Below are 115,343 nucleotides of genomic sequence, written 5' to 3' on the forward strand. Positions count from 1 at the left end.
AAGTATTTTCCACTTGGGTTTTTGCGAATGGTCACACGAAGTATACGCCCACGTAGTTTCCGGCTTTTAGCGAATGGTACATGCCCAATTTTAGGTAGTTTCAGGAGGTTACCATCAATAGAGATATTTTGATTGACGTATTTTGTAGTGTAGGACTGAACAGGGTGCATTTTACTTTTGAATCGGGGTCTTTCGTTTTGTTTTTTAAAGAAACGAGAAAAAGAATCAGCGAGGTTTTTCAAGGAGGACTGAAGGGCAATGCTATCAACCTCTTTTAACCACTCCGTTTCTTCTACCCTTTTCATTTTAGGAAGCATGGCAGAACATTGATTATACGATAATCCCTTTCCAGTCTCGGAGTATGCCGTATTCCATAGATGAAGGAAATGATTGTACACAAATCTTGCACAGCCAATTGTTTTAGCAATTAGTTTTTCTTGATTTTTAGTGGGATAGATCCGAAATTGATAGGCTTTATGTTTCAACACATGATCCACCTCGTTTTTATACTTTCATTATACTTTGTGGAACGTGTGTTTGCAAATAGATTTGAGATTAGATTTATAGCTCCCAGGCGTCCATTCATCACACGATTGAAATCGCGGGTGTTCTGGACATTTTTATAAAGTAAGTGCGATTATAAATGGACTCACTCTGTATAAAATTGTCGGGTAAAAGGGTTTGAAGCTTTTTCGCTTCCTATCGTCGTATTTGGTCCGTGACCAGGGTAAACTATACATTCATTTGGTAGTGTATATAATTTTGTTACAATACTATTTGCCAATTCGTTTATGCTACCTTCTGGGAGATCCGTACGACCAATTCCTTGCTGAAATAAAACATCTCCACTTACGATTAATTTCTCTTCCTTAAAAATAAACGTCACACTACCTGGTGAATGACCTGGTGTATGGATCACTTCGATGGAGAATGCACCTATTTGTATTGTTCCTTCCGTTAAAATATGTTCCGGTTTTTCCGTTTTAATTCCACCATCTCGACCAAAAAATAAACTGGAACGATTTAATGATGGGTCATCAAGCCAATCTTTTTCATTTTCGTGCAAATAGACAGAAATGGCATACTTTTTTCTTAACAAATCAACTGCACCAATATGATCAAAATGGGCATGTGTAAGTAAAATTGCTTTTGGGGTTAATTTGTTCTTAGTCACATATTGTACAATAAGGTTTGCGTCTCCACCCGGGTCGAAAATAAGGCACTCATTATTTTTACTAACAATGTAACAATTTGTTCCAAGTGGTCCCAATGATAATGTTTGAATTTCCATGTATAAAACCTCCGCCACCGTTTCGTAATATTTTATCAATGAATATAACTCGACAAATGAATGGGGATACTATAAAATGAATAATAGTTGTGCTGTTACATAAAATATATTCATTGAATAGTACCTTTTTTATTTTAACACGTACATAAGGAGGATGTAATTAAAATGGTTTTAGCAATTATTCTACTAGTCGTCGCTTTACTTTCAGTTGTATCTGTTTTAAGACAACTTCAATTTAAAAACTATTTTGCTTTAGCTTTTTCAGCAGCTTCAGCTTTAAGCTTCGGTTTCTTCTCAATTATGACGATTGTATGTACACTAACTGACGCGGGAATATGTTCTTAACAAATGATTAAAAATTACTTAAAACATGAAAAGTAGAGGATAAAATATAACCATTTTATCCTCTACTTTTTTTACTTAGGGTGGCGCATAGGACATGCTAGTGCTTCTACGGCGGGACGAGTAAGCGCAGTCCTAGGACGTGGCGTTCTTCGTCTGTGTTTCCCCGTCGCTTCTCCCACTGGAGTGAGTCACTATCACTCTAGACAACTAGAGTCGTTCATTTCAATAGGATTCTAGTTTCAACTTACGTGCAAAGGTTTTTTGGTAAAATAGTCAAAACCCTTGCACTTCTATCACGTCAAGCTTTGCTCCAATTTCTCTTAGACATCCCATGAAACAATCTAGTATTTTTATGCAAGAGATGGCCATCCCCTACTTATCATATAAGTGAGCCATCATAGACAACTCATTTTCTTATTCCGTTTCAAAATCAATAAATCGAAAAAGATCTCCATAAATAATTTGATCCGAATAGGTTAATTCTTTTTCAACTTTTTCTTTAATTGGAGAACATGGGGTTACTTGATTTGTTGTCTCACTTTCTGCCGCTAATACTTCTCCTGTTTCGCGATCAAAACAAATTTCACTTGCATAAACATACTCGTCACTAACAAAATTTCCATTTCTCTGTACGATATAACCTTTTCTATCATCATGAAAAAGATCATTCCCAAAATAAATATCATGATTTGTTTCAATTCCTAATAGGTGAAGTAGCGTTGGTTTTATATCGATTTGCCCAGCAATTTTAGACATCTTCTTTCCTTCCCCATAGCCAGGAATATGAATATAAAAAGGAACTCGTTGTAACTGCATATAATCATATGGTGTGATTTCTTCTTTATTTAAATACATTGCCATCGCCTTATTATGGTTTGCACTAATTCCGTCATGATCTCCCATAATAATAATCATTGAGTTATCATACAATCCGGCAGCTTTTAGTTGAATAAAAAATTGTTCAATCGCTTCATCTGTATAGCGAACAGTAGGAAAGTAATTATTTAATGTATTTGAATTTGAATCATAAGGCTCAATCGACCTATCTCCTTCATTCAATTCAAACGGAAAATGATTCGTTATTGTAATCATCTTTGCATAAAAAGGTTGCTCTAATTCCCGCAAATAAGGAATCGACTGGGTAAAAAATTCTTTATCTTTTAATCCCCAACCAATTTCGTTTTCTTCTGTTACATCAAAAAATTCTTTATCAAAAAACTGCTCAATTTCCAAACTTTCATACATTTGGTTTCGATTCCAAAAACTATTCGTATTTGCATGTAAGACTACTGATTGATAATCTTTTTTCTTCATAATCTCTGGCATGGAATGATATTCATTTTGAGCATGCGTAAAAAAGACCGCCCCACTCGAAATCGGATACAAAGAATTTTCCGTAATAAATTCTGAATCAGACGTCTTACCTTGCGATGTTTGATGATAGAAATTTTCAAAGTAAAAAGTATTTGGGTCATCTACTAAACTATTTAAAAATGGGGTAACCGCTTCTCCATGTACTTCATTATTAATAACGAACGACTGAATGGATTCAGCTGAAATAAATATGATGTTACGCCCTTTTCCAATCCCAAATAATCCAGACTCCTCTTTACTTCTTATTTCATCATTAATATAGCCTTTGATCGTTAATAAATCATTATCATCTGCAAGTACTTTTTGTGTCCGCATTTTAGATTGCATCGCCACATCATATAAGTGGTAATAAAATATGCCAATATTTTTCACTAAATATTCGCGATCAAATGCCCGTGACAACAATTGTGGGCGCTCCATTTCGGCTAGTAAAAAGTTACCCGACAAAAGTAACAGCGAAATAACGAGTGCAAATACTTTATGCCTTTTTCCATAAAAAAATCGGACAATTGCTTCTCTTTTTTTACATATATACCAAATAATGACGACATCAACGAATAATAATACATCAAACGGTTTAATTAAAGAAAAAATACTTGATGAAAGATCTGTTAGATTACTCGTTTGAAATAGTTGTGGAATGGTTAAAAAGTCAGTAAATGATCGATAAAATAACAGGTTGAAATAAATAATAATCGTTCCTATTAACGCACTATACCGAATAAACAATAGTTGCTTTTTTGTTGTTTGTAACCAAATACTTAACCCAAAAAAGATGATCGAAGTGATAAATGGGTTAATGAATAAAATTACTTCTTGCATCAAATTATCTATATCTATTTGGAAAATAAATCGATAAACAATATACGTCTTTAAACCGAACAATAATCCCGCTTGGAGAAATAGCGGCATATGATTCCGCTTTTTTTCCATATATATCCTCCTAAAAAATGACAGATGTTTTAATTTGTTACATACCCTTTTACATGAGAAATAAACATTACATTTTATGTAATAATGATGCTTCCCTCTTTATAATTAGTATTGCTTGTTGAAATTCAACTAGTGGTATCATTTTCGCATTATATAAATCACGAATTTCATATTCCATTAATTCGAGATCTCCTAACTTATTTCCAGTATATATAAATATACCATATTTTTTTAATAAGGTTCGAATGTCATACATATTTTTCATCAAGATCACCATTCTTTAGAAAACTTATCGTATCGCTCCAGATAACACATCGATTGACTGGCTGTTAGGCGGTCAGAGATGATGCTATACTTACGGGCATAGGACCGTGCTAGTGCAAGCGTCAACACACGCCGTGGCGTTCTTAGCCTGTGTTGTTATAAGGCATAGCTAGTTTTTGCTGAAAGAAAACATGCCCCTTCATAGGGAGATGCCGACGTTAGGCGCAAAGCCTGTCCTTAGTCGGCCTTCCCTAAAATAGCCGTTGGGCGAGTCAGAGGTAATATTGCACTTATGTAAATAAGGGATTAGCTTATTTACCAAGCTTTTTATTGCTAGAATTAAAGGAACACATATAGGGAGAAAGTTTTATCTCTTATCTGTTAAAAATGATCCAAAAGCTAAGTTCCAATGAATAAACAGCTTTCTCTATCATATAATGTATCGATACTACAATTGATAAAGGATGTTGGACATGCAAAAATATTTCGTTATTTCATTACTCATCATTTCATTTATTTTACTAGTATATATTGTTAAAGGTAAATTTGTGACTACGACTATGCAATATTTCCCGATCGATGAACAAGCTTTTTTTGAACAAGCTAACACGAGTATTTCGCCTAGTGAGAACGAAGGTACACTTATTTGGTCTGTTGAATCGACGAGTAATGAAGAAGCTTACTTACGCCAAGATGTTTCCTTATTATATGAAAACGGAAAATTTAAAGGTGTGCTAAGCAAATGGAGAGAGCAAGTTGCCCACCTTGAATCAAAGAAAGACTTCCCGCAAAAAAACAGCAGTTTCTTACAAGCGATTTCTTTCCATCATGGAGAAATTCATCATAACGAAGATAAAATAAATAGCATCCAACAAATGTCGACTAACGAGCTATATTATATTCATGATGGTGAAAAAGTGCATACTTATCATACTCCCGAAACAGAGTATGAAAAAAAATGGGCGAAAAAGCTTAATGAAATAACAAAACAACAACTATTATACAATTGGAATAAATTAATGAACGATTTACATATTGACCAACAAGCATATACATTAATTCCTCTTACTGAATTAGCAGAATATGAGAAAAAGAATCTTCCTGGACGATCAGAAGAAGAAACGAAACAAATCATTGGACAACTTTGGGAAGGATTATATAAAAATTATATCGTTTTATTAGCAGATGATTCCAACGATACACCACATTATGTTCCTTTAATCATGATCGCAAAAGATAATAGTCACTTACTTGTCATATTTGAACTAAACAATAAAAAGCAAAAATTAATTCAGCAATTACCGTAACTTTTCTACATTAACCGAATAATAAAGTATTCATTTGAATTCCATATAAAAGTAAATATACAAGTAAAACAAGGTATACGACACTAGAAAAAATTTGCACGATAATATTTCTTTTTTGGGGTAAAAAAGTAATACATGACGCTATAAACCCCATAATTAATCCCCCTAGATGGGCTCCCATATCTATTTGTGGAACCATAAATCCGAAGACGAGATTTATTGCTAAAATAAGGATAACACTTTTACCCATCGTTTGGAAAAACAAATGTTTATATATTACTCCAAAAAAGAGTAATGCACCAAATAAACCAAATAATGCTCCCGATGCACCTGCTGCAACGTGAATATTAAAGGCAAAGCTGGTGAGTCCACCACCAATCCCGGCTAAAAAATAAATAATTAAAAATCTTGTCGACCCATATATTCTTTCAACAGCCATTCCTAAATAATATAGTGCAATCATATTCATGATTAAATGTAACATTCCAATATGTAAAAACATCGATGATACAATCCGCCACCATTCTCCATCGATAATAGCTGGATTATATTTAGCTCCACTTTGAATTAAGTTATCTATGTTTGTACTGCCCCCGTTTAACTCTAACATTAAAAACATGAATATATTTAGTACAATAAAAATATACGTAAAGCGAGGCTTACCATATGTAAATACATTCTCTATTTCCTTATTTTTGTCGTATAAAAGACTGTGTAAGGTTGATTTATACTTTTCAACATATTCTTCTTGTTCTAGCTCGGTTGGTAGTTGAATGTTATGGTAAACAGACGAATCTATTTGGCGTAATAATCTCATTTGTTCATTTTCTATATTATCTTCTGTCACATAAAAAACGTTCATTTTTAAAGGCTTCTTTTCTTTTAATATCATCGGTTTCTTGAGCACTTCCCAATCATCTACAGGTTCATGTGATGTGACATATACATTGTAAATGTTAATATTTTTGCCAGTAAAAAAACGGTTCATTGATTTTACCCGTTGAAAGACAGAGGCAATATCTGATTTAAGATGATTTTTCCAATCGAACCCTTGGTGTACAAAGCGAATAATTTTAGAAACCTTTCGTTCCTTCTTTTCGAGCCACAGTTCATTCGTTTTCATATTCATATGTAGCATCTCAAAATTATCTTCCGTAATAAGATCATATGCTAAACGATACATATAATACTGTTCTGTAATATACATCATGCACCCCCTTATATAGTATATCAAAGTTAAGACGTTCTATTATCCACTTCTTTACAGCCATCTTCCGTAATGATAAACTGAACGGGAATATCATACTCCTCAGTAGGTATTTGATCCATTAGTTGCATCTTACTAACAAGTGAAATCGTTGGCTGTTGAAATGTTCGCAGGAAACGATCATAATACCCACCACCAAAACCAATCCGAAATCCATAAGCATCAAATACAATTCCTGGAACGAGTAATAAGTCAATTGATTCCTTATCCACTTTTTCTGTTACATCAACACGTGGCTCTTTTATATTAGCATAGCCTATTGAAAGGTCTTTTTCGCTTGTTATTTTGTAAAATGTCAATAATTTTTTCTTATTATTACATTTCGGGATAACAATCGTTTTCCCCTCTTTCCATGCTTGCCTTATTAATCTCTTTGTATCCCATTCCATCTTTTGCGAAATAGTCGTGCCAATAACCGTAGCATTTTTCCATAAACTACTGGAGATTAAATGGGCAAAAAAACGCAGCTCAACGGCATTTTTCACTTCTGGATCCAGTTGTTTCAATTGCGTGATCATCTTTTCTCGTAAATCTGCTTTATTCACCATTTGAGCACCTCTTTATCAATTATACCTTAAAATCAAGGATAATTTTAAAATAAACTTTATACATCAAGAGTTTAAGTTAAATAGCTCTACTTGTTAACGTTAGGGTGAACAGAGTAACAGCTATTTCTAAGTCTTTAAACAAATATGCTTATTCAATTAGTCCGAAGAACGATAGAAGAAATATTGGGGTGTGGAGAAGGGGATCCTTTGCGCAATATAAAAATTGGTTAAATCCTTTTATTCTAGAACAGTAGGGTTACCTGCCCCCTTCTATAATGACTTTCTGTTAATTTTTCATTTAACACCTTTTAACAACTAAGGTGCGCTTTTACATTTTCTTGTGAGAGTCGATGAAAAAGTGGTGTATCTCTACTGAATAAAGCTATTTCAGATAACTCTTCATTCCTCCATACTCATTAAAGCTGGAGATAGGATATTTGAGTAAGAATCTCTATGTTGTGGAATATTTTTGTAAAATTATCATTTTATTCCTCCAAGCCTTCAATGAAGCTTCCATACGAATGTCGGTTATAATACTATTAGAGATTGGTTGACTATAAATACAGTTTATCAATACTCAATATAAATAGTACCATATTAAGAAAATTGGGTATTGGAAAAAGACTATACAAATACGACGAAACTACATCATGTTATCAAAATGCATGAAGTATTCGGGTCACTTCCAGAGCAAAAAGACCAAAACCGTTGGAGAAATAACAAAAACTCGTACCGTCAAAATTAATCGGATTGTTTAATTTCATAGACCCTCCTTTTTCTGCATTCATGACGACGCACTTTCGCAACTTAATACAGACATGATCAATCGAACAAACAGTAGGTAACAATGAAAAAGTATTATACCGTATAACCGCCGTAATATCCGTTTACAAACAAAAAACTCCTATCCATTAGCTGGTAAGAGTTTTATTCATACATTATTTTGTTTCCCGATGTAGTGTATGTTTTTTTAAGCGTGGGCAATATTTCATTAATTCAATACGCTCTGTGTTATTACGGTTATTTTTGGTTGTAATATAATTTCGGTCTCCAGTTTCCGTACAAGCTAAAGTAATATTAACGCGCATCCTTATCCCTCCAAACTTTCTAATACAATTATACTATTTTACCCTCATAATAATAACAGATACATGCAATTCTAGCAATATGTATGATAATATTTATTTTTTCAAAGCATTTAATGAAATGAAATTACATTTTTAATATCATTTACGATTTCTTATTGAAAACTATTCACTTAAAATGGGCAATTTTTGACAGATGCAAGCACTTCAGATGACAATAAATAGTACAAAATTGGGTTGTCTTTCATCTGTTAACTCCAATTGCACTTCTTACTTGTATGTGATATATTACATTTAATATATTTAAAGTTGGTGAAACTGAATGAATTACTTACATATGGAGCAAAAAATCCAGCGTACATTTATACGTGATGAAGTATACGAAATATTATTAGATTGGATCGTTACTGGCACGTTACGAGCTGATCAACAAATCCGAGATAAAGAGATCTCTAAACAACTTGGTGTGAGCAGAACACCAATTAGGGAAGCACTTCTACGTCTTGAGAATGAAGGTTTTGTACAAACGAAAGCTAATAGTTCCACCTTTGTGACTCCGATCAATTATGATGAAATTTCACATTATTATTCCATTGCTTATACACTTGAAAAACTGGCTGTTGAGGATATGTTTACTAAAATTACCAATCAACATCTTAAAAAAATGGAAATAGTGAATCAGGAAATGTATCATTCTATTCAAAAGGGAGAATATTTTACTGCTGTAAAAAAAGACACCGAGTTTCATGCCCTTTTTATCTCACTGTCATCAAATTCGGAATTGAAAAAAATGCTTGCAAATCTTAAACAAAAACTAAAAAGAATAGAACTCTTTTATTATGACAAAGCAAAAGGGGTTCACTTATCGTTTTCTGAACACAAAAAAATTATTGCAGCATTTAAACAAAATGATATGAATTTAACGCTTGATTCTGTTGAACAAAATTGGAGAAATGGAATGGAAAGAATTCAAAAATACTTAATAGAAAAAGGTGACATGTAAAATGAAAAAGACAATCGGGATTATTGGTGGGATAAGCCCAGCTTCAACAATTAAATATTATGAAAAAATAGTTGATCTATACTATGAGAAAAATAAAGATTATTACTACCCAGAAATTAAAATTCACAGCCTTGATTTCCAGTACTTCACAGACTTGGAGAACAATCAACAAACCGAAGATTATATCGACTATATATCTAACAGCATCTATTCACTTGAAAAATCTGGTGTGGATGTCATCATTATGGCAGCCAATTCACCTCATTCTGTTTTCAATCAAGTAGCTTTTCATGCAAATGTTCCGATGATTAGCATTGTAGAAGAAACGGTAAAAAATGCTCTTAAATACAATTTAAAAAATGTATTATTGACTGGAATTAACTATACAATGAAATCAACATTCTATACAGATATATTTGAAAAGAATGGGATTAAACTACTTGTTCCCTCTGATCAAGAACAAGATGAGATTAATACTATTATCTTTGATGAACTCGTCATAAACAAGATTACAGATCAATCTAGACAAAGAATACTTGAAATTATAAACAAGTATCCAATCGATGGAGTAATACTTGGTTGTACAGAATTACCACTCTTAATCCACCAAGAAACTTGCCCTGTTCGTGTGTTAGATACGATGACCTTACATGTAGAGGCTGTACTGAACTTTCTTGAGAGTCATTGATTAGGATGTGGATAAAGTATAGAAAAGAATTTTTATGATTGGGGATTAATATAGAAACTCTTTTAACATTAAACAGGACATTTTTCTATTAATATGAAGGAGACCGATATCATTTTGTAAACTCCCAATGATACAAGGCAAGCTTTATGTAAAATAATTAAAACCTTTGCAATATCGGAAAGGTGTTAATACATAACGAACTATACAAGTGATTTAATTTTTATTATAGCCATTTCTATCAAGTTTCCTTAAATAGAAACCATTTTTAATCCTTTTGTCTGTATGATCAAACGTGTAAAGGGAGTAATAAAATATTATATTTTCAAGTTAGGCAACTATAAACGATTTCTTCTTGCCTGTTCAAGATATACCTTAGTTACTCCTTAAAGTCTTTCAAGATTTGATCTCTCATTTTCTTCTATAAAAATTGTAATAACCCAACTTTCTACTCGATGAATCTACTATTTGCTTAAAGGGATATTCGAAGAGATGAATCTCTTGATCTGATAAGGGAATACACCGATTTTATTTGTGCGAAAACTGTTAAAACACTAGATAATAGAGATGCTAGATCCCCTTACAACCGTTAAAGTATAAGCTTTTTAAAATAATACTTCATCGGCAGCGCATTTCATAGTATAATATAAATTAGACTGGAGGTATGAGGATATGGTTTATTTATGCGTATCTATCGTTGTAATCGCTCTTATTTTGTTTATCAGTTCCTTTTTTATGGAAGATAAATATCAAAAGTTAGAAGACCAATTAGAGCAATTTTCAATTGCAACGATGCAAGATACATATCAAATGAAAAAGAAGATCAAAATCTTAGAAGAAGAGTTGTTGTCGGGAGATCCACAAAATACGTCTTTTAAAAATATTCCGCCATCACTTAAAAATAAGCCATTGCTATTACAAAAAGTGTATCATTTGTCTCAGCAAGGCTATTCTATAGAGGATATTTCTAAACAAACAGACTTAAGTAGTCACGATATCCAAACGATTTTAACTAATAATATTTAGTAAATAAGGAGATTGAAAAATAAAATGAAACAATCCATTCGTTTTTTTTCACTTGGTTTACTAACTTCGGCCATTTTTTTATACGGATTTTATTTATTTTCCGACACTTCGTCTGCGGATGTCGAAACGATTCCTGTTGAGACATTAATTTCACAAATTGAATCTGATGGCTATCGAGTGATTACAGAAGATGAATTTATCTCATTCTCCTTAAAAAATGAAGAGAAGGATGAAGAAGAGGTAAAAGAAGAGAAAGTGGATAAAGAGAAAAAGCAAGATAAAGAAGAGAAAGAATCAACAGCTAAAAAAGATTCGAAAAAAGAAACAAAAAAAGACTCTAAGAAAAAGAAATCCAAAAAAACGAAAAATGATGATGCAGACAAAGATAAAGAAGATGACAAAGATGAAGTGAAAAAAGCAACATTTACAACAAAAGAAGGCGTCGTATCACAAGATATTGCTGATATATTAGTAGAAAACGAGATTATTGATGATCGCCAAAAGTTTTTAGATTATCTTGATGATAATGGGTATAGTACTCGCCTCCAAATTGGGAAATTCAAAGTAAATAGTGATATGAGCCATAAAGAATTAGCCGAAGTAATTACTACATATCCAGGAAGTAACTAAAAAAATGGTCTGAAACATTAACGTTTCAGACCATTTTTATTCCTCATTTTGTTCCTCATCATCTGTCATTTCACCATCATTACCAGAACTAGAACGGTTTTCTTTTAGCTTAAAATACGTATCTAATAATTGTCGACCAATCTTATGGTTAATATCAGCGCCGCTTTTTTTAGTTAATTGGGGTACGATTACAGCGAAAGCTACTTCCGGATCATCATAAGGTGCATAGCCAACTAATGCTAGGTTTTCAACATCTACTCGATAAGTTGAACCATCATCCCTTTTTAAATAAACCTCATTCTCAGCGGTTCCCGTCTTACCGACAGCACCATAGCCATTTCCCGCCCAATTACGATAACCAGTACCATTAACTTCATTAAATACTCGCCAAAATCCCGTTTGAACACGTTTCACATAACTTGGGTCTATATCAATTTCATTTAATACGTTCGGATGATTCACTTTATAAACAGAGCCAAGTTCATTATCAACCGATGGATTTCTGATCTCTTTTACTAGATGTGGTTGAACTCGTTTTCCGTCATTGGCAATCGTTGCAACGTATTGCCCCAATTGTAATGTCGTATACGTGTCATACTGACCAATTGCGAGATCCATTATTTTAGTTGAATCTGGCCCCACATAACCTGTTGATTCAAATGGAAAATCAACTCCGGTACTTAGACCTAAACCAAATTGATTAAAATAATTTCTCATTAGCCGCATACCTTCTGGATTCAATGCCGCCTTGGCGTTACTTGGAAATGGATAGCGATATTCGCCTGCCATCCGAAGTCCAATATAAAACATATATACGTTCGATGATAATTTTAAGGCAGATGAGTCATCTACCGATCCTAATGGCTTATAAGACCCCTTTAGTGGTGTATCAGCAATTTTGATCGGGCTGTCTGTAAAGTATTGCCCTGGGGTAATCACACCAGATTGTAACCCCGCTAAGACGGTTGCTCCCTTTACTGTTGAGCCTGGGCGATGAGCATCATATAGCACTTTATGTGGGGTGTTTTCATATTCATTTGTTTCTTTATTATAATGCTGTCCACTTAATGCTAAAATTTCCCCCGTCTTCGGATTTAATACGATAGCAAGCACATCTTCTAAATAGTAATTTCCTCGTCCTTTAGCGGCCTTTAATTCTTTTAATAAAATTTCATCTGCTAGTTCTTGATATTCCATATCAAGGCTTAAGACAAGATCTTTCCCTCTTTCACCGTCAACAACGATATCTGAACCAATGACATTTCCAGTTTTAGTCGTTGTATATTGCACTTGTTCTTTTCTGCCACGTAACACATCTTCATATTGTTCTTCCAAACCACTTTTTCCAACCCGATCATTCCGATTATACCCTCTCGTTAAGTAATAATCTTCCTTTTCAGCAGGAATCCCCTGATCTTGGGAAGTAATGGATCCGATAATCGATTTAATCGTATCATTGTATTTATATTGTCTTTCCCAATCAGTTGTCGCATTGATACCGGGAAGATCGCTTAAATGTTCGGCAATTTTCGCATATTCTTTTACTGTAATATCTTTGTTTTTGATTACTTCAGGAGTTAACGCATATGCCTTATCTAACTGACGTTTAATTGCAATGATTTGTAAGTCTTCATCCGTAAAGTCGCTTATATCTTCTTCTGTAATTCTTTTGAGCGCAAGTTTGTATTGTTCGACATCATCTAATTTTTCTATTTCATTATCGGTCAGTCGCTCCACCGCTTTTTCTACATTATTTAAATACCAATACTCTTTTTTATTATGTTCGGTAATCTTTTTAATTTCATTTTTTTCCATCGTAATAAAATTAGTTAACTTTTTGGCTAATTTTAATTTATCTTCCGCCTGCACCCTTTTCGGAGGTGTATAGGTGATCGAATATAATGGCTGATTATCGACAACTACTTCTCCATTTCGATCAAACATCTTCCCACGCGGAACTGGTGATCTAGATGTATCCTGAATCGTCCTGTCGATCTCCTCTTGAAAGCTTTCTCCTTGTAATATTTGTACGATTCCTAATTGTAATACGAGGATAGAAAACAATATAAAAACAATAAAAAATAATATATTTAAACGAAAGGGAACTCGTGATTCTTTATTTTTTTTCTTGTCCACCCAATCATTCCCCCTTAAGTACGTGTTCAAAAAGGAGGTTAAAAAAAGACCGAGCATTCGAGGCGGCGTAGATCCCCGCACCCCAGCGTATTCTTCTTAATACGTAAGTAGCGAAAAAAGCAAGCCAACAAAGAAATGCGAAGTGTCATTTTTACCGAACTTTTTGAACAACCTCTCTATTTAATCACACTAATTAATTATAGCATTTTACTAGTAGAAAATTAATTAATAACTCAACTTTCGCACCAATAAAATGAGTTCAAACAGTTCGCCTAGGTAAGATTGAGGTGCTTCTAATGATCTCCTTGAACACCTCGGTATAATAAACCCTTTTTCAAAATATTGGGACTGTAAATCCTTCTCCTACCGAATAGATTGATTGTTTTTGACATAGAAGAAATAAACTGTGCAGTAACTTCAGATAGCGGGATGACCTACCGCTACGGAAATACACTCCGCTTTCCGCGGGCGGCTGATGAGCCTCCTTGTGCTACGCACTGCGTAGTCTCACCGATGCCTTTCCTAAGGCCACTGAAAAAGTCCCCAAGGTTTGTGTACATGTGTTCCATCCGAATCCACTTCGCTCTCCGCGGGCAACGCCTCAACTAATTTCGGCTGTTGCTATTCCCGCAGGAGTCTTCGTGAATTCGGATTCCACACAAACATGGAATGTTTACTTTAATCCAAAGTCAACTTGAGCAATGTATCTTCATCCTACTTAATTTTTTGTCCATTTCACTCTGCGCAAGTTGAGTTAATAAGGATAGTTTCAGCCATTTTTTTCATATACCAAATGTACTTTATTCATAAAATAAAAAATCAATAAATAAGCATGACTAAAGATCGCAAGTAAGTAAGGTATTGGCGTTGTTTTATCAATAAACGTAACAGATAAAATGAAAATTAAAATAGATAAAATCCGTCCTGCGTTCACAAAAATTTCTAAGGTGACGACATATTCAATTCGAAGCTCTTTTGCATAATTACTTTGTCCAATAACATCATAAGTCATTGAATTAAAAGGAACATTGATGATCGGGTATCCAATCCCAATTACGATCGCATATGTTATTAAATGAACATAGGTTAAATCAAATAAAATAATAAAAACGGAAAAGCTGATGATCATACTACCTAAAAGGATTGCTTTTTTTCTCATCGGTTGATTGATCAATTTTGTGACGAGTAAATAAAAAACGAAAGAAAGTCCACTTAAACATAAATTAAACATTCCTAAGGCAAATTCACTTTTTGTAATTAAAAACACCCAAATAGTAATAACAAATACAAATAAACCTTCACGCATTCCTTGAAAAATATTTGCACTAATAACATTTCTCCAATTTTTACTATGCTGGATCTCTTTTAATACAGTAACTAAATCATATTTTCCATCAGCACCTCTTCGTTTTAAAAAGAAACTACAAATTACTGCTAAAATAAATAAGCCGAATGAGAGGGAAAAGACAGTCATATATCCAATATTAGTTGTCATTTTTGCAATGATAATACCTGCCAACAAAGGACCAATCATTCCGCCAAGTGATTCTAAACCACCCATAAATCCGTTAAATACATCTCTTGTATCAGGCTCTGTAATTTCAAATGTTAGCAAATTAAATGCTAACCAATAAAATCCATATCCAACCCCTAATAAACAACCTAGAAGAAAATTATATGTTGCCGCCCTTTCTCCAACAATTAAAACAGTGAGGAAAAAGATTGATAAAAAAGTGACCCCTAATCGTAGTACGATGATCCGGTCGATTTTCTTTGCCAACTTTCCGGCTAATACGAATGTTGCTGGCTGAAAAATAAAAATCGCCAAATTATACATAGCGATAACGATAAAATCATTCGCCTGACGCCATAAATAGACATTGACAAATGTATTCGATAAAAATATCCCTAAAGAATACAATCCGCCAATTGTAAGTAGTAAAACTAAATCTCGATTTAATGACTTTTTATCTAAAAAAAACAATGCCAACTTCAACATATCACAAGACTCCTTTAATAATTATATTGTGAGCAACTACGGGAGAGATATGTAAAGTTTTTTTCTAGATAAATTCAGGGAATGAAAACAAAAACATGCGGAGAAAATTTATTCTCCGCATGTTTAGAAATTACTTGTATTTTCTATGTTATTTTGCTTCATTATAATTTTTTGTTACTTCGTCCCAATTAACCTTATCCCAAAATGCTTTTGCATACTCAGGACGTCTATTTTGGTAGTTTAAGTAGTAAGCGTGCTCCCAAACATCAAGACCTAGTAAAGGAGCTTTTCCTTCCATAATCGGTGAATCCTGATTTGGTGTACTCGTCACTTCAATTTCTCCATTGCTAAGTACAAGCCATGCCCAACCTGAGCCGAAACGTGTTGCTGCAGCTTTTTCAAATGCTTCTTTAAATGCATCAAAGCTACCAAATTTTTCGTTAATTTTTTCTGCAAGCTCGCCTGTTGGCTCTCCACCACCTGTTGGAGATAGCGTTTTCCAGAATAGACTGTGGTTAGCGTGTCCTCCACCATTATTACGTACTGCTGTACGAATATCTTCTGGAACAGTATTTAAATCACTAATTAAGTCCTCTATCGTTTTACTTTGAAGATCTGGATGACCTTCTAAAGCCGCATTCAAATTTGTTACGTACGTATTATGATGCTTTGTGTGGTGAATATTCATTGTCTCTTTATCAATGGTAGGTTCTAATGCATCATAAGCATATGGTAATTCAGGTAATTCAAACTTTGACATAAATTATTCCTCTCCTTCAGAAAAATTTTGGTATCTTATATGTAAAGGTTATCAGAGCTTCCATATTCGTGCAAATCTTTCGCATCATTTTACTTAGATTATTCATTAATTCTTTGTAAAATGAACTATTGGATTATCAAAAATAGTTGTCCGTGATGTTGAAGGGCTTATTAGGTCGATGTCAGTCACATGACGTGACCAATTCTAGCCGATAAGCTAGCATACTTATTTTTCGTCACGAACATCCAATCTCCCGAAATAGTTACCATTTATATGGAGGTATCATGAATATGAAGCAAACTTGATTTCCTGCAATAAAAAAACAAGCAATCCGCTTGTATAAAAATGTGGCTCGAGACGGAATCGAACCGCCGACACAAGGATTTTCAGTCCTTTGCTCTACCGACTGAGCTATCGAGCCGTTATATATGTATGAATAAAATAAATGGAGGAGGAAGAGGGATTCGAACCCCCGCGGGCTTTGACACCCCTGTCGGTTTTCAAGACCGATCCCTTCAGCCAGACTTGGGTATTCCTCCGAGTTTTATAATGGTGGACCCTGCAGGACTCGAACCTGCGACCGATCGGTTATGAGCCGATAGCTCTAACCAACTGAGCTAAGGGTCCTAATGGATAGCGGCGGAGGGGATCGAACCCACGACCTCACGGGTATGAACCGTACGCTCTCGCCAGCTGAGCTACGCCGCCATATGGCTCCACAGGTAGGATTCGAACCTACGACCGATCGGTTAACAGCCGATTGCTCTACCACTGAGCTACTGTGGAATAAAAAAAAATAGTTAATATTTTAAAAAGAGGTTTGTAACTTTAAAGCTCGTCATGCATTCGCATTCCTCGCAGACCTTTTCAAGTTAACTGAAATAATAATCTCATTTTGTGCCGGTCTGCTCTACCACTGAGCTACTGTGGAATAAAATAAATTAGTTATAACATTCTAAAAAGAGGTTTGTAACTTTAAAGCTCGTCATGCATTCGCATTCCTCGCAGACCTTTTCAAGTTAACTGAAATAATAATCTCATTTTGTGCCGGTCTGCTCTACCACTGAGCTACTGTGGAATAAAATAAATTAGTTATAATATTCTAAAAAAAGGTTTGTAACTTTAAAGCTCGTCATGCATTCGCATTCCTCGCAGATCTTTCTAAGTAGTACTAAGTAAATCCTAATCTTGAAATGTTGTGTCCCTCGATATTATAATTCAAAAGAAATAGCTTGTCCAATAAAGTAAACGTATGATAGGAGATGTTTTATTTTATGTATTGCTAAAACAGACGACAAGATATAATTTACCACGGATTTAATATCTTGTCAATATTTTTTTGAAAAAAATTAATAAAACATCCCATACATACCTTTTTATTCGATTATTGGCTATCATTTAATACTTCTTCAGCAATATTTACAGCATGATCACCGATTCTTTCCAAATTACTAATAATATCAACAAATACTATTCCAGCGGAACCGGAACATAGCCCTTCATTCATTCTAATAATGTGTTTTTTGCGGAATTTTCTTTCCATCTTATCAATTTGGTCTTCTTTTTGGACAACGACTAATGCCTCTTCCCTATCCATAAGCTCTAGCGCCTTTACAGCCTGTTTAACCGTTAAAATTGTTAAATCAAACATTTCATGTAAATCTTCATGAGCATGCTCTGTTAAATTAATTTTATTAGAAATTTTATATTCCATTAATTCAATGATATTTTCAAAATGGTCGCCAATTCTTTCGATATCACGAACCGAATCCATTAAGGCTGTATGTTTTGCGCTTTCTGCCTCAGATAAAATACCACTAGAAATACTAACTAAATAATTGGTTATTTCCCTATCCAAACTATTCAGTGCTCCTTCTATTTGCATCGCCATTTCCGAATGTTTTTCCTGTTGCGTCATTACGTATAAACTCGTCTCTTCTAATCCTTTAACACTATACTCACCCATACGAATAATTTCTGCTTTCGCTTGTGATAAAGCGACAGTGGATGATTGTTGGATAAAAATAGGATCCAAATGTTTTGATTTATATTCGACCGTTATATCTTCACCAGGAACTAATTTTGTCACAATCCAAGCTAAGGCACCAATAAACGGGAATTGAATAATTGTATTTGCGATGTTAAAGCTTCCATGTGCAAACGCTAATGTCATTTCTGGATTCAAATTTAATGAAGCTTGTAAAAAGCTTACATATTTAATAAAAAGTCCTAAAACAAATAAAAAGATAGTAGCACCGATTAAATTAAATAATACATGCGTAAAAGCAGCTCTTCTTGCTGCAACTGATGCACCTAATGCTGCGAGAACTGCTGTAATTGTCGTTCCAATATTATCCCCAAATAAAACTGGGACTGCGGCATGTAAAGAGATTGCTCCTTCCGCATATAACCCTTGCAATATTCCAATTGTCGCACTAGAACTTTGTACGACTAACGTAAACACTGTACCGATGACAACCCCTAAAATAGGATTATCACTCATATTAACCGTAAGTTCATGGAAAAATTCTAGTTCTCTTAATGGTGCCATACCATTACTCATTAATTTTAAACCAAAAAACAAAGAACCAAAACCGAAAATAGCTTGTCCAAGAATATTGATCTTTTGATTGTTAAAAAAGAATAGTAAAAAGCACCCAATTGCAATGATTGGTAAAGAATATTCACTAATATTTAAACCAATAATAAAAGCAGTTACTGTTGTACCAATATTTGCTCCCATAATGACACCAATTGCTTGTCTAAGCGTCATAAATCCAGCATTCACTAAAGCAACTGTTAAAACCGTTGTACCTGAACTACTTTGAATTAAGACTGTAACAAGTGCACCTGCTAGTACTCCTAAAAAAGGATTGCTCGTAAATTTATCTAAGATATCCCTTAATTTATCCCCAGCAGATTTTTGTAAACCTTCTCCCATATACTTTATCCCGAGAAGGAAAATTCCTAGTCCGCCAATAAATTCAAATAAAATTGATTGTAAATCTACTGTATCAGCCAATTCTTTATCACCTACAAGTTAATATAGTAATGCTCCAGTCCCTATTATTAAAAAATATTTTGTTTTTGTAAAGTGTGTTTTGTAAAATTAACATTAAATTTACAATCGATCTTATAAATATTATTTTTCTAGTTCTTTTACTAATATTCTTGTGCCATCCACATCTGTTATTTGAATTTTTGTGCCTTTTTTGATCCACTGTGCATTGGAAATAGCACTATATTCTTTTTTGTCAATTTCAATTGTTCCCACAGGACGCAAATCTGTTAAAGTGACTCCTTCTTTTCCAATTAATTGAATATATTCCTCATTTAAAGAAGAATAACCTGCTTCTTTTGTCAACCGATCTTTTAACGTAATTTTACTCCACATATTTCTTCTTTTAAATACTTTTAAAAATGTAAACGAAAGTGCGGCACCTAAAATAACTCCAATAAAGGCGTACAAGCCTGCAAAAAAGTTGGGAGCAGCTAAAACAACGGAAAATGTCATTCCAGCTAAACCAAGTGTACCAAGTGTTCCATCATTAATAATTTTACCATCAATGAGTATAAGTAATAGTCCTACGAAATAAATAATAAGCATGATAACAAAGGTGGATGGATCAACTATATTAATATAAAAATAAAGAACAATAAAACTAATCCCTAATAGTGCAAACAATCCACGCATATTTACTAATATTTCTCCAATTAGAAATAATGTGCCTAAACCAACTATAACAAATCCAATCCAGCTTGTATCTAAAAGTGCAGCCATTTTTCTCTTCCTCCTTTTTAAATATAAATAGGGTGGTATCGTATATGTATTACGTAAAAAGAATTTGTCTTTATACTTGTATTATACTGTTAATTTTAAGTTTGTATAATGATTTTACAAAAGGGTCTACTTCATTTATAACACCTAATCATGAAGTAGAAACAATAAATGGTATTACCGTAATGAAAATAAAGGTCCATCCAGGTGATACGATTTTATCCGTCTCTGAACGAATAAATAAGGTTCAAGTAGAAAACCTACGTATTGACCAAATAATGACTGATTTTCAAATCGTTAATCCAAATGCAGATGTTCATGCATTATCTCCAAATACATATTATTATTTTCCAGTCTATTAAAACTTTACCATGAACGTTTTCATGTAAAAAGGGCTGAATGACATCAGCCCAAACATTTAATTCATCTATATTAGTGGTAATATAAATAATCGGATAAGAATCGATAAAACCCCAATTATAATAGCTGTATTTCCTAATATAGCCGCCTCACGATTTCTTGCTACAAATCCTAGTATAATTCCTGCTCCTGCAAACAGAAGTGGGATGAAGAAAAAGGAAATAACACTAAGTGCTACCGCAATCCAACCGTATACGCTTTGCACATCTGGATCATTTCGATCGCGATCTCGGTCACGGTCACGACCTTTTCTAATCACATCATCATCCGTTATTTCAGTTGCAGTCTCTTCCCTAAAATCCCGGTCCAGATTTCTATCATCATCAAGAACCGGATGACCTTTACGATCTCTTTGTCGTTGATCATTTAAACGCTGATTTTCCATGAACTTGTACCCCCTTTGTATTAAGGTAAGTATAGTTTATGGAATATATCTTGTTTCATTTATGTTAGTTATTTCATATTAGCTCATTATTTTCTTCAATAAATCTTGATCAAATGTACCGTTTTTAAGCATGTCAATTTCAAATTTATACGGTGGTTTTTTGTTTTTCTTATCTTCTCCAACATAAGGAGTTTCCAATATTTTTGGTATATCTGTAAATTCCTCATGAAAAATAACATAATGTAGTGGCTCAAAACCGATATGACCAAAACCAATATTTTCATGTCGATCTTTTCCAGCACCACGTTCATTTTTACTATCGTTCACATGGATAACTTTAATGCGATCCACACCAATTATTTTGTCAAATTCGTTTAGAACATCGTCAAAACCATCTTTCACATGGTACCCTGCATCATGAATATGACATGTGTCAAGGCATACAGTTAATTTATCGTTATGTGTTACTCCATCGATAATTTTTGCTAATTCATCAAAACTTCTACCAATTTCAGTCCCTTTACCAGCCATTGTTTCAAGTGCTATGTGAACTTTCTGATCTTTTTGAAGTACTTCATTTAATCCTTCAATAATTTTATTAATTCCTTCATCTACTCCAGCTCCAACATGTGCCCCAGGATGTAAAACAATTTGAGTAGCACCAACTGCTTCTGTTCGTTCGATTTCATTTTGTAAAAAGGTAACACCTAGTTCAAAGGTTGCTGGCTTCGTTGTATTAGCAATATTGATAATATAAGGAGCATGGACAATAATGTCATTAATTCCATGTTCATTCATATGGGTTTGTCCCGCTTCTATATTTAATTCTTCAATTGGTTTTCTCCGTGTATTTTGTGGTGCGCCTGTGTAAATCATAAACGTATTTGCACCATAAGATGTTGCTTCTTCGCTTGAACCGAGTAGCATTTTTTTACCACTCATTGAAACATGTGAACCTAACTTTACCATGATTCCACCCCATTTATGTTCTTTTCTGACGACTTTCTTTTTTTAACTGTCGCTTTATTCTTTCTTGTTGTTGCTTCATTCTTTTTTTGTATCCTGGTTTCACTTTTTTGGGTTTTTTAACCCGTTTCCATGCTTCTCGATCTAACGTCGTTGTAAGATCTTTTCTTCGTTCTCTTTTATTATAATGATTACTTTCAATCCATTCACCATTTTTTATATCCGAATAAATAAAGGTAATTCCTTTTTTCTCTAACTCATCTATTAATGGAATATCTGCTTCAGTAAAAAAACTAATCGCAGTTCCTTCAAGGCCCGCTCGAGCAGTTCTGCCTACGCGATGAATGTAAAACTCAATTTCTTTCGGTAATTCCACATTAATTACATGACTTGCTCCTTTTATGTCAATGCCCCGTGACGCTAGATCAGTTGCTACAATATACTCATAACGAAGATCATGAATTGCCTTAACCATCCGCTTACGCTCACGGCTCGATAATCCACCATGTAATACTCCTACATTTAATCCTTTTGCACTTAAGATATCTCCTAATTCATCCGCAGTTTCCTTGCTATTTGTAAAGAGGAGCGCCACATAGGGCTGAATTGCTTTTGATATGTCCATCACTTTTCCTGCTAAATCCTGATGTTTTTTTTCAACGAGTCGGTGTTTCATCGATTCCGGAGACAATCCATTCTGAATCTTAATATGAGTTGGTTGTTGTAAATATTTTTTTAAAAAATGCTGTAATTGTTGTGGAAAAGTTGCTGAAAAAACAAGTATTTGTACATCTTTTTTACTGCGAACTAAAAGTTCATCTATCGTATCGATAAATCGCAAATCAAGCATCAAATCGGCTTCATCGATAACAAAGGAAGTAGCTGAATAGATGGAGAGAACACCCTCGTTCACCATATCCAATATTCTACCTGGTGTCCCGACGACAATCTGAGGTGTTTTCTCCAATTGTTTGATCATTCGCTTTCTATCAAGGCCACCAACAATTAAACGGGAAGTCCAAATTTGTTCTTTTTTTGCAAGCTTCGTTATCGTTTTAATCTCTTCAAAAATTTGCATGGATAACTCTCGTGTGGGTGCCGTAATAATAACTTGCACCTCAGCTTTTGTTTCATCCATTTTATTTAGTAATGGTAATAAATAAGCATGCGTTTTACCCGAACCAGTTTGCGATTCGCCTATCATACTTTTGCCAGCCAAAATATGCGGAATTGCTTTTCTTTGTATCTCTGTTGGATGTTTAAAATATAATTGATGAATCACTTTTTGTATCGTTTCATTTAGAGCTAGTTTATTAAAATTATTTTCGTCCATTTTCGTACTCCTTTAAGGTTATATAAATTGAAATGGATTCGTATTTGTGTTCGAGACAATAACTGGGAGATTCGCAAACTGATTAGTTAAATAAAGCTTCGTTGCCTTTTTCATAATTTCTTCAATATAATGACCAGGGTCGATGATTGCAAGTCCCATTTCTAATGCTTCTTGTGCATGATGGAATGTCATATCCCCCGTAATATAAACGTCAGCACCCATTTTTTTAGCTTGGTGAAGGAACTTTTCACCGCTACCTCCAACTACAGCAACCTTTTTCACTTGCTTCGTTAAGTCTCCAACGACCCGTAAACAATCAATATGAAATGTTTGTTTTACCTTTTCTGAAAATGCTTGTAGTGTTATCGTCTCTTGTAAAGAACCAATTCTTCCTAATCCAAACGTCTCTCCAGCATATTCAAGTGGAAATAGATCATAGGCAACCTCTTCATAAGGATGAGCTTTTTTCATCGCCGAAAGGACTTTAGCTACATTATTTTCTTGTACAACAGTTTCCATTTTTACTTCGTCGACCATTTCAAGTTCTTTTGTCCGACCAATAAAAGGATTCGTTCCTTCCTGTGGCATGAATGTACCTTGCCCTTTCGATTGAAAAGTACAATGACTATAGTTTCCAATATGACCAGCACCAGCATTGCCTAAAGCTTCTCTAACCTGATCGCTATGGGTTTTTGGAACAAAAACGATAAGTTTAAATAACTTTTCCTTATACACATCAAGTAAATGCTTCGTAGCCTTTATTTCTAATGCTTCACAAAGCAAATCATTAACACCATTTTTTGCTATATCTAAATTTGTATGTGCTGCATATACAGTGATATCATGTTTGATCAATTTCTCGATTACTTTTCCTTTGATAGAGTGAACATCAATATTTTTGATTGATTTAAAAAGTAGAGGGTGATGGGCAATAAGTAAATTTACATCATTTTCAATCGCCTCGTCAACAACTGATTCCAAGACATCTAACGTGATCATGACCTTCGTTGTTTTTGTTAATGTTGATCCTATTTGTAAACCAACATTATCCCACCCATACGCAAGTCGTTTTGGAGCCCAGTTTTCAAGTGCATTAAAAATAGTGCCATGGTTAATATTGCTCAAGTTAAAACCTCCTCCATCCATTGTAACTGTTTTTTATATAAATGAAGCTTTGTCTCCTCTTTATTTTTCGCTTTTTCCATATTACTCGTTATATGGAGCAATTTTTTTCGTTCATCTTGCCATTTTTTAATAAAGACAGGAGATTTCTCTTGCATTAGCAGTGGACCAAACATCAATTGTTTCCCTAAATGTTCAGCTGGATCGTAAATATTTACAGTTGAATCTCGCTCCGCTACTAACACTTCGTATATATGATTATTTTCCATTAAAATGATTTCATTTATTAAGGAATAATTGTTTGCCAAAAATGTTTTCCTGACGCTGGAAGCATGGATGTTCGGTTGTGCAATAATTTTATGAACAGCAGATAATTTATTTTTACCTTCCTCCATTATATTGGCAATTAATGAGCCACCCATCCCTGCTATCACAACTTCATTCACATGATCGTTTTCATTAATAATTTGTAATCCATTGCCCAAACGAACATCAATTCGTTCAGACAAATCATAATATTCTACTGTTTCTTGTGCACGTTTAAGGGGACCTTCTTTAACTTCTCCTGCTATTGCCTGTACAGTTTGATCTGATAAACAAACATAACAAGGTAAATAGGCATGATCTGATCCGATATCGGCAAACAAAGAGTTTGAGGAAATAAAAGATGCTATGGTTTGTAGTCGTTTAGATAATTTTATGCTCATACTATCCACCTTGTATTTGAAAAATAATGTAATCAATACGAGATTCTTATCTGCAAAAGTCGAAAAGCTTTCTGTTCCACAGAAAGCTTATACTTTAGTTCTAATCATTATTTCATTTCACTTAGCCATTCTGTTAATAAGTCGGCTTCTTCTTTACTTACTAAACCACCAGGCATTGTACCTTGACCATTCATAATGATATTATTGATTTCATCTGCTGAAAGCTCACTTCCAACTTTCGTAAGATTTGGTCCAGCTCCACCAGATAAATCTTGTCCATGACAACCAGCACATGAATTAGCAAAAACTGCTTCAGGATCTGTTTCCACTTCTCCCTCTTCCACTACTTCTTCCCCACCATTTTCTTCTGCAAGTCGAATATCATCACGTTGATGCACGCCAACATAAAATACGATAATCGCAACAAAAATACCTACGATAGCAATAATTCCGAATGGGAGAACATTTTTCTTCATGACGCTTTTTCCTCCTTATGTAATTGTTGATGTTCTTTTATGTAAAGACTATCCTTATTCTACTCGAAATCAAGGTTAGATTAAAGTAATAATACATCTGAACAATCAATTATCATAAAATTGTTAAAATTATTGACTAATGACAAAGAATACGGTAGGCTTAATTGCACATTAGAAAACTTGGCATTTACGAAAGAAAACATACTCTTTCATCGGGGTATGCCGACGTTAGGCGCAAAGCCTGTCCTTAGTCGGCCTTCCTTAAAATAGCCGCTAAGCGATGACAAGGGTGATGTTACACTTATGTAAATAAGTGATAAGAGAGTAACGTATATACCAAGCCTTAATTGCACTTATGCGAGTCAAGAAAGGTTTATCCTTTCTCATCTGCTAAATTAAGCCATTCCTATCATTTGCTAGTATGTAAGTAATTTCATAATGAAAACTCATTATGAAATTACTCTAAAAAGTCTTTCAGACGTTTACTTCTACTCGGATGTCTTAACTTACGTAATGCCTTTGCTTCGATTTGTCGAATACGTTCTCTCGTTACACCGAACACTTTTCCAACCTCTTCCAATGTACGAGTGCGGCCATCGTCTAAACCAAAGCGTAACCGTAAAACATTTTCCTCACGATCAGTTAATGTGTCTAGAACGTCTTCTAATTGTTCTTTTAGTAATTCATATGCTGCATGATCCGATGGTGAAACAGCCTCTTGATCCTCAATAAAATCACCTAAATGTGAGTCATCTTCTTCCCCAATTGGCGTTTCTAATGAGACAGGCTCTTGCGCTATTTTTTGGATATCCCTTACTTTAGCTGGAGATAATTCCATCTCTTTTCCTATTTCTTCTGGAGTAGGCTCCCGTCCAAGATCTTGAAGTAATTGACGTTGTACTCTAATTAATTTATTAATTGTTTCCACCATATGGACTGGAATTCTAATCGTTCTAGCTTGATCTGCTATGGCACGAGTAATTGCTTGCCGAATCCACCATGTAGCATACGTACTAAATTTAAACCCTTTTTCATGGTCGAATTTTTCTACCGCTTTAATGAGACCCATATTCCCTTCTTGAATTAAATCAAGAAATAGCATACCTCTACCTACATAGCGCTTCGCAATACTGACGACTAAACGTAAGTTAGCTTCAGCTAAAGCTCTACTTGCTTCTTCATCCCCATTTTTAATCCGAATCGCAAGGTCGACTTCCTCTTCTGCTGTCAGTAAATCAACTCTACCGATTTCTTTTAAATACATACGGACAGGGTCATTAATTTTAATTCCTAAAGGAACACTTAAGTCTCTTAGGTTATCTGCATCTGTTAAATCCTCTTTTAATGCTTCTTCATCTTCTGCATCACCAATAACCTCAACACCTTGTTCTTCGAGGTACTCATAAAATTCATCGATTTGTTCTGGTTCGATTTCAAACGTAGATAGCCTATCCGCTACCTCTTCATAGGCTAATACTCCAGCCTTTTTCCCTATTTCCAGTAATTCTTCTTTCACTTCTTCCAACGTTGCATCATTTTCCATCGTTTGAGAAGATTTATTTTCAGTCATAAGTCCCCTTCCCTCCTTGGTCATAACTCTTTATTTCATATGTTTTAACTGTTTTTCAATATCTATTATTTCTAACCCTATCTGAGCGGCTAAAATTGGATTTTTTTCTTCTTTCTGCTTCTGCTTCAGAGCACGTAAATAAGTAATCTCTGTTGCCTCCGTTTGGATAATATTGATGTAATCATTTATTTCTTGTTCTATGATTGTTTCATTCGTTGGCATAATAGCAAGTTCAGTTATTATCCGCTTTAATTCGGGATCAGTTACTTTGTCGACTAATTCACTCACATCAATTTCATTTTTTTCTTCATAAAGTGCATATAAATGTGTCAATATAATTTTATGCTCATCTATGTTAAAGCTAACACCTAATTTTTGTTGAACCTTCTCAATTAAATATGGATGTCTCAACATATGTGCTAGCAGTAATTTTTCCGCATTTCGATAAGCAGGTAATAACATCATACGTTTATGATAATTATTCACATTACTAATAGTATTACTATTCTTACTTGACTTATCCTTAAAATGATGATTATTTCTCTTTTTATACTTTTCGATATCATGATGGATAATATCTGTCGATAAATTAAATTCATCTGCTATTTCTTTTACATAATACTCTCGTTCAATCGTGCTTTCAATAGAAGCAAGTTGTTGAACAATTGTTTCGATATAGGCAATCCTTTCACTATCAACCGATAGATTGTAATCCCTTTTTTTATATTTCATATAAAATTTAAAGAATGTATCACTAACGCTTATGACTTGTTGTTTAAATTGCTCACTCCCAAACGTTTTAATATAATCATCTGGATCCATATTTTCTTGCACGTGGGCAATTCTTACCTCACAACCAATTTGTTGTAATAAGTTTGCCGCTTGATAACTAGCATTAATTCCTGCGTTATCAGCATCATAACATAATATGACTGTATCAATATATCGCTTCAATAATTTTGCTTGGTTGCTGGAAAGTGCTGTACCCAATGTTGCAACTGTATTTTTTATCCCAGCCTGATAAGCTGCTAACACATCCATGTATCCTTCAAAAATAATTACTTCATTTTCTTTACGAATATGATTTTTTGCTAAGTTAAAATTAAATAATAAATTCCCTTTTTGAAATAGTTCATGTTCTGGACTATTTAAATATTTTGGCTCTTCCCCTTGAAAGGCTCGTCCACCAAAGGCAACGGTCCTACCAAGATGGTTTTTAATCGGAAAGGTTACTCTACCTCTAAAAACATCGACATATTCGTCATTACTTCTAGCAGCAAACAAACCGGCTTTCACTAATAGTTGTTGATGAAATCCTTTTTTCTTCAAAAACTCCATCGTAAACTCACTGTTTGTCGGAGCGAACCCTAGTTGAAATTGATCGATCGTCTCTTCCTTAATTCCTCGCTTCGTAAAATAATCTAATCCAATTTTACCCTCTTCTGAATACTTTAATAAATGATAATAATATTTCGTTAACCAATCATACGCTGAGAGTAAAGAACTAGTCTCTTCCGATAAAGACGTTTGTCGTTTTCTTGTCTCGGGTAAAGTAATTCCGACGCGATTCGCCAAATAAGTAACTGCTTCAATAAAAGTAAATGTTTCTATTTCCATCAGAAAGTTAATGACATTTCCACCTTTTCCACAGCCGAAACAATGAAAAATTTGCTTTTCCTTTGTAACGGAAAAAGATGGCGATTTTTCATCATGAAATGGACATAAACCGAAGAAGTTTTTCCCTTGTCTTTTCAATTGAACATATTCTTCAATTACGCCTACTATGTCATTTTCTTTACGAATTTGTTCAATGATCTCATCTGGTATTTCAGTAAACATTTACATCACCAAGATTCATATTCACTAATATTATACTATTTCGATATGATCGTATAAAAGTCCTGCAACTTTCGACAATCTTTTTAAGGTTATCGAAAAAAAATTTCCTTCTTTATAATTCCATTATCTTAAAGAAGGAATACTAATATGTTAAAAACCTATTATTACTTACTATATACCCATTTTTCACACAAAATAAACATTTGTACAACAACATAGTATTATAGTATATATTTTTTAAAATTGCTAGTCAACTGGATTATTTTTATTTTTTTGATACATTTGCAAAATGATGTTCGCCGTTTCTTCTACAGCTTTATTCGAAACATCAATGACATCACAACCAATTTTATCAACGATTGCATCAAAAAATGCTAATTCTTCATCAATCCGTTTTAAAGTTGCATACGTTGCATGGTCGCCAAGTCCAAGTGCTTTTAGTCTTTCTTTTCTTATTCCGTTTAATTTTTCCGGACTAATACGTAGTCCAATACATCTAGATTTATTAATCCTGAATAATTCTTCTGGAGGATCTACTTCTGGAACGACTGGTACGTTTGCCACCTTGAGACGTTTATGGGCTAAAAACTGTGATAATGGTGTTTTTGATGTTCTTGAAACCCCTATTAAGACAATATCTGCTCTTGCAATGCCGCGCGGATCTCTTCCATCATCATACCTAACGGCAAATTCAATGGCTTCAATCCGTTTAAAATAATCTTTGTCAAGTTTATATACTAATCCCGGCTCCTGTCTTGGTGCATGTTTAAAAGTTCTCTCCATCGCTTCCATCATCGGCCCCATTATATCAATGACTTCGATGTTTAATTCTATCGCTCGATTGTTTAAATAGTCTCTTAAATCTGGGTCCACTAAAGTATACCCAATAATAGCTGCTTCTTCTCTAGCGATTTCTAACGTTTCATCAATCGTCTTCTTATCCTCTACATAAGGGATTCGCTGAATATTGTAGTTACCATTAGAAAATTGACTTAACCCCGCTTTTATCACAAGTTCAGCAGTTTCACCAACTGAATCAGATAGTACATATACAGATGGGTTTCTCATGTTTTATCCCTCTTTCTACACTTGTTCATCAAGTATTAATTCCACAAAAGCTTTCGTAATATTTGTCTTCGTTATTCGACCAATCACTTGCAAACCACTAGGAGTATCTTTCACAACAGGAAGCCCGTCAATTTGCTTGTCAATTAACTTTTTAGCCGCTTCAATTAACAAATCATCCGCTCGACAAACCGTAATATTCGGCATTCGGGTCATAATAATATGGACAGACACGATATTTAAATCTTGATTTCCAAGGCTTGCCCGTAGTAAATCTTTTCGAGATAATACGCCTGATAAGTAGCCGTCATCATTTACGACAAACAACGTTCCCACATCACCAAGGAACATCGTTGAAATAGCATCGTAAACCGATGCATCCTCTTTGACAACGACAGGAACGGATTGAAACTCACTCACTTTATATTGCTTCACTTTTTCTGTCAATAATTCTGAACCTGTCTTACCCGTAAAGAAATACCCAACACGTGGTCTGGCATCAAGGTAACCAGCCATCGTTAAAATTGCCAAATCGGGCCTAAGTGTTGCCCGAGATAAACTTAAATGATCTGCAATTTGTTCACCTGTTATTGGACCATTTTCTTTTACGATCTCGATAATTTTTTCTTGACGCTCCGATAATTCCACTTTTTCACCACCTATTAAGAAAAGCGCAAACGCCTTATCGCTAAACTGCTAATCAAATAGCTGAAGGAAGATAGGCGCTGGTCAAACAGCATAAGCCAAAATCAATTTCATAAATGTCAAACCTATAAAAGGTAGAAATGTTTTTGTCCATATGCAAATAAGAGTTTCTTTTTGTTAATGAAAATGTGTTACCTTATATGAATAGTATTATATACCGAAAGTTGATAAAAGGAAAATTGAAAAGCGAAAGTAATTTTGGAAATCTTTATTCTTTCACTTATTATTTATGTTGTTTCCATTCGATTAACGTAACATCGGCATATTGATTAATGATAGTTGAAATGTTGTGCACAAGTGCTAGACGATTTTGTTTTACATCCACATTATCTGCCATAACCATATTATGTTCAAAGAATTGATGGATTGGTCCTGCTAATCGTTCAATTTGTTCCAATGCATTGTTTGCTTCCAATTGATTTGTCAACTGAAAAAATGCTTCTTTGACCTCATTATACATGGAATAAAGTTCTTTTTCCGATTCTGTTTCAAATAATGCCGGATTAATGTTCGTTTGTACATGTTTTTTGCCAAGGTTCATAATTCTTACTAGCGCTTCTTCAATTTGTTTAAAGGATGGATCATTTCTTTTGGCAGATAAAAGTTTTGCTTTTTCTATCGTATAATGGAACGTACCAATCCCTTCATGAAGTACTGCTTGTATAATATCTTGCTCAATTTGTTCTTCCGATAGGATAAAAGCTGCACGGCTTTTAAAAAATTGGCTTATCTCTTTTTTTACATTCTCATCTGTTATTTCGTATACATGATAAGCAATGGATAATAGGGATTCAACAGAGATACTCCATTTATTTTCCCGGAGAATTCTTAATATACCGATCGCTTGTCGTCTTAAACTATATGGATCTTGTGACCCTGTTGGTACAAGTCCTACCGATATACATCCAACAATCGTATCTAGTTTATCCGCTATGCTGACTACTGAACCAGCTATTGTTTCAGGCAAGCTTCCATTTGCTTGAACTGGCAAATAATGTTCACGAATGGCTTGAGCAACCGTTTGATCTTCCCCGTAATAAAGGGCATACTTTTCGCCCATTATTCCTTGTAATTCCGGAAATTCATTGACCATATCAGTCATTAAATCAAACTTACAAATCTCAGCAGTTCTCATCGCTTCGGTACGGTTCTTTGTTTCTAATTGTAAATCTTCGCTTAGTTTTTTCGTCATAAATTTAATCTTGTTTAACTTTTCATAAATGGTACCGATTTTTTCTTGGAATACGACCGTTTTAAGCTTGTCGATAAAAAAGTGAATAGAATGTTTTCTATCTTCTTCATAAAAAAATGTAGCATCTGCAAGTCGTGCTCGTAATACTTTTTCATTCCCACGAACTACATTAGCTAATTCTTTGGCATCACCATTTCTTACACTAACAAAACACGGTAGTAACCGATTACTATTTATGTCCCTAACCGGAAAATAACGTTGATGCTCTTGCATAGAAGTAATAAGCGTTTCTTCTGGTAAACGTAAGAAATCGTCTGCAAAAGTTCCGTGAAATACTGTTGGATATTCCACTAAATTACGGACTTCATTTAGTAAGCTATCATTTACCGCTATATGAAAGTTTTGCTCTTGCTCTAACTGTTTCATTTGCTCTACTATTAATTGTTCACGCTTTTTCGGATCAATAATGACATAATTTTTCTCTAAGATCATTTCATACTCTAGTGGATTTGTTACCGTACTTTTTTCTCCTAAAAATCGATGGCCATACGTTACATTACTAGCTGTTACATGTGCTATTTCGAACGGGATAATTTGATCATTTAACAGAGCAACAATCCAACGCAGTGGACGAGCAAAACGGAATGAATCACTTCCCCAACGCATTGTCTGTGGAAACGAAATGGAAGCAATGATTTGTTTTATATCTGGTAAAATATGTGCTGTTTTCTTTCCCTCCATTTTCTTCTCGACAAAAATATAGGAAGTACCTTTCACTTCTTTTGTATAAATATCTGCTAATTCTTTTCCTTGTCCTTTTGTGAAGCCAATTGCTGCTTTTGTCCAATTACCTTGATCATCTTTAGCAATTTTTACTTGTGGTCCTCTTACTTCTTCTTTGATCGTTGTTTGATATTCAGCAATATTTTCAATTAGAATCGCAAGACGTCGTGGAGTTGAATACGATTTGATGGAATCAAAAGCAATATTTAATTCGGTTAACCAATTCTTCGTTTTTGTTAATAGTTGTTTTTCTGCATCATCGATAAATCTTGCTGGCAATTCTTCTATTCCAACTTCTACTAGTACATTGTTACTCATCTTCATTTTCCTCCTTCTTTAACATTGGAAAACCTAATCGTTCTCGCTCATTCACATACGCTTTAGCAATACTTCTTGCTAAATTACGAACCCTTGCAATATAACCTGTTCGTTCTGTTACCGAAATAACTCCTTTGGCATCGAGTAAATTAAATGTATGGGAACATTTTAAAACATAGTCGTAAGACGGAAAAATTAGCCCTTTTTCCATCGTTGCTTTTGCCTCTTCCTCATACAGTGAAAATAATTCAAAAAGTGTTTCTGTATTCGACTCTTCAAATGCATATTTTGAATGTTCATATTCTGGTTGGAGGAAAATATCTTTCACCGTTACACCATTCACCCATTCTAATTCAAAAACATTTTCTTTGTCTTGAATATAAGAAGCTAATCGCTCAATTCCATATGTTAATTCAACAGCGACAGGATTTGCTTCTAACCCACCAATCTGTTGGAAATACGTAAACTGCGTTATTTCCATTCCATCAAGCCATACTTCCCATCCAAGACCAGCTGCTCCAAGTGTAGGGTTTTCCCAATTATCCTCAACAAAACGAATATCATGGTGCAGAGGATTTATACCAAGCTCAAATAATGATTGTAAATATAAATCTTGAATATTATCGGGAGATGGTTTCATAATAACTTGAAATTGATGGTGTTGATAAAGCCGATTTGGGTTTTCTCCATAGCGTCCATCATCTGGTCTGCGCGATGGTTCCACATAAGCGACATTCCAAGGTTCAGGTCCTAAACTTCTTAACAATGTCATCGGTGACATTGTTCCGGCACCTTTTTCAACATCATATGCTTGCATTAAAATACAATCATGTTTTGACCAATAATTTTGTAATGTTAAAATCATTTCTTGTATATTCATCGTTTTTCTCCTCACTTTATCTCATAATAATTAGTAAACTTCGCATAAGCTGTGAGCAATAAGAAAGTTTTATATTTTCTTACTACAAAAAAAGAATCCATCCCTATGTCTTTTTCGTCAAAAGACATAGGGACGGATTCTTGCCCGCGGTTCCACCCTATTTGCATTCTATGTCAGAATACCACTTTTCTTAAACCATACTCCAGGGTGCCATTCCATCATAGACTATTATCCAGCTTTCACCTTCCTGGACTCGCTTCAAATAGTGCTCAAGACGTACTATTCCCTTTCCTTGCATGTATACTTCTTCAAATGATACATAATTTTAAATACTTTTGCAAGAAAAACGTAAAACTGCATGTTCAAAAATCCGATAAAAAAGACCAAGAAGTTCCACTGGCATTGGGACGAGCATTTAGCGGAGTCCCAGGATGTCGCGCCTTTAGCCAAAGGGTTTATCCTTTCTTAGCTACCAACGCAGAAATTCACTGTATCATTTTTTGGGATTTTTGAACATCTTCTAAAATAAACTTATTCTTTTAATAAGTTTATTTGCGATAAAAACTTTTTTGACTTTAACGTAAATCCACCATATGTATCATAGTATTGATCCAAAATAGTTCGTAATACGTTTTGATTGTTTGGCTTGACAGATATATTTCCTACTCTCTCTAAACCTACACTTTCAAATATAGGTAATAATTTAACCATGGCATTTTCCAGTTTAATCGCATATTGATCCAGTTGCATACAATGACGACAGAGTAGACCTCCTTCATGAATAGAAAATCTAAAAGGATATTCATTTCTATTACAATTGACACAATGATCGACTACTGGAGCAAACCCACCCTTTTTATATATTTTCAGTTCATACATCATCATTGGGATCATAAAATCCTCTTTATCATTAATCCATGTAAGGGTTTTAATTAGTTGATCATATATAAAAGGGTCAGGCTCTTTTGATTCCAGTATTTTATCTGTTAGTTCAATTAAGTAAGCAGCATAAGCAGTCTTTACGATATCTTCACGAATATGTCGAAAAGATTGGATCATTTGCCCTTGCTGTACTGTACTTAATCCTTTACTTACATAGATAAGAAAATCACCCTGAATAAAAACTTGTGAAACCGAACTTAGCCTACTTTTTGGCTTGCTCGCCCCTTTACTAATAGCTGATATTTTTCCAAGCTGCCTTGTAAAAATCGTAATAATTTTATGCGTTTCTCCATAATTACGTGATTTTAACACAATTCCTTCAAGTTGTTTTAGCATACAAGTGTCCCCTCTAGTTTATATGCTACATTTTTGTTTGAAAGGATGCAATCTCTTCACTCTCTGTTTCGGTATTATTCCTTTCGTCTAGTTGTTCATTTTCCAATTGTTTCAACAATAAATAGGTTTCAACGTTTCCTGTTTGTAAAAATAAATTCCAAATCATATTATTCACAAGAAACCTTCCTTTCCTGTATATTTGTTGTAATGAAAATGTAACTTACTATTAGAATTTCCTACCTAAACGTAAACATGAATATTAATTTTTACCAACAATCATTTTAATCATTATTAAATCCATATTGTGTCAATAGAGATTGTCTGTTTCGCCAATCCTTTTGTATTTTTACCCATAAATCTAAAAAAACTTTTTTCCCTAAAACCTCTTCCATTTCTACCCGAGCTTCTTGTCCAATCTTTTTTAACATTTTACCATTTTTTCCAATTAAAATACCTTTTTGTGACTTTCTTTCTGTAATAATCAGGGCTTGAATGTATACCGTCTGTTTATTTCGCTCTTCCATTGATTCAATCATGACATTAATGGAATGTGGAACTTCTTCTTTCGTATGAGTTAATACTTTTTCCCTAATTAATTCACTAAGTAAAAATCGCTCTGACTTATTCGTTATTTGGTTTTCATCATAGTATTTAGGGCCAGCAGGTAGATGCGATTTAATGTAAGAAATCGCGGTATTAACATTATTCCCATTTAACGCGGAAATAGGAATAATTTCTTCAAAATCACATTTATCTTTATATTGTTCAATCAGTGGAAAAAGCTCGTCTGGATGAATTAAATCGACCTTATTTATTAATAAAAATACTGGGCTATCTACGTGTGATAGTTGCTCTAAAATAAATTCATCCCCTTTTCCATACCCTTCTTTTGCATTTATCATAAAAAGAATAACATCTACATCGTTTAATGTTTGAATAGAAACATCTACCATATAATCACCTAGTCGATGTTTAGGTTTATGAATTCCAGGGGTGTCAATAAAAATGATTTGAGCGTCTTCCTCTGATAATATTCCGTGAATCGTATGACGTGTTGTTTGAATTTTATCGCTAATAATTGATATTTTTTCTCCAATTATTTGATTCATTAATGTTGATTTTCCTACGTTTGGTCTACCAATAATTGTTACAAATCCTGAAACATGTTCACTTTCCATAGTATCCTCCCGTTTGTCTTTTGTTGGCAAATAGAAAGCATTCTAATTACTCACTGGCTAAAAGCGCAACTTTAGTTATGGTAAATAAGTTATTCCATTATTTTCGTAAGTGCAACATCACCTAGTCACCGCCTTTTCGGCTATTTTAGGGAAGGCCGACTAAGGACAGGCTTTGAGCCTAACGTCAGCATACCCCGATGAAGGGGCATGTTTTCTTTCGTCATAAACTTAGCTATCCGCTAGTTTTCTTTAACGTAGACTAAGATTTCTAATACATATGATACTACAAATTACGCTTCATTTTAATTGTTTCGACAAAGCTTATAAAATAATTTTATATTTCGCTTTTTTTCGCATGGTATTTTTTATTGTTCGTTAAAACCTTTTAACCTGTATACTCTTCGCTTTCGCATAGGTGACCCTAAGCCTCTTGAACTTCCGTGGGCTTTTCGGCGTACTGAACAGACTTGTACAAAGTTTTTGTTCGATCATACCAAATAAAGACGGGGGTATTTAACATCAAGGGGGTCGGTCATTTTTTCTGGAAAAATCAAGGGTAATCACAGATTCAACGCTTTTCGTTGACACGAACAAAAACACTGCCCCTAAAGCTCTTCAGTAGGGGACCGAAGTACAGTCTTAGAACGTGGTGTACTTAGACTACTTTCCTGTACTAGCACTTTTCCCTTAGGAGTTTCCATTCATACAAACCGATCGCTCAGCTAGCATTTAGTTCTACAATAACCTATTTCCAGACTAAAATCGGCTAAAAACAAAAATAAAAAACCCTTAACAGGGCTTCACAGAAATACTTTTGGGAAAAAGATAATCGTCCCGATAATAATCGAAGTAATTGCTGCGATTAAAACAACTGCAGCTGAAATATCTTTAATTATTTTTGCCTGAGGATGGTATTCTGGTTTCATATAATCAATCATTCGTTCCATCAGACTATTAACCAATTCAGCTATAAGCACAATATGAATCATCATCAAAATAATAACCCATTCCATCGCTGTTAGCTGAAAATATAGACAAAAAAAGATAACAACGATGGTAACGTAAAGATGTATACGAAAATTGCGTTCTCGTTTAAATGCCTCTTTTAAACCATTAAATGCATATGTTAGGCCAATACCTTTTTTCTTCTTATCTTTCAAGATTAAACTCCTTAAGTATAGTCTCTTGCTTTTCAAACATTATTTTCTCCTTTTCTTTATTATCGTGTGTATGCCCTAGTAAATGGAGAAAACCATGGATCGCCAAGAAAATTAACTCTCGATCAAAGGAATGATTGTATCGCATTGATTGCTCTTGTACTTTATCAATCGAAATGATGATATCCCCTAATAATAGCGGCATGGAATGATCATCGCCTAATTCCATAAAAGGGCTATCCATTTGAAAAGATAAAACATCTGTCGGTTCATTTTTATTCCGATACTGGTCATTTATTTCTTTTATTTCCTCGTTTGTCACGATGCTAATGGACAATTCCATCTCTCTTACTATCTTTTCTTTTTCTGCTGCAAATAATAGTACACTTTCAAGTAACTCTTTTTGAGGCTCTGTTAGTTGCTCTGTTTTGTCAAAAAGGTCAATATGCATTAATTTGCCTCCTTAGCAGGGTATTGAATGCGTGAATGAAATATTCCTTTTAATGATTCACAGACTGTTTCACGAATCGTATGAATTTCTTCTAAAGTTAGCGGTGTTTCATCCAATTGTCCATCCATTAATTTACTATTTACAATGGAAGCAACAATTTCTTCAATTTTTTCAGAAGAAGGCTCTGTTAACGATCTTACTGCAGCTTCGGACGCATCACAAATAGAGATAATTCCTGCTTCCTTCGTTTGTGGTTTTGGCCCTGGATAACGAAACTCTGCTTCGTTTACATCTTTATTCTTGTTTTTTTCGAGCCTGTAGAAATATTGGACAAGTGAAGTTCCATGGTGTTGTTCGGCAATATCGATTATTTCATTTGGTAAATGGTGCTGTTTCAACATTTTGACACCTTCAGTTACATGGCTAATAATAATTTCCGCACTCTTTTTTGGTTCAATAAAATCATGTGGATTTCTAATCGCCACTTGATTCTCAATGAAATAATGTGGCTTGATTGTTTTTCCAATATCATGATAATAGGAACCAACTCTAGCGAGTAATCCATTAGCACCAATTGCTTCACAAGCCGATTCACTTAAGTTTGCTACCATAACTGAATGGTGATACGTCCCAGGTGCCTCTGTTAAAATCTTTCTAATTAATGGCTGGTTTGGATTCGCTAAAGCAAGTAATTTACTATCAGATAAAATACCAAGCCCTGTTTCAAAAAATGGTAACAATCCAATCGTTAAAACGGCCGATAATACTGCAGCCCCCACACCAAATGCTGAATGAATCATTAACTCTAGCAATTCATATTTTTCAAAAGATAGTAATATAAACATCACAATAATCATAACATTAATTATAGCCATTCCAAAAGCTGTTTTTATTATTGTCACACGATCTTTTAAATCCGTTAAAAAGAAAATCCCTGCTAGTTGAAAAAATAAAAAGAAAATTCCGGCCTCCATATTTAAGGAACCTGGTATTTCACCATTAAATAAGATACTTCCTAATATTGCATAAACGACTGCAAATACAATACTTAATCGTTCATAAATAAGTAATTTTAATAAAAGTACACCTGTAGCAACTGGAACGAGTAAATATAGTTGGTTTAATTGATCCGTAAATAAACTGACTATTTTCATAAATGTTACGATAATAATACTAATAAAAATAATCGACAAAATTTTTCCTTGATCCAATTCATTCCGTTTGTGAAGTCGATTTAATTCGTACCCGATCATACTGATAATAAGTAAAATAAAGATGCCTAAACCAACTGCTGGAAATACTTGTCTTTCTTTATTTAATAGCCCTGTTAATTTTAAATCTTCATAAATCTCGTTAGTGATAATCTGCCCCTCTCGGACAATAATATCCCCACTCCGGATGACAACTGGCTCCACATTACTAGCCGCTTCATTTCGTGCTTCCATCGTTTTTTCTACATCGAAGAACGAATTTTCAACGATAGCGAAATCGATTAAATTATTGAGAACTTCTTTTACTTCCGCATTTAATGTGGAATATTTAATAATCGTGCTTACTTCTTCTTTTGCACTTTGAATATTTTCAATTCGAACGCCATCTTCTAACGTTTTTTCAACCGCTTTAATAAAAATATCTTTCCCGTGTTTTCTATCTTTATTTTCCAATCGGACTAATTGCATAAACACTAAATCGTCAATTTTATCAGTAATTTCGGATGATAAAATTTCCTGCAGTTGATAAACCTTTTCATCAATTGTCAAAGGCTCAACCGTCTTTTCTTCTTCGTCATCAACCTTTTCTTTCTTTTTTGTATTTGAAAGGGTGTTGACAGCATCAAAGATTTCTTCAATGTAATAAATTTGCTCCTCGGTAATCTCATCTACAATGGTATATCGATCTCCAACAGCTAACACCGTTTCACGCATCTTCCGGTCAGTTTCTACTTCGTTTTCGATCGTAATTGGTGATCTAATCGTCTCCTTTGCCCGGTTAAATCGTTCTATATCATATGTTTTTGAATGGACATTATTGATCGTTAATAAATAGAAAAAAACACCCAATATAACGATAGGCAAAAAAACAGCTATCCATTTCGATTTACTATTAAAAAATGAAAAAAGTTTGTCAATCCATTTTTTCAAAGCTTATTCACCTCTGGCTACCTCAAATACAGTTTATAAAAAAACACCATTAATTGTTTTCATATGCATGAATAATTTTTTGAACTAGTGGATGTCTCACAACGTCCGATTCATCCAAATAAATAAACGCAATTTCATTTATATTCGTAAGTAAACGATTCGCTACTTGAAGACCAGATTCGACACCTTTTGGTAAATCAATTTGTGTAATATCGCCGGTAATAATCATTTTTGAACCGAATCCTAATCGTGTCAAAAACATCTTCATCTGTTCTGGAGTTGTATTTTGTGCCTCATCTAAAATAACAAACGCATCGTCCAACGTTCTTCCACGCATATAAGCGAGTGGAGCGATTTCGATAATTTCTTTTTCAATTAATCGTGCCGCATGTTCTTTTCCTAAAACGTCATTTAACGCATCATATAATGGTCTTAAGTATGGGTCAACTTTTTCTTTTAAATCACCTGGTAAAAACCCAAGACTTTCTCCCGCTTCCACAGCTGGTCTCGTTAAAATAATCCGTTTTGCTTGTCCATTTTTTAGTGCATGAACAGCTTTTACTACAGCCAAATATGTTTTACCTGTTCCGGCTGGACCAATGCCAAAAACTAAATCATACCTCCCAATTGCCTGGACATACGATTTTTGCCCTAATGTTTTGACTCGAATAGGTTTGCCATGCGCATTTTTCGTTATCTCATCTTCAAACAAAGTTTCAAACTGATGAATCTTGCCTTCTTTTGCTAACTTTACCGCGTAAAGTACATCTCTCTCCGTTAAAATGAGACCTTTTTGAATGACATGCAATAAACTGTTTAAGATTAATTGAACCAATTCAACCTGACTACCTGAAACTTGAATTTTCTCACCACGAGTAATAATCGAGACGTTTAATTGTTCTTCAATTCGTTTTAAAAAATTATCATTATTTCCAAATAGTTCTCTTGCTTCGTTTGAATCAGTTAATTGTAGATCGATTTGCTTCAAGTTATCTTCCATCATGTAACTCCTTTTTACAATGTCGTCCAATAAAATGTAAACGACCGAATGTGATTGTTAGCTCCATTTTTGTCCATAACGAAAGCTGTTTTGTCGCAAGCACGATGAGCTAACGGTTTGCTTGGTCATATTTACGAGACTTTTTAAACATCAAATATAAATAAAAATTTTAATGAATCGGAGTGCCTTTGGCAATATTTTCCAATACACTAATATATAAGTTCAGTTTAACTTTACCATTCTCTTCGGTTTCATGCAAAACATAATATTTTTGAATTTCTGCATCTGTCCCCAATTTACGTTGAATATCTTCTTTTACATGGTCAATCGCAACTTGTTTCGCTTCTTCTTTTGACCTTGTATGTTGAAAAGATGATTTATTATAAATTGTCTGCTGAATAAATTGAATGGGCAGTTCCCATTTCAAAAAATATAACGGTTTTTCTTCTTTTTCAACTAAAATGCGATCGAATGGAACCTTTTTAAATCCCCATACAGGTATTTGTACCGTACCAAATTTTAGGTCATATTTCTTCATTTTTTCGCCGGACAATTTTTCGTAATAACTATGTAGTGAGCTACTTACGGTTACTTCATACCAAGTATTTGCATATACATCTCCTTCTGCTCCTACTGCTTCTTGTGCTATTTCTTGTTCACTATTATCCCCATCTTGCTTTTGTTCGTTGATGACTCCTGATACTAATAAATCACCTTTAGATACAAAATCATTTACTTCAACAACTGGCAATCCTTTTTTCACAAACATTTTTTCGATGACCCCACTTTTACTAGCCTTCAAATGCTGTGCAGGTCCTTTTTCTTCTTCTTCAATGATTAATTTCTCCACGCCATCGACATGATACGTTGTCCCCTTTTTTTGAATACCAATATAAAGCAGCTCTGGTACAGCGTGTAAAACATCTTGTTGAATAATATCAAGTGATTCTAATGAATAAGCCCATGCTCCCTCATATAAACCATACGAAGTCAATTGTTTATTAATTTTCTTTTCTACATCGACCGATACACCAGTTATATTAACTTTCCAAACAATATTAGACAAAATGAAAATGATGAGACAACATAAAAGGATGGACGCAATGATTTCTTTCCTTGTCCACATTTGAAGTAAATAATTGACATATCCTTTTCTATTCTTAAATTGTATTTCATAATCAAACTGATGTACGATTTCTTTTACTCTTTTTACGTGAAGTAAATAGATTTTACCGACACAATGGTTAGTAGCAGTTTTTTTTATATCCCAAACAGGAATTTTCGCGTTTGCACAAGCTTGAAAAAAAAATTCAGGATTCTTTCCTTGTACATGTACAGTGACAAAACCGACTAATTTTTTACCTTGAACTCGTCTCATATTTCCTCCTTATAACAGTATACTATTGGTGGAAAATTATTTTTTCAATGACACCTTCTAAAATAATTTCCCGAGCATACATCATTTTAATGGTTAACGTTTGCCCATTGATTTGAATGATTCCTTTTTCACATTGGAGCTTTATTTCATTTGTTGAAAACGAAATAAGTTTATAATGTTGTTCAATTGCTATTTGCTTATTACCAGTAATTGTTACAGTAGGAAGGTCTAAAAGTTCAGAAGGAAGTGTTAATTGATTATTTATCAGTGGTTTTATCATTCGTTTAATCGATCTCACTACACATTTCTCCCTTCTACATATAATTATGTAAAATACCAGCATATAAGAACTGATAAAACGAGAAAAAAACCATCTACTTACATCCTAGTGAGTGTGTAAGTAGATGGTTCTAATACATCATTTATCTTTGTTTTCTCTTCATCACAATATTTTGATATGGATTAAGTGCTCTCGGTGGTCCTAACACTTCGGCCATTATCACACTTTCAATCAATCCCTTTGACGATAGCTTATCTTCAAGCTTTATGTTAACTTGTACAACCTCTTCTTGTTCTGGTTGTAACTTCCTCTCTTTAACGTCCCTTTTAGGCTCATCATACTGGGATGACGATTCATATTGACGCTTTAAACGGTCATACTGCTCTTGCCTTTGTTCTTCCATAGACTTGGAAACACTTTCTTGTACTGTTTTGATCGTTTGTTTTACTCGCTTGACAGGTTGCTCTACCCGAGCTCTTCGTTGATCTGAACGATTGTTTTGATTTGCTGTCGGGTTTGCAGGTCGCTGTCTTTCCTGCTCTTCTTCTGTTTTCCTACCTCTATTTAAAAAATTAAGAAGTGCAGCAACGATAATAACGACGAAAACTATGTTGGAAGATATAAAGCCCCAGAAGCCTTCCATTTTTGGTGCCTCCTTACATCGTAAAGTCTAGATTATATTATTTTTTATCTTCATCATGGTCATGATCTTTTTTCGACACTTTGCCAATCGTATCTCTCATATCCGTATCTGCATTAATGTTTTTATAATTCATATAGTCCATCACACCCATATTACCTGAGCGTAATGCTTCTGCTAAAGCTTTCGGTACATCAGCTTCCGCTTCTACAACGCGAGCACGCATTTCTTCTACTTTTGCCGTCATTTCTTGTTCAAGAGCAACAGCCATCGCACGACGTTCTTCCGCTTTCGCTTGGGCAATATTTTTATCTGCTTGTGCCTGGTCTGTTTGTAACATCGCACCAATATTTTTCCCAATGTCCACATCTGCAATATCAATGGATAAAATTTCAAACGCTGTACCAGAGTCCAACCCTTTTGCTAAAACGGTATGGGAAATAGAGTCCGGGTTTTCAAGTACTTGTTTATGAGTTTTAGAGCTACCAATCGTACTTACAACCCCTTCACCAACACGAGCGATTACTGTTTCCTCTCCAGCTCCCCCAACTAAACGGTCGATATTTGCGCGCACCGTAATACGAGCTAGAGCCTTTACTTCAATCCCGTCCATTGCAATACCTGCAATAAATGGTGTTTCAATTACTTTCGGGTTAACACTCATCTGAACTGCTTCTAATACATTTCGTCCTGCTAAGTCAATAGCAGCTCCACGTTCAAATGATAAATTAATATTGGCACGGTGAGCCGCAATAAGCGCATTTACGACCCGATCAACATTACCACCGGCTAAATAGTGACTTTCTAGTTGGTTCGTATTAACATCTAAACCTGCCTTATATGCTTTAATAAGGGGATTAATGACACGGGATGGGATAACACGACGTAATCTCATTCCAACTAATGTAAATAATCCAACCTTTACTCCTGCCGCAAGGGCACTAATCCATAATGCCACAGGTACAAATGTAAATAATACGACGAGCGCAATTAAAATGATTGCAACAAGAATAATTGGTGCAATTTGACCAAATTCTAACCCCATTCTATCTTCCTCCTAATGATCTTTTATTTCTCTTACTACAATTTTAATTCCTTCTACTTGAATCACGGTAAGTTGCTTATCTTTTTCAATAAAACTACCGTCAGAAACAACATCAAGTCTTTCATTAGCGATGATTGCGGTTCCTGCTGGTCTAAGTGGTGTCACACTTATTCCCTCTTTTCCAATTAATTCTTTACGTTCTTGTGATGATATATACCCTAATTCAGTCGTTGTACGGTCTCTTAAAATGAGTTTTTTAAAGATCCCTCTTTCAGCTCCGATCCACTTATATAAGATGACGGCAGCCACAACGGCGACGATAAACGCAATCGAAATACTTAAGGACATATGCCCGATATCATATCCTGACATAAATAATGATGCAAGGATGGCTCCTACACCAAGTAATCCAATAATTCCACCAGCAACGAAAAATTCCACGATAATTAAAATGATACCTAAAACAAGCAATACGATCGCTTCCATTCCAGCAAGGCCAGCAATAACATGACCATAAAAGAACAAGAAAAGAGCAATTAATCCCATCGTTCCTGCCACCCCAAATCCGGGTGAATAGAGTTCAACAATCAACCCTAAACTTGCAACAGATAATAAGATCGGAATAACGAATGGACTAGTAACAAATCTGGCAACTTCTTCGGCAAAAGAAGTTTCCGTTTCAACAATCGTAGCATTCGTTAAATTTAATTCATACAATAACTCTACCCGATTTTGAACGATCCCTTCAGCATATCCTACTTCCACTGCATCTGTTGGTGTTAAAGTAAGAAACTTTCCTTCTGGTGCCCCAAGTTCAGGTAAATCAATACTTGGATCGGCCATTGCAATTGCATATTGGGGATCTCGTCCTTTTGATTCTGCGGCACTTTTCATTGCTGCGATCCAGGCTGATTGTGCTTTTTCATCAGCAGCATTTCCATCGCCTGTAATGACACCACTGGCTCCCATCGTTGCATTTGGCTTCATATAAATTGTATCTGAATTTAAGGCAATATAAGAACCTGCCGATAATGCTTCATTGACTATAAAAGCTGATGTTGGAATCTCAAGCCCTTGAAGTAATTTACCAATTTGTCCAGCTGAATCGACTCGTCCACCTGGTGTATCGATTTCAAAAATAATATGATTCGCCCCGGCTTCGATTGCTTCATTTGTCGAACGGACTAGAAATGCCTCAAGCCCTCTTTCTACTTCATTTTCAATCGGGATGATATATACAAGTTTATTTTCTCCCTCTTTTTCAGCATTCATCGATGAAGGTGTACATATAAAAGAAACGAATAAAATTGTGGAAAAAAAAGAAATGAGTAATTTTACACGGTTGGACAAAATAATTCACCACCCTTTTGTCCATTGTTTGGTGTTACTTTAATACTTTTAGGCAATATAATCGTACCATATATTAATTTCATATTCATTCATTAAGTATGTAGTTGTTTCATTTTTTTATCCTTATGCAAAAAAATATAATCAGATTATCGTGTAGAAAGGATATGAAGATTAATTAAAAGCCTACTTAGCAAATAAGTATGTGCGACTTCTATGTGAGAGCGGGATAAGGAATGCAGATATGCCCAAATTGGGTGCAAATCAGCTATGAATAAGGTTTATGGTGCTGAAGAAGGTACTTTTTACCCTTCTTTACACACACTATTTTCCAGACATTCTAAAATATAAAAAGATCCTACCATTTTATTCGTTTGGATTAGGATCTTTTTACGATGATCATCGAGATAAATTTATTCATTTAAAAGTTTTTGAACAAGCTTTTGAACAGAAGAACCATCCGCTTTCCCTTTTACTTTCGGCATTACTTTACCCATTACTTTACCAAACTCTTTTTTAGAAGTAGCATTTACCTCAAGGATCGTATCTTTAACGATTTGTTCTAGCTCTTCTTCTGAAAGCTGTTCCGGCATATAGTCCTGTAATATTTTAATCTCTGTTTCTATCTTCATAACTAAATCGTCACGACCCGCCGCTTTAAATTCATTTAACGAGTCATTCCGTTGCTTTAATTCCCTAGATAGTATGGTTAACTCATCTTCTTCAGATAAGTCACTAACTCCGAGTTTAATTGCTTCATTTTGTAAAGAGGCTTTGACCATACGAATAACATTAAGTCGCTCTTTATCTTTATCTCGCATAGCTTGTTTCATATTTTCGTTTAATCGTTGTGAGAGTGACATTATGTGCACCTTCTTTAAAATTTACGTTTTCTAGCGGCTTCAGATTTCTTTTTGCGACGTACGCTAGGCTTTTCATAGTATTCACGTTTTCGATATTCTGATAGTGTACCACTTTTGGATACGCTTCGTTTGAAACGACGAAGTGCATCTTCTAAAGACTCATTTTTACGAATTCGAGTTGTATTCGTCATACTAATTTCCCTCCCTCCGGAGTATAAAACAATAATGGATAGACATACTTTTTAAACATGCCTGTTACAATTATATTATAACGATACATATGGGTCAACAACTATTATTACGACACGGTAAAAAACATTTATATATTCTGTGTCAATTTCATCATTCCATTATGCAAAGATCCATCTGAACAAGATAAATATTGCTTTTCGATCCAGGCGAACGATTTCTTCAGAGTAGATTGAGCCCGGACGTATAGGGTCTACTGTTGTCGTCACAAAATATATGGTGGGACGAACGGAGGTAGACCTTGGACGTAACGTAATTAGTCTACATTCTCCCTTGTCCTTCCGTAAGAGTTTGTCTCCTTTAGCTACAAGCAACTTAATTAGTCTCTTTGTTCACGGTCAATTATCATTCAGGTAAATCCCCCATTATGCTATATAGGAAATTGACTCATTCAATTGATTCAACTCGAAACTAGCTGATCACATACTTTGACAAATATCCCTTCATTCATAGGATAATCTGCTTTCGTTATTTTTACACGAACGATGGAACCGATTAATTCCACAGGACCTTCAAACTGTACTTTTAAATAATTGTCGGTATAGCCTACTAAATTACCTAGCTTACTAGAACTTTTCTCTTCAGGTATCACTTCAAGAACTGTATTTTCATATTTTGTTGCGTAATTCTTCGCTAATTCGTTCGATAAATCGATCATTTTTTGTACTCGGGCTTCTTTTACCTCATTTGGTACTTGGTCATCCATTCTCGCTGCTGGAGTACCTGTTCTTCGAGAATAAGGAAAAACATGAAGTTCCGCATAACCAATTTTACGGACAAAATGATACGTTTCCATGAACTCTTCTTCCGTTTCTCCAGGAAATCCGACAATAATATCGGAAGTAATTGCAAGACCTGGTAATGCTTTTTTAATTTTATTTATTTTTTCTTCATAAAAAACAGCTGAATATTTCCGGCGCATTCTCGCAAGGACAGTGTTAGATCCCGATTGCAGCGGTATATGTAAGTGTTTTACAATTTTCGTTGATTTGTCTAACACTTCAATTACCTCATCAGTAATTTGACTTGCTTCAATCGAAGAAATACGGATTCTTTTTAAGCCATTTACTTTTGCTTCAAGATCTCGTAATAATTGGGCAAAATTATAGTCTGGCATATCTTCTCCATATCCAGCTGTATGAATACCGGTTAAAACGATCTCCTTATAACCTGCATCAACAAGCTTTTGTGCTTGTTCGATGACATTTTCAGGGTCTCTCGATCGGAGTAGCCCCCTTGACCACGGAATAATACAAAAGGTACAGAAATTATTACAACCTTCTTGAATCTTTAATGATGCTCTCGTCCGGTCAGAAAATTCTGGGACATCCATCTCTTCAAACGTTTTATTTTGCATGATATTTGAAACACCATTGATTGGAAGTCGTGTTTTTTGGTGTTCTTTAATTAGTGTGATCATATTTTTTCTATTTTGTGTCCCAACGACAACATCGACACCTGGAATTTCCATTACTTCACCAGGGGATGTTTGTGCATAACAACCTGTAACACAAATAATTGCTTCTGGGTTTTTTCTGACCGCACGACGAATAATTTGTCTGCTTTTTTTATCCCCTGTATTTGTCACAGTACATGTATTGATAATATAAATATCTGCCATTCGCTCAAAGTCTACTCTTTCATATCCTGCTGTCTTGAACATATTCCAAATTCCTTCTGTTTCATAGTGATTCACTTTACAACCTAATGTATGGAAAGCTATGGTTTTCGGTCTGTTAGTATCTATATTTGTCATTTTATAAAACATCCTTCCAAAACAAATAAACTTTTTACTATAAGTAATTTTAGCACAATATAATATTATTAAAAATGTTAATACAATATAAATAATTAAAGAGCGCTATCTTTTTGTTCTTGTTTCTCCTGTTCAAGCATAAACATGCCTAGCAATTCATGTAGATTCATACAAAGGAAATTAGATCACTAAATGGTGGTATTTGCATCAATTAATATAGGTAATTCCTATGATAATAAATATGTTAAAATGAAAGTAGGATGATCGGCGATGGATTTTACAGAAGTGTTCAAATCAAGAGGGCACAAGGCTAAGTACATGTATGTTCTTAGCGTTATAAATAATAAAAAACATAAATATTGATACATGGAAAAAGAAGAATCATCCACAAAAAAACTTGAAGACGAAAAACGATTAATGATGAAAGAGCATTCGCTCCTTTTAATAGCAGTAGATATGGAAGATTTATAAAAAAAGGTGCTCGGCTAAACAGGCGCCTTTTTTTATTTTACAGTCCACTAAATAAAATTTGCCTCCATTCTTTTTTGTAAATATAAATAATTAATCTCAAATAGGTAAAAATAGATGTACAAGAAATATTATTACTTATGAAAAGGGATGTGTATCTATGGATGTATTAAGACGTATTGCACTAGCTCTAATCATTATAGGAGCTATCAACTGGGGGTTAATTGGCTTCTTTAATTTTGATTTAGTTGCAGCTATTTTTGGAGGACAACAGTCGTTATTATCAAGAATTATTTACTCGTTAGTTGGATTAAGTGGGTTGTATGCATTGACAATCTTTTTCACTGGTATGAGTGCAGCTAGTGAAAATAATATTCATACGGATAGACCTAATTATGGAACAGAGTTTGGTAGCGAATTCGATCACTTAAGGAACAAAGATGATTCTAATAATGAAGAGGGCAATTAAGCCCTCTTTTGTATATACCTATTAATAAAGCAAATACTAAAAAGGAAGATCCTTCGTTAATTGTGAAGCGCCTCGAAGGTAAGGGGCATTGTTTTTATTTTATTAGCTTTTGGACATACTAACAAAACGTCCCCTGTTTTTCTTTTAAGATCGGGGCTCGTTTTTTATAAGCCTTATCTCTCTCTACATCTACATCTGAAACGATCTCGATCTCTATCACAGTCTCTGTCATGATCCTAGTCTCGATCATGATGCCCCTTTACTTCGCGACATTCACAAATTAATACGTCTCCGTCTACGATCTTCCTCATCTCTAAAAACACATATATTTAACCCTCCTTAAATTTATTATCAATAAAAATATATGGAAGAATTTATATTTTTGATTGGAAAAATTTTCAGATAAAAACGAACTATTTTATTTTACTAATTTAATACCCTTTTGATTTAAGCACAGCTTGCAACTTTCGTGTATTCGAACCATAAACCCCTTCAACTTCATAAGGTAAATAAACCATTTGGAATCGTCTAATCGTATCGACTGTTTTAGACCCCAGTATTCCATCAACAGAACCACATTTAAAGTAAATCGGATTAAGGATTCGTTGTAATTGTTTAACTCCATTGCCACGTGAACCACTTCTTCAGATACCGCTTGGTAACGGGTACTTATAAGATGACTGTGGTTTCTTTGGTTGGCTAGGTTTACGAGTAAATGTAGATTTGGCTTTACCCAAATTGATTGTCTGTCCAATTTTTACCTTTTTAGAATCTACTTTTGGGTTAGCAATGATTAAATCTTCTACGGTAATACCATCGGAAGTTGTGAGCATTCCCCAGAACGTGTCATCCTCTTGAATTTTATAAGTTGTAGGTGTTTTTGTAGTTGGTTAGTTTTAAGAATCTGAATGCTTCTTTATAATTGTAAACACAGCATGCCTTCCAAGAGTAACCAGACATTTCATGATGTGAGTTATCTTCGTTACCAATTTGATATGCAACTAATGCCGCGTGTAATTCCGCAATGGGCTTTTGTTGCATCGTCTAATTTATTAATGCGATAATCACCAGCGACACAAATACCTAGTGAAAATTGATTACTGTTTCAAACTCAACTCCCTTTTAGTTTTCTGTTTAATGTTCATTAGGTAATTTCCCAGTTAGAATTAATGATTTTCTCTGATAACCTTTCACAAAACCGCCCCTGTGTTAAAACCATTTTAGGTGTAGACGGGAGCGATCCTGTCTTTTTTATTTATCCGCTAAAAATTCGTACTGTACATTTAATCTTTTACTAATTAAATGAATAATCCTAAAATATAATCGCACACTAAGTTTTGATGTTATTTAGGAATAACGAATATCGATAAACTAAAGGAGCGAGATTATGGGAATATTAAGCGGCAATCCCCAAGACGAACCAATGCATTATGGTGAAGTTTCTGCAACTTGGACTTACCTTTTTGCAGAAAAGGGCATGATCGCCACGTATCAAACTTTAATCAATCACACGGGTGATGATGATTTAAAAAAACTTCTTCAGGAAGCTATTCAAGGTGCTAAAACTGAAAGTGAACAAATTGAGGAGTTGCTAAAAGCTAATGGTATAGCACTCCCTCCAGCTCCACCAGAACGTCCAGTTTCAAATTTAGAAGATATTCCAGCAGGCGCTCGTTTTGCTGACCAAGAAATTGCTGCTATGTTATCAATGAACTCAGCGAAAGGGCTAGTAGCCTGCAGTACTATAATGGGTCAATCTATTCGTGAAGATATTGGTTTAATGTTTGGTCAATTTCATACGAATAAGGCTATGTTTGGAGCAAAAGTGCTAAAGTTAAATAAAGAAAAAGGGTGGTTAGTTCCTCCGCCCCTCCATTTGAATACTCCAGACAAATAATAAGGTTCAAAAGCTAGGAGGTATCCTAGCTTTTTTAATGTGGCAAAGTCACGTTTCTTTTCATCCTTTCGCATCAACTCTTCCTTTGTCATTTGCTCACTGCCTCACTTTAATTAATTTCTACAATCGGCATCATGTACCGCATTTTAGGCATATATATTCCCATAATTCAGTGTTCTAATTCGGATTCACTACATGCTCGACATATGTTTTTCATACCGTCTCTCCTCCATATAAAATTCGAATTACGAACCTTGATAGTATCCTTTTTCTGTTAATCTCGTTCTTTTGGTATTACGCCTTTTCGAATTCTCCCCAACCAAATCCAAGTAATCTGCTGTGGTTGACAAATTGCATGAATAAGCATTTGTATGCTTGCTGTGCAATTGGTCCTTTTACATTGGTTCTCATATTGAGATGAAAACTCGTTACTTCTCTAATCACGGTAATAAATTGAAAGTCGATTGACGTTTCGGCTTATGCGGGGATGCTGTAATCGAATTCAGCTGTGTTAATTTTGTTTCCAATCGATAATATGAAACGGAGGCATTCAGCGTACTTTTCTAATAGTTGGTTACTGTCAGATCTCTCTCCTTCGCACTGTGGACATACAACTTAAATCGACATATCTGAATACCTTCATACATAAATGTGGAAAGAATTCGCAACGTGAATTTACTCATTAATCGTATGGAAAATTGATCGCATTTCACCAAATTTAAAAGATTTCATCGAAATGTACGAGGGATTGAAAAAATATAACATTACATTCGTTTCTAAAAATGAACAGTTCTACACCAGCACAACTATGGGCGAAGCAATGTTAAAAATCATCTTGGTATTCGCCGAACTCGAAGGTAAACTTGCGGCCGAACGAGCTTTATCCATTATGCTTTCAAGAGCCGAAAAAAAGGTTATGGTAATGGCGCAACTGTACCACTAGGCTATGTTCTGTCAGACGAAAAACAATTTCCTGTCGTAGATCCAAAACAGTTAAACAAATTTTTTGAATTGTATTTTTAAAACCAGCACTTTAAAAACCGCTTCTATGTTGAATGGTGTAATATTCCTACAAAACGTGGCGGTACGTGACATCTTGCGTAATCCTTTTTACATTGGAACATACCGTTACAACTTGAGAAATAATAAGTAAAGATGAATATGCTTTCAAGGATGAAAGCGAGTAGATTGTAATTAAAGATAATCATGAGGGTATAATAGATAAAGTCATTTTTCAAAATGCTAGCGAAAAATTATCTCTGATTGAATGATGTCAGACGTGAAAATACAAACATTCATGTTTTTGCTAAAAAAATATTTTGTCATAAGTGCGACCAATTATTAACTGCAGGTCTTGACTCGAAACGTAAAGATGAATTCAGGCCATCACGTTATGTTTGTAGTACCTATCACTCAAAAGTGTGGAGTCTTACTGTAGTAATTTTATGAGCGATATCACTATAGGTCCTATCTTAATAAATTACATCGCGAATGTGATAAAACTGCAGGATAGCATCACAGATAAATTTTCTAAATAGTAGGCGCCTTGTTACGCGGTAATGTTTTTGATAATGTAATCGGCATTGATGACAAATCGTTGAAAGAAACGTATTCTATGCTTGTATCAGTTTTTTCTAATGATACGTACGTGAACGCATCTGATGACGATAATTATGTCGATTTACACGAAAAACAATTGAAGCGGAATCAAGCAAAATACTTTCTAATAACGAAAGAAATTCAACAGTCGCGCACAGTTGATTACAGAAATTTGTTAGACGTAATTGGTATTGAATTGTTGCCGGCTTATATCTTCTGTAATTGATGAAGTGAAGGTATCTGATAAATAGGTACACTCTATTAAATTCAAAAACGGCATTACGCACAACCTAGTGCATAATCCGTTAAGTGATAAGAATAACGCTATTCGTTATCAGTACCCGCAAAATGGAGCATACAAACAGCATTTCGACACCGTTATAAACTATTTAAAAGAAAGCGGATCCATCACACGAATTGAAGTCGAGCAACTAGCGAACATTAAAAGATATAGCGCGCTCACTTTACTATGTATTAATCGCGATGGATAAAGTTGAACCTCGTAGAGATTTTGTAGCATTAAATACTATTTAAAATCATAAATTTACTCTCCACCGTCTAAAATGTCCGTTTTAGACGGTGTTTTTTTCTCGTTCGCTAGTTGCCCCAACTGTACTCTGGCAATCTCACATTAGTTTACTATACGTTAACCTAATGTATGGAAAGCAACTGTTGTCATTCTTTACACCTCAATTCTTCAAAATGGTACGAAATACTTGCGAGCAAATACATAGAGGCGGTTTCAGTACGTAAAATTCTTCTTCCTAGTCGGACAGGTTTACATTTATTTGCTTTTAATAACTCTACTTCTTCGTTAGAAAATCCACCTTCAGGTCCGATAAATACGATTACTTTATCGTTTGGCTTTCCTGTTTGTAATGCATCACTTAACGAGGAATAAGCGTTTGTTCTCGCTTCCTCTTCATAGGCGAACAATCTTAAATGATAGTGGCGACTATCTTCTAACAGCTCTTCAATCGTCCCTGTTTCTTTTAAGTTCGGAACTATATTGCGATGACATTGCTCACTAGCTTCTTTTATTATTTTCTCATATCGCTTTATTTTCTGTACAGCTTTTTTTTGCTCCCATTTTGCAATCGATCGATCTGCTTGAAATAACCAAAATTCATCTGCACCTAGTTCTGTTCCTTTTTGAAAAATAAGCTCCAGTTTATTTCCTTTTGGTAGTCCTTGAGCAATGGTTACTTGAACAGGTAATTCTGCATTATCTTCAAGCCATTTCGTGATTTTGGTATGTACTTCTGCTTTTGTTAACTGTGTTATTGTACAAATTGCCGCCTCACCGTTTGGATGATTGCAAATTATTTCATCCCCGATTTTTTTCCGCATGACACGGATAATATGGTGAGCGTTGTCTTCTGTTATGAACACTTTGTCACTATTCCAATAATGTTCAGGGATAAAATATCTTTGCACTGTTTCACCTACTCATTTTTTTGCTATTATACTTACCCAATTTTCTAGCGTATTCGTTTGAATAATTTGGAATCCTTTATTTTCTAAACAGTCTATGACCATTTGTTGTTTTGCTTCAATAATGCCTGAAGTGATAAAATAACCATTTTCCTCCAGATTATCCCATGCATCATCTACTAAGTGTAGTAAAATATCTGCCAATATATTAGAAACGATAATGGTTGCCTTTTGCTGAACCCCTTTTAATAAATCACTTTGTTGAACAGTAATATATTCCTCTAAATGATTCATATTGCGATTCACCACCGTGCTACTAACAGCAACTTCGTCTAAATCATATGCATATACATGACTTGCTCCTAACAAAGCAGAAGCAATACTTAAAATACCAGAACCAGTCCCCACATCTAAAATAATATCGCCTGATTGGACCGTTTCCTCTAGCGCTTGTAAGCTTAAAATAGTTGTAGGATGAGTACCAGTCCCAAACGCCATCCCCGGATCAATCGTAATAATTAATTCGTTTTCATCCACTTGATTATATGTTTCCCAACTTGGGACAATCATCAATCGGTTTGTCACCTTGATTGGTTTAAAATACTTTTTCCATTCATTTTCCCAATCTTGCTCTTGGACAGTATGAACGGTCATTTCATTTGAACCAATATCAATTTCATACGTACGAAGCTTTTCGACTTTCATATGAATCGCTTCTTTTTTCGCTGGCCAATTTTCATTATCGACAAAATATGCCTTAATATATATTCCCGTTTTTGGGTATTTACTCGGATCTAATTCATAAAGCTCCCCAAATTTAGCCCGTTTTTCTTTCAATAAATCGATTGGATCCTCAATGACGACACCGCCCGCGCCTTCGTCATTTAAAATATTGGAAATTGGCTCCAATGCTTCACTAGTCGTATGAATGATTAATTCTTTCCAGTTCATCTTACCCACTCATTTCTTTGGACACTGTACAACAGTTATTCACCTTTAAACGCTTTTTTAAAACGTTGAAATAAAGAATCTTCATCTTCTGTAATCGGTGCATTATCCGCAATTTGATTAAATTCTTTTAATAATTCTTTTTGTCTACTTGTCAGTTTTGTTGGTGTAACAACGCGAACCTGTACATGCTGATCCCCTTGGCCATAGCCTCTAACGTTAGGTGCACCTTTTCCTCTTAATCTAAATGTTCTTCCAGTTTGGGTACCGGCAGGAATTTTAAACATTACTTTGCCATGAACAGTCGGTACCTCAATTTCATCACCGAGCGTTGCTTGAGCAAAGGTAATCGGTAATTCTAGGAAAATATGATCTCCTTCCCGTTTGAAAAATTCATGTGGTCGAATAGCAATAACGACAAATAAATCGCCTGGTGGCCCACCATTTACACCTGGCTCACCTTTTCCAGAAACACGAATTTGTTGACCTTCATCAATTCCTGCTGGGATGGATACTTTAATTTTTGTATGCTTTTTCACACGTCCTGAGCCACCGCAAGTGTTACATTTATCTGTAATTATTTTCCCTTTTCCTTGGCAATAATGACAGACACGACGATTGACCACTCTTCCAAATGGCGTATTTTGTTCTGTATTTAATTGTCCTGTTCCATTACAATGTGTACATGTTTTTGGAGATGTACCTGGCTTTGCTCCAGAACCATGACATGTATCACATGTTTCTTCTTTTGGAATCGATATTTCTGTTTCTTTTCCAAAAATTGCTTCTTCAAAATTCAATGTCATTGTATATTGTAAATCTGCTCCTTGTTGCGGTGCATTTGGATCGCGTCTGCCTCCCCCACCAAAGAACATATCAAAAATATCACCAAATCCTGAAAAGTCACTAGCTCCTCCACCAAATCCTTGGTTTTGCGTACCAGCATGACCAAATTGATCGTATTGGGCACGTTTTTGTTCATTGCTTAATACTTCATACGCTTCTTTTGCTTCCTTAAATTTATCTTCAGCATCTTCTGCTTTATTAACATCAGGGTGATATTCTCTTGCTAGTTTCCGATATGCTTTTCTAATTTCGTCCTTCGTAGCATTTTTTTCTAATCCGAGGACATCATAATAATCTCGTTTACTCAACTTCAATTCACTCTCCTGAAACCATGAATTCAATCCTTTTAATGATAGCATTATTTGCTTCTTATTAGCAAATAAGCGAAATCTTTAAAGTTTCTATTATCAATTAAGATTTTTACAGCACAAATATTATACAAAAGAGACATTCTTAAAAAAAGTCAAAGTCAAGAAAAAACCTGACTTTGACCTCGGATCTGTTTCATTGTTTATTTTTGTGCTTTGTCTTTTTCATCATCAACTTCTTCAAAATCAGCGTCGACTACATCTTCCCCGCTAGCTTCTTCAGTTGCTTCACCTTGCTGTGCTTGTTGTTCCTGCGCCATTTGTTCGTACAATTTAACAGAAAGCTGCTGGACCTGTTCTTCTAATGCTGCTTTTTTCGATTTAATTTCTTCTATATCGTTACCTTCTAGTGCTTTTTTAAGTTCTTCTTTCGCTGTTTCTGCTTTTTTCTTTTCTTCGTCAGATACTTTATCTGCTAAATCTTTGATCGTTTTATCCGTTGTAAAGACTAATTGATCCGCTTCGTTTCTTATATCAATTTCTTCACGGCGTTTTTTATCTGCTTCCGCATTTTCTTCCGCATCTTTTACCATTTGATCAATTTCATCATCAGATAAACCGGAAGAAGATTGGATCGTAATCGACTGTTCTTTATTCGTCCCTAAGTCTTTTGCCCGTACGTTTACAATTCCGTTTGCATCGATATCAAATGTCACTTCAATTTGTGGTACACCTCTTGGTGCTGGTGGAATATCTGTTAATTGGAAACGACCAAGTGTCTTATTGTCAGCAGCCATTTCTCTTTCACCTTGAAGGACGTGAATATCAACAGCTGTTTGATTATCGGCTGCAGTAGAGAAAACTTGCGATTCGCTCGTAGGGATTGTTGTATTTCGCTCAATTAGCTTCGTTGTAACAGATCCCATTGTTTCAATACCTAATGAAAGTGGTGTAACATCAAGTAAAACAACATCTTTTACATCACCTTGTAATACTCCACCTTGAATAGCTGCACCTAATGCAACAACTTCATCAGGGTTCACACCTTTGGATGGCTCTTTTCCTGTTTCACGTTTAATTGCATCTTGAACAGCAGGAATACGAGTGGAACCACCGACTAAAATAACTTTATCAATATCACTAGCAGAAAGACTAGCATCAGATAAAGATTTACGAACAGGAATCATCGTTTTTTCAACAAGATCAGCAGTTAATTCATCAAATTTAGCTCTTGTAAGCGTCAATTCCAAATGCAATGGACCAGCATCTCCAGCTGTAATAAATGGTAACGAAATTTGTGTTTGTGAGACACCTGATAAATCTTTTTTCGCTTTTTCAGCTGCGTCTTTTAAACGTTGTGTAGCCATTTTATCTTGAGATAAATCAATACCATTTTCTTTACGGAATTCTTCGACCATGTAGTTGATAACTTTATCATCGAAATCATCTCCACCAAGACGATTATCTCCTGCTGTTGAAATAACCTCAAATGTTCCATCACCAATATCTAAAATAGAAACGTCGAATGTACCTCCACCTAAGTCATATACTAAAATGGTTTGGTCTTGATCTTCTTTATCGATACCGTAGGCAAGTGCTGCTGCAGTAGGCTCATTTATGATTCTTTCTACTTCAAGACCCGCAATAATTCCTGCATCTCTAGTTGCTTGACGTTCAGCGTCATTAAAATAAGCTGGAACCGTAATAACAGCTTTACTTACTTTTTCACCGATATAATCTTCAGCATAGCTTTTTAAATGTTGTAAAATAATCGCCGAAACCTCTTGTGGAGTATATTCTTTTCCTTCGATTTCAACTTTATAATCTGTACCCATATGGCGTTTAATCGATTGAATTGTATTAGGGTTTGTGATCGCTTGACGCTTCGCTACTTCCCCAACTTGTCTTTCACCATTTTTAAATGATACGACAGATGGAGTTGTACGGTTTCCTTCCGGGTTAGGAATAACGACCGCCTCTCCCCCTTCCATCACAGTCACACATGAATTTGTTGTACCTAAGTCAATTCCAATTATTTTACTCATTATCTAAAACTCTCCTTTATGACATTCCTATTTATTTACTTTAACCATTGCTGGTCGAATTACTTTGTCTTTTAACATATACCCTTTTTGCAACTCTTCTACAACAATATTCGATTCAAAGGCTTCATCTTCTATTTGCATAACCGCATGGTGGATATTCGGATCAAATTCTTTGTTCTCTGTTTCAATTTTCTCAACACCTTGCGATTTTAATGCTTCTTCTAATTGGTTATACACCATTTGAATTCCTTCCATAAATCCTTGATTCTCATCGGATATTTCACTTTGCAAGGCTCTTTCAAAATTATCCATTACTGGCAATAGTTCATTCGCTAAATCTTGTGATTTATATTTACGTTCGGCAATTTTCTCTTTTTCTGTACGCCTTTTAAAATTTTCAAATTCTGCTTGGACTCTGAGCAAGCGATCTTGTAATTGTTCTTTTTCTTCCGTTAATGTATCCATTTCTTTTTGCAACTGTACCTCATTTGTATGTTCGTTTTCTTCATTAGAGATTGCCGATTCATCATCGACCTGAGTTTCTTCCACAGAAATCGGCTCTTCATCTATATCTGTGACGATTGTATCTTTCTCTTGTTCTTCCATTAAAGGCACCTCCAATTTTTAAATTGCCACGTTAAACCATAACATGAAATTACACTAAAATAAACTATTAGGATAAGTATTTTGTACAAAAACAACCTTTGAATCATCCATTTATTTTTAATCGATTAAGCTAACCGAATAAAATACTATTTCATTTGTTTGTATGTTACATATAAAATGTCTGTCATTTCATTTGAAAGTGCTTGAAGAATAGTGATCACTTTCCGGTACTCCATCCTTGTCGGACCTAAAAGTGCTATTGTACCAAGTTGGTTCCCACCTAATTTATAAGATGATGTAATCAAACTAAAGTTTTTAATTGCCTCCATCTTGTTTTCATTGCCGATTGTTACTTGGATCCCGTCTTCATGACTCGCTAATAATTTAATTATTTCTGCTTCATTTTCAAGCATTGAATAAAATTCATATATTTTATCGACATCTTTAAATTCTGGTTGCATTAAAATATTAGATTGGCCACCAACATAGAGCTTTGCTTGCTCGTCATACCGGATGACAGACTGAATATATTCATACATTAATTCAAAATCTTTAATATGCTTTTTCATTAATTCATACACTTCTGTTTGAAGTGTATATGGTAATTGCATAATAGGCACACCGATAAGTCGGTCATTTAAAATATTGACCATTTTTTCTAACTCTCGTATATCCATCCCTTTTGGGATAGAGAAAGACTTATGTTCAACATGCCCAGTACTTGTCACTAATATGGCAACAGCTGTTTGTGATGTTAACGTAATGATTTGAATTTGTTTTAGTGTTGCATCAACCTCATTTGGTCCTAAAATGATCGCCGTATAATTCGTCAGTTGGGATAAAACTTCAGCAGATAGTTGAACAACTTGCTCTAGTTCCACCATATTATCTTGAATAATATGTTTAATAATGTTTATTTCTTTCCCTTTAAATGTCGGTGAAATCACATGATCGACATAGTAACGATACCCTTTTTCCGAAGGTATTCTACCTGATGATGAATGAGTCTTTTCTAATAATTCCATCTCTTCCAAATCGGCCATTACATTTCTGATCGTAGCAGCACTTAAATTAATTGATTTATTTTTAGAAAGTGCTCTTGATCCTATAGGATAGGCTGTTGCGATGAAATCATCAATAATCGTTTGTAATATAAGTAACTGTCTATCTGTTAACATGATTTTCACCTCTGTTAGCACTCTATGTACCCGAGTGCTAATACTAATAATAAATTAACAAATCCACTTTTCTTTGTCAATCAAGAAGATCAGATAACATAGGACATTTCTTAAAAAAGCACAAATAAAAAAGAAACCATGATGGTATTCTACACCACCATGATTTTCCTTTGACATCGGTTATTTATCGTCATTCAGCTGTAAAACAGACATAAATGCTTCTTGTGGAATTTCTACTGATCCGACCATTTTCATTCGCTTTTTACCTTCTTTTTGCTTTTCTAACAATTTACGCTTACGTGTTACGTCACCACCGTACAATTTTGCAGTAACATCTTTTCTAACAGCTTTAATTGTTGAGCGGGCAACAATTTGATTACCTATCGCTGCTTGGACAGGAACTTCAAACTGTTGACGCGGAATTAAATCTTTTAATTTTTCCACAATTTGTCTCCCACGATTATAACTAAAATCTTTATGAACGATGATCGATAAGGCGTCGATTGGTTCCCCGTGCAATAAAATATCCATCTTCACTAAATTAGAAGGTCTGTTTCCGATAAATTCATAATCGAGTGACGCATACCCTTTCGTTTGTGATTTTAATTGATCAAAGAAATCGAACACAATTTCTGATAATGGTAATTCATAAACGACATTTACTCGAATATCATCTAAATATTGCATATCGATAAATTGCCCACGTTTTCGTTGACATAATTCCATTACAGGTCCTACATAATCATTCGGAACCATAACAACAGCCTTTACATACGGTTCTAAAATTTCTTCAATCGATTGTGGATCGGGCATATGTGACGGATTATCTACTTGTAACACTTCTCCGTCCGTTTTTCTCACTTCATAAATAACACTTGGAGCTGTCGTAATTAAATCGATATTAAATTCGCGTTCTATTCTTTCCTGGATAATTTCCATATGGAGTAACCCTAAAAAACCACTTCTAAAACCAAACCCTAATGCTTGTGATGTTTCAGGTTCATATTGTAAAGAAGAATCATTCAGTTCCAATCTTTCTAACGCTTCACGAAGGGGGTTATAATCCTCAGAACTTACTGGATATAAACCACAAAATACCATCGGATTTAATTTACGATATCCTGGAAGTGGGGATGTTGCCCCGTTATTTGCTGATGTAATTGTGTCTCCAACGCGTGTATCTTTCACATCCTTCATTGCAGCTGTTAAAAAGCCGACATCTCCAACAGTAAGTACGGCTTTATTTACCGCCTTAGGCGTAAAAACACCAACCTCTAATACTTCATATTCTTTGCCACTTGCCATCATTTTTATATGATCGCCAACTTTTACTTGTCCTTCTTTCACACAAATATATGCGATAACACCTCGGTAGGAATCATATAAAGAATCAAAAATAAGCGCTTTTAATGGATCATTTTCCTTTCCCTCTGGCTCGGGAACACGTTCTACGATCCGTTCCAAAATATCTTCTATCCCAATATTTTCTTTTGCGGATGCTAAAATAACATCGTCAGGGTCTATCCCGACAATATCAACTAATTCCTGTGTCACCCTGTCAGGGTCAGCATTCGGTAAATCAATTTTATTAATAACCGGAATGATCTCCAAATCATTATCCAATGCTAAATAAACGTTTGCAAGTGTCTGAGCTTCAATCCCTTGTGCTGCATCGACGACCAAAATAGCCCCTTCACAGGCTGCAAGGCTTCTTGACACTTCATACGTAAAATCGACATGTCCTGGTGTATCAATTAAATGGAAAATATAATCTTCTCCATTTTTACTTTTATATTGTAATTGGACAGCATTTAATTTGATCGTAATTCCTCGTTCTCTCTCCAAATCCATACCATCTAAAAATTGTTCCTTCATTTCCCGTTCTGTTAATGCTTTTGTATTTTCTAAAATTCGATCTGCAAGTGTTGATTTTCCATGATCAATATGTGCAATAATCGAAAAGTTACGTACATTTCTTTTATTTTTAGTCATAAGTCCATGCCCACTCCTACACTCAATAAGCGTTTAATTGCGTTTTCTCTGCTACATGATTATATCAATTGCAAGAAATTGTTTCAATATAATCAATCATTTCTACTATTCCAAATTGGAGCTTTTTTCATTTATTCAAAAAATAAGTTAGCAATTTTGTACATTACTTGAATGACAAATTCATAAAGAGATGTGACGATTTTTTCAAAAAAAGAAGCAGTTTTATGAACGGTGTGGTCTTCTTCTATTTTAACTGGTTCATGTACAGTTTCTAATTCAATGGATGCAGCTGCTTTTTCTATCTCTTTTTCTTTGACCATTACAGGTTCTACCTCTTCTGTAACTACTTCTTGTTCGATTTCTTCGTTTGCTACTTGCTTTGTAGTAAGTCGTTCTTTTTCAAATGCACCGTACGACATTCCTCCGAAAAAAAATACAACTAATAACAAGCTAACGGTTATAAATCGAGTCATTTTCATCGCTCCTCTAATTATTTACTTGCTCTGCATCCCAGAAAAATTCACTAAATAATTCTGCAAGTACATCGATACTTCGGTACATTTCCTCCAACGTATTTTCATATCCACCAATTTCCATTAACAGCGCATTTTCAAGTAAATCTTGATTGTATACTCCGTTTGAATTAGGACCTTCTTTTGTAATAACTCCTTTACTTAATCCCGGATATTTTTCCTCAATTGAATAATGCAGTTCGGTTGCTAACGCAAGGTTTTTTTCATAATTTTTATTTTCGGCTCCGATGACAAACAACATTTGTGCATATGGTTTTCCGTCAATCTCTTTCGTCGTTTGATCACGTGGTAAACTATCCCGATGCAGATCAAACGCATATTGTAAATCTTTATTTTGACTGATCGCCTCTTGAACAACTGGTCTAGATGCTTCATAGGACTTTCCATATGTCCATCCTTTCTCATGTAAAACGCTCATTATGTCCGTATCATCCACATAGGAACCAATTCCATAGGATTCTAGTGCATTTGCTAGCCTATCACTCACTTTAGTAATATTTACTTCCTTATGATAAGCAGCGCCAGGCTCCGATTCATCTGGCAAATGTGGTAAAAATGACTCTCGATTATGGCTATTGTATAAAAAGACGACTTTTCTTCCTTCTGTAGTCAACTCATTGTCAGGCACTTTCTTTTCCATTTCTTTTTCTGATTCATCAACCGCTTTACGCTCTTGTAAAATATCTTCTAATGGAGGGCCGGACTCATGTGACATGCCACTAAATTCATTCAAATCTTCCCCAGCAATAATGACGCGATTTTCGTACGTTGAAAAGCCAGGTAATTCATGTCCTAAAAAGCTTTTTAAGTCTTTCATTTTAATACTCGTTACTAAGTTGAATAACATTTCCGAAATCTGTTGTTGTTCCATCGTTACATCATGTAGCAAATCATATGTTGTATTTTCAAGACTGAACATTAACGAAAAGATCGATTGATCCACATTACTCGTCCAAGATGAAAAAATAGAAGACGAAAGACGGGATGATGGTTTTGATGTTGTTATAATCCCTATTGTCGTAAATAATAGAATGATAATGATCATAGCGATTAATATTTGTTTATAAAATGAACGAAAATACTTGAAGATAGTGTTGCTAACGTGCTGAAACATATATACACCAACTTACCTTTAATTTTTGTATCGTTATATTAAACTATGAGACCTTATGTCAAAATAGAACTCAGCCATATGAAAAGGTAGAGTTAAAAAATGAACAAGAAGAATTCAGTGAAATGACAAGTAGATTCATTGCGAATAAGAAGTAATTCAGTGGATAGACAGGAAGGTTCAGCGCAAATGGAAATAATTCAGCGCATAGACGAATAGATTCAGCGCGAATGGAAATAATTCAGCGCATAGACGAGTAGATTCAGCGCGAATGGAAATAATTCAGCGGACGGACGAACAGATTCAGTATATGTTGAAACTGGATATACTATTGTACAGAGTCTCCGGATTGTAGTATAAATGCTCGTTCCATCCAAACATTTGCGGGAAAAGCAGGTGGCCTTCGATGGGACGAGCAAGGCGTAGTCCCAAAAGTCAAAAAACCCCATAGGAAGTGCTTTCTTCCGAGGCAGGTGAAGTTCGCAACTTCCTGGTACTTTACTAAATGCTCGTCCCATAGCAAAGTTTTGTGACTACGATTACTCGGTGTAATAAACATTGTGCGCCTTTGGTAAACCGCAGTCCTCGCTAAAAGCATGTCACATTTCGCTCAAAGACAACGGTAGGATGAAACGCATTTTAGTTTGTCATCAAACTCTCCTTACTTATTCATCTCGTATAATGTGCATCTTGTTCCACATTAATTTTGTCATGTAAGGCGGCATTGATCCCTTGCGCAACGAGATGGGCCATATCTGCCATAAATCCATCAATTTCTTTTGGTGTGACAATTAAATTTCTTCCCATTGGAGTTAACACTTCTTCCAATAATGCTCTTTTTTCAGATTCGGATAAATTTCCTACCAATCCTAAAAAAGTACTTCTCCTCGTTTCATCAGGCAAATCTAGATCAGATAAATTATCATGCTTAATCGGCATGACCGTTGGCAGTAATGCTTTCTTTGGTTTATCTTTTTCACTCCATTCTCTACCCATATGTTTTAACAGATAGTCTAATGTATCACTTGCAATCGTAACAGCATCAACGACTGTTGGAACACCGATCGCAATAACTGGAATTCCAAGAGTTTCTTTACTTAGCTCTTTCCGCTTATTGCCAACACCAGAACCTGGATGTATTCCAGTGTCTGTTATTTGGATCGTTTCATTAATTCGTTCAATCGATCGTGAAGCAAGCGCATCAATCACAATGACAAAGCCTGGTTTAAACTTTTCAATAATACTTAAAATGATATCGCTCGTTTCCATCCCAGTTACACCCATCACCCCTGGAGAAATCGCAGCGACCGGTCTGTAACCTTTAGCAACAGTTTCATATTTTAGTTCAAATAAATGGTTTGTAACAACAATTTTTTCAACCGTCATAGGACCTAAAGCATCAGGTGTAACATTCCAATTGCCTAAGCCTACAATCAATCCTTTGCTATTTGGTTGAATGTTATTTTGATTCATTAACTTTTCGATTTCTCGCGATAAAACGTTGGCGGCTTTTGCTTGCATTTTCGTATCTTGCTTCTTGACACCGTCTGCAAATATCGTAATATAGGAGCCAGCTTTTTTGTTTAAAGTTTTTTCCCCGTCTTTTGAAATTTCTATATGGCTTACTTTCACATGATCATACACATGATCTGTTGCTTTTACTCCGGGTATATCTGCCGTATCTCTTTCTTTTTCCACATACATATCTTTTGCTTCAATCGCTAAATCCGTTCGTACGGAATATTCTTTTTCCATTTTACCCACGTCCTTTACTCTTACTTTCGAATTTAGTATGGACTTTTTTTACATTAAAAATGTACAACTATTGAAATGGATGACTTTATCTGATAAAATATTTTTGTCGTAGTGCCTTCACGCTGACTGAAGGAAAAGGAATGAAAACTAGGATAGATTTAATAAACTCGGGCTTATACCAATCCATTTTGGTCAACCATTATTCCGAGCCTAAAAGTGAAAAACTATTCTAAAATTTACATGAAAAGCTATAGGAATGTACTTAGAGGAGGTGACCTCATGGCTAATTTAAAATCTGCTATTAAACGTGTAAACACGAACAATAAAAAACGTGAACGCAACCAAGCGATTAAATCTGATATGCGTACACATATTAAACAAGTTGAAAAACTTATCGATGTAAATGATGCTGAAAATGCAACATCTGCTTATAATTCTACTGCTCGAATTATTGATAAGGCTGTACAAAAAGGTGTTATTCATAAAAATAATGGAAATCGCCATAAAGCACGCTTAGCTAAAAAATTAAATAATTTAAGCGCGTAATCAGAAAAACGATCCTCTTTTTGGGATCGTTTTTTGTATAGGAAAAGAAAATTATTCCTCGATATTTTTTTCATAATGCTCTAAAGATAAAAAGTAAAATTGATTAGCTTCTTTTTTAAAACCTAACTTATCATATAGCTTCTGGGCTGGTGTATTTTCTTGATTCGTTTCAAGTAATATCCCCTTTGCGTCTGTTTCCTCTACTAAATGAACAGCTTGATCAATTAATTTTTGTGCCGTCCCTTTGTTCCTCGCTTCTTTTTTCACATATAGGTCATTCAAAATCCAAATTCGCTCCATGCTTAATGACGAAAATGCAGGATATAACTGAGTAAAACCGAGCGCTTTTCCCTCATCATAAGCAATGAAAACGACGGAATCTTCATTAGTTAATCTTTCTTTTAAAAATTGTTGCGCCCCATCAAAATTAGCCTCTTGTTTATAAAATGCACGATATAACTCAAATAATTCCGTTAATGCATGTAAATCCTCCAATGTAGCTTGGTGAACTTTCATAGTTTGTCCTTCATCCTTTTCTGCTCGATTGTTTTTTATCTAGCAATAAGTTTATACAATAGTAATTCAAATGCCATCCCTTTTTCCATTTTTCCACGCTTAATAGTTGTATCTGTATTCGTTAATTCATTCATAATGTTCGTTAGCATCTTTTCACTAAATTGTGTACTTCTTTCCGATGCTAATTTAATAACATATGGATGGACTTTCACTTCACTTTGAATCCGTTGATTTGGATAGCCTTTTTTTCTTAATAATTTAACTTGAAAAATAATTCGAAATTGATATGCTAATAATGCGATTAATCCGATTGGGTCTTCTTTCATTTTTTCTAAATCTTTATATATTTTGATTGCTTCATGTAAGTTTTTTGTAAGAACTGCATCGACTAATTGTAGCGCATTATTATTAAGAGATGTGGAGATGAGATTTTCAGCAATCTCCTGCGTAACTTCTCCGCCTTCACCGACAAAAAGGGCTAACTTTTCAATTTCTTTTTCCATCATATATAAATTTGAATGAAATTCAACTTCTAAACGTAAACAAGCCGCTTCATTTAGCTTAATTCTGTAATTACCAGCAATATGTTGGATCCATTTACGTAATGCCGCATCTTTAATTGAATTACAGTTCACAACTACTGCTTCTTTTTTTAATAATTTTGTTAGTTTTTTCCGTTCATCCAACTTTTCATATGGTGCAACAAGCACTAAAATCGAATAGGGAGCAGGATCATTGAGGTATTGTTCTAATGATTTTAGATCATGGGTAACAGTAAGCTTATCTTGTTTTGTTTTTAAGAAAACCGGTTCATTTGCAAATATCAACTTTTTTTCATTAAAAAAAGGTAATGTTTCTACATCTGTCAGCACTTCCTGAATTGCCACTTCTTGTAAGTCATATGTTGTTATATCTTCATCAACATCATGCTTCAATGTCTCTAGCAGCTTATTTTTAAATTGCTCGATAAAATAATATTCTGTTCCATGTAAAAGATAGACGGAATCAACCTTTCCACTTTGGATCGCTTGGATTGCTTTATTTATATCAGACATAAGACCATTCCTTTTATTTATCAGTATGTTAATCATAGCAAAATTAAATGATTATTGATATAATTTATGTACATAATATAGACGAGCTGAGATAATGTTGAAAAATAATGAACTTTTCTTTTCGTACTAGATTTATTTCTCATTTTCACTTATACTTACTACAGATACAGGAGGGGATGAACATGAACGAATTCGAAAAGAATCCACAAGAAAAAAGTAATGATATTCCACATGCCGTAACTGGTTTTACACTTTCTTTCATCTTTTTTGTACTTATTTTTACGATCGGTGCAATAATCAGTTATATTAATTAACCTTACATATGTTAACGATAAAAATGCTGCCCTTTATAAGATGCAGCATTTTTTTATTTCGGCTAAGTTAATTTCATACCTCAATTAAGGAAGGATTAATTCGAACAATGCAATGTTAATAAAACCGTTGCTTTCCGAGGCATACCGTACAGGACGTCCTAGTGTCAGCGTAAGTCACATTTTTTTTTGGGTGGATCGACCAAAAACGTAACCTACGAATATGGCGCACCTAGTCTACATTCCCTTTCTATGTTATTTCGGTAAGAGGCGCACCTTTTGCTACAATAGCGCTTCACTTACGGATAATGGAATAAAAAGTAGTTATTGTTTGGATAAAACATCCACTAGGCTATTGATGAAATGGACTTATTTGAAAAAAGTATTAAATATGCCTTGTTCTTTCTTAAATTGATACTGGACAGCTCCATGCAAATCTGTTCGTAAAATAATGACCTGTTCATCGGACAAAGTTTGAAGCACTTCTTCTGTTGGGTGACCATAAGAATTATGAACTCCTGCAGAAATCAGCGCATAGGACGGTGCAATTTCTTGAAAAAAATGTGGATCTGTCGATGTATTACTGCCGTGATGCCCTACTTTTAGTACATCTACCCGGAGATTCCGAAATTTTTTCACGATATCTCTTTCAGTTGCCTTCCCTATATCACCAGTGAACAACCAGCTCTTCCCTCCAAGCTCTGTATACAACACTAAAGAGTTTTCATTGTCATCATGCTTATCTTTTTCTGGCGATAATACATGAAAAGCTTGGGAGTTTCGAATAATTCTCTCGTTGAAATTGGCGTACGTAATGGGAAGGTTTGCCTCCTTCCATTCAGCCTTTGTTTGCTCATCTAGATCGTGATATGGACCAATAATTACTTCTTTTACTTCAAATCCCTCGATTATGTAACGAACACTTCCATCATGGTCAAGATCATTATGACTAATAAACACAGCATCAATCGTATGAATTCCTCTTCCATACAAATAAGGTCTAATTATTTGCTTATACACTCTATCTGACGGTTCAAAATCCGGGAAAGTAAAGGATGCCCCGGCATCGATAATAAAGACTCCTTTTCGGTACGGTAATTCAACAACAAATGCATCACCTTGACCGATATCTAACATTGTCACTGTACCTATTGGTGAAAAATATGGCCTTATCGTTAGGTAAATAATAAATAGGGCAACATACATGCCATATTGAAAAGATTTTATTTGATTTCGTTTTTCTAAAGAAATCATCAGAAAGACAAATAATAAATAGTAAATGATCACCAAGCTAATCGGAATTTCACCGATAATAAACGGGAAATTAAACTTATCATCCACGATCATAATGAAATGAAGAAAATGTTGATGAATAAATAAAAAAATATGTTCAAATAATTCGATAACGATTGTTGGTAAAAATATGCTTAATAATATAATAAACATTGCTGGGATAACGAATAATGAAAAGTAAGGAACAACGATGACGTTTAATAAAATGGATAATGGTTGAAAAGTGGAGAAATAATGGATCTGTAACGGTAAAATCATCATTTGAGACACGAAGCTAATTTGCAAAACACGTTCCATATTCGAGGTAGCTTCTGCGATCCATTTACTTGATAAAATAAGACCAAATGTCACGGCAAAGGAAAGTTGAAAGCCGATATGATACACAATATATTTCTCTATGATAATTAATAATAGAAAGACAATACTTAATATATCTGTATAATTATATTTCAATTTGATTTTATTGATAAAGATTACGAATACAATCATTAAACTCGCACGCCATACGGACGGCTGACTACCTGCTAATATTGCGTAAATTGGTAAGAACACCATCATGATCCATTGTGCTTTTTCCTTCGTTGTAATAGAAAAACGAACTAAAACGAGGTAAATGATGCCTACAACAATACCAATATGCAAGCCTGAAATGGCCAATATATGTGATAAACTCCATCGCTGGAACAGTTCAATCGTTTCTTGCTCCAATAAGCCATCGTGACCTAGTACAAGTGCGTGAAGCCATGCTGCTGTGTCTGTTTGTAATTTACTTTCTGTTTTATTTAATAAATAAGTTCTCATCGAATAAATCGATTGCATTAATGATTGATTTTCTTTACACGTAATATCTTCTAAAGTAGGAATGACTATTTGGTAGGAGATTGCTTTTTTTAATAAATATAGACGATAATCAAATTGATAAGGGTTTCTTGCCCCATCTGGTATGGATAAGGAAGCTTCTATTTTACAGACTGCACCATATTGGAGTTGTCCTACATGATGCTCTACTAACTCATTCTCATCATTCACAAAATAAACGATTACTATTTGCTCGCTTGTTCGTTCGTCCCTAAAGGTAAATTCGATTTTTTTATCTGTTTCTATGATGGGACTGACAATTTCACCATAAAAAACCGAGCGGCTTTCATTTACTTGTTCAGATGTTGATGTAGTAGGTGCTGGAAGATAAAAATAAAAGAAGAAAAAACTAAGAAGTGCTGAAATTAATAATGTTATGCTTATTTTTTTCTGTACGTATACGTATAATAGCCAAAAAAAGAATAGACAAATTACTATATACGTATTTAATGACAAAGTGATCACACTTACTGTGGCACTTAATGCAAATATATACCAATAATCTTTGCCCATACAAGATCATTCCCGAAAAAAGTGGGAATAACGACACCACCTACCTTTCCTATATTATGCTTACTTTTTATCTAGTTCTGTCGGAAGTAACTCAATCTTCAAATCTTGTAATTCAATCTTTTCGGTTCGAACATTTGACTCTTTAAATAATTCAATCGCTAATTCATTATTTTTGTAATCATTTGCATAATACACTTTTTCTACTCCTGCTTGTATGATTTGTTTACAGCAAAACAAACAAGGATAATGCGTCACATACATTTCCGTCCCGTTTGTTGGTACACCAAATTTGGCGCATTGTAATAAAGCATTTGCCTCCGCATGAACCGTTCGTACACAGTGCCCATCTACAATATTACAACCTTCATCAATACAATGTGTGCTATCTTTTACACTACCATTGTAACCACTTGCAATAATCCGGTTTTCCCTTACGATCACTGCACCAACCATTAATCTCGTACATGTGCTTCTAAGTGCTGCGATATGTGCTTGTGCCATAAAATATTGATCCCATGAAATTCGTTCCATGCTATCTCTCCTCCTAAATGATTTCCAAATTATTAAGGGACGATAATGCTTTCCTTCATATTTTCTACTGTCTTTTCCCCGATTCCATTTACCTCTATTAAATCTTCGACAGATTGAAAGGATCCATGCTCTTCACGATAGTCGATAATTGCTTGTGCCTTTTTAGGGCCAATCCCATTTAACGTTTGTATCTCTTCCAATGTAGCTTGATTAATGCGGATTTTATTCCTATCCTCATCGGTTGTTGTAGTTTCGCCTGGTGTAGATACCGCTATTATCTCTTCCCCTTCTTTTGGAACGATAATGACCATTTCATCGTGTACCCTTTGTGCCAAATTCATTTGAGTCTGATCTGCATCCTCTGTAAAGCCTCCGGCAATTGAAATAGCATCTGATACACGAACATGTTGATCCACTTCATATACACCCGGCTTCTGTACTTCTCCTTTTATATCGACGATAATACTTGTGTCTAGCTGCTCAGCTTCAACCTCTTCATCCACAAGCTCAATTGCTTGTTCAAAATCGGCTTCTGTTTGTACATCAAGTGGCTCTTCTTTCTTCATGTAAAAAATTCCGCCCAAAACTACGATCGCAACAATAATCATAACGAGATGTCGTTTTATTAGCTTTATCAATAATAGATCACTTCCCTTTCTCAAGGATAAATTAATATATCTATTATATTCAGCCAGACATTAATTGTAAAACACGTAAAATAATGAAAATAGCCGAGATGCCTCGACTATTTTTCTCCAACGATAAAAATTCTTTCACTCTTTTCACTTAAAAATGCCTTTTCAAGAGAAAAATCACGATAAAATTGAATTTTGCTAAATCCACATTTTTTCAATAATTGTTCATAAACTTTTATATCGTATGTGTGTTGATGATGAGTTTCATCAAAACGTATATAATGATCATTTTCTTTTCGAAAAAAAGTTAAGTAATGAAACATTTCTCCTTGCCTATCACCTTGTTCACAATCCCATATATAAGCAAGATCATCTGTTACCTCAGTAAATGTTTGATTCATTAACCGTTCTTCGGCATAGTGAATACTATGAATATCAAAAATAAATAATCCATTTGGAGATAAACTATTGTATACATGGTTAAAAACAGTTTCAACTTCATTCAATTCCGTTATATAGTTCATAACATCACAATAACTAATGAATAAGTCGATCTGATGAAATCCTGATAATTTTCTAATATCTTGTTGAATCCAGTTTACCGGTAGCTTGTGGTTTATTACTTTTTCTGTTGCACAGGCTAGCATTTCAATCGAGTAATCGACTCCCGTAACATGATAACCTAATTTCGCTAAACGGCTTGTTATTTCTCCAGTTCCACACCCTAAATCAACGATCGATTTAATCGAAGCATTCTTTCTCTTGATGATTTCGGTAGTAAACTGAACCCATTTATCATATGGAGCGTGATCCATTAATTGATCATATATATAAGCAAACTGATGATACGACATGACTAGTCGTTTTCCCCGACCGTTATTTCTTGTGCATCGCCCCATAAACGTTCTAAATTATAGTAGGAACGTTCATCTTTATGAAATATATGACAAATAATGTTATTAGTATCAATTAAAACCCATCTTGCTTGTTCAAAACCTTCCATCTGTTTGACGGGATATCCTTTTTCTTCTAGCCCTTCTTTTACAGATCGGGCAATAGCTTGTACTTGTCTTTCATTATTTCCGTGACAAATGACAAAATAATCTGCTACGGGCGTTAACTGTTGCATGTTTAACACGACACAATTTTCTGCTTTTCGATCTTCACAAGCTCTTACTACTGTTTCAAGCGTTTCGTTTACTTCTACCAATTAATTATCACTCCTTTAAATTATTCGTTAATTCATTATATGCCAGAAATGTATCTGGATAAATCGTTGCATCTTTTTTCAGTAAAAAGATAATTGTATTTTGCAACACTTTTCTTGCCGCTTTTTTTAAATCTACTTTCGCTAACTGCCGTACTTCTTCTACGCCAGGAAATTGTCTGCCTGGTTCGATATAATCGGAAACAAAAACGATTAGCTCGACATTACTCATTTGTTCCCTTCCGGTAGTATGGTAATAAATTGCATTTATTGTATCTACGTCTGTTATTCGAAATGTTTTTTTGGCAATCATGGCAGCAACGGGACCATGCCATAGTTCTTTATTATAATGTAATAACTGTCTTGGTAAATCATGTTTTTCAATATTATCTTTTAATTCACGATCTGTTTGACATTTTGCATAATCATGTAACAAAGCAGCAAGGGAAACTTTTTCCACTGATTCATCATAAAGGGTAGCAAGTTCGATCGCTGTTTCATATACCCTTATTGTATGTTCGTATCGATCATTAGACAACTCTTTTTTAACTTCTTCACGTATTTTATGAAGTTTCATACAAGCGATGCTCCTTCATATAAGAATATACTTCTTTTGGGAGTAAATATTGAACTGGTAACCCTGTTTCGATTCTTTTCCTTATTTCTGTGGATGAAATATCAATTAAAGGCACATTTACTTCTCGAATAGGGTAGCATGTGGTCAATCTATAGTTTGGGCGCTTCACACCAATAAATTGTATTTTTTCGACTAACTCATCTATTTGTTTCCATTTCGGTAAATATTCAACCATGTCCGCCCCAATAATAAAGGAAAAGAAAAAGGTTGGGTATTTTTCCTGTAATTCATTAATCGTATCAATCGTGTATGATGTTCCACGTCGATCTAATTCCATCGATTTTACTTTGAAATAAGCAGTATGTTCCGTCGCTTTTTCTACCATATGCAGACGATGTTCACTAGTTGATGTTGCCTTCCTTTTATGCGGTGGTTCATTTGTTGGAATAAACCATATTTCATCTAGTCCGCACGCATATTTTACTTCATCAGCGATAATAAAATGACCGATATGCGGGGGATCAAATGTACCCCCTAAAATTCCAATTTGCTTCACTTTTTACACCTTATTCTGGAAGTACAATCTGATTATGATTTTCGGATTCTTTATATAAGACTATATTGTTCCCAATAATTTGGACAATTTCCGAGTTGGTTGCAACAGATATTTCATCTGCTACGGTGTATTTATCTTCTAAGCAATTTTGTAAAATACTAATTTTTATTAGTTCTCGTTTTTCTAGCACATCTTCTAGTTGTTTGTTCAAATTTTCTGTTACCCCGCTTTTTCCAACTTGAAAAATAGGTTTTAAATGATGGGATTTAGCCCGTAAAAATCTCTTTTGTTTCCCTGTTAACATGCGAATCAACCTTCCAATATATTTTGTAATTCTGTATCTAGATCATCCATTGGCGGTCGCTTGTCCGTCCAAATTTCAAATGCGTACTGTGCTTGATATAGTAACATAGTATGACCAAAATGGATTGATGCCCCAAGGCTCTCTGCCTCTTTTAATAGTTTTGTTAGTAGCGGTTGATAAATGATATCACTAACGATTGCATCTTCTTTCAATTTTGTTAGATGAATAATTGCCTGATCTACGTGGGGCTTCATTCCAACAGACGAAGTTTGAATGATAAGGTCAAATTGATCAGTCGTTTGTTCAGCCTCTTTTAATGTAATTGCCTTACATTGAGGATGATTTTCAATCAAAAGTATTGCTTTATCAATAGAGCGATTCGCTACCGTCACATGTTGATAACCATGTTGAATGAGTGCATGGAAAATACCTTTTGCCGCTCCACCCGCACCAAGAAGCAAGATTTTCTTTTCTTTTCCTTCTTTTAGAGACCGAAAACTACTTCGTAAAGACCTAACATACCCGTTTCCATCTGTATTATAGCCAATCCATTTCCCGCTTTTGCATAAAACTGTGTTGACTGCGCCAATTTTTTTTGCTTGTTCATCAATATCATCTAAAAAATCAATTATTTTTTCCTTATAAGGTACCGTGATATTAAACCCGTTTATATTCATACTTCGTAATTTTCTCATTTCTTCTTCAAACGATACATTCGGGTCAATTTCAACTATAGAGTAGGTTCCTTGTAAGTTCGTTCTTTTTAAAAATTCCCCATGGATCCATGGTGATAATGAATGTTTAATGGGATACCCAATTAGGCCAAATTGATATGTCATTTTTGTTCCACCTTTTTTCCATCATTTTAAATAAAAGAATTCCGGATTGAAACAGCAACCCCTTTAGGACTATATACATCAATAGTAACATTACTATTTAAAATTGTAATCCATCCAAGCCCAGGAAAAACGATATCTGTATATTGTTCCTCGACCCGGTATGAATTTTTTATGAAGGGTGGCAGTGTCTTTAGTGTTTCCTCATTTGGAGGAGATAACAATTTTCCAATTTGCTTTTCGTATAAGCTATCGGCATTCTCATGTTTTGTCCGATGAATCGGTAGTTCGTTAGCAAAATAACAGACAAAAGTTTGTTTGTCTCCTTTTACAAAATCAAATCGTGCTAAACCTCCGATAAATAATGTTTGTCCACTTTGTAATTGATAATTTCTCGGTTTTATTTCTTTCTTTGGTGTAATTATTTTTAAATCTTTTTTAGAAACATAATGAGCCATTTGATATGTGTTCATAATTCCAGGAGTATCGATTAAAGCACTACGATTATCTAACGGAATTTTAATAAAACCTAACGTCGTGCCAGGAAAATAAGAGGTAGTAATTGCCTCTTTAATACCAGTGGACCTAGTGATAAACTGATTAATAAAGGTAGACTTTCCTACATTCGTTACCCCAACGACATATATATCTTTATAATTCCGTTCCATTTCCATTCTGACGGCTAACTCATCTAAATGATGGCCTTTGGCAGAAGAAACGAGAAAAACATCAAGGACTTTTAAACCAGCTTCTTTTGCTAAGCGAAATAACCAATCTTTTAATTTCCGTTGATTCGTTGATTTTGGAAGTAAATCTACTTTATTTCCAACTAATATGATTGGGTTATTCCCAACGATTCTTGGTAAACTTGTTAATAATGTGCCATTCACATCAAATATATCGATTAAATGTATAACTAAACTATTCGTTTTATTGATCGTACTTACCATATTTAAGTAATCATTGCTATCTAACGGAACGGTTGCATTTTTATTATAATGCCGTAACTGAAAACAGCGCTGACAAAGTAATTGATCTTTTTCAATGGAAGATTTAGGTGTAAAACCTAGTGCTTCTTTGTTTTCCGTTTGTAGCTTTATACCACAACCGTTACAAATTAAATTATTCTCCATCTGTCATTCTCCTCGTTAATTTTCCTTTCCGGTAAAAATAATTTAAAATAAGCCTTTCCACATTTCGGTTAAACTTGGTAATCGGTGCATCTGATTGAACGATAGGAACGACTAAAATAGTATAAAACCCCGCTTTGTTTCCACCAAGAATATCTGTTAGTAATTGATCCCCGATTACGACAATTTCGTCCGTTTCAAGTTCCATTTGTATTTTTGCTCGTTTAAAAGCTCGTTGTAACGGTTTTCGCGCTTGATAAATAAATGGTGTTCCTAATGGTTCGGCAAAAACAGTTACTCTTTCCTCATTATTATTCGAAAAAATCGTCACCTTTATGTTTGCATCATCCATTTTCTTGAGCCATGTAATAACTTCATCTGTAGCATGGCTAACATTCCAAGGTACAAGCGTATTATCTAAATCAATAATAATCCCCTTTTTTCCTTCTGCTTGTAAAAAGGTAGGTTCAATATCAAAAATACTTTTTACGTGTTTATTTGGCAAAAATAAATTTAACAAATGCTCACCTCAAATGTTTCATCCTAATGTTCATTGTAATCTATTATAGAGGATGTTCAAAAAGTCCAACAAAAATGACGCATCGAATTTCTGCGTTGGCTTGCTTTTCCGGTACTCACGTATGTAAAAGCATACGCTTCGTTCCTCAAAGCTAAGTCGCCTAGAACTTCTTGGTCCTTTTTATCGACCTTTTTGAACACGTACTTATATAATCTCATATTTTGTATATATATGTCTAATTTGTGCGCAAAGTATAAAACGTTCGACAAATTTCCGACTTTTTCTTCATTGTGGATAACTTTGCTAACATTTTCAATACTATATAAGCAACATTTATCGTGTATACCCACAATTAATTCACAGGTTATATACAGGTTGTTGTGCATAACTTAAGGCTTGTTCACCCTTAGGATTCGTGGTAAATTATACTCAATATAATATCGTGTAAAGGAGTATTTTTATGGAATGCTTATCCGATACATTGTTACTGGAAGCTTATGAAAAAGCAAAAGAGCTTGGACTTAATCACGATTTTATCACAATGATAGAAGAGGAAATAAATAGAAGAGCCATCAATATTTAGGATCACCTTAAGATAATTAAGGCAAAAGGATGAAAACTCTTTATTTTTTAAAACAATAGCTCTATACTAAATGTTATATATTTATATTATGTTGTACTGTTTTTAGATTGGAGGATCTTAAGTTAATGATTTTTGCAGTATTAGCACCACTTCTTGTAGCATTTTTTGTACCATTAGTCAGTAGATTTAAAAGTAGTTTTCACACTGGAATTTTTGTTTTTTTCGTACCATTCGCAATTTTTGTCTATTTTCTACAATTTATTGGACCTAACTTCACACCTCTTAAACAAACATATAATTGGATACCATCACTACATATTAATTTTGATCTTTATTTAGATGGTTTAAGCCTCTTGTTCGTCTTACTTATAAGTGGTATAGGATCACTTGTCGTACTTTACTCTATTTATTACTTAGACCGTTCCGAAAGATTAGGACAATTTTATGTTTATTTATTAATGTTTATGGCAGCGATGTTAGGTATCGTCTTATCGGATAATGTCTTTGTCCTTTATACCTTTTGGGAGTTAACATCCATTTCTTCATTCTTATTAATCGGATATTGGCATTTTAAAGAACGCTCTCGTTACGGTGCATTAAAATCGATGCTCATTACAGTTTTCGGTGGACTTAGTATGCTTGGTGGTTTTATTTTATTATCTGTCGTTGCTGATACGACAAGTATTCAAGCAATGATAGCAAAGTCAGATTACATATTAAGTAATGATTATTTACCACTCATATTAGCTTTTATACTTTTAGGTGCATTTACAAAATCGGCCCAGTTTCCATTTCATATTTGGTTACCAGACGCAATGGAAGCTCCTACACCTGTTAGTGCTTATTTACACTCAGCAACAATGGTTAAGGCAGGCTTATATTTAATTGCACGATTCTCTCCTATTTTTTCAAGTTATGAATGGTTCTTTATTATTGTTAGCATATTCGGAATTATTACCTTATGTTGGGGATCCTATATGGCGGTGCGTCAAACCGACTTAAAAGCAATTTTAGCTTTTTCTACGATCAGTCAACTCGGTATGATTATGGCTATGTTAGGCTTTGGAACAAATATAGCCATTTTTGCTGCGGTTTTTCATATTTTAAACCATGCTACTTTTAAAGGTAGTTTGTTTATGATTGCTGGAATCATTGATCTACAAACGGGAACGAGAGATATTCGCAAGCTCGGTAAACTATTTACGCTTTTACCGATTACTGGAACGCTTGCTTTATTTGGAACATTTTCGATGGCTGGTGTCCCAATACCTTTTTTAAATGGTTTTTATAGTAAAGAGTTATTTTTTGAATCGACACTCGCTTTACAGAATGGAACATTATCAATCACTTCATTCCTTACAACCGTCATTCCTTATTTGGCTGTAATTGGAAGTATTTTCACATTCGTTTATTCCATGTATCTATTTTTCGGATTGTTTGGTAGAAATAAAAATAATGAAGTTTCTTTACCGAAACAACCAAAAGAAGCACCGATTGGTATGCTTATTTCGCCATCTATTTTAGTTATTGGCGTGATAATCATTGGACTTATGCCAAATTTATTTAATCAAAACTTTTTAGCCCATGCTGCAGCTAGTATTAATCCTACAGCAGGCATCGACGCTATCTCTTTTTGGCACGGGCTAACACCAGCGTTTCTGATGTCGCTCATTGTCGTTGTCATTGGTACCATTTTAGCGCTCACTCGTACAAAATGGAACACAGTGTATGATCTATTGCCAGGTCGGTTTAGTTTTAATACGATTTATGATCAATCAGTAAAATCAATTGACACATTCAGTAGTAAAATGACGAACTTTTATATGAATGGTTCATTAAGGACATATATGATCTTAATTATTACGACAACGTTTATCGTTTCATTTGTATATATGTATTATACAGACGGGTTTACGATTGATTTTTCTGATTTAGCCAAAATTACTACATTGGAAATTGTCGTTGTCGTCGCCATTGTCGTGGCCGCAATAGGGACTATTTTTTCCAACCATAATGTAGCCGCTATCTTAATTTTGGGGATTACTGGTTATGGTGTAGCCATTTTATTCGTTTTATACCGTGCGCCAGACTTAGCACTAACTCAGTTAGTCATTGAAACCATTACTGTTACATTATTTTTATTGTGTTTCTATCATTTTCCTAAACTTACGAAACGGAATGAATCGAAAAAAACGGTTGCCACTAATTTATTTGTTTCCATCGGTTTTGGAGTTTTAATGACGATGATTGGAATATCAGCATTAAGTAGTTCATGGTTCGATAAAATTTCTGAATACTTTATCGAAACATCACTCCCAATTGGTGGCGGAAAAAATATCGTCAACGTTATTTTAGTCGATATGCGTGGTATTGATACATTATTTGAAATTGCTGTATTAGGTCTTGCTGGACTTGCAGTATTTAGCCTCATTAAATTAAGAAAGAATAAGGGGGCGAAATAAGTGGAATTTATTATTTGTATATTAGCGGGCATTTTATTTGCTACTGGCGTTTATAATATTTTACAAAAGCAATTACTTAGAATCGCAATTGGAACTGGATTAATCTCACATGCTGCACACTTATTTATTTTAACGATGGGGAAACTAAAACGGGGACAACCACCGATTATTTTGGAAGGGATAACAGAGTACACAGATCCATTACCACATGCTTTAATCCTTACATCTATTGTGATTAGCTTCGGTGTAACAAGTGTCGTGTTAGTTTTAGCTTATCGAACAGTCAATGAAAATAACACAGATAATATGGAGCAATTAAGGGGTAATGAATATGAGTAATTTAGCTGTCCTACCTATTATCATCCCGTTACTTGCAGGGATTTTATTAGCTTTTTTTCATAATAATTTACGTATATCAAGATTTCTTTCCAAGTTATTTATTCTGATTAATTTAATTGTCGTTGTTTATGTGACATATATCGTTTTTCAGGAAGGATCACTCATTTTAGAAACGGGTAGTTGGGTTGCACCTTATGGAATCGTCTTCGTCGCCGATTACTTTTCTATTATCCTGGTATTAACGACTAATTTATTATCAGTAGCTTGTTTGTTTATTGCACCTAAACTTGTTTCAGATACGAAGGAAAAGTTTTATTATTATACATTCATTTTCTTACTTATTAGTGGTGTTTCTGGAGCTTTTTTAACTGGTGATTTATTTAACTTATTCGTATTTTTTGAAGTATTATTAATGGCTTCATACGGATTAATTGTACTAGGCGGAGATAAAGTACAATTAAGAGAGTCGTTAAAATATGTATTAATTAATTTATTTTCATCGGTTATTTTTGTAACAACTGTTGCCTTTTTGTATGCAGTTGTCGGAACCGTGAATATGGCGCATATTGCAGAACGAGTTCAAGAAGTGGAGCAACAAGGAGTTTTAACGACGATCGCAATTGTTTTGTTTTTCGTCTTCGGTACAAAAGCTGCGTTGTTTCCATTATACTACTGGATGCCGAAATCCTATGTTGTACCAAATCCAGTAACTTCCGCCCTATTTGGAGCACTGCTTACAAAAGTAGGGATTTATTCGATTATTCGTATCTTTACACTTATATTTGTCGAAGTCGAATTTACACGAAATTTCTTTATTGTCGTCGCGGCATTGTCGATGATATTCGGCGTAATTGGCGCTTTATCGACAAATGATGTGAAACTGCTTATTGCATATAATGTTATTCCATCGATTGGATTTATTTTATTAGGTTTAGCAGTGTTTAATGAAACTGCTTTAGCTGGCTCTGTTTACTATTTGGTTCACGATATGATCATTAAAACAGCATTATTTCTTCTTGCTGGAGTGATAACTTATGCTGCGGGAACGTCTGATTTAAGAAAAATGGGTGGTCTCATTCATCACTACCCTGTACTCGGTTGGATTTTATTTATCTCGGCATTTGTCTTAGCAGGTATTCCTCCGTTTAGTGGTTTTATTGGAAAACTGTTATTATTAAAAGGGTCTTTTGAAGGGGAACAGATTGTAATCGTCATTATCGCACTATTAACGAGTTTACTAATTCTTTACTCGGTCATGAAAATCTTTATTCATGGATTCTGGGGAGAGAAAAATGAGCAATTGGAAAGAAAGTCTACAAGTGGATTACTTGGCCCAATTTCATTTTTACTTATCTTTTCCATTTTCATAGGTGTGGGTGCTGAATTTGTGTATCCTTATATTGATACAATTGCTACTTATTTACTTGATCCAGAGCTTTACATTCATTCTGTATTAAAGGAGTAATGAAGAAAATGACCTTTCAAATTGTAGTTAATTTAATTATATCCTTTATGTGGATGTTTTTAAGTGAAAGTTATACATTCATTACATTCATTTTTGGATATATTCTCGGTGCTTTATTACTATTGTTATTAAACCGATTTTTTCCGAGCCGTTATTATTTGGCCCCTATTTATCGATTTTTTGTTTTATTTCTAATTTTTGTTCGTGAACTTATTTTGTCAAATATCGATATCGTAAAACTTGTCTATAAGCGTAAACCTGATTTCGAACCGGGAATTTTTGCTCTCCCTGTCGAAGTGAAGAAAAATTGGGAAATTACACTGCTTGCGAATTTAATTACGTTAACACCTGGAACATTGTCTGTCGCCATTTCGGATGATCAGTCACAAATATTTATCCATGCAATGGACATTGACGATATTGAAGAATCAATTGATGATATAAAAAATACGTTTGAAAAAGCAATTATGGAGGTGACAAAATGATTGATGTACTTCATCGTGTCGAAGAAATTTTACACGTAACAACGCTCATTTGTATGATCGGAATTGCTTTATCACTCATTTTGCTCATATATCGTGTACTAGTTGGTCCATCTAACCCTGATCGAGCTACAGCGCTTGATGTGATAGGAGTTTGTTTAATGGCGACCGCTGCTTTAACTTCGATCTTGCTTGTGACAACGAAATTAAATGATGTCATTTTATTAATCGGAATCCTGTCATTTATCGGAACACTAGCATTAGCAAAATATCTTGAAATGGGTGTTATTATTGAACGAGATCGTGATTAGTATCATAATGAACATAATCATTATCATCCTGTTACTGTCAGGAACATTTTTCATTTTTTCGAGTGCATTGGGGATTATTCGTTTTCCAGATGTGTTTACACGATTACATGCAGCGACAAAAGCCCCTACTTTAGGAATCATTAGTATTTTACTAGGAGCTTTCCTGTTTTTATATGGTTCCCACCAATTAGTTAGTGGAAAACTATTGTTGGCGATTTTATTTATTATGCTATCTTCACCAGTTGCTGGTCATATGTTATCAAGAGCAGCACATAAGAGTTATGTAAAACCGTATTTACGTCATCGAGATGATGAATATGAAGAATATATGAAGAAAAAAGGAACAAAAGCATAACAAAAAACATGAAGCTTTACAATTAAGAAATCGGATTCGTACGTGGAAAATAAGAATATTAGCTTATCTAACAAATGGAATATGGTGCAGCTATAGGGGTCACGTCCTGTATGCCAGAGATTAAGGCAACAAGAAGATACTGTGAAAGTATTGAAAGCGAGTATATTCCATTTGCTAAGCTATGAGGAAAAGCATTTCCACACCATTTCCCGATTACCGTATACATTTATCTATGAACAAAGAGCTATCTCCTTGATAAATTTCAAGATGGAATAGCTCTTTTTTTCATGGACAGACACGAATCTGATGACATTTTCATAAGGTTGTTATATGGAGTAAATAATGACTTATGGAGGTGATATAGTGTCAACATTTCTGTCGTTATTAACGTTACTCATTAAAGAAACGTTATTTTTTGTTTCTTATGTCAAGAATAATACGTTCCCTCAGCCTTTATCTATTGAGCAAGAACAAAAGTATCTTCAGTTAATGCAAGACGGAGATGAAAATGCCCGTAATAAACTAATTGAACATAATTTACGTCTCGTTGCTCACATCGTAAAAAAATTCGATAATACTGGGGAATATACGGAAGATCTTATTTCTATTGGAACGATTGGCTTAATTAAAGGAGTCGAAAGTTTTAAAGTAGGTAAAGGAACAAAACTAGCAACATATGCGGCAAGATGTATCGAAAACGAGATTTTAATGTATTTACGAACATTAAAAAAGACACGTAAAGACGTATCATTACATAGCCCAATTGGCCATGATCAAGAAGGTAATGAAATCAGTTTATTAGATGTAATTAAGGCAGAGACCGAAGACATCATTGAATATCTCCAACTTAACATGGAAATTGGTAAAATGAAAGAGCATTTTAAAGTGCTTGATGAACGGGAAGTAACGGTATTGACTCATCGATATGGTTTAAGCAATAACGAGGAATTAACCCAAAAAGAAATTGCAAAATTACTCAATATTTCACGAAGTTACGTATCACGTATTGAAAAGAGAGCATTAATGAAAGTATTTCGCGCCTATTTTAATAAAGAAAAGCAAAATGCTTCATTTTAGAAACTGTTCTGTATTTGTATCGATTTTCAATTTCATGAGTAATGAGTAATAGAAGGCTATTCCCCATAAATATGGGTGATAGCCTTCATCGCTTTCTAAGTTTATTGAAAAAAACTAATTAGAGGTGCTAAAGCGATAGCAAGATAAAGATAACCTCATGAATAAAATCATTAGAACATAGTAGGATGGAACGCATGTTAGTTGTTCAGCAGATCCCATTTTAAATTTTTGTAACATAGTTTTTTACGTTGTATATTGTTTTACCATATTAATAATTAAATTAGCTGCATTTTCAGCAGCAAGCGTTAAAAAGTCTTGGAACGACATTGGAGCATCTTTTCCAGCAATGTCAGATAATGCTCTTATAATGACAAAAGGTACATTATATTGATAACAAACTTGGGCAATGGCTGCTCCTTCCATTTCAGCAGCAATCATCGTAGGAAATAACTGCTTAATGGAATCTACTCGTTTTGAATCATTCATAAATGAGTCCCCTGTCGCAATCAATCCTTGAGCACTATTTATTTGCAATTGTTCTAATGCTACTTCTGTTTGACGAATAAGGTCATGGTCCGCTTTAAATGTTGGTGGCATCTGCGGTACTTGTCCATATGAATAATCGAAGGCGGTAACATCGACATCATGATAGACTACTTCTGTACTTATGACAACATCTCCTACTTGTAAATCTTCTTTAAAACCACCAGCTGAACCGGTATTGATTATATGTGTTGGCTTAAATCGTTCCATTAATACCGTCGTTGTCATAGCAGCGTTAACTTTCCCAATACCCGACTTTAAAAGAACAACTTCTTGACTAGCTATTTTTCCAGTAATAAATAAACTGTTGGCAATTTCATACGTTTGCTTCTCTGTCATGACAGATTGTAATAGTTCTATTTCTTCATCCATTGCTCCAATGATACCAAATTTCATATTTAATACCCTCACTTACGAATTTAATCTGATCCGGTCTTTTTTTGAAACTCCTTAATTCTTTCTACTTTTGTTACTTGCCAGCCTTCTACATCAATCCATGATAAATAAACATGATAAAATTCACTAGCATCTTTATTGGAAACGGTAGATATAACTTTTTGCTCTCCACCATTACCGACCCAATGCTCGATCATTTCAGCGTCACTAATACCTGTAACTTCTGAAACAGCACTTTTTATTTCTTTTCGGTCATCAGATCCTTCATTATAATTAGTCGTATGTGTTCCTTGTTGCACTGTTCCAATTGGCGCCCAGTTTCCAGTATAAGCCTCGATTACATTTGGGTCTGTTGAATCAACTTGTTGAACGACGACTTCTTCTGCATCTTCTATTTCATTAGCTTCTTCGCTTGTTTCATCATCACTAGTATCAGTATTATTATCTGTTTCTGTATTTTCCTGTTCGTTTGTGTTTTCTTCTTCATTTTTATCTAATGCTTTTTGATTCGCTTCTTCCTGATTATTTTCTGTTACCGTTTCTTTATCTTTATTTCCAAAAGCAATTAAAGCAAATAAAATAATAACAAAGAATACAGCTAATCCAGTAAAAAATAATAAGTTTCTTTTGTTTTTACGACGTTTCGTATGTTTATCTGCTCGAGATACCCTTCTATATTCCGACAAAATGATTCCCTCCTATAAAAGTAGTATACAATAAATCTAATTAGAAAAAAATCATTCCAAATTACTATTTCTTAAAATGAAATAAATACGTTTATAGAATATGGAAGGCGTTCTTATCGTGTAAGAACGCCTAATTAAGGGTTGTCTTATAATTACTTCATTCCTATCCTCTCGCTTCAAATCACACAATGAAATACTTCTCGCAAGGATCGGAACTCAACTTTCGTCACACTTTATCCATTCCATTCTACGAAAGTTGAATGTCTCATTAATGGACATCTACAATTTTTACTTTAATTTCTCCGCCAGGTGTTGGCACCATTACTTCTGTTCCCTTCTCTTGACCTAATAAACTTTTTGCCATAGGTGAATCGTTTGAAATCTTCCCTTCAAATGGATCTGCCTCGGCACTACCAACAATCGTATATGTCTCTTCTTCACCATCAGGTAATTCAATAAACGTTACTTTTTTACCTAAACTAACGATATCCACATTATTTTCATCATTTTCAATAATGACAGCATTACGAATCATTTTTTCTAATTGCGCAATTCTCGTTTCGACAAATGCTTGTTCTTCTTTTGCAGAATCGTATTCTGAGTTTTCTGAGAGGTCTCCAAAATCTCTAGCAATTTTAATTCTTTCTACTACTTCTTTTCTTTTTTCCGTTTTTAACACATGTAATTCATTTTCTATTTTTTCTTTACCTTCTTCAGTCATGTAGTAATTTTTTTCTTCCGTCATTTTAAAAACACTCCTTTAATTTCCATTAAAAATGTAATAATCCATAGTAAAAATGACACACTCACATATTGAGTATGTCTGTTCACATACTTAATTTTTATCATCGCTTTATACTAATTGATACTCCGTCACCAATTGGAATAATGGATGTATGATAATCTGCTTGTTTTACTAACCAATCATTAAATGTACGAATTTTATTTGCGATTTTTTGTATACGATTATTCTCTGCCTTACTCTCATCAGCAACGTAGCCTTTAAATAAAATATTATCGCATACAATGATTCCTTGTGCATGAATTAATGGTTGTACGGCTGTAAAATACCGTTGATATTGTCCTTTTGCAGCATCAATAAAAATAAAATCATATTGATCGCCTTGGGAAACAAGCTGTTCAATTGTATGAAGAGCATCTCCGAGGATAACGTTTATATGCTGAGATTTCTTTTGTGCCTGTATATTTTTCACGGCATGTTGGTACATTGTTTCATTTTTCTCTAAAGTTGTAATCGTTGCCATTGGATTAGTTTCATGCATTCGCAGGGCTGAATAACCGATTGCAGTCCCTATTTCTAAAATAGTTGCTGGCCGATGAATTCTTACAAGCTGAGTTAAAAAATTCATACTATCTGTTTCCATGATAGGAATACGGTGCTCACTCGCAAATGTTTCGAGTGAGCACATCCAATCTTCTCTAGGTGGTATCATTTTAACTAAATAATTCTTTATACTATCCATATGTTATATCTCCAACATTTATATCACTAATCTTCTGATTCATCTTCCGCATCCTGATTTTCTAGCTCGTACCATTCATGGCGATACTCTTCTTTAATTTGATTATGCTCTTCAAGCGTATCTGAATAAAAGGTTTCTCCATTTGGTCGTGAGAAATAAAACAGTTTTGAAAAATCTTTTCCCTCTGGTTCAAGTACAGCTTCAATCGACTCTACGCTTGGTGAAGCGATTGGACCAACAGGTAAACCATCAATGACATATGTATTATACGGTGTATCTACTTCGATATCATCATACGTTACAACTGCTTTATGTTTCAAGTTTTTAAGTCCATAAAATGCGGTAATATCACTTTGCAACTTCATATTGTCATCTAATCTATTTATATAAACTTGCGCTACTTTAGGACGATCTTCAGAGAATTTAGACTCCCTTTCAATGACAGAAGCTAATGTTAAAACTTCATGAACAGAAAATCCACTTTCATCCACTTCTTCTATTTTCGACTGCATAATTTCATTTGTTCGTTCAAGCATCATTTGAATAATGGATTCGATGGAAGGTTCTTCTTCAAAGATGTCATACGTCCCAGCGAATAAATAGCCTTCTAAAGGCATATATAAATCATTATTCAACACATCATCTGTTAATAGAAATGGGTATTGATCCATTAAATTTTCTATTTCTGATTCATCATTCACAACCTCTAAAAATTCTTCCGTTGAAAACGATAATTTATGCGCAAAAACAGCTGCAATTTGTTCGATATTTTTACCTTCGGGGATGGTAATCCGATAAATCGGTTCCTCCATTATTTTTCCACTTTGTAATTCAGTTATAATTTCATTTAAAGTAAGGGAAGGTGTTAATGTGTATTCCCCTGCTTGGAAATCTGAATAGTTTTTAAACTTTAAATAAAAACGAAATATCTTGCTATTCTTAATAAGTCCATTTTCTTCTAACGTATTAGCAATTTCCGTCGATGTTGACCCTAATGGAATCTCAATAACAATTTCCTCTTTACTATCAGGATCTACTGGTTTAAGGGCTGATTTTATATAAAAATAGCCCGAAGCGATTCCCACTGCAATAAGAAAAATAAATGAGGATAAAATAATGAATACAAACTTCCGAACTATTTTTGCATCATTTACTTTCGTCTCTAACTCTGATTCATATGATTGTGAATCTTTATCTTTATCTTTTGCCATAGCGTTCAATCTCCCTTTTATCCACTAGTAAAAAGCTTTTAAGCGGATAAAATAACGTTCCTTTTATAAATGGTCGTTCTCTTCTGCTAAAGTATGAAGCATTTCTTCGACTATATCCCATTCTTCATCCGATTCGATAGGGTACAGTTTTAAATCATTTTCATCTTCTCCATCGTCTTCAAAACGAAAAGCGTATACTTCTACCTCGTCTTCCACATTTTGTTCTACTGGTATTAACGCGATATAGGAAAAGCCGGTTTCATCAACGTCGAATTTAAACAACACTTCGAATAGATGCTCTTCCCCATTTTCATCTGGAATAATGATTCTTTCTTGCTCTTCTACTCCCATGTTAACCCTCCTAGAGGCTTTGATCTAAAAAGTTTTGCAAGATCATAACAGCGGCCATTTTATCAATCACTTGACTACGTTTTTTCCTGCTTACATTTGCTTCAAGCAATGTTCTTTCAGCAGCTACCGTTGTTAATCTTTCATCGATTAAGTGAACAGGAATACCAAAAATTCTTTCCAATCGTTTTGCATATATTTTTGATATTTCCCCACGCTCACCTAACGTACCATTCATATGTTTCGGCAAACCAACTACTATCTCGCTTATTTCATATTCTTCGATCACTTTTTTTAAATCATCATCAGCTGTTGACATATCTTTTTCATTCCAAGTTAACGTGGTTATTCCTTGGGCAGTTACATGTAATGCATCACTAACCGCTACACCTATCGTTTTGGAGCCCACATCTAATCCGAGAATTCTCATTCAGATCCCTTTTTTAAATCTTTTAAATAAAATTTCACTAATTCTTCAATGACTTCATCGCGTTCTATTTTACGAATGAGATTCCTTGCATCTTTATATCTTGGTATATACGCTGGGTCGCCAGATATTAAATAGCCTACGATTTGATTAATAGGGTTATATCCTTTTTCTTTTAACGCCTCATGAATAGTAAGTAATGTCTCTTTTATATCTTGATTAAAAGCTTCATCAGGGAAATTAAACTTCATTGTTTTATCAATCGAACTCATCGTAAACACCTCGTTCCATTATTTGCTTGTTTACATTCTACCACGTTTAATTCATTTATAATATCTTTTTCCTTTAAAAGATCGTTTTGACTTATGTTAATTGTGAATCGATATAGGCATAGACGGTTTCTAGTGCTTCTGTTATTTTTGATCGATCTTTTCCACCTGCTTGTGCTAGATCTGGGCGTCCACCACCACCACCACCACATTTTTTAGCTGCATTACTAATTAATTTACCTGCATGAAGATTTTTTGCAATTAAATCTTTAGAAACACCAGCAAGAAGCAGTACTTTTTCATTATTTTCTGCCGCTAATAGTATAACACTAGACGGTAATTTTTGCTTTAAATAATCCATCATTTTTCGTAATTGATCTATATCTTTGACAGAAACTTGTTCAGATAATACTTGGATTCCATTTATCGTTTGAACTTTGCTTAACAGTTCAGCAGTTTCTTGATTTGATAATTTACTTTGTAATGATTCTTTTTCTTTTTCTATCTGCTTCACATGACTAAATAACGATTCTAGTTTAGAAATGACCGATTCCTCTTTTGTTTTTAAAAGTGCAGCCGTCTCAGATAAAATAGTCGATTTTTGTTGCATAAATTGAAAAGCTTGCTTACTTGTTACGGCTTCGATTCTTCTCACACCTGCACCAATACCACTCTCAGATACGATTTTAAACAGACCTATTTCTGCACTGCTGTTCACATGACAGCCTCCACATAGTTCAATACTATAGTCTCCAATTTGAACGACCCTAACGATATCCCCATATTTTTCCCCGAACAAAGCCATCGCTCCTGTTGCTTTTGCTTCATCCATTGTCATATTTTCAATGAGCACTGAAATATTTGCCCAAATTTTTTCATTCACAAGTTGCTCAATTTGATCGAGTTCTTGTTTTTCAGTCGCCTGAAAATGGGTAAAATCGAATCGTAATCTATCAGGTGTGACGAGTGATCCAGCCTGATGAATATGTTCCCCCAACACATCTCTTAATGCTTGATGTAATAAATGGGTTGCTGTATGGTTTTTAATAATTTGAGCACGGTATGATTCATCAATCATTGCCGTAACTTTTTCATTTGTTTTCATTGTACCTTTTTGGATTTCTACACGGTGAAGATGCTGACCTGTTGGTGCTTTTTGCACATCGATCACTTTTGCTTGAGCAGTATCGGAAAAAATCGTTCCAATATCAGCTACTTGTCCACCACTTTCTGCATAAAATGGCGTATGACGTAATAATATGGAGACTTCAACCCCTTGAGTTGCTTCATTCACGACCCCGTCTTCCCCAATGATGGAAACTATGTCCGTTTGAACCTCCATTTCTTGATAGCCGATAAACGTACTCTCTGCCTTTATTTGTGAAAGAAGTTCGTCTTGTACTTGCATGGAATTTGCCTCTTCACGCGCCTCGCGAGCCCGTGTTCGCTGTTTTTCCATTTCCGTTTGAAAACCTTGTTCATCAATTGTAAAGCCATATTCTTCTACATATTCTTCCGTTAATTCTTTTGGAAACCCATATGTGTCATATAGCTTAAACACTTCTTTTCCTGGCACGATCGTACTATTTTTCGCTTTTTCTTCTGCTAATATTTCCGTTAATCTTTCAAGGCCATCATTTAATGTTTCATTAAAACGCTCTTCTTCCACCTTGATAATATTCATTATATACTCTTTTTGTTCCAACACTTCTGGGTAATAGTCTTGCATAATTTCTCCTACCGTGGGAACTAGTTTATACATAAATGGTTTTTCTATCCCAATTTGTTTTGCATAGCGGACAGCACGTCTAATTAATCTTCGTAAAATATATCCTCTTCCTTCATTTGATGGTAATGCATGATCACCAATCGCAAAAGCAACGGTGCGAATATGATCAGCAATGATTTTATAGGAAGTGTCTGTTTTTGCACTTTGTCCGTAAGCAATATTAGCTAATCGTTCTGTGTTTTTAATGATAGGAACGAATAAATCCGTATCAAAATTTGTTTCCGCATCTTGTAAAAGGGAAACTAATCGTTCTAGCCCCATTCCAGTATCAATATTTTTCTTCGGTAAAGGTGTATATGTATCATCTGGATTATGATTAAACTGAGAAAAAACTAAATTCCATACTTCTAAATAACGTTCATTCTCCCCGCCTGGATATAATTCAGGATCATTTTCATCATTTCCATACTTTTCACCACGATCATAAAAGATTTCCGTATTTGGACCACTCGGCCCTTCCCCTATATCCCAGAAATTTTCTTCTAAGCGAATAATTCGGTGTTCTGGTAATTTAATTTCATGAAGCCAAATATCATATGCTTCATCATCTTCTGGGTGCACTGTTACAGAAAGTAATTCTTCATCAAAACCAATCCATTTATCACTCGTTAAAAATTCCCACGCCCAAATGATTGCTTCTTTTTTAAAGTAGTCGCCGATCGAAAAGTTTCCTAACATTTCAAAGAATGTATGGTGTCTTGCTGTAAAACCAACATTTTCAATATCATTTGTACGAATGGACTTTTGGACATTAACGATGCGTGGGTTTTCAGGAATGATTGTTCCATCAAAATACTTTTTTAATGTTGCTACACCACTATTAATCCACAGTAGGCTTGGGTCGTCTTTTGGTACAAGTGAAACACTTCTTTCGACTTGATGTCCTTTTTCTTTAAAAAATTGTAAAAACAACTGTCTTACTTGAGCAGAAGTTAACTTTTTCATTTGTTTTTCCTCCAATACTCCACTTCTATAATGAACAAGAGCGCAAGCGCTCTTACAGGCTAAAAGCGCGACGTCCTGGGACTGGGACTGCGCTAAATGCTCGTCCCATCAAAAAGCTTTGTCGCAATGCCTGGGATTGCGATTACTCGTCCCATCGAAAACCATTTGTACTAGCACGTCCTGTGCGTCGTAGCGACGTACAAATTGCGCCCTACCAAGTAGGATGGGTCGACGTTGCCACGCAAAGTGGCGAACTTAGTTGATCTTCCTTCTCCAACGAGATAAAGGAAACATGCCCCTTCATAGGGGTATGCCGGCGTTGGGCGCAAAACCCAATTTTAGTCGGCCTTCCTTAAAACTTGAACCGATGTTGACTTTCACCCAAGGGCATAAGAGCGACTAAGCCTCTGTCTAAAGCCAATCGGCAAGTTTTCTTTATCGTAGGAAGAAGCTTGAAATTTGCTACAGCTTTAGCACTTATGCTAGACGCGACTATTAGTGCAAATAAACTTTATCTACAAGTATAATCAAATATAATTTCCTAGACAATAAAAAAAACTCCTCACTGCTTTATGCAGGGACGAGATTATGATTCGCGGTACCACCCTAATTATGAATAAAAAGTTTATTCATCACTTTCATATGATAACGGTATATACCGACGGGGATTAGCCGTACTCCAGTTTAGCTTTCCATAATATCATGTTGGAATTTATTTCAGCCTCGTAAATTCCTCTCTACTAAAGTGTGTTCAAACGCTTTTGAACGACGATAAACATGATTACATTACGTACTTTTCACTTTCAGCGATTTTTTTGTTTTTTAGTTAATGATAGTATAAGTAACTGTTCCGTAAATGTCAATTGCATTGCTGTTTATTTAGAAATATTTGGATAAATATAGCTCTCAGAACGGTTATCGTCGGTACTGCTACAATCATTCCAATAATTCCTCCGACCTCGGCGCCAACTAATAAAATAAAAATAATAAGAATTGGGTGGATTTGCACACTCTTTCCCATAATATATGGCGATAAAAAACTACCTTCAAGTATTTGGACACAAATATTTGTTATTAAAATAATAATAACTAATTTCCACGATGTCGTCATTGCGATAGCAACGACAGGAATCGTCCCGATAACAGGACCAAAATATGGGATTACATTCATGAGCCCCATAATAACAGCTAATAATAATGCATATTTTAATTGGACCGTATGATAAACAATAAACGTAATGAATATTATCACCGAGGTGATTAAGAGCTGCCCCCTCACATACCCACCTAGGCTTTCATCCACCGCAATTAGTAATTTTTCCATTTTTACATGATATTTTTTTGGAACTATTTTTCTAAACCATATTTTCATTTTAGAAAAATCTTTCAGAAAATAAAAAACAAGAACAGGAACGATCGTAATGATAATAAGAAAATCAACTATATTTGCTAATCTTTCTAAGATGTTCCCTATTTGTTTTTCAATAGAAGTTTCTATATTCATAATAAGATCATCCATTTTATCATGAACAATCTCGGGAAGAAAAGAAGTGGATTCATATAAGGCATAAATAATATCTTCATAAATAAGAATTAGTTGTGGTAATTGTTCACTTAAATCTTGTAGTTGATAGACGAACACCGGAAAACTTTTATAAAAAGTAAATGAAACAAGGGCAAAGAAAAGAAAATAAATGATTAATACTGCTAATCCTTTACTAATTTTATATTGATGTAGTTTTAAAAGGATTGGATAGAGCAAATAACTAATAAAGGCTGCGATGATAAATGGTAAAAATAAACGTCCTAAAAATAACAGCAATATTTTATAGATCGGAAATAATTTAATCAGTAAATAAACGAATAAAATTGATAAGATTGCGATCACAAATAGGTAAATTATTTTCTTCTGCTTGCTCACCTGAACATCCTCCCTCGTACACTATTATTGTTTGTAACGAGGGATGTTATATACATAGTTAATCGATGAGGACAATACTTATTTTACATAAAATCAAATGGGGAAAGATCATCGTCTTCTTCCATCTCTTGGCTTTCTGTTACGTTACTTGCTAATTTTTGTCGTAATTGTTCTTTCAAGGTCGTATACCGTTTATTCGTATCTAACGTCTCAATCCCTTGCATAAAAGCATTCACTTCACCACACATGATTAGCGATTTTTGACTCCGAGTAATAGCTGTATATAATAAATTTTTCCGAAGCATTCTTCGATAAGCCCGTACGACTGGTAGGACAACGATTGGAAATTCACTTCCTTGTGATTTATGGATCGAAATACAATATGCATGCATTATATTTATGTAGTTTGCTCGTGTATAGACTACCTCATTTTCCTCAAAAGCAACAACAATTTGTTCTTGTTTTTCTTCATTTTCTCGTGCTGTAAATATTTGTACAACTTCCCCAATATCACCGTTATAGACACCGTCTTCTGGTTGATTTACTAATTGAAGAATCCGGTCACCGACACGGAAGATAACATCATTTACTACTCGTTCCCGTTTCGACTTTGATTTTGGATTCACCAATTGTTGAACATGTTTATTGATTGCATTAATTCCCGCTTCCGTTCGGTACATCGGTGCCAGTACTTGGATATCATTTATTGCGAGGCCTTTTTCCTGTGCTCTTTTAAAAATAGTTGTCACCACATCGATAATTTGATAATCATAACATGGAATAAAACTAAAATCTGTATCTTTTGCTAAATCAGCTTCTGTACATGTATCCTTTTTAATTTGGTGAGCAAGTTGAATAATTTTGGAACCTTCCTTCTGCCTATATACTTCCGTTAACTTAACAAATGGGATTAGTTCACTACTTAATAAATCGGATAACACTTGCCCGGGTCCAACAGAAGGTAATTGATCTTCATCTCCGACTAATAACACTTGCATATCAGTAGGAATTGCTTTAAATAAATGATTTGCTAACCATGTATCTACCATAGAAAATTCATCAATAATTAATAACTTTCCAGATAATCTTTCATATTCATTTTTATCAAAACTACTATTTCCATCCCATCCTAATAAACGATGAATCGTCATCGCGGTAAGTCCGGTTGATTCATGTAATCTTTTTGCTGCTCTCCCAGTTGGGGCAGTTAAAATAAATGGGTAATCAGCTTTTTTTTCATACGTATGGCGATCAAGTGATAAATCGTGAATATCAGCATATGCCTTTAAAATCCCTTTAATAACGGTCGTTTTTCCTGTTCCCGGTCCACCTGTTAAAATCATAATTTTTGAATGAATTGCTCGTTTAATAGCCGCAAATTGCTCTTCCCCATAACTTAGTATTTCCTCTTCTTCTATTTCACCAATGATTTTCATTAATTCCGCATCTGTTGTTTCTGTTTTCACTTCGCTTTCCATCATGCGCTTCATATGAGAACTAAAATGATCTTCTGCATAATAAAGACTCGGCAAAAATACCTTTCCATCTACGACAATTACCTTTTTTTCTTCTCCTAAAAATTGTATGTTGTCGATTACTAGCTCTTCGGTAATAGTTGAAACAGCAAGAATAGCCAGCATTTCTTCCGCACATTCATGTATTGGCAAATAAACATGCCCATCTAACACACTGTTTTGTAATACATAAATACAGCTTGCTCGAATCCGTTTTTCGTCTGTTTTATCCATCCCATTTAACTCCGCCATTTTATCCGCAGTTAAAAAGCCAAATCCTTCAATATCATAAACGAATTGATATGGATTTTCACGAATAAAAACGATCGTTTCTTCTTTATACATTTTATACAACAGTTGTGCCATTTTTAAACTAACTCCATATTTCGTGAGCTGGACAGCGATTTTTTCAAACCCTTGATTTTCTTGTAATGTGTCTACAAGTGATTGAACGGTTTTTTTCTTCATATGGGGGATTTCAAATAAAATATCAGGATGATCGATTATTTTATGGATTGCATTTTCTCCTAGCTTGTTAACGATCGATTCAGCCGTTCTTTTTCCAATACCATAAAATAAATCACTGGATAAATAGGCGATGACCGCTTCCTCTGTTTTAGGAACAAAGGTTTGGTAGGAGTTAATTTGATATTGCAGTCCAAATTTCGAGTGTGTTTCTAATTGACCGAAAAACTCGTACATAACACCTTTTTGTAAGTTCGTAAAATATCCTTTTGCTACAATATCTTTCTCTTCATAGTCCTCATTTGTATCATGAATTTTAATTTTAGCAATGGAAAAATGTTCTGCGGTATTTTCATAAATAGTAAACAATATTTCGCCTTTTATAAAACCTTGTTCATCATGCGATTTTTCAGATTCCATCGTTAAAACCTCACTATCATTCACTTGCTATTCCTTTTTCAACACTCGCTTTTGCCTTTTTCGCTAATAGATGATCAGGCTTAGAAGATAAAGCATGATCAAAATAATCGATTGCTTCTCTGTATTGCTTATGATGTACGGCAATAATTCCTAAGTTATATAACGCATCCGGGTGATGTTGCTGGATATCAATTACACGCAATAATACCTTTTCCGCTTCTTTTAAATAATGAAGCTGTGCTAATACTAAACCATATTGAAAGAGTTTTTGGACATCCTCATCAAGTTCTGTCGCTCGCTGTAGAAATGGTAAAGCTAATGTTAATTTTTCATTTTTAACATATGTCATCCCTAGCATAAAATAAACATCACTATCAAGTAATCCTAAGTGAATTGCTTGCTTAAAACTTTTTTCCGCTTCAGGAAAGAGTGACTTTTCATAGTATAAATTGCCTAATCCATAAAAAGCTGTCGCCGTTTTTTCATCTAATTGGATTGCTTTTAAATAAAAACGTTCTGCTTCTCCATATTGTCTCATTTGCGATAAGAGGTTTGCAAAATTAATATAGCCGATTGGATCATTTGGTTCTTCATCAATCATTTGGATGAACACTTTCGCTACTTCTTCATATTTTTGCTCTTCCATTAATCGAATCGCTTCTTTACGTTTATCCACCATACATACTCCTAATCTCTACATGATGAAAAGACTATGTAATCTCCTGTTCGGTTGAACAGTACATAGTCCCATTTAGCCTACATATAATAATTGTTGGTTATTTTTAAACACTTCTTCAATCGTTCCGCCACCTAAACAAACTTCTTCTTGATAAAACACGACTGCTTGACCTGGCGTAATGGCCCTTTCTTTTTGGACAAAATTAACTTGCACTTTTCCGTTGTTTAATAATTGTACATGAACCTGGCTATCTTTTTGTCGATATCTAAATTTTGCGGTACACGTAAAGGATGTTTCCACTTCATTAATCCAGTTCACATTCGATGCTAGGAGGCTGTCTGAATACAGATGCGGATTTGACTCACCTTGTTCCACATACAATATATTTTCGGTGAGATTTTTCCCAACGACAAACCATGGATCTCCCGCTCCACCTATTCCTAAACCATGCCGTTGACCGATTGTATAATACATTAATCCATCATGTCTTCCTTTTACTTCCCCATGTAATGTCTGCATTTCGCCAGGTGTTGCTGGTAAATAACCACCTAAAAATTCCTTGAAATTTCTTTCTCCTATAAAACAAATCCCCGTACTATCTTTTTTCGTCGCTGTTGCTAGTTCGTAGTCTTTCGCAATTTTTCTTACTTCTGTTTTCGGTAAATGTCCTAATGGAAACAATACCTTTTTTAAAACGTCGCTCGATAATTGGTTTAAAAAATAGGTTTGATCCTTATTTTCATCTACACCACGTAACATTTCTACTTCACCATTCGTATGGCGTATTTGTGCATAATGACCCGTTGCTACATAATCAGCACCAATGGACAAAGCATAATCTAAAAATGCTTTGAATTTTATTTCTTTGTTACACATGACATCAGGATTTGGTGTTCTTCCGGACTTATATTCGTCAAGAAAGTACGTAAATACTTTATTCCAATATTCTTTCTCAAAGTTAACAGAATAATAAGGGATATCAATTTGGTTGCATACACGAATGACATCTTCATAATCTTCTGTTGCGGTACATACACCAAATTCATCTGTATCATCCCAGTTTTTCATAAAAACTCCGATCACTTCATATCCTTGTTGTTTTAATAAGAGGGCTGCAACAGAAGAATCGACTCCACCACTCATTCCGATGACAACCCGAACATTTTCTTTCATGATATTCCTCTTTTCTTAGTTAACTAACTTTTTAACAACTCGCGCTACCCGTAATGCTGCTTCTTTCACATTTTCCTCTGTATTTGCTGAACCAAAACTAAAACGAATCGAATTATTGACACGATCACTTCGAAAGCTAAACATTGCCTTTAACACATGAGACGGTTCAAGTGATCCAGCTGTACAAGCACTTCCACTAGAAGCGGCAACACCTGCCAAATCCAAATTCGTTAATAATACATCAACAGACGTTCCTGGAAAGCTAATATTGACAATCGTTGGAATCGCTAAATCAAGATCTCCATTTATGTCGAATTCAACTTCTTCTTCTCGTAAAGTGCTTAAAAATAAATTTTTATATGATCTGTATGTTTCAACATTAACTTGTTTATTTTCCATTGCTAGCTTTGCAGCTACATAAAACCCATAAGCACCAATGAAGTTTTCTGTTCCAGGTCTTCTCGTTCGCTCTTGCAAACCACCGTACTGCATTTGTTGGATTGGGACATGATCCGCCTTATACAAAAATCCAATCCCTTTTGGACCATTTAATTTATGTCCAGACGTTGTTAATAAATCGATCCCCATCTCTTTCACATTCAGATCCAACATACTATATGCTTGGACTGCATCTGTATGAAAATATGCCTGATGATCTTTTAATAATTCGCCAATATCCTTAATTGGTTGAATGATTCCAGTTTCATTATTTGCGGTCATGATAGAAACTAAAATCGTTTGATCTGTTAACGTCCGTTCTAAGTCATAAACATCAATTTGCCCTGATTGGTTTACAGGTAAATAGGTTACATGAAACCCACGCTTTTGCAAATATTGCATAATATGAATAATCGCGTGATGTTCTTGTGCAGTTGTTATAATATGATTTCCATTATATTCATTTTCAATGGCCGTACCGATAACAGCTAAATTATTCGCTTCTGTACCACCACTAGTAAAAATAATTTCTCGTTCATCCGCATAAATACTATCGGCTAAAAATCTTCTTGCTTCATCGAGATAATAGTTAGATTTTCTCCCATATGCATGGATACTTGATGGGTTTCCGAACACTTCTTTTTCCAAAGAATACATCGTATCAAGTACTTCTCTATGCACTGGGGTCGTTGCAGCATGGTCGAGATAGATCAAGTCCCATCTTCCTTCCAATATTAAATGTAAAACATATATTCTTTTTGTGGTTCTCTATGGTCATGTTGAATTAAATCTTGTAATGTAGTCGTATCAAGTACATCTTTTACGACATCGCGAATTTGTAACCATAGGGCTTGTTGGGCTGGTTCTTCCTCTTCAATCCCTTCAACAGGGGTAATTGGTCCTTCCAACACACGAATAATATCACCAGCTGAAATCTCTGATGGCTCACTCGCTAAAATATAACCACCATAAGCTCCACGAACACTACGAATTAATCCAGCATTTCTAAGTGGTGCAGCTAGTTGCTCCAAATAGTGGGCAGATAAATCCTTTTCCTCTGCAATCGATTTTAAAGAGGTCGGTCCCTCCCCATACTTTCTAGCAAGTTCAATCATTACCGTTAAACCATAACGACCCTTCGTTGAAATTTTCATTATTAGCACCTCATTTTTTATTGATATCTATTCATTTTTTCATAAAAAGCTTCACTCACTATTTAGTTATTGATAGTAGACAACTTGATTCAATTTGGAAAATGGAAGCTTCTTTCCATTATTATCATGTATGTTGGAGCTTGGCAACTATTTTTATAATAGTACCTCTCTCCATTAGTAGCTCACCAGCACCTCTTAGTAAAAAGGTGATTTTTGGTAACACCTAAAAATAAAAAAATCCATACTACAAATAATTATAACATGAACAATGTTGTTCTTGCATTTTAACACATTCACGTCTAACCTTAAATTAATCACTCACATTAAAGGACGATGAATCATGAATCAAACTCCATTAGCAGTTAAAATGAGACCAAATCATATTGATGAAATTATTGGACAAGAACCATTAGTTGGCAAGGGAAAAATTATTAGGCGAATGGTTGAATCAGGAAATATCGCTTCCATGATCCTTTTCGGACCTCCTGGTACAGGGAAAACTTCTATGGCTTTTGCCATTGCTAGAAGCTTATCTTTACCAATTAGAAAATTAAATGCCGTCATCGATAAAAAGAAAGAGATGGAAATAGTTGTTGAAGAGGCAAAAATGTCCGGACAAATCGTACTTATATTAGATGAAGTCCACCGTTTAGATAAAGCAAAGCAAGATTTTTTACTCCCGCACTTAGAGGAAAATCTTATAACATTAATTGGGTGTACTACGAGTAATCCATACCATGCAATTAATCCAGCCATTCGGAGTCGTTGTCACTTATTTGAGTTAACATCTCTAACCATTGATCAAGTAAAAGAAGCAATTAACAAGACGTTACACGATGAGGTAAACGGGTACGGAGCCAAATCGGTTAGCCTTAGTGAAGAAGCATTAAATCATTTTGCTTTCAGTGCCAATGGCGATTTGCGGGCGGTTTTAAATGGACTAGAACTTGCTGTCAGTTCCACACCACCAAATGACCAAGGAGAAATTGCAATTACATTAGAAGATGCTGAACAATGTATGCAGAAAAAGAGCTTTTCCCATGATAAAGATGGAGATGCACACTATGATGTATTGTCTGCCTTTCAAAAATCAATTCGTGGAAGCGATGTAAATGCCTCCCTACATTATTTGGGGCGTCTGATTGAAGCTGGTGATTTAGATAGTATTGCTAGACGATTGATTGTCATTGCCTATGAAGATATTGGACTAGCAAACCCCCAAGCAGGACCAAGAGCGATTGCTGCTGTAGAAGCTGCTGAACGATTAGGCTTTCCAGAGGCAAGAATACCGCTAAGCGTTTCAGTTGTAGAACTGGCTTTATCCCCTAAATCCAATACAGCCTATAAAGCATTAGATAATGCATTAGCAGATATTCGTACTCGGCATACCGGTGATGTTCCAGCACATTTAAAAGACTCCCATTATAAAGGTGCAGCCAAGCTTGGGCGAGGAGTTGAGTATAGGTATCCGCATAATTATGATGGTAATTGGATTGATCAGCAATATTTACCAAATGAAATTAAAGATAAAAACTACTTTCAACCTAATGACAATAGTAAATTTGAACGTGCCATGAAGGCGGTTTATGAAAATATTTTACAAAAGAAAAAGAAATAACTCCTGAAAAAGTATAATTCCTTTTTCGAACGGTCATAATAAATAGCAAGCTATCTATTAAACGGATCTTTCATCAACAGACATAGTCATAAAAAAGTAATCCATACTTTATGCTAATGAGTAAAGTAATATATTAGATTATGTTATTAGATTTTGAAGAAAATGATTGTTTGTAAAAGGAGTTGATCAATTTGGCTAAAGTAAGACAAGATGCTTGGTCACATGAAGATGATTTATTATTGGCAGAAACTGTTTTACGCCATATAAGGGAAGGAAGTACCCAACTAAATGCATTTGAAGAAGTAGGTGATGAATTAAATAGAACATCAGCTGCTTGTGGATTTCGTTGGAATGCCGAGGTAAGAAATAAATACATCCATGCAATTGACCTTGCGAAAAGACAACGAAAAGAGAGAAAAAGAGCCCAAGCGAAACAAATTAGAAAGGAACCATCTATAACGGTTCCGCAAGAAGTAGAAAATAAGAGTTCATTAATCATGGAACCGGAAGAACCAGTTGAAATGACACTAGAAAGCGTTATTCATTATTTACAATCGTTCCAAAAAGACTACTATGCTTCAAATCAAGTAAAAAATAAAGCAGAAAAGATTCAATATGAAAATAATGAATTGCGAGAAGATGTTTCCAGATTAGAAAGGGAATTAAGTATCACTCGCAAAAAGTTAGCGACTGTTGAAGAAGATTATAAAGTATTTATTCAAATTATGGAAAGAGCCCGTAAAATGACTGTCCTAGAGGATCAAGGTTCTAGTAGTTCTCCCACGTTTAAAATGGATAAAAACGGGAATCTTGAACAATTGGCACACGGCTCATCAAATTAAATTATCTTCTCCACAAGTATGGAGAAGATAATATTTTTTTACTATGGATGGAAGATCATTAATCCCAACAATGCCGTCCAACATACATTTTGAGCCCGCTTAATGCAGGTGGGTGTTCTATTTTATACTTATTGGTATCACGAACAATGCATCATAAACATTATAAGGATAACAACATCCATATAAAAATAAGGAACTCCCAATGTATAGCTGTTAGGTCAAAACGATTTATTTAACGAACACTTTAGGATTAATGTAAATTCTATTAATATCCTAACATATGAAAGCGCTTAAATCAATGGAAAAGTTTGTCGAATGATTAAAATATTAAACATATAATAAAAAGTGTTTTAACCATACGATGTATCATTCATTACGTTGTTCAGACTTTTTAATTTGGCTATTTTTCGAAACATGTTGCCCATTAGAATTAAACTCTTCATTATTCGATGGAGCTGTGCATTCCTGTATTGAACTATGCATTATTCGCTGGAACCGTGCATTCCTGCATTAAACTTTTCATTATTCGATGGAACTGTGCATTCTTATATTGAACTCTGCATTTTGCTCTTGACACTCCTTAGCGAAGGGAGAAATCGAAGACGACGAGACCTCGCAACGAGCAAAGCAAGTGAGGAGCTTATCAGCCGTCCACGGTAAAGGAGACACTGTGAAAACAAGCGATAGCGCAGGTTGAACAGATGTCGCTCTTATGCCCTGTGGTGAAAGCGTAGTGCATTTCCGTAGCGGTCTGACAATTGCTACCCTAAGTTGCTGCACAGTTTATTTCAACTACATTTATATTTATCATCCAACTGCTGTAAAAGTAATACGTAAATTTTCGATCCTGTAATCGTTCGACTTTGGAGTGGAACGTTTTGTTATGTTCCACTCTCTTTTTTTACTTTTATTCCTCTTCTTCAACGATTTTTGCAATTGATAATTCTTCAAGTTGTGTATCACTAACTTCACTTGGTGCATCTGTTAAAAGATCTGAAGCGGATGCTGTTTTCGGGAATAAAATAGTGTCCCTAATATTCGATTTATTCGCTAACAACATGACAATTCGGTCTAATCCAAGTGCAACTCCTCCATGTGGTGGAGCTCCATATTCAAGTGCATCTAATAAAAAGCCAAATTGTTCGCGAGCGGATTCTTCTGTAAAGCCTAACACTTCAAACATCTTATTTTGGAGTTCACGTTTGTTAATTCTTACCGAGCCTCCACCTAATTCATACCCATTTAAGACGATATCATACGCATTTGCTCGCACATTTGCAGGGTCAGTCGTTAATTGATCGATGTCATCTTCTACTGGTGAGGTAAATGGATGATGGGCTGCCACATAACGATTTGCCTCTTCGTCATATTCAAGTAACGGCCAATCAACAACCCATAAGAAATTAAATAAAGTTTCATCAATTAAATGGAGATCTTTTGCTAATTTGAGTCGTAAAGCACCTAAACTATCATAAACAACTTTTGCTTTATCAGCACCAAATAAGAGTAAGTCTCCATCTTCAGCATTTGCTCTTTCTATTAGTTGCGCTTTTTCTTCCTCAGAGAAGAATTTTGCAATTGGTCCTGTCAAATCACCATCGGCAATTTTTATCCATGCTAATCCTTTTGCACCGTACGTTTTCACATAATCCGTTAATTCTCCATCAATTTCTTTTCGTGTAAATTGATCAGCATTTCCTTTAATATTTAATAAGGCAACTTTTCCACCACTTTTTGCAGGACCGCTAAATACTTTAAAACTACAGTTTTCAACGATATCTGTTACATGAATTAGTTCCATGCCAAATCTTGTATCTGGTTTATCAGATCCGTATCGTTCCATGGCTTCATGGTAACTAATTCGTGGAAATGGAGTTGTAACTTCCATATCAAGGACATCTTTCATCACTTGTTGCATCATTTTTTCAACAAGTTCAATAATCTCTTCGCTCGATAGAAATGCTGTTTCAATATCAATTTGTGTAAATTCAGGCTGACGATCTGCTCGCAAATCTTCATCACGGAAACAACGAGCTATTTGATAATATTTTTCGAAACCACTCATCATTAATAACTGTTTGAAAAGTTGCGGTGATTGCGGTAACGCGTAAAACTCACCTGGATGAACACGGCTTGGAACTAAGTAGTCTCTTGCACCTTCTGGTGTACTTTTCGTTAATATTGGAGTTTCCATTTCCAAAAAATCATTACTGTTTAAAAAGTTCCGAACAGATTGGGTAATTTGGTGACGTTTTTTAAATGTATCTTGTAAATCAGTACGACGTAAATCAATATAACGATATTTGAGACGTAAATCATCTGAAACGTCTGCAGCTTCATGAATTAAAAACGGTAAATTTTTCGATTTATTTAATATTTCTATATGAGAAACAGTTACTTCGATTGTTCCAGTTGGTAAATTAGGATTAATGGTAGCTTCATCTCGCTTAATCACTTTTCCTGTAACTTGAATCACAAATTCACTACGCAACGTTTCGGCGACTTGTAATGCTTCTTTAGAGTAATCCGGGTTAAATACAATTTGAACAATCCCTGATTGATCTCGTAAATCGATAAAAATTAGTTCTCCTAAATCACGTCTTCTGTGTACCCACCCTTTTAGTGTTACTATTTCATCTACATTTTTTTCTGTTAATATACCTGCATGGTTTCGTTCTGCCATTATTTTTCTCCTCCACATTTTGTCTTCATTGTTTCAACTAATTGATCAATAGGAACTTCGATTTGATCTCCTGTTTCCATCGAACGAACATTAACGACATTTTTTTCTAGTTCTTCCTCCCCTAAAATGACGACAAAGTTCGCTCGGAGACGATCAGCCGCTTTAAACTGTGCCTTTATTTTTCTTTCTTGGTAATCCTTATCCACTCGTAAACCGTTAGTCCGTAACTGTTGGATGAGTTGAACAGTTTCTTTTTGGACATCTCCAATCGTAACGAAGAAAACATCCAATTCTTTTTTGATCGGTAAAGTAATCTTTTCAGCTTCAAGGGCTAATTGTAAACGTTCAAGTCCCATACCAAATCCTATACCTGGCGTACTTGGTCCCCCTAACTGTTCTGCTAAACCGTTATACCTTCCTCCACCGAGTAATGTTGTAATCGCACCAAACCCTTCTGCTTCACTCATAATTTCAAAGGCAGTATGGTTGTAATAATCAAGTCCGCGAACGAGGGTTGGATCCACTTCATAAGCGATATCTAATGCATCTAAATATGTTTTTACTTTGGTAAAATATTCTTTCGATTCATCGTTTAAATAATCCAACACAGAAGGTGCGTTTTTCATCGCTGGATGATCCATATCTGTTTTACAATCTAAAATTCTCAGTGGATTTTTCGTTAAACGGCTATTACAATCTGCGCATAACTCATCCATATGTGGTGTAAAGTGTTTTATTAAAGCTTCACGGTGCGCATTTCTACTTTCTGTATCACCTAGGCTATTAATAACGAGCTTAATATTTTTTAACCCTACCTTCTTATAAGCTGTCATCGCAAGCGCAATAACTTCGGCATCCACACTTGGATCAGCACTCCCGAGTACTTCCACACCAAATTGATTTAATTGCCTCATCCTACCTTGTTGTGGTCGTTCATAACGAAATAATTGAGAAAAATAAAATAATTTGGTCGGTTGAATCGGTGAACCATATAACTTATGTTCAATATAAGCGCGGACAACACCGGCAGTTCCTTCAGGTCTAAGCGTAATACTTCTTCCGCCCCGATCATCAAATGTGTACATTTCTTTTTGTACAATATCAGTTGTATCCCCAACACCGCGTTGAAAAACTTCTGTATGCTCAAAAACAGGTGTTCTAATTTCTTCGTAATTAAAAGTTTTACATATTTCACGTAATACATTCTCAACATATTGCCATTTCACCGTTTGTTCAGGTAATAAATCTACCGTTCCCCGTGGCGCTTTCATTTTCATCGTTGTATACCTCCTAAAATTTCAATTAAAAAATCCCGTCCCTTTATTCACTTTACGTAGAATAAAGGGACGAGATTACCCGCGTTGCCACCCTCATTAATGCTACTCTTTTGAGCATTCGCTTTGACAGTTAACGCCTGTTACACGTCTTTTACTCGCTCCTCATGGAATGTCTTTCATTAGGCAAAAATGTGAAAATAGTTTCAGCCAAGCTATTTTCTCTCTTTTCATCTTGTTCCTAATTACTTTTTCCGTCTTAGGATTTCTATTCGTTCATTTATCATGATCGTTATCATCATAAGTTTTAAAATAAAAAATGTCAAGATTTAAGCGGGATCGATTATTTTACCATCTTTCGTTTCCATGATGATTGTAACAGGACCATCATTAATTAACTCAACATCCATCATGGCACCAAATTCTCCTGTTTCCACATGGATCCCGTTTTCTCGTAATTTTTCATTAAATGTATCATACAATTTCTCAGCATTTTTAGGTTCAGCTGCTTTGATAAAGCTAGGTCGTCTTCCTTTTCGGACATCAGCATATAAGGTAAATTGTGAAATAGATAAAATACTTCCCTTTTTATCTGTTAACGATAAGTTTAATCTATGGTCCTCGTCTTCAAATATACGAAGATGGATTATTTTATTTACTAAAGCATCGATATCCGCAGTTGTATCGTCATGTGCAACACCAAGTAAGATGACTAAACCACTATCTATTTCTCCAATTATTTCATTGTTCACTTTCACATTTGCTCGTTTAGAACGTTGAATTACTACCCTCACAGTCATTACTCCTTCAACATCAACATTAAAGTTTTTAGTAGTTGTTCAAAAAGTTCAACAAAAATGACACATCGAATTTCTGTGTTGGCTTGAACTTCTTGCTCCTTTTTATCATCCTTTTTGAACACGCAATTTTCGGATTTTTGGAACGTACTAAATAGTCGTTATTGAATTGTGCGTGTCACCGCATAAATATCTTTTACCTGCTTGATACGATGAACAACATGTCGTAAATGATCTGTATTTTTAATTAATACGGTAAGATGGATATGGGCAATTTTATTTTTATCAGCCTTTCCACTTACAGAAGCTATTTGTGTATTTGTTTCATTTACGACTTGAAGTACTTCATTTAATAATCCATGACGATCATATCCTGATATTTCAAGATCTAAATAGTATTCTTTCGTACTATATTTAGCATTTTTCCATTTTACTTCTAAAAATCGCTCTCTCGCTTCGTCTGTTTGGATATTAGGACAATCTTTTCTGTGTACAGAAACTCCTCGTCCTTTAGTAATATAGCCGACAATTTCATCATTTGGTACTGGATTGCAACATCGCGATAACCTTACTAACACATTATCAACGCCTTCAACAGCAATTCCAGAATCTCGTTTATCGGTTGTCCCTGATTTTTCCTGTACATTACTTTGTACTTCTTCAATTTTTTGTTCTAAGTTTTGTTCGCTTTCTTTTTCCTTACGAAGCTGGTCAGTTAATCGAGTAACAATAAGGGATGCCGTAATTCCTTGATAGCCGACAGCGGCATAGAGATCTTCTTCATTTACAAAATTAAACTTTTTACAAATCTTTTTAATATTTTCTGAAGTTAATACTTCTTTTGGGGTAAACCCTAGTTCTTTTATTCCCTTTTCAATTTCTTCCTTCCCTTTATCAATATTCTCTTCTTTACGCTGTTTTTTGAAAAATTGTTTGATTTTATTTTTCGCTTGCGACGATTGGGTTAGTTTTAACCAATCTTGGGAAGGTCCGTAAGAGTGTCTTGACGTAATAATCTCAACAATATCCCCGTTTTTCAATTGATAATCAAGCGGCTCCATCTTTCCGTTAATGCGTGCTCCAACCGTTTTATTTCCAATTTCCGTATGGATTCGGTAGGCAAAATCTAATGGAATAGAGCCGGATGGAAGTTCAATTACATCTCCTTTTGGAGTAAATACATACACCATATCAGAAAATAAATCTATCTTTAAAGACTCGACAAATTCCTCGGCATCATGGGTTTCATTTTGCCAATCTAATATTTCTCTAAACCATGTTAATTTTTCCGCAAAAGATGTTCTATTTGTCTTGATTTGCTTTCCTTCTTTATAGGCCCAATGTGCTGCAATACCATATTCGGCAATTTTATGCATATCTTTTGTTCTAATTTGAACTTCTAGTGGTTCCCCTTGTGGCCCAATGACTGTCGTGTGAAGGGATTGATAAAGATTAGCTTTAGGCATAGCAATATAATCTTTAAATCTACCAGGCATCGGCTTCCAATACGTATGAATAATGCCAAGAACAGCATAACAATCCTTAATACTATTCACAATGACCCGTACTGCTAATAAATCATAAATTTCATTAAACTGAACATTTTGTGTCTTCATTTTGCGATACGTACTATAAATATGTTTTGGGCGTCCAGAAATCTCTGCTTCTATTCTCATACTCGCAAGCTCGTTTGCTATAGCGTTCATGACATCATCAATATAAGATTCACGTTGATCCCGCTTTTGTTTCATCAATTGGACGATTCGATAATATTGCTGTGGATTTAAATATCGCAGCGCCGTATCTTCTAATTCCCATTTAATCGTCGACATTCCTAGCCTATGAGCTAACGGCGCAAAAATTTCGAGCGTTTCATTGGCAATGCGACGTTGTTTGTCAGACGGTAAATGTTTCAATGTCCGCATATTATGAAGTCGATCCGCAAGTTTAATTAAAATGACTCGAATATCTTTTGCCATCGCAACAAACATTTTCCGGTGATTTTCCGCTTGTTGTGCTTCTTTTGATTTATATTTAATTTTCCCTAGTTTTGTAACTCCATCGACGAGCATTGCCACTTCAGAATTGAAAGCAGCTTCTATCTCCTCTAATCCTGTATCCGTATCTTCTACTACATCGTGCAAAAATCCTCCGGCTATCGTTTCAGGATCCATTTCTAAATCAACCAAAATACCTGCAACTTGAACAGGATGAACAATATACGGCTCTCCCGATTTACGATATTGCCCTTCATGTGCTTTCTTAGCGAACTCATATGCACGGAATATAAAACCGACATCTTCTTCAGATAAATAGGATTTAGCATTTGTTACAATGTCATCGATTGTTATGTTCTTATCCTTAGACACGTTATCACCTTTATTCACGGTTAAATATATTATTCGTATTTCATTAATGTTAACACATCATACTCTTTTAATTTACTCATTCCGTTTAAATAGCCTAATTCAATTAAAAATGCGCAGCCAACGACAATGCCACCAAGTTGTTCAACAAGTTTAATGGTAGCTTCTATTGTACCACCAGTTGCTAATAAATCATCCGTAATTAACACTCGTTGACCTTTTTTTACAGCATCTTTATGAACCGTTAAAACATTTTCACCATATTCTAAACCGTAATCTACTTTTACGACTTCACGTGGCAATTTACCTTCTTTTCTAACCGGAATAAAGCCAACTTCTAACTTATAAGCAACAGGGCAGCCAATGATAAATCCCCTTGCTTCTGGACCAACAATTAAATCGATCTCTTTTTCTTTCGCGAATGTAGCAATATCATCGACAGCCGCTTTAAATACTTCTCCATTTGCCATAAGTGGTGTAATGTCTTTAAATTGTACCCCTTCTTTGGGCCAGTTTTCAACAATTGTAATATGTTCTTTATAATTCATGAAGTAATTCCTCCCTATTCGTACGATCGAATGTTACGTTTTGTTCTAACCATTGTTTTAATTCATCATAAGTCGAATAATACAATGTTTTTTCAATGTTGCTTTGCTTTAATCGTAATTGATATGTTCGCGATTGATGTAAATCAGTTTTTTCACTATTTTTATTCACATAAATGACATCATCTTGAACGGTAATAAACTTCAAATCTAAAAATACTTTTAAGATGAATACAACTCGCTCATTCGTCCACTTTTTCATATGGACTACTTTGGGTAAATCGACTTTTAAATGAATTGGACTATATTTTACTAAATAACCATATAACCATTTAAAATCGTCACGGGTTGGCAACGTTTGTAAATAGGCATCCTCTGTTACCCCGTAACTAACATGAATACAGGAAGGATTTGCTTGTTGAATAATCTTCCGTAAAATATCCAAATCGTACGGTAAATCATATAGATAAAGTATATCTGATTTTCTTATCGTGGATACATCTGATTCATATGTGAAAATATGTACATCTTCATAACCGATTACATCATCTATTTGTTTATTACTATTTACAACAACTGTATTATTTTTGAAATGGGAAAGATATGGAACGATATTTTTATCATGTCGCCTACCACGATAATCGAATAATTGCCATTCATTCACCGCAATATCATCAAGTAGGATTTGGACTGTTTTATTCCCATTCCATTCATTCAATTGTAATTTCCCAACAACAGAAACTTCTGTATTAGGGGAAATATAATAAAATAAATGCCCCATTCGAAACCCAATTGCATCAACTACTATATCTTTCTGCTTAAACTGTAATTTTAAATGATTTTTATCCTGTCCGATTTGTCTAAGTTGAGTAGGTATTTTTTTCAAATGAAAAACAGGTTCCTCATTTTTCATTCCAAATGGAGCAAACATATTTATTTGCTGAACTAATTCCTCTGTCATTTGCGTGATCGCAATCGACTGACTAATTTGGATTTCTTGTTTAAAATCATCCGGAGACAATTGTTCAAAAATCTTTTCATTTAAAATCGTTTTTATTTGTTCTAAATGTTCCAGTGGGAATGTCATGCCCGCTGCTTGTGAATGTCCCCCAAAATTAGTGAAAAGATCGTTGATTGCCATACAATGGTCAAATAAATTAAAAGCCGGAATACTTCTAGCTGAACCTTTTAACTCATCTGTTTCTTTCTTATATGTAAGCATCATAACAGGGCGGTCATATCGCTTTACAAGGCGAGATGCCGCAATCCCTAGTACTCCTTCATGCCAATTTTCATCGTATAAAATAATGATACCATCTTCATCATTTACATGTTGTTCTGCTTCTTTCACTATTTTATTCACTATTTGCTGTCGTTCTGTGTTCAATTTTTCGATATACTCGGCGATTTGAATAGCTTCTTCCTCATCTTCGGTTAAAAGTAAGTCTACAGCAATATTCGCATCTGCTATTCTTCCAACAGCATTTAATCTTGGGGCGATGATAAACCCAATATCCCTTTCCGTTACATCATCCATTAATTTACAATGTTTTTTTAATACTTGAATACCGATATTTTCGGTTTTTGCTAATTGTTTTATTCCGTGATAGGCAAAAATCCGATTTTCACCGAGTAAGGGTACTAAATCGGCAATTGTACCAATAGCAACCAAATCGAGTAAATGGGTCGGCATATAATCTAATAAATAATGAGCAAATTGAAACGCTACACCTACTCCCGCCAATTGCTTAAACGAATAATTAGGCGATGTTTTAGGATGAATAATAGCATAAGCATCAGGAATTTCATCTTGAATTTCATGATGATCTGTTATAATTAGATCCATTCCTAACACTTTGGCAAAATCAGCTTCCACTGTATTAGCAATACCTGTGTCTACCGTAATGATAACGGAAACTCCTTGATTAGAAAGCTTTTTCATCGCTACTTCATGAAGCCCATATCCTTCTTCAAAACGATTTGGGATATAATAATCACAATTAGCACCAAGCTCCATGAGAGCAGACATTAGTACAGCAGTTGATGTAACGCCATCAGCGTCATAATCACCATAAACGATCATTTTTTCATCTTGTTCAATCGCCTTAAAAATGCGCTCTTTCGCCTTTTCGATTTGGTGAAAATTCGTTGGTGATTGAATCTTTTCTAATGACGGATGTAAAAAATGTTCTTTATCTTCTATCGTTAAAATGCCTCTCTCTTGGAATAAAGAATCGATCATCGAGTTAGAAGAATCATTTTGATCTGTCCCATTGCTAAATTTCCAATTTGCCTTACTCTTTAACATAAAGTCACTCCCCGTAAATATAAATTCTTATTGTTTGTCAGAGCAAGGACTACTTCTCTATAAGTGCGTGTTCAAAAAGGCCGGTAAAAGAAGACCTGAGAAGTTCAAGGCGGCGCAGCTCCTGGGAACGGACTTTCACAGGATGTGATGACTTCCGTGTTGCCCACGACGCTCAGGACGTGCTAGTGTCGGGCGTTGGTCACAAACGCTTTTCGATGGGACGAGCATTTAGCGCAGTCCCAATCCCAGGACGTGGGCGAATGTAACGGAAGATCCTCTATAGCTTTTACATACGTGAGTACCTAAAAAGGCAAGCTAGAAAACTTGCTTTCGCTACGCTTTTATAACGAGAACTAAAGTTGCACTTATGCAGTCAAGAAAGGATTTATCCTTTCTTACCTGCCAACGCAGAAATTCGATGTCCCATTTTTGTTGGACTTTTTGAACAACCTCTAAAACTTATTTATTACTTTCATCTTCATCTTTATTTAATCCGTTTAATTCGTCTAATTCTTTATGATTAACCTGTTCTCGTAATTGCTTATTTTCTCTTTTTAAACGAAAATATTTTTTACTTCCTACAACAGTCGTTAAAATGCCTCCGAGTAATACAGAAAATAAAATGACAAAAATAAGTGGTGATGAACCACGCCAAAATACATAATTTACTTCAACTGCTCCAACATTTAAAACTGCAAATACAGAAATAACAATAATGAAGATAATCGTTAAAATAACATACGTTTGTCCTTTCATGGTTCATCAACCTTCCCTTATACTTGTGGTCCTTCTACACGTTTCTTTTTCCTAAAATCAATCGGCTTATTCTTTAGTTTATTTCCCCGCCATGCAAGCCATAGTTGGGATGCTAAAAATAACGATGAATAGGCTCCAGCTATTAATCCGGTCACAAGTGCAATGGCAAATCCAAAGATTGATTGTGCACCTAAGATAAGAAACGCAAATACAGCAATTAGTGTTGTTATCGTCGTATTAATACTACGCATGAACGTTTGGATTAAACTATCATTAATTATTTTTGCTAGTTCTTTCGATGATTTTATTCGTTTATTTTTAGCGCGAATATTTTCCCTTATCCGGTCAAATACAACGATCGTATTATTGATCGCGTACCCAACTATCGTTAGGATTGCTGCTACTATCGTTACATCAAATTCTATCCTCGTAATACTAAAAATGACGAGCATGAAAAACACATCATGGAGTAGCGTAATAATCGCGGTTATTGCAAAGAAAAATTCAAATCGTAATGTAACATAAATAACCATTCCTATCGATGCAATTGCAAGGGCATAAATAGCATTTTTCACAAGTTCTTGCCCAACTATTGGCGAAACAACACTTATACTCGGTTCATGGACATATTTATCCGTAAAATAATTTTTCATGGTTGTAATATCTTGATCAGCAAGAACAGAATCATAACGAATCACAGCTATTTCACTATTTTCGCCAGATAAGACGATTGATTTAGCTTCTAGCCCTAACTCTTGAAGATCCTCTTCTATCTCTATCGTTGTTAAACTAGTATCCGACAACACTTCCACACGCGATCCACTCGTAAAGTCAATCCCTGGATTAAGCTTGAAAAAGAGAAGGGATATTGTTCCGATGATCGTAATAATAATCGTTGTCATAAATATTTTCTTCCGATGTTTAACAATATCGACACGGTGATTAAAGATAGTCGGGTCTACTTCCTTGTTGGAAGAAATATCGTGAATTTGCTCCTTTTTCACACCAAACCAACTTTTTCGCTTCGTCAAAAAGCCACTATTAACCCATAATCCTAATAATAATCTTGTGCCATATACTGCAGTTAAAAAGCTCACCAAAATACTGACGATTAACATCGTTGCAAAACCTTTGATCGAACTCGTTCCAAAAATAAATAGAACTGCTGCAGCAAGCATTGTCGTAATATTAGCATCTAAAATAGTAACGAGGGAGTTTTTTCCACCAGCTTTAAACGATGCTACCACTGATTTACCTTGTCTTAACTCCTCTTTAATCCGTTCAAATGTAAGTACGTTTGCATCTACTGCCATACCGACCCCTAAAATAAGGGCAGCAATACCTGGCAAAGTCAGTACTCCATTCATTAATTGAAACACTAATAAAATAAGATAAATGTATATCGCTACGTTAATTCCCGCGATAAACCCTGGAAATCGATACACAATAATCATAAATAAAAAGATAATACTAATCCCTATAATTCCAGCAAAAACCGTTTGGTTTAATGCCTTTTCACCAAATTGTGCCCCAACAGAAGTTGAATAAAGCTCTGTCATATGTACTGGCAGTGAACCAGCATTAATAATATCAGCTAGCCGTTGAGCTTCTTCTACTGTAAAATTGCCAGTAATTTGAACATTCGTCGTATGCAATGGTTCAGAAACAGAAGGTGCGGATATAAAT

At 34.7% G+C, this 115,343-nt stretch carries 109 protein-coding genes, 5 tRNA genes, 1 other RNA gene, 1 pseudogene and 3 other annotated features (1 of these 119 running past the window's edge); of the genes and pseudogenes, 23 read left to right on the forward strand and 93 right to left on the reverse strand.

Annotation, left to right across the window (positions count from 1 at the left end):
* Both DFR56_RS10470 and DFR56_RS10475 read right to left on the reverse strand, forming a co-directional pair.
* The coding region (locus DFR56_RS10470) for an RNA-guided endonuclease TnpB family protein (protein ID WP_146214280.1) at positions 1-488 on the reverse strand (488 nt) is incomplete at its 3' end.
* Between the two features lie 161 nt (positions 489-649).
* Complete coding sequence (locus DFR56_RS10475) at positions 650-1,291, reverse strand: MBL fold metallo-hydrolase (RefSeq protein ID WP_110395398.1); 642 nt, start codon at positions 1,289-1,291, stop codon at positions 650-652.
* A 165-nt stretch (positions 1,292-1,456) separates the two neighbouring features.
* Here DFR56_RS10475 and DFR56_RS10480 point away from each other — a divergent pair, with 165 nt between their 5' ends.
* Positions 1,457-1,636 (forward strand): DUF2759 family protein, encoded by a 180-nt coding sequence (locus tag DFR56_RS10480; RefSeq protein ID WP_110395399.1) that lies wholly within the window; start codon positions 1,457-1,459, stop codon positions 1,634-1,636.
* A gap of 414 nt (positions 1,637-2,050) precedes the next feature.
* Here the strand turns inward: DFR56_RS10480 and DFR56_RS10485 are convergent, their stop codons facing one another.
* Positions 2,051-3,943 carry an LTA synthase family protein gene (locus tag DFR56_RS10485; protein WP_110395400.1) on the reverse strand — a complete coding sequence of 631 codons (1,893 nt, stop codon included), beginning with the start codon at positions 3,941-3,943 and terminating at the stop codon, positions 2,051-2,053.
* A 67-nt stretch (positions 3,944-4,010) separates the two neighbouring features.
* A complete protein-coding gene (locus tag DFR56_RS10490; protein ID WP_110395401.1) occupies positions 4,011-4,208 on the reverse strand; it encodes a YqgQ family protein in 198 nt (65 codons plus the stop codon).
* A gap of 472 nt (positions 4,209-4,680) precedes the next feature.
* Here DFR56_RS10490 and DFR56_RS10495 point away from each other — a divergent pair, with 472 nt between their 5' ends.
* Positions 4,681-5,514: a hypothetical protein gene (locus DFR56_RS10495; protein WP_110395402.1), complete on the forward strand. Its 834-nt coding sequence runs from the start codon at positions 4,681-4,683 to the stop codon at positions 5,512-5,514.
* Positions 5,515-5,524: 10 nt separating this feature from the next.
* On the opposite strand, the gene DFR56_RS10500 is transcribed toward DFR56_RS10495, so the two are convergent.
* From DFR56_RS10500 to rpmG, 3 genes are all read right to left on the reverse strand, one after another.
* Positions 5,525-6,721, reverse strand: a complete 1,197-nt coding sequence (locus tag DFR56_RS10500; RefSeq protein ID WP_158525601.1) for a rhomboid family intramembrane serine protease — start codon at positions 6,719-6,721, stop codon at positions 5,525-5,527.
* Positions 6,722-6,750: 29 nt separating this feature from the next.
* Positions 6,751-7,329 carry a 5-formyltetrahydrofolate cyclo-ligase gene (locus DFR56_RS10505; RefSeq protein ID WP_244916481.1) on the reverse strand — a complete coding sequence of 193 codons (579 nt, stop codon included), beginning with the start codon at positions 7,327-7,329 and terminating at the stop codon, positions 6,751-6,753.
* A gap of 938 nt (positions 7,330-8,267) precedes the next feature.
* The gene (gene rpmG, locus DFR56_RS10510) at positions 8,268-8,417 is read right to left on the reverse strand and encodes a 50S ribosomal protein L33 (protein ID WP_110395404.1); all 150 of its coding nucleotides are present in this window, start codon (positions 8,415-8,417) and stop codon (positions 8,268-8,270) included.
* A 319-nt stretch (positions 8,418-8,736) separates the two neighbouring features.
* Here rpmG and DFR56_RS10515 point away from each other — a divergent pair, with 319 nt between their 5' ends.
* The 4 genes from DFR56_RS10515 (at position 8,737) to DFR56_RS22945 (ending at position 11,758) form a co-directional block, all read left to right on the forward strand.
* Positions 8,737-9,417, forward strand: a complete 681-nt coding sequence (locus DFR56_RS10515; protein WP_110395405.1) for a GntR family transcriptional regulator — start codon at positions 8,737-8,739, stop codon at positions 9,415-9,417.
* Between the two features lies 1 nt (position 9,418).
* Complete coding sequence (locus DFR56_RS10520; RefSeq protein ID WP_110395406.1) at positions 9,419-10,105, forward strand: aspartate/glutamate racemase family protein; 687 nt, start codon at positions 9,419-9,421, stop codon at positions 10,103-10,105.
* A gap of 669 nt (positions 10,106-10,774) precedes the next feature.
* Positions 10,775-11,128: a hypothetical protein gene (locus DFR56_RS10525; RefSeq protein WP_110395407.1), complete on the forward strand. Its 354-nt coding sequence runs from the start codon at positions 10,775-10,777 to the stop codon at positions 11,126-11,128.
* Positions 11,129-11,152: 24 nt separating this feature from the next.
* On the forward strand, positions 11,153-11,758 hold the full coding sequence (locus DFR56_RS22945) for a hypothetical protein (RefSeq protein WP_110395408.1): 606 nt from the start codon (positions 11,153-11,155) through the stop codon (positions 11,756-11,758).
* A 36-nt stretch (positions 11,759-11,794) separates the two neighbouring features.
* Here the strand turns inward: DFR56_RS22945 and DFR56_RS10535 are convergent, their stop codons facing one another.
* The 10 genes from DFR56_RS10535 to DFR56_RS10580 all read right to left on the reverse strand — a co-directional run bounded on the left by DFR56_RS10535 (position 11,795) and on the right by DFR56_RS10580 (position 20,434).
* Positions 11,795-13,894 carry a peptidoglycan D,D-transpeptidase FtsI family protein gene (locus tag DFR56_RS10535; protein ID WP_244916483.1) on the reverse strand — a complete coding sequence of 700 codons (2,100 nt, stop codon included), beginning with the start codon at positions 13,892-13,894 and terminating at the stop codon, positions 11,795-11,797.
* A 769-nt stretch (positions 13,895-14,663) separates the two neighbouring features.
* Positions 14,664-15,893 (reverse strand): MFS transporter, encoded by a 1,230-nt coding sequence (locus DFR56_RS10540; protein WP_110395410.1) that lies wholly within the window; start codon positions 15,891-15,893, stop codon positions 14,664-14,666.
* A 148-nt stretch (positions 15,894-16,041) separates the two neighbouring features.
* Positions 16,042-16,653 (reverse strand): superoxide dismutase, encoded by a 612-nt coding sequence (locus DFR56_RS10545; RefSeq protein ID WP_110395411.1) that lies wholly within the window; start codon positions 16,651-16,653, stop codon positions 16,042-16,044.
* Positions 16,654-17,001: 348 nt separating this feature from the next.
* Positions 17,002-17,074: transfer RNA gene (locus tag DFR56_RS10550), tRNA-Phe, on the reverse strand.
* Positions 17,075-17,099: 25 nt separating this feature from the next.
* Positions 17,100-17,192 (reverse strand) — tRNA-Ser (locus tag DFR56_RS10555).
* Between the two features lie 11 nt (positions 17,193-17,203).
* Positions 17,204-17,280 (reverse strand) — tRNA-Ile (locus DFR56_RS10560).
* A 7-nt stretch (positions 17,281-17,287) separates the two neighbouring features.
* Positions 17,288-17,361: transfer RNA gene (locus DFR56_RS10565), tRNA-Met, on the reverse strand.
* Between the two features lie 3 nt (positions 17,362-17,364).
* Positions 17,365-17,439 (reverse strand) — tRNA-Asn (locus tag DFR56_RS10570).
* Positions 17,440-18,037: 598 nt separating this feature from the next.
* Positions 18,038-19,675: a Na/Pi cotransporter family protein gene (locus tag DFR56_RS10575; protein ID WP_110395412.1), complete on the reverse strand. Its 1,638-nt coding sequence runs from the start codon at positions 19,673-19,675 to the stop codon at positions 18,038-18,040.
* 120 nt (positions 19,676-19,795) lie between these two features.
* Positions 19,796-20,434, reverse strand: a complete 639-nt coding sequence (locus DFR56_RS10580; protein ID WP_110395413.1) for an NfeD family protein — start codon at positions 20,432-20,434, stop codon at positions 19,796-19,798.
* A 44-nt stretch (positions 20,435-20,478) separates the two neighbouring features.
* Between DFR56_RS10580 and DFR56_RS10585 the strand changes: the two genes are divergently transcribed.
* The gene (locus DFR56_RS10585) at positions 20,479-20,793 is read left to right on the forward strand and encodes a hypothetical protein (RefSeq protein WP_110395414.1); all 315 of its coding nucleotides are present in this window, start codon (positions 20,479-20,481) and stop codon (positions 20,791-20,793) included.
* Positions 20,794-20,858: 65 nt separating this feature from the next.
* On the opposite strand, the gene DFR56_RS10590 is transcribed toward DFR56_RS10585, so the two are convergent.
* The 27 genes from DFR56_RS10590 to mtaB all read right to left on the reverse strand — a co-directional run bounded on the left by DFR56_RS10590 (position 20,859) and on the right by mtaB (position 48,955).
* Complete coding sequence (locus DFR56_RS10590; protein WP_110395415.1) at positions 20,859-21,236, reverse strand: hypothetical protein; 378 nt, start codon at positions 21,234-21,236, stop codon at positions 20,859-20,861.
* 78 nt (positions 21,237-21,314) lie between these two features.
* Positions 21,315-22,205 (reverse strand): deoxyribonuclease IV, encoded by an 891-nt coding sequence (locus tag DFR56_RS10595; RefSeq protein ID WP_110395416.1) that lies wholly within the window; start codon positions 22,203-22,205, stop codon positions 21,315-21,317.
* Positions 22,206-22,218: 13 nt separating this feature from the next.
* Entirely contained in the window at positions 22,219-23,535 is a 1,317-nt protein-coding gene (locus DFR56_RS10600) for a DEAD/DEAH box helicase (protein ID WP_110395417.1), read from the reverse strand.
* 18 nt (positions 23,536-23,553) lie between these two features.
* Complete coding sequence (locus DFR56_RS10605; RefSeq protein ID WP_244916485.1) at positions 23,554-24,660, reverse strand: Nif3-like dinuclear metal center hexameric protein; 1,107 nt, start codon at positions 24,658-24,660, stop codon at positions 23,554-23,556.
* The gene (locus tag DFR56_RS10610) at positions 24,657-25,364 is read right to left on the reverse strand and encodes a tRNA (adenine(22)-N(1))-methyltransferase (RefSeq protein ID WP_110395419.1); all 708 of its coding nucleotides are present in this window, start codon (positions 25,362-25,364) and stop codon (positions 24,657-24,659) included. The genes DFR56_RS10605 and DFR56_RS10610 overlap by 4 nt, the downstream gene beginning before the upstream one ends.
* Positions 25,365-25,471: 107 nt before the next feature.
* A complete protein-coding gene (gene cccA / locus DFR56_RS10615; protein WP_110395420.1) occupies positions 25,472-25,840 on the reverse strand; it encodes a cytochrome c550 in 369 nt (122 codons plus the stop codon).
* A 457-nt stretch (positions 25,841-26,297) separates the two neighbouring features.
* Complete coding sequence (gene rpoD / locus DFR56_RS10620) at positions 26,298-27,410, reverse strand: RNA polymerase sigma factor RpoD (RefSeq protein WP_110395421.1); 1,113 nt, start codon at positions 27,408-27,410, stop codon at positions 26,298-26,300.
* A gap of 30 nt (positions 27,411-27,440) precedes the next feature.
* On the reverse strand, positions 27,441-29,249 hold the full coding sequence (gene dnaG / locus DFR56_RS10625) for a DNA primase (protein WP_110395422.1): 1,809 nt from the start codon (positions 29,247-29,249) through the stop codon (positions 27,441-27,443).
* Positions 29,250-29,495: 246 nt separating this feature from the next.
* Positions 29,496-30,317 carry a pyruvate, water dikinase regulatory protein gene (locus DFR56_RS10630; RefSeq protein ID WP_110395423.1) on the reverse strand — a complete coding sequence of 274 codons (822 nt, stop codon included), beginning with the start codon at positions 30,315-30,317 and terminating at the stop codon, positions 29,496-29,498.
* Between the two features lie 15 nt (positions 30,318-30,332).
* Positions 30,333-30,962: a transcriptional regulator CcpN gene (ccpN, locus tag DFR56_RS10635; protein ID WP_110395424.1), complete on the reverse strand. Its 630-nt coding sequence runs from the start codon at positions 30,960-30,962 to the stop codon at positions 30,333-30,335.
* A gap of 280 nt (positions 30,963-31,242) precedes the next feature.
* Positions 31,243-33,312 carry a glycine--tRNA ligase subunit beta gene (gene glyS / locus DFR56_RS10640; protein WP_110395425.1) on the reverse strand — a complete coding sequence of 690 codons (2,070 nt, stop codon included), beginning with the start codon at positions 33,310-33,312 and terminating at the stop codon, positions 31,243-31,245.
* Complete coding sequence (glyQ, locus tag DFR56_RS10645; RefSeq protein ID WP_110395426.1) at positions 33,305-34,192, reverse strand: glycine--tRNA ligase subunit alpha; 888 nt, start codon at positions 34,190-34,192, stop codon at positions 33,305-33,307. Before glyQ ends, glyS begins: the two co-directional genes overlap by 8 nt.
* 125 nt (positions 34,193-34,317) lie before the next feature.
* Positions 34,318-34,494, reverse strand: a binding site (T-box leader).
* 229 nt (positions 34,495-34,723) lie between these two features.
* The gene (gene recO, locus DFR56_RS10650) at positions 34,724-35,470 is read right to left on the reverse strand and encodes a DNA repair protein RecO (RefSeq protein ID WP_110395427.1); all 747 of its coding nucleotides are present in this window, start codon (positions 35,468-35,470) and stop codon (positions 34,724-34,726) included.
* A gap of 25 nt (positions 35,471-35,495) precedes the next feature.
* Complete coding sequence (locus DFR56_RS10655; RefSeq protein ID WP_110395599.1) at positions 35,496-35,636, reverse strand: YqzL family protein; 141 nt, start codon at positions 35,634-35,636, stop codon at positions 35,496-35,498.
* Between the two features lie 115 nt (positions 35,637-35,751).
* Entirely contained in the window at positions 35,752-36,648 is an 897-nt protein-coding gene (gene era / locus DFR56_RS10660) for a GTPase Era (RefSeq protein ID WP_110395428.1), read from the reverse strand.
* 800 nt (positions 36,649-37,448) lie between these two features.
* On the reverse strand, positions 37,449-37,808 hold the full coding sequence (locus DFR56_RS10665; protein WP_242694703.1) for a diacylglycerol kinase family protein: 360 nt from the start codon (positions 37,806-37,808) through the stop codon (positions 37,449-37,451).
* Positions 37,798-38,256, reverse strand: coding sequence for an rRNA maturation RNase YbeY (ybeY, locus tag DFR56_RS10670; protein WP_110395430.1), 459 nt, complete (start codon positions 38,254-38,256; stop codon positions 37,798-37,800). The genes DFR56_RS10665 and ybeY overlap by 11 nt, the downstream gene beginning before the upstream one ends.
* Positions 38,256-40,397 carry an HD family phosphohydrolase gene (locus tag DFR56_RS10675; protein WP_110395431.1) on the reverse strand — a complete coding sequence of 714 codons (2,142 nt, stop codon included), beginning with the start codon at positions 40,395-40,397 and terminating at the stop codon, positions 38,256-38,258. Before DFR56_RS10675 ends, ybeY begins: the two co-directional genes overlap by 1 nt.
* Positions 40,398-40,446: 49 nt before the next feature.
* A complete protein-coding gene (locus tag DFR56_RS10680) occupies positions 40,447-41,397 on the reverse strand; it encodes a PhoH family protein (RefSeq protein ID WP_110395432.1) in 951 nt (316 codons plus the stop codon).
* Positions 41,398-41,566: 169 nt separating this feature from the next.
* Positions 41,567-42,775 carry a sporulation protein YqfD gene (gene yqfD / locus DFR56_RS10685; RefSeq protein ID WP_110395433.1) on the reverse strand — a complete coding sequence of 403 codons (1,209 nt, stop codon included), beginning with the start codon at positions 42,773-42,775 and terminating at the stop codon, positions 41,567-41,569.
* A 22-nt stretch (positions 42,776-42,797) separates the two neighbouring features.
* On the reverse strand, positions 42,798-43,073 hold the full coding sequence (locus tag DFR56_RS10690) for a YabP/YqfC family sporulation protein (RefSeq protein ID WP_158525603.1): 276 nt from the start codon (positions 43,071-43,073) through the stop codon (positions 42,798-42,800).
* 124 nt (positions 43,074-43,197) lie between these two features.
* Entirely contained in the window at positions 43,198-43,698 is a 501-nt protein-coding gene (locus DFR56_RS10695; RefSeq protein ID WP_110395435.1) for a hypothetical protein, read from the reverse strand.
* A gap of 37 nt (positions 43,699-43,735) precedes the next feature.
* The gene (gene floA / locus DFR56_RS10700) at positions 43,736-44,740 is read right to left on the reverse strand and encodes a flotillin-like protein FloA (protein ID WP_110395436.1); all 1,005 of its coding nucleotides are present in this window, start codon (positions 44,738-44,740) and stop codon (positions 43,736-43,738) included.
* A gap of 12 nt (positions 44,741-44,752) precedes the next feature.
* Positions 44,753-46,093 (reverse strand): NfeD family protein, encoded by a 1,341-nt coding sequence (locus DFR56_RS10705; RefSeq protein ID WP_244916494.1) that lies wholly within the window; start codon positions 46,091-46,093, stop codon positions 44,753-44,755.
* A gap of 407 nt (positions 46,094-46,500) precedes the next feature.
* Positions 46,501-46,950 carry a GatB/YqeY domain-containing protein gene (locus tag DFR56_RS10710; protein WP_110395437.1) on the reverse strand — a complete coding sequence of 150 codons (450 nt, stop codon included), beginning with the start codon at positions 46,948-46,950 and terminating at the stop codon, positions 46,501-46,503.
* Positions 46,951-46,964: 14 nt separating this feature from the next.
* A complete protein-coding gene (rpsU, locus tag DFR56_RS10715) occupies positions 46,965-47,141 on the reverse strand; it encodes a 30S ribosomal protein S21 (RefSeq protein ID WP_110395438.1) in 177 nt (58 codons plus the stop codon).
* Between the two features lie 458 nt (positions 47,142-47,599).
* Positions 47,600-48,955 (reverse strand): tRNA (N(6)-L-threonylcarbamoyladenosine(37)-C(2))-methylthiotransferase MtaB, encoded by a 1,356-nt coding sequence (gene mtaB, locus DFR56_RS10720; protein WP_110395439.1) that lies wholly within the window; start codon positions 48,953-48,955, stop codon positions 47,600-47,602.
* A 628-nt stretch (positions 48,956-49,583) separates the two neighbouring features.
* On the opposite strand from mtaB, the gene DFR56_RS10725 reads away from it, so the two are divergent.
* Entirely contained in the window at positions 49,584-49,892 is a 309-nt protein-coding gene (locus DFR56_RS10725) for a DUF378 domain-containing protein (protein ID WP_110395440.1), read from the forward strand.
* Between the two features lie 118 nt (positions 49,893-50,010).
* On the opposite strand, the gene DFR56_RS23710 is transcribed toward DFR56_RS10725, so the two are convergent.
* Entirely contained in the window at positions 50,011-50,142 is a 132-nt protein-coding gene (locus tag DFR56_RS23710) for a hypothetical protein (protein WP_278250649.1), read from the reverse strand.
* Between the two features lie 181 nt (positions 50,143-50,323).
* Positions 50,324-50,512, reverse strand: a pseudogene (locus DFR56_RS23980) (peptidoglycan-binding domain-containing protein); the annotation flags it as partial.
* A 767-nt stretch (positions 50,513-51,279) separates the two neighbouring features.
* Between DFR56_RS23980 and DFR56_RS10740 the strand changes: the two are divergent.
* The 3 genes from DFR56_RS10740 (at position 51,280) to DFR56_RS10750 (ending at position 53,614) form a co-directional block, all read left to right on the forward strand.
* Positions 51,280-51,789: a DUF3231 family protein gene (locus DFR56_RS10740; protein ID WP_110395443.1), complete on the forward strand. Its 510-nt coding sequence runs from the start codon at positions 51,280-51,282 to the stop codon at positions 51,787-51,789.
* Positions 51,790-52,474: 685 nt separating this feature from the next.
* Positions 52,475-52,732: a recombinase family protein gene (locus DFR56_RS23985; protein WP_377725766.1), complete on the forward strand. Its 258-nt coding sequence runs from the start codon at positions 52,475-52,477 to the stop codon at positions 52,730-52,732.
* A 603-nt stretch (positions 52,733-53,335) separates the two neighbouring features.
* Positions 53,336-53,614 (forward strand): hypothetical protein, encoded by a 279-nt coding sequence (locus DFR56_RS10750; RefSeq protein ID WP_110395444.1) that lies wholly within the window; start codon positions 53,336-53,338, stop codon positions 53,612-53,614.
* Positions 53,615-54,063: 449 nt separating this feature from the next.
* On the opposite strand, the gene DFR56_RS10755 is transcribed toward DFR56_RS10750, so the two are convergent.
* The 10 genes from DFR56_RS10755 to gpr form a co-directional block, all read right to left on the reverse strand.
* The gene (locus DFR56_RS10755; protein WP_110395445.1) at positions 54,064-54,825 is read right to left on the reverse strand and encodes a 16S rRNA (uracil(1498)-N(3))-methyltransferase; all 762 of its coding nucleotides are present in this window, start codon (positions 54,823-54,825) and stop codon (positions 54,064-54,066) included.
* Between the two features lie 12 nt (positions 54,826-54,837).
* Positions 54,838-55,773 (reverse strand): 50S ribosomal protein L11 methyltransferase, encoded by a 936-nt coding sequence (gene prmA / locus DFR56_RS10760; RefSeq protein ID WP_110395446.1) that lies wholly within the window; start codon positions 55,771-55,773, stop codon positions 54,838-54,840.
* Positions 55,774-55,808: 35 nt separating this feature from the next.
* Complete coding sequence (gene dnaJ, locus DFR56_RS10765; protein ID WP_110395447.1) at positions 55,809-56,924, reverse strand: molecular chaperone DnaJ; 1,116 nt, start codon at positions 56,922-56,924, stop codon at positions 55,809-55,811.
* A 203-nt stretch (positions 56,925-57,127) separates the two neighbouring features.
* Entirely contained in the window at positions 57,128-58,969 is a 1,842-nt protein-coding gene (dnaK, locus tag DFR56_RS10770) for a molecular chaperone DnaK (RefSeq protein WP_110395448.1), read from the reverse strand.
* Positions 58,970-58,996: 27 nt separating this feature from the next.
* Positions 58,997-59,575 (reverse strand): nucleotide exchange factor GrpE, encoded by a 579-nt coding sequence (grpE, locus tag DFR56_RS10775; RefSeq protein ID WP_110395449.1) that lies wholly within the window; start codon positions 59,573-59,575, stop codon positions 58,997-58,999.
* Positions 59,576-59,721: 146 nt separating this feature from the next.
* A complete protein-coding gene (gene hrcA, locus DFR56_RS10780; RefSeq protein ID WP_110395450.1) occupies positions 59,722-60,753 on the reverse strand; it encodes a heat-inducible transcriptional repressor HrcA in 1,032 nt (343 codons plus the stop codon).
* Between the two features lie 180 nt (positions 60,754-60,933).
* Complete coding sequence (gene lepA, locus DFR56_RS10785; protein ID WP_110395451.1) at positions 60,934-62,745, reverse strand: translation elongation factor 4; 1,812 nt, start codon at positions 62,743-62,745, stop codon at positions 60,934-60,936.
* Between the two features lie 131 nt (positions 62,746-62,876).
* On the reverse strand, positions 62,877-63,218 hold the full coding sequence (locus DFR56_RS10790; RefSeq protein ID WP_110395452.1) for a hypothetical protein: 342 nt from the start codon (positions 63,216-63,218) through the stop codon (positions 62,877-62,879).
* A gap of 13 nt (positions 63,219-63,231) precedes the next feature.
* Positions 63,232-64,392, reverse strand: a complete 1,161-nt coding sequence (gene spoIIP / locus DFR56_RS10795) for a stage II sporulation protein P (protein WP_110395453.1) — start codon at positions 64,390-64,392, stop codon at positions 63,232-63,234.
* Positions 64,393-65,058: 666 nt separating this feature from the next.
* Positions 65,059-66,144 carry a GPR endopeptidase gene (gpr, locus tag DFR56_RS10800; RefSeq protein WP_110395601.1) on the reverse strand — a complete coding sequence of 362 codons (1,086 nt, stop codon included), beginning with the start codon at positions 66,142-66,144 and terminating at the stop codon, positions 65,059-65,061.
* Between the two features lie 279 nt (positions 66,145-66,423).
* Here gpr and rpsT point away from each other — a divergent pair, with 279 nt between their 5' ends.
* The gene (gene rpsT / locus DFR56_RS10805; RefSeq protein ID WP_110395454.1) at positions 66,424-66,690 is read left to right on the forward strand and encodes a 30S ribosomal protein S20; all 267 of its coding nucleotides are present in this window, start codon (positions 66,424-66,426) and stop codon (positions 66,688-66,690) included.
* A 51-nt stretch (positions 66,691-66,741) separates the two neighbouring features.
* Here the strand turns inward: rpsT and DFR56_RS10810 are convergent, their stop codons facing one another.
* A complete protein-coding gene (locus DFR56_RS10810) occupies positions 66,742-67,206 on the reverse strand; it encodes a GNAT family N-acetyltransferase (protein ID WP_110395455.1) in 465 nt (154 codons plus the stop codon).
* A 35-nt stretch (positions 67,207-67,241) separates the two neighbouring features.
* Entirely contained in the window at positions 67,242-68,261 is a 1,020-nt protein-coding gene (gene holA / locus DFR56_RS10815; RefSeq protein ID WP_110395456.1) for a DNA polymerase III subunit delta, read from the reverse strand.
* A 182-nt stretch (positions 68,262-68,443) separates the two neighbouring features.
* On the opposite strand from holA, the gene DFR56_RS10820 reads away from it, so the two are divergent.
* The gene (locus tag DFR56_RS10820; RefSeq protein WP_110395457.1) at positions 68,444-68,575 is read left to right on the forward strand and encodes a YqzM family protein; all 132 of its coding nucleotides are present in this window, start codon (positions 68,444-68,446) and stop codon (positions 68,573-68,575) included.
* A gap of 366 nt (positions 68,576-68,941) precedes the next feature.
* Here DFR56_RS10820 and DFR56_RS10825 read toward each other — a convergent pair whose 3' ends face one another.
* The 11 genes from DFR56_RS10825 to DFR56_RS10875 all read right to left on the reverse strand — a co-directional run bounded on the left by DFR56_RS10825 (position 68,942) and on the right by DFR56_RS10875 (position 77,532).
* Positions 68,942-71,236, reverse strand: coding sequence for a DNA internalization-related competence protein ComEC/Rec2 (locus DFR56_RS10825; RefSeq protein ID WP_110395458.1), 2,295 nt, complete (start codon positions 71,234-71,236; stop codon positions 68,942-68,944).
* 60 nt (positions 71,237-71,296) lie between these two features.
* A complete protein-coding gene (locus DFR56_RS10830; protein WP_110395459.1) occupies positions 71,297-71,767 on the reverse strand; it encodes a ComE operon protein 2 in 471 nt (156 codons plus the stop codon).
* Between the two features lie 32 nt (positions 71,768-71,799).
* Positions 71,800-72,405, reverse strand: coding sequence for a helix-hairpin-helix domain-containing protein (locus tag DFR56_RS10835; protein WP_244916487.1), 606 nt, complete (start codon positions 72,403-72,405; stop codon positions 71,800-71,802).
* Between the two features lie 107 nt (positions 72,406-72,512).
* Positions 72,513-73,256 (reverse strand): class I SAM-dependent DNA methyltransferase, encoded by a 744-nt coding sequence (locus DFR56_RS10840; protein ID WP_110395460.1) that lies wholly within the window; start codon positions 73,254-73,256, stop codon positions 72,513-72,515.
* 2 nt (positions 73,257-73,258) lie between these two features.
* Entirely contained in the window at positions 73,259-73,612 is a 354-nt protein-coding gene (rsfS, locus tag DFR56_RS10845) for a ribosome silencing factor (protein WP_110395461.1), read from the reverse strand.
* Positions 73,613-73,619: 7 nt separating this feature from the next.
* Positions 73,620-74,186: a bis(5'-nucleosyl)-tetraphosphatase (symmetrical) YqeK gene (gene yqeK / locus DFR56_RS10850; RefSeq protein WP_110395462.1), complete on the reverse strand. Its 567-nt coding sequence runs from the start codon at positions 74,184-74,186 to the stop codon at positions 73,620-73,622.
* Complete coding sequence (locus tag DFR56_RS10855) at positions 74,173-74,742, reverse strand: nicotinate-nucleotide adenylyltransferase (RefSeq protein WP_110395463.1); 570 nt, start codon at positions 74,740-74,742, stop codon at positions 74,173-74,175. Before DFR56_RS10855 ends, yqeK begins: the two co-directional genes overlap by 14 nt.
* Positions 74,743-74,752: 10 nt before the next feature.
* Complete coding sequence (gene yhbY / locus DFR56_RS10860; protein WP_110395464.1) at positions 74,753-75,046, reverse strand: ribosome assembly RNA-binding protein YhbY; 294 nt, start codon at positions 75,044-75,046, stop codon at positions 74,753-74,755.
* Between the two features lie 5 nt (positions 75,047-75,051).
* On the reverse strand, positions 75,052-75,885 hold the full coding sequence (aroE, locus tag DFR56_RS10865) for a shikimate dehydrogenase (protein ID WP_110395465.1): 834 nt from the start codon (positions 75,883-75,885) through the stop codon (positions 75,052-75,054).
* 26 nt (positions 75,886-75,911) lie between these two features.
* Complete coding sequence (gene yqeH / locus DFR56_RS10870) at positions 75,912-77,015, reverse strand: ribosome biogenesis GTPase YqeH (protein ID WP_110395466.1); 1,104 nt, start codon at positions 77,013-77,015, stop codon at positions 75,912-75,914.
* The gene (locus DFR56_RS10875; protein WP_110395467.1) at positions 77,005-77,532 is read right to left on the reverse strand and encodes a YqeG family HAD IIIA-type phosphatase; all 528 of its coding nucleotides are present in this window, start codon (positions 77,530-77,532) and stop codon (positions 77,005-77,007) included. Before DFR56_RS10875 ends, yqeH begins: the two co-directional genes overlap by 11 nt.
* Positions 77,533-77,992: 460 nt before the next feature.
* On the opposite strand from DFR56_RS10875, the gene sda reads away from it, so the two are divergent.
* From sda to sigK, 8 genes are all read left to right on the forward strand, one after another.
* Positions 77,993-78,115 carry a sporulation histidine kinase inhibitor Sda gene (gene sda, locus DFR56_RS10885; protein ID WP_110395469.1) on the forward strand — a complete coding sequence of 41 codons (123 nt, stop codon included), beginning with the start codon at positions 77,993-77,995 and terminating at the stop codon, positions 78,113-78,115.
* 125 nt (positions 78,116-78,240) lie between these two features.
* Positions 78,241-80,577: a Na+/H+ antiporter subunit A gene (locus tag DFR56_RS10890; RefSeq protein ID WP_110395470.1), complete on the forward strand. Its 2,337-nt coding sequence runs from the start codon at positions 78,241-78,243 to the stop codon at positions 80,575-80,577.
* Positions 80,578-80,916: a Na(+)/H(+) antiporter subunit C gene (locus tag DFR56_RS10895; protein WP_110395471.1), complete on the forward strand. Its 339-nt coding sequence runs from the start codon at positions 80,578-80,580 to the stop codon at positions 80,914-80,916. It abuts the gene before it with no gap.
* Entirely contained in the window at positions 80,909-82,381 is a 1,473-nt protein-coding gene (locus tag DFR56_RS10900; protein WP_110395472.1) for a Na+/H+ antiporter subunit D, read from the forward strand. Before DFR56_RS10895 ends, DFR56_RS10900 begins: the two co-directional genes overlap by 8 nt.
* A gap of 8 nt (positions 82,382-82,389) precedes the next feature.
* Positions 82,390-82,866, forward strand: a complete 477-nt coding sequence (locus tag DFR56_RS10905) for a Na+/H+ antiporter subunit E (protein WP_110395473.1) — start codon at positions 82,390-82,392, stop codon at positions 82,864-82,866.
* Positions 82,863-83,174 carry a Na(+)/H(+) antiporter subunit F1 gene (locus DFR56_RS10910; RefSeq protein ID WP_110395474.1) on the forward strand — a complete coding sequence of 104 codons (312 nt, stop codon included), beginning with the start codon at positions 82,863-82,865 and terminating at the stop codon, positions 83,172-83,174. The genes DFR56_RS10905 and DFR56_RS10910 overlap by 4 nt, the downstream gene beginning before the upstream one ends.
* Complete coding sequence (gene mnhG / locus DFR56_RS10915) at positions 83,146-83,529, forward strand: monovalent cation/H(+) antiporter subunit G (protein ID WP_307786856.1); 384 nt, start codon at positions 83,146-83,148, stop codon at positions 83,527-83,529. Before DFR56_RS10910 ends, mnhG begins: the two co-directional genes overlap by 29 nt.
* Positions 83,530-83,892: 363 nt before the next feature.
* Positions 83,893-84,606, forward strand: coding sequence for an RNA polymerase sporulation sigma factor SigK (gene sigK, locus DFR56_RS10920; RefSeq protein WP_110395475.1), 714 nt, complete (start codon positions 83,893-83,895; stop codon positions 84,604-84,606).
* 243 nt (positions 84,607-84,849) lie between these two features.
* Here sigK and mtnN read toward each other — a convergent pair whose 3' ends face one another.
* From mtnN to cymR, 15 genes are all read right to left on the reverse strand, one after another.
* Positions 84,850-85,545, reverse strand: coding sequence for a 5'-methylthioadenosine/S-adenosylhomocysteine nucleosidase (mtnN, locus tag DFR56_RS10925; RefSeq protein ID WP_110395476.1), 696 nt, complete (start codon positions 85,543-85,545; stop codon positions 84,850-84,852).
* A 23-nt stretch (positions 85,546-85,568) separates the two neighbouring features.
* Positions 85,569-86,231, reverse strand: a complete 663-nt coding sequence (locus DFR56_RS10930; RefSeq protein WP_158525605.1) for a YrrS family protein — start codon at positions 86,229-86,231, stop codon at positions 85,569-85,571.
* 268 nt (positions 86,232-86,499) lie between these two features.
* On the reverse strand, positions 86,500-86,976 hold the full coding sequence (gene greA / locus DFR56_RS10935) for a transcription elongation factor GreA (protein WP_110395478.1): 477 nt from the start codon (positions 86,974-86,976) through the stop codon (positions 86,500-86,502).
* A 100-nt stretch (positions 86,977-87,076) separates the two neighbouring features.
* On the reverse strand, positions 87,077-87,715 hold the full coding sequence (locus DFR56_RS10940; protein ID WP_242694698.1) for an O-methyltransferase: 639 nt from the start codon (positions 87,713-87,715) through the stop codon (positions 87,077-87,079).
* 26 nt (positions 87,716-87,741) lie between these two features.
* Positions 87,742-88,926: an endolytic transglycosylase MltG gene (gene mltG, locus DFR56_RS10945; protein WP_110395479.1), complete on the reverse strand. Its 1,185-nt coding sequence runs from the start codon at positions 88,924-88,926 to the stop codon at positions 87,742-87,744.
* 63 nt (positions 88,927-88,989) lie between these two features.
* A complete protein-coding gene (locus DFR56_RS10950) occupies positions 88,990-89,277 on the reverse strand; it encodes a DUF1292 domain-containing protein (RefSeq protein ID WP_110395480.1) in 288 nt (95 codons plus the stop codon).
* Between the two features lie 10 nt (positions 89,278-89,287).
* The gene (ruvX, locus tag DFR56_RS10955) at positions 89,288-89,704 is read right to left on the reverse strand and encodes a Holliday junction resolvase RuvX (RefSeq protein ID WP_110395481.1); all 417 of its coding nucleotides are present in this window, start codon (positions 89,702-89,704) and stop codon (positions 89,288-89,290) included.
* Entirely contained in the window at positions 89,701-89,973 is a 273-nt protein-coding gene (locus DFR56_RS10960; RefSeq protein ID WP_110395482.1) for an IreB family regulatory phosphoprotein, read from the reverse strand. The genes ruvX and DFR56_RS10960 overlap by 4 nt, the downstream gene beginning before the upstream one ends.
* A gap of 91 nt (positions 89,974-90,064) precedes the next feature.
* A complete protein-coding gene (alaS, locus tag DFR56_RS10965) occupies positions 90,065-92,704 on the reverse strand; it encodes an alanine--tRNA ligase (RefSeq protein WP_110395483.1) in 2,640 nt (879 codons plus the stop codon).
* 573 nt (positions 92,705-93,277) lie between these two features.
* Positions 93,278-93,520, reverse strand: a binding site (T-box leader).
* Between the two features lie 43 nt (positions 93,521-93,563).
* On the reverse strand, positions 93,564-94,625 hold the full coding sequence (locus DFR56_RS10970; RefSeq protein WP_110395484.1) for an AI-2E family transporter: 1,062 nt from the start codon (positions 94,623-94,625) through the stop codon (positions 93,564-93,566).
* A gap of 83 nt (positions 94,626-94,708) precedes the next feature.
* The gene (gene recD2, locus DFR56_RS10975; RefSeq protein WP_307786855.1) at positions 94,709-97,048 is read right to left on the reverse strand and encodes an SF1B family DNA helicase RecD2; all 2,340 of its coding nucleotides are present in this window, start codon (positions 97,046-97,048) and stop codon (positions 94,709-94,711) included.
* Positions 97,041-97,700, reverse strand: a complete 660-nt coding sequence (locus DFR56_RS10980; protein WP_110395485.1) for a tetratricopeptide repeat protein — start codon at positions 97,698-97,700, stop codon at positions 97,041-97,043. The genes recD2 and DFR56_RS10980 overlap by 8 nt, the downstream gene beginning before the upstream one ends.
* Before the next feature lie 75 nt (positions 97,701-97,775).
* A complete protein-coding gene (mnmA, locus tag DFR56_RS10985; RefSeq protein WP_110395486.1) occupies positions 97,776-98,876 on the reverse strand; it encodes a tRNA 2-thiouridine(34) synthase MnmA in 1,101 nt (366 codons plus the stop codon).
* A gap of 15 nt (positions 98,877-98,891) precedes the next feature.
* Positions 98,892-100,028, reverse strand: a complete 1,137-nt coding sequence (locus tag DFR56_RS10990; RefSeq protein WP_278250648.1) for a cysteine desulfurase family protein — start codon at positions 100,026-100,028, stop codon at positions 98,892-98,894.
* Between the two features lie 20 nt (positions 100,029-100,048).
* A complete protein-coding gene (gene cymR, locus DFR56_RS10995) occupies positions 100,049-100,468 on the reverse strand; it encodes a cysteine metabolism transcriptional regulator CymR (protein WP_110395488.1) in 420 nt (139 codons plus the stop codon).
* A gap of 340 nt (positions 100,469-100,808) precedes the next feature.
* Between cymR and DFR56_RS11000 the strand changes: the two genes are divergently transcribed.
* Positions 100,809-102,086 (forward strand): replication-associated recombination protein A, encoded by a 1,278-nt coding sequence (locus DFR56_RS11000; protein WP_110395489.1) that lies wholly within the window; start codon positions 100,809-100,811, stop codon positions 102,084-102,086.
* Between the two features lie 191 nt (positions 102,087-102,277).
* Complete coding sequence (locus DFR56_RS11005) at positions 102,278-102,928, forward strand: RsfA family transcriptional regulator (RefSeq protein WP_110395490.1); 651 nt, start codon at positions 102,278-102,280, stop codon at positions 102,926-102,928.
* Positions 102,929-102,985: 57 nt separating this feature from the next.
* Here the strand turns inward: DFR56_RS11005 and ssrS are convergent.
* From ssrS to secDF, 9 genes are all read right to left on the reverse strand, one after another.
* A non-coding RNA gene (ssrS, locus tag DFR56_RS11010) (6S RNA) lies at positions 102,986-103,182 on the reverse strand.
* A gap of 653 nt (positions 103,183-103,835) precedes the next feature.
* On the reverse strand, positions 103,836-105,611 hold the full coding sequence (gene aspS, locus DFR56_RS11015) for an aspartate--tRNA ligase (protein WP_110395491.1): 1,776 nt from the start codon (positions 105,609-105,611) through the stop codon (positions 103,836-103,838).
* The gene (gene hisS, locus DFR56_RS11020; protein WP_110395492.1) at positions 105,611-106,888 is read right to left on the reverse strand and encodes a histidine--tRNA ligase; all 1,278 of its coding nucleotides are present in this window, start codon (positions 106,886-106,888) and stop codon (positions 105,611-105,613) included. Before hisS ends, aspS begins: the two co-directional genes overlap by 1 nt.
* A gap of 62 nt (positions 106,889-106,950) precedes the next feature.
* Positions 106,951-107,155 (reverse strand) — a binding site (T-box leader).
* A 59-nt stretch (positions 107,156-107,214) separates the two neighbouring features.
* A complete protein-coding gene (dtd, locus tag DFR56_RS11025; protein WP_110395493.1) occupies positions 107,215-107,679 on the reverse strand; it encodes a D-aminoacyl-tRNA deacylase in 465 nt (154 codons plus the stop codon).
* Positions 107,680-107,843: 164 nt separating this feature from the next.
* Entirely contained in the window at positions 107,844-110,051 is a 2,208-nt protein-coding gene (locus DFR56_RS11030) for a RelA/SpoT family protein (protein WP_110395494.1), read from the reverse strand.
* 29 nt (positions 110,052-110,080) lie between these two features.
* A complete protein-coding gene (locus DFR56_RS11035) occupies positions 110,081-110,596 on the reverse strand; it encodes an adenine phosphoribosyltransferase (RefSeq protein ID WP_110395495.1) in 516 nt (171 codons plus the stop codon).
* Entirely contained in the window at positions 110,586-112,901 is a 2,316-nt protein-coding gene (gene recJ, locus DFR56_RS11040; protein WP_110395496.1) for a single-stranded-DNA-specific exonuclease RecJ, read from the reverse strand. The genes DFR56_RS11035 and recJ overlap by 11 nt, the downstream gene beginning before the upstream one ends.
* A 459-nt stretch (positions 112,902-113,360) precedes the next feature.
* Complete coding sequence (locus tag DFR56_RS11045) at positions 113,361-113,657, reverse strand: LapA family protein (protein ID WP_110395497.1); 297 nt, start codon at positions 113,655-113,657, stop codon at positions 113,361-113,363.
* Positions 113,658-113,674: 17 nt separating this feature from the next.
* Positions 113,675-115,343 carry the 3' portion of a protein translocase subunit SecDF gene (gene secDF, locus DFR56_RS11050; protein ID WP_110395498.1) on the reverse strand. The gene runs 590 nt beyond the window's last position, so 1,669 of the gene's 2,259 nt are visible here — the last part of the coding sequence; the start codon falls outside the window, past its right edge — the gene reads right to left on this strand; it ends in the stop codon at positions 113,675-113,677.

This window comes from Pseudogracilibacillus auburnensis, from assembly GCF_003201975.1.
GTDB lineage: Bacteria > Bacillota > Bacilli > Bacillales > Amphibacillaceae > Pseudogracilibacillus > Pseudogracilibacillus auburnensis.

Bases quoted from the DNA above. Each gene is read 5' to 3' on its own strand.
- DFR56_RS10475 (WP_110395398.1), bottom strand. From the start codon at position 1,291: ATGGAAATTCAAACATTATCATTGGGACCACTTGGAACAAATTGTTAC.
- DFR56_RS10480 (WP_110395399.1), top strand. From the start codon at position 1,457: ATGGTTTTAGCAATTATTCTACTAGTCGTCGCTTTACTTTCAGTTGTA.
- DFR56_RS10485 (WP_110395400.1), bottom strand. From the start codon at position 3,943: ATGGAAAAAAAGCGGAATCATATGCCGCTATTTCTCCAAGCGGGATTA.
- DFR56_RS10490 (WP_110395401.1), bottom strand. From the start codon at position 4,208: ATGAAAAATATGTATGACATTCGAACCTTATTAAAAAAATATGGTATA.
- DFR56_RS10495 (WP_110395402.1), top strand. From the start codon at position 4,681: ATGCAAAAATATTTCGTTATTTCATTACTCATCATTTCATTTATTTTA.
- DFR56_RS10500 (WP_158525601.1), bottom strand. From the start codon at position 6,721: ATGTATATTACAGAACAGTATTATATGTATCGTTTAGCATATGATCTT.
- DFR56_RS10505 (WP_244916481.1), bottom strand. From the start codon at position 7,329: ATGGTGAATAAAGCAGATTTACGAGAAAAGATGATCACGCAATTGAAA.
- rpmG (WP_110395404.1), bottom strand. From the start codon at position 8,417: ATGCGCGTTAATATTACTTTAGCTTGTACGGAAACTGGAGACCGAAAT.
- DFR56_RS10515 (WP_110395405.1), top strand. From the start codon at position 8,737: ATGAATTACTTACATATGGAGCAAAAAATCCAGCGTACATTTATACGT.
- DFR56_RS10520 (WP_110395406.1), top strand. From the start codon at position 9,419: ATGAAAAAGACAATCGGGATTATTGGTGGGATAAGCCCAGCTTCAACA.
- DFR56_RS10525 (WP_110395407.1), top strand. From the start codon at position 10,775: ATGGTTTATTTATGCGTATCTATCGTTGTAATCGCTCTTATTTTGTTT.
- DFR56_RS22945 (WP_110395408.1), top strand. From the start codon at position 11,153: ATGAAACAATCCATTCGTTTTTTTTCACTTGGTTTACTAACTTCGGCC.
- DFR56_RS10540 (WP_110395410.1), bottom strand. From the start codon at position 15,893: ATGTTGAAGTTGGCATTGTTTTTTTTAGATAAAAAGTCATTAAATCGA.
- DFR56_RS10545 (WP_110395411.1), bottom strand. From the start codon at position 16,653: ATGTCAAAGTTTGAATTACCTGAATTACCATATGCTTATGATGCATTA.
- DFR56_RS10580 (WP_110395413.1), bottom strand. From the start codon at position 20,434: ATGGCTGCACTTTTAGATACAAGCTGGATTGGATTTGTTATAGTTGGT.
- DFR56_RS10585 (WP_110395414.1), top strand. From the start codon at position 20,479: ATGTATTACGTAAAAAGAATTTGTCTTTATACTTGTATTATACTGTTA.
- DFR56_RS10590 (WP_110395415.1), bottom strand. From the start codon at position 21,236: ATGGAAAATCAGCGTTTAAATGATCAACGACAAAGAGATCGTAAAGGT.
- DFR56_RS10595 (WP_110395416.1), bottom strand. From the start codon at position 22,205: ATGGTAAAGTTAGGTTCACATGTTTCAATGAGTGGTAAAAAAATGCTA.
- DFR56_RS10600 (WP_110395417.1), bottom strand. From the start codon at position 23,535: ATGGACGAAAATAATTTTAATAAACTAGCTCTAAATGAAACGATACAA.
- DFR56_RS10610 (WP_110395419.1), bottom strand. From the start codon at position 25,364: ATGAGCATAAAATTATCTAAACGACTACAAACCATAGCATCTTTTATT.
- cccA (WP_110395420.1), bottom strand. From the start codon at position 25,840: ATGAAGAAAAATGTTCTCCCATTCGGAATTATTGCTATCGTAGGTATT.
- rpoD (WP_110395421.1), bottom strand. From the start codon at position 27,410: ATGACTGAAAATAAATCTTCTCAAACGATGGAAAATGATGCAACGTTG.
- dnaG (WP_110395422.1), bottom strand. From the start codon at position 29,249: ATGTTTACTGAAATACCAGATGAGATCATTGAACAAATTCGTAAAGAA.
- DFR56_RS10630 (WP_110395423.1), bottom strand. From the start codon at position 30,317: ATGAGAAACCCATCTGTATATGTACTATCTGATTCAGTTGGTGAAACT.
- glyS (WP_110395425.1), bottom strand. From the start codon at position 33,312: ATGAGTAACAATGTACTAGTAGAAGTTGGAATAGAAGAATTGCCAGCA.
- glyQ (WP_110395426.1), bottom strand. From the start codon at position 34,192: ATGAATATACAAGAAATGATTTTAACATTACAAAATTATTGGTCAAAA.
- recO (WP_110395427.1), bottom strand. From the start codon at position 35,470: ATGCTAAAACAACTTGAAGGAATTGTGTTAAAATCACGTAATTATGGA.
- DFR56_RS10655 (WP_110395599.1), bottom strand. From the start codon at position 35,636: ATGATTTGGAATTTATTTTTACAAACAGGAAACGTTGAAACCTATTTA.
- era (WP_110395428.1), bottom strand. From the start codon at position 36,648: ATGGAAAGTGAACATGTTTCAGGATTTGTAACAATTATTGGTAGACCA.
- ybeY (WP_110395430.1), bottom strand. From the start codon at position 38,256: ATGCATATTGACCTTTTTGACAAAACAGAGCAACTAACAGAGCCTCAA.
- DFR56_RS10680 (WP_110395432.1), bottom strand. From the start codon at position 41,397: ATGGAAGATAACTTGAAGCAAATCGATCTACAATTAACTGATTCAAAC.
- yqfD (WP_110395433.1), bottom strand. From the start codon at position 42,775: ATGAGACGAGTTCAAGGTAAAAAATTAGTCGGTTTTGTCACTGTACAT.
- DFR56_RS10695 (WP_110395435.1), bottom strand. From the start codon at position 43,698: ATGGAAGGCTTCTGGGGCTTTATATCTTCCAACATAGTTTTCGTCGTT.
- floA (WP_110395436.1), bottom strand. From the start codon at position 44,740: ATGGGGTTAGAATTTGGTCAAATTGCACCAATTATTCTTGTTGCAATC.
- DFR56_RS10710 (WP_110395437.1), bottom strand. From the start codon at position 46,950: ATGTCACTCTCACAACGATTAAACGAAAATATGAAACAAGCTATGCGA.
- rpsU (WP_110395438.1), bottom strand. From the start codon at position 47,141: ATGACGAATACAACTCGAATTCGTAAAAATGAGTCTTTAGAAGATGCA.
- mtaB (WP_110395439.1), bottom strand. From the start codon at position 48,955: ATGACAAATATAGATACTAACAGACCGAAAACCATAGCTTTCCATACA.
- DFR56_RS10725 (WP_110395440.1), top strand. From the start codon at position 49,584: ATGGATGTATTAAGACGTATTGCACTAGCTCTAATCATTATAGGAGCT.
- DFR56_RS23710 (WP_278250649.1), bottom strand. From the start codon at position 50,142: ATGATCGAGACTAGGATCATGACAGAGACTGTGATAGAGATCGAGATC.
- DFR56_RS10740 (WP_110395443.1), top strand. From the start codon at position 51,280: ATGGGAATATTAAGCGGCAATCCCCAAGACGAACCAATGCATTATGGT.
- prmA (WP_110395446.1), bottom strand. From the start codon at position 55,773: ATGAACTGGAAAGAATTAATCATTCATACGACTAGTGAAGCATTGGAG.
- dnaK (WP_110395448.1), bottom strand. From the start codon at position 58,969: ATGAGTAAAATAATTGGAATTGACTTAGGTACAACAAATTCATGTGTG.
- grpE (WP_110395449.1), bottom strand. From the start codon at position 59,575: ATGGAAGAACAAGAGAAAGATACAATCGTCACAGATATAGATGAAGAG.
- hrcA (WP_110395450.1), bottom strand. From the start codon at position 60,753: ATGTTAACAGATAGACAGTTACTTATATTACAAACGATTATTGATGAT.
- lepA (WP_110395451.1), bottom strand. From the start codon at position 62,745: ATGACTAAAAATAAAAGAAATGTACGTAACTTTTCGATTATTGCACAT.
- DFR56_RS10790 (WP_110395452.1), bottom strand. From the start codon at position 63,218: ATGACTCGATTTATAACCGTTAGCTTGTTATTAGTTGTATTTTTTTTC.
- spoIIP (WP_110395453.1), bottom strand. From the start codon at position 64,392: ATGTTTCAGCACGTTAGCAACACTATCTTCAAGTATTTTCGTTCATTT.
- gpr (WP_110395601.1), bottom strand. From the start codon at position 66,144: ATGGAAAAAGAATATTCCGTACGAACGGATTTAGCGATTGAAGCAAAA.
- rpsT (WP_110395454.1), top strand. From the start codon at position 66,424: ATGGCTAATTTAAAATCTGCTATTAAACGTGTAAACACGAACAATAAA.
- DFR56_RS10810 (WP_110395455.1), bottom strand. From the start codon at position 67,206: ATGAAAGTTCACCAAGCTACATTGGAGGATTTACATGCATTAACGGAA.
- holA (WP_110395456.1), bottom strand. From the start codon at position 68,261: ATGTCTGATATAAATAAAGCAATCCAAGCGATCCAAAGTGGAAAGGTT.
- DFR56_RS10820 (WP_110395457.1), top strand. From the start codon at position 68,444: ATGAACGAATTCGAAAAGAATCCACAAGAAAAAAGTAATGATATTCCA.
- DFR56_RS10825 (WP_110395458.1), bottom strand. From the start codon at position 71,236: ATGGGCAAAGATTATTGGTATATATTTGCATTAAGTGCCACAGTAAGT.
- DFR56_RS10830 (WP_110395459.1), bottom strand. From the start codon at position 71,767: ATGGAACGAATTTCATGGGATCAATATTTTATGGCACAAGCACATATC.
- DFR56_RS10840 (WP_110395460.1), bottom strand. From the start codon at position 73,256: ATGTCGTATCATCAGTTTGCTTATATATATGATCAATTAATGGATCAC.
- yqeK (WP_110395462.1), bottom strand. From the start codon at position 74,186: ATGAAACTTCATAAAATACGTGAAGAAGTTAAAAAAGAGTTGTCTAAT.
- yhbY (WP_110395464.1), bottom strand. From the start codon at position 75,046: ATGTTAACAGGGAAACAAAAGAGATTTTTACGGGCTAAATCCCATCAT.
- aroE (WP_110395465.1), bottom strand. From the start codon at position 75,885: ATGACATATCAATTTGGCCTAATTGGGTATCCCATTAAACATTCATTA.
- yqeH (WP_110395466.1), bottom strand. From the start codon at position 77,015: ATGGAGAATAATTTAATTTGTAACGGTTGTGGTATAAAGCTACAAACG.
- sda (WP_110395469.1), top strand. From the start codon at position 77,993: ATGGAATGCTTATCCGATACATTGTTACTGGAAGCTTATGAAAAAGCA.
- DFR56_RS10890 (WP_110395470.1), top strand. From the start codon at position 78,241: ATGATTTTTGCAGTATTAGCACCACTTCTTGTAGCATTTTTTGTACCA.
- DFR56_RS10900 (WP_110395472.1), top strand. From the start codon at position 80,909: ATGAGTAATTTAGCTGTCCTACCTATTATCATCCCGTTACTTGCAGGG.
- DFR56_RS10905 (WP_110395473.1), top strand. From the start codon at position 82,390: ATGACCTTTCAAATTGTAGTTAATTTAATTATATCCTTTATGTGGATG.
- DFR56_RS10910 (WP_110395474.1), top strand. From the start codon at position 82,863: ATGATTGATGTACTTCATCGTGTCGAAGAAATTTTACACGTAACAACG.
- mtnN (WP_110395476.1), bottom strand. From the start codon at position 85,545: ATGAAATTTGGTATCATTGGAGCAATGGATGAAGAAATAGAACTATTA.
- greA (WP_110395478.1), bottom strand. From the start codon at position 86,976: ATGACGGAAGAAAAAAATTACTACATGACTGAAGAAGGTAAAGAAAAA.
- DFR56_RS10940 (WP_242694698.1), bottom strand. From the start codon at position 87,715: ATGGATAGTATAAAGAATTATTTAGTTAAAATGATACCACCTAGAGAA.
- mltG (WP_110395479.1), bottom strand. From the start codon at position 88,926: ATGGCAAAAGATAAAGATAAAGATTCACAATCATATGAATCAGAGTTA.
- DFR56_RS10950 (WP_110395480.1), bottom strand. From the start codon at position 89,277: ATGGGAGTAGAAGAGCAAGAAAGAATCATTATTCCAGATGAAAATGGG.
- ruvX (WP_110395481.1), bottom strand. From the start codon at position 89,704: ATGAGAATTCTCGGATTAGATGTGGGCTCCAAAACGATAGGTGTAGCG.
- DFR56_RS10960 (WP_110395482.1), bottom strand. From the start codon at position 89,973: ATGAGTTCGATTGATAAAACAATGAAGTTTAATTTCCCTGATGAAGCT.
- alaS (WP_110395483.1), bottom strand. From the start codon at position 92,704: ATGAAAAAGTTAACTTCTGCTCAAGTAAGACAGTTGTTTTTACAATTT.
- mnmA (WP_110395486.1), bottom strand. From the start codon at position 98,876: ATGAAAGAAAATGTTCGGGTTGTCATCGGAATGAGTGGTGGAGTCGAT.
- cymR (WP_110395488.1), bottom strand. From the start codon at position 100,468: ATGAAAATTTCAACGAAGGGTCGTTATGGTTTAACGGTAATGATTGAA.
- DFR56_RS11000 (WP_110395489.1), top strand. From the start codon at position 100,809: ATGAATCAAACTCCATTAGCAGTTAAAATGAGACCAAATCATATTGAT.
- aspS (WP_110395491.1), bottom strand. From the start codon at position 105,611: ATGGCAGAACGAAACCATGCAGGTATATTAACAGAAAAAAATGTAGAT.
- hisS (WP_110395492.1), bottom strand. From the start codon at position 106,888: ATGAAAATGAAAGCGCCACGGGGAACGGTAGATTTATTACCTGAACAA.
- DFR56_RS11035 (WP_110395495.1), bottom strand. From the start codon at position 110,596: ATGAATTATAAAGAACATATTACAATTGTTGAAAACTGGCCCAAAGAA.
- recJ (WP_110395496.1), bottom strand. From the start codon at position 112,901: ATGTTAAAGAGTAAGGCAAATTGGAAATTTAGCAATGGGACAGATCAA.
- DFR56_RS11045 (WP_110395497.1), bottom strand. From the start codon at position 113,657: ATGAAAGGACAAACGTATGTTATTTTAACGATTATCTTCATTATTGTT.